Here is a 108,388-nt window from a genome sequence, read left to right as displayed (position 1 = left end):
ATGAGCACGAAGGTCGTCAGAATCAACGCGAAGAGGCCCCTGATGGAGGTTGAGCGCATAATAGCCTCGACCGGCCACGATTTCCTTCCCGTTGTGGACGATGAGGGCAGGGTTATAGGAATCGTTGGTGTCCCCGACATACTGGGCAAATCAACGTCCATCAAAAAGCTCCCCGTGGAGAGGTTCATGAGGAGGAACTTCGCTGTCATAACACCGAAGGAAACGGCGCAGGACGCTCTGGAGAAGATTCTGATGAACGACCAGAACCTCCTTCCCGTGGTGGATGAGAACGGGAAGCTCCTCGGGGTCGTTACGAAGAAAGACATCTATCGCGCGTATTATCACGCCATCGAGGGCATTTACCTCTGGTGAGTGGTTCAACTTTCTATGGATAAACACCCGTTTCCAGGCTTTTTTTCCGAAACTCTATCGTTAGAGAGGCCTAATTCTTAAAAATGCCCGGGGAAAGCTTTAAAATCTGGATGACGACACGATGAACGAAGAAACGAGGAGGCGATACCATGGCAGTGGACGTCATGGCAAGGGTCCTTGTCGCGGTGCTTGGTTCAGGAATAATCGCCATGTTGATAAGCAGGCGCTACAACATCTCATACGTCCCGCTCTTCATAATAGCGGGAATGATACTCGGCCCGATAGCAACCCTAATGCCGAGGAACATCGCACACGACCTGTTCGATTACGTTCGTGTCTTCGGTCTGGTCATGATTCTGTTCACCGAGGGACACAACTTGAGTTGGAAACTGCTGAAGAGGAACCTCCCAACGATAGCAACCCTCGATACGGTTGGACTTCTCATCACGGCTCTTCTGTCGGCCTGGTTCTTCTCGTTCGTCTTCCATGCGCCGTTTCTCATCGGCTTCCTCTTCGGTGCCATCATAAGTGCAACCGACCCGGCAACGCTCATCCCACTCTTCAGGCAGTACAGGGTCAAACAGGACATCGAGACGACGATAGTTACGGAGTCCATCTTCAACGACCCGCTCGGCATAGTCCTCACGGCCGTTGCCGTGGCGATGCTCGTCCCGCAGGCCAGCGGAGGGCTCTTCGCGAGCTTTAGCTCCCACATGGGTGTCTACGGCGCGGCGGTCGTTTACTTCCTCTACGAGGTCGTCGTTTCCATAATCGTCGGAATAGCCGTCGGGGCCTTCGGCTACTGGTTCATCAAGAAGACCAGGATATTTGAGTTCCCGGAGATTGAGATTTTCTCGCTCTTCCTGGCATTCACGGGCTTCATGATTGGCGAGTCCCTTCAGGCCTCGGGTTACCTCGTCGCCACCGTCACCGGAATAATCCTCGGTAACTACAAGGTCTTCAGCAAGAAGGAGAAACCCCAGGTTCTCAACAGGGTTATGAAGGCCATTGAGAAGGAAGTCCACTTCAACGAGAGCCTTGCAGCGATAGCGACGGTCTTCATCTTCGTCCTGCTCGGCGCGAGTCTTGACCTCAAGCCCCTCGTGGACAACCTCTGGGGCGGAATCCTTGTAGCTTACTTCATAATGCTCGTCGCCAGGCCGATAGCTGCGCTACCCATTCTCAAGTGGTGGGGACCAAAGGAGTACCTCTTCATAGCTCTTGAGGGTCCAAGGGGTGTTGTCCCCTCTGCCCTCGCCGCGTTGCCACTCAGCCTCGCGATGAAGTACCACAGCAGTACACTTACGGTTTACTGGGGAGAGGTAATCCTCGCAGTGACCGTCATAACGGTTCTCGCCTCGGTCATAACGGAAACCCTGTGGGTGCCGTTCCTCAAGAGCAAGCTCCTCGAGCACGAAACGGTCGAGGACAGGATGAGGAAGTACCACGAGAAGAAGAGGGCAAAGGCCTCATGACCTCCCCATTTTTTCCATTGCCCCGATGAAGTAGAAGAGCAACTTCGCACCGGTAAGGGCAGTTGGATTGCCAAGGGTTTCGCCGGCAACCTCCATTATGTCGAAGCCCGCTACCCTCTTGTTCTCGACCAGCCACTCTATCGCCTCTATCACGTCCCAGAAGCCCAGACCACCGGCCTCGGGAGTTCCCGTCGTCGGGACGAGCGATAAATCGAAGACGTCTATGTCCACCGAGAGGTAAACCGGCTCCGGAAGTGGCTCAACGAGTTCGACAAAGGAGTCAAAGTCGTAGTCCCTCGCGTGAACCCAGCGGATTCCGCTCTTCCCTGCGAACTCGACTTCCTCCCTCGTTCCGCTCCTGATTCCGAACATCGCCTCCCTGACGCCCAGCTCCGCTATCCTTCTGGCGACGCAGGCGTGGTTGTAGGGGTTGTCCTCGTAGGAATCGCGAAGGTCAAGGTGGGCATCGAAGACCACGTAGCTTTTTGGCTTCAATGCCTCAACCGCTCCAAGCGTCTGGGAGTGCTCTCCGCCGAGGAGTATCGGTATCGCGTTCGGGTTCACCCGCTTGAGCTCTTCAATCGTCTCCCTGACCCTGTCGGCGGTTCTCCTTGGGTCACCGGCGACGACCGCTATATCGCCGATGTCCGCTATCGGGAGTTCGGCTATGTCAAGGTCGTAGTCCAGTATGTAGCTCTCAAGGTTCAGCGTCGCCTGCCGTATCAGCGTCGGCCCGAAGCGCGCTCCGGCCTTGTAGCTCGTCGTGCCGTCGAAGGGGACTCCGAGTATAACGTATCTTGCCTTCTCAGGCTCCGTGAGGGGAAACTCGAGCTTGAGGGTCTCGTAGGTGTACAGGAACTCCATACCACCACCCGGCCGGAATTGGAATGGGGGTTTTAAAGCTACCTCACAATCATCACGGGCGGTTCGATGTGGCCAACGACCTCTTCAAGGAGCGAGCCTATCCTCGTCTTTCCGCTCTTCCCATAGGCGCCCATGACGACGAGGGAGTAGTTGCCCGAGTTCGCCTCCTCGAGGATTCTGTCCTTGGCCGGTCCCTCAACGATTTTGAAGGCGCAGTTGACGCCTTCGCGCTGGCCGAGCTCAAGGAGGGTCGTCAGCAGGTCCTTTATGCTCCTCTTGTTCTCCTCCCACAGGGTTTCCTCGAAGCGCTTGATTTCCTCAAGGCTTCCGCTCCGAACACTGGCGTGGAACGCTATCGCCCGGGCTTCCCTCCGGTCGAGAACCGAGAACAGAACCACCTTGGCCCTCTTGCTCTTCGCAACGGCGAATGCATGGAGAGCTGCCTTCTGGCTCCACTTCGAGCCGTCAACGAGTACGAGTATCCTCATGATATCACCTCACAGTCCGTACCTAACCCAGAGCATCAGACTCCCGACCGCGACGGTCGAGAACATTATCACCGCACCGACCTTCAGGAACTCGCCGAAGGTTATCCTAACGCCTTCCCTGTGGGCTATTCCGATGACTACAACGTTGGCGCTCGCGCCGATAGCGGTTCCGTTTCCACCGAGACACGCGCCGAGTGAGAGCGCCCACCAGAGGGGGTAGGTGTTCATGCTCGAACCCATCGCCTTTATCAGCGGAATCATCGTCGCCGTGAGGGGAATGTTGTCAACGATTGCACTCGATATCGCCGAGAACCAGGAGATTACGAATATCGCCTGTGCCTCGCTGTGTATCATGCCAATAATCTTCTCGGCGAGCGCGTCTATGAAGCCGGTCTCGACGAGGCCACCAACGATGAGGAAGAGCCCACCGAAGAAGAACAGCGTCGCCCACTCGACCTTTTCGAGGGCCTCTTCCGGCGGAAAACGGCTCCAGAGAAGCATGGCCGAAGCTCCAAGGAGCGCTATGACCGCTGGCTCAACGCCCATAGTGTCGTGGAGGAAGAAGCCGAAGACGATACCAAGGATTACTATCACCGACTTCCTGAAGAGTTCCCTGTCGCGTATTGCATCGCGCTCGTCCATCCCCATTATCAGCCTCTCAATCTCGGCCCTCTTCGACGGACTGACCTTAATCGTATTCCTGTACGCGAAGTAGACGATGGCTATAGTCACGAACAGGTCAACAACCGCTATCGGCCCCATGTTGCTCAGGAACTCGTTGAAGCTGAGCTTCGCGGCGGAGCCAATCATGATGTTCGGGGGGTCGCCGATTAGCGTCGCGGTTCCGCCTATGTTGGACGCGAATATCTCGGCGAGCAGGAAGGGAACCGGGTTGACGTTCATCTTCTTGGTTATGTAGAGGAGCATCGGAGTGAGCAGTAGAACCGTCGTAACGTTATCAAGGAAAGCGCTAACAACCGCGGTTACGACCGAGAACAGCAGGAGGACCTTCATGGGGTCGCCCTTGGAGAGCTTCGCCGTCTTTATGGCGATGTACTCGAAGAGCCCGCTCTCCCTGGAGACGTTCACGACGACCATCATTCCGGCCAGAAGGAGAATAGTGCCAAGGTCGAGGTACTCGGGAACCTTCTCCCAGGGCACTATGCCGACGAGCAGGATGACGCTCGCGCCGACCATCGCGGCGACCGTTCTGTGAATCCTCTCGGTTATTATAAAGGCGTAAACTCCCAAGAACACTGCGAGCGCTATAATTTCCTGAGCGTTCATGCTACCACCTCAGTAAACGATTACGGGCTTCCTAATCCCCTGAACAATTCTGAAGACGACCGGACTGACCTTATGGGTCTTCACACTCTCGGAGCCGAAGTGCCTCGAAATGATGAGCAAATCCCTGTTCTCGCTCTCGGTTTCAATGAACTCCACCTTGTCGGCGAAGGTTATCTCAGCCGAGTAATCGAGGCCAAGCTCGCTCAGGGCCCTTTCCGCGAGGGTTATTATCTCCCTCCCGAGGGACTCCTCCTTTCTGCGGAACTCCTCCGCCTCCCTTTCGCCGAGGGTGTCACGGATTAGCGCGAACAGCCCCTCGTCTATCAGGTAAACCACGTCGACCCGCGCACCGGGGTAAGCGGATAGAACGTCAAAAACCTCGTTGGGAATCCTCCCGGAAAACCTGTCCACGACGAGGAGAATCGATGTTATCACCGGAATCTGAAGCTCCTCCTCCGTCAGGAAGAACTCCTGATAGGCCTTCATTATCTCCTCGTAGCGAGACCCGGCGATGTTCCTGAACTTGCGTAGAATCAGCTCGCTGAAGTTAACCATAGGCCCACCCCAGAGTTTTCGAGAAGAGGAGCTTTAAAAGGTTGTGTAAAAGGGGCTCACTCGCCCCTGACCTTCTTAATCTGAATCCTGCCGAGGGTCTCCCAGTACTCGACGGTAATGCCCTCTTTGAGCTGGTCCTTGACCTCGTCCTCGACGCCGGTCTCGATTGGGACGTCGTAGAGCTCGTAGGTCTCCATGTCCATAATCTGAACCGTGTCCGGGGTTATGGCTATGACCTGGCCGACGCGCTTGTCGATAATCGGGACGTCAACTTCCGCGCTGGTCGGCTTGACGATGCTCCTGACCTTTCTGTCGAAGATTCCAACGGCCTCAATCCTGGCCTTAGCGGAGCCGTGCTTTCCTGGCGAGGAAACGGTTATGTTCACAATCCTGCAGGGCTCGCCGTCGATGATTATGTACCTTCCGGGCTTGAGCTTGCTGACCTGAACCTTGGTCTTGTCTCCCATTTTTCATACCTCCCACAAGCGTTCTGGGTTGAGTTAGAAAAGGCGTTTAAAAAATTTTTGAAAAAGCTCAGCGACGGCTCTTCAGGAGCATTCCGTTCAGGAGGATTGGCACCAGAAGGACGAGTCCGAGTACCGCACCGAGCTTAACGGCGTCGCTTGAGCTCGTGAAGGCATAGTAGAGCGTGAAAACACCAACGAACGCCAGCAGTGCCATAGAGACCAGTACCGCCCATTTCCTTGAGACCAGGTCGGACTTGAGCACCGGGTAGGCCTCTATTAAGGCAATAATGGCTCCAACACTGAAGGGAACCGTGAAGAACATGGTCTTGGCGGAACCGAGCTCCATTACTATGGCTATGAGAATGCCGACGAGCGCAACGCCGGCGAGGCCCTTCGTTCTTCCAAGTTGCATGACCTCCGAGAGCATCTGGGTGCCCATCTCAAGGAGGACTATTATCGTCGTGAGGCCCGCGAAGTAGAAGGACAGTATGAGCAGGAGAGTTATCAGGCTCGCACCCGGAACGTTGCCCTTGATAATCTGAGGGATAAAGTAGAACACTTTGATTGACTGCGGTAACGGAGCCGTGCTATTTGTGGCGTAAGCCTGTATCGCCCTAAACTGGGAGTAAATCTTGTATGTCTCCTGGACGCTCAGGTTCGGGTTGTGGACGCTCTTCTCAAAGGCCTGGAACGCAGGACCGAGGGAATAGGCCATTGTGTAAGCGGCCGCAAAGCTGAGTATTATCTGCAGGAAGAACACTCCGATGAGAACGCGCTTGAAGTCAAGGTCTTCAGGGGCGAAACTGCCAAGGACGTAGTAAACGCCCGCACCGAGACCGAAGGCAATGATAACCGAGGCCAAGAGCATTATAACGCCCTCAAAGGTTAGTGGCTGGCTGAAAGAGGTTATGCTCGAAACGGCTTGGTTCATGTAGTACTTCGCCTGCTCGGACGTGACAACGCTCAGGGCCTTGCTCCTGATGAGAAGCGCCGAGACTATCGTGAACAGAACCATGAGCACGGATATCCCAGCTATGAACTCGAGGGTTTTTCCCTTGGCAAGCATGAGGAGCAGGGCCGCGATGAGTATCGTCAGAATGGCGAAGGGCACTATGAGGTCAGTGTTCCCGCCGAAGAGGTACACCAAACCCCATCCAGAGGCATAGGCGGTGACGCCCAGGATTACGAGCAGGAACATCAACAGCGTGAATATAACAGCCGGAACCCTCGCAACCTTGAACAGGAGTTCGTAAATCAGGTACCTCGTCTTCTTGGTGCTCTGGGCCTCGTTGTATGCCAGAAACAGCGCGACGACAGCTGGAACCAGCGAAATCAGGAACCCCTTGAGACCGAAGACCATGTAATACTTCGGAACCACTAAGAAACTCCACACGCCGAGGATGTAGCCCGTAATGAGCAGGGCCATCATTACGTTTACCTTCTTCATTGCAACACCCCCATATTTTAGAACGTTCAAATCGGGATGTAATAAATTGTATAAAAACATTGTGCATACGGGACGCATGAGGGGAGAGGAATAAATTCAAAAGTTCAAGAAAGCCTCAAAATTGACCAGCACCTCGTTAACGATAGTCCACGCCATCAGGGGCTCGCGGTAGAGGCTAACCTTTTTCCCCTCGACCTTACTCCTGAAGTCCCCGTGAGGGAAGCCACCAACGATGACGAGCGGGTTCTCAAGCCCCGCCAGTACCTTTCCGAAGTCCCTTGGCTTCATCAGTTCCCCTTCCTCGTGCATCACGAAGACCTCGTCGGGGCCAATCTCTTCCAAGAGCTCACTCAGCGTTTTCTCCTCGATGCGGAGTAGGGCTAAATCCTTTGGAACGACGCGGTTCTTGAAGAGGCTCTCCATGAGGCCCAGGAAGCGGTTGTAGTTCCTCGGAAGCCTCGTCTCGGGCTTTATGTATATCACCTCGTCGTTCCTCGTGTGGACGTAAACGCGGAGCCTTCCCTCCCTGTTGGCTATGCTCTCCAGGGCGTTGAGAAGGCAGATGTGCACTATGTCCGGTCTTCCCCGCCTCTCGCCGTCTTCAAGCTTTTTGAGCGCCGAGTGGTGGTAACTGCTGTCAAGTATCACTTCCTCCGGCTTCTTGCCCCTCCTCCTCGCGTAGTTCACGACGGCTGGATGCTCCACTATTGATTTCGGCACGAGCTCAAGCTCGGAATCAGCTATCACCAGGTGAAGCATTCTCCTCCCTCCTCGGCTTTATTCCTCTCTCCTCAAGGTCGGCGATGATTCTTTCGAAGGTGTCTATGCGCATGCCAAGAATCTCGGGCGGGATAACGCCGAAGATGCAACTTCCCTCGGCCACAAGCCTCGCGATGGCGGAGGCAGTGTAACCCGTTACGCGCGCCATCGAGGTGAACTCTTTCTCTTCATCAATCAACGTGTAGCTTATCGTCCTTCCGGGCTCGGTTCCGGTGACCTTCATAATCGAGAAGTCCGGACTCTCATAAGTCATCAGCGGGGTTATGACCTCAAGAGTCTTGTCGATGTGCTCTGGCTTGAAGAACCCGAGCTCCCTCAAAACTCTCATCCTCTCAAGGTGTCCCGGCCAGCGGAGCGTCCACTCCTCGAGTTTATCGACCCTCACACTCTCAAGCAGGCTCCTCAAACCATCGCTCGGGAAGGCTTCGAAGGTGAAGCCCTCTATTTCAACGGTCTTAACCTCAGAGAGCGGGTCTATCTTCCTAATCTCACCGTCCCTTATCACCCTCGCCGGCCGGGTGTACTCTTCAATTAAATCCTTAGGTGACCACGTAATTCTGTAATAAAGTGGCGGTTTCGGCTCCTTTGGAAGGCCACCAACGTAGATGTACCCCTCGCTCATATCGTCAAGCTCGTTCCAGATTCTGCCCATCAGAATGTGGCTCAGCCCCGGGGCGAAGCCGGCATCAAAGATAACCGTAATCCCGGCGTCCTCCGCCTCCTCGCGGAGTTCGAGCGGATTTTCTGGCATAAACGAGACATCTACCATGTCAACGCCTGCCTTTATCGAGGCCCGAATTGATGAGTAGCCAAAGCGACCGGGCAATGCATCGATAACGAGCTCGAACCCTTTCATTGCCTCGACGAGCATGTCGAAGCGAGATGCATCGAGCTTGAGCGGTGTGGCAAACCCGGAGACGGCCCTTAATCGGTCATCGCTTAGGTCTGCAACGTGGACCTCGAACTCATCTCTAAGGTCCCACGCTATAGCTCTACCAACGTTTCCGGCACCGAGAACGAGAACCTTCATTTTGGACACCGATTCGCTTTACTCGGGAACCCTTAATAACCTTCTCGGGGGCGGAAACCGTATATACACCAAGCACCAATCAACGTACAGTGCTTCCGATGCTCGGCTTCCTGAGGAGGAGAAAGCTTAGAAAGCTCAGGCAGAAGGCCGACGAAACCCTCGTCATGCACATAGGGGACACACCGGAGAGCGTTTACCGGTTCATCGAGGAGCTCATAGACGAGTACAAGCCCGATGTGATAATCCACACCGGCGACCTGGTGGACAACGTCAAGCTCGAGCGGAGACCCGACCTGAAGCCGGCCTATGAGGCTGGCCTGAGAAAGCTCGCGCGGGTTCTCAAGGGCTCCGGCGCCAGGCTTTACATCGTCCCGGGCAACGAGGATGACCCGGAACTCTTACGGCGGTTCTTCGGGGAGAACCTGGTTGAGCCGGGAAGCGTCGTCGAGATTGGTGGAAAGACCTTCGCCCTCGGCCACTGCTGGAGGGACGTTGCCGATAAAGATGCCGACTTCAAGCTCTACGGCCACAACTTCAAGGTCATTCCAGGGGGTTTGAACGCCGTTCTCGGCGTCAACTTCATCTTCCTGCCGAGCGGGAGGGTCGTGAAAGTTGACTATCCCGTGGGCACAGACACGGCCCGGGGTTACAAGCTCAGGAGGGGGTTGTGATGAGGCTCATGCGCTTTGGCCCTTCAATCGTGTTCCTGAGGGGGGACGTTGAGAAACTAAAATCCGGAATTCGGGAGCTTTTCGGCGTTGAGGAGATTCCAACGGAGCAGGCGATAAGGGACAGCAGTGAGTTTGAAACGATACTGCTCGTGACGCCACCGGAGGAGACCAAAACGGTGCCACCTGACACGGGCTTCCTGATAAGGAGGGGAGCGAAGGTTGTTCTCGCGGAGATAGTGAACAGCGACCTGCCGGTTGAGAGGGTCGAGATTGAGAGCACGATAATACTCCTCCGCGTCCCGGAGAAGGTTGACGAGGCCCTGAAGTTGCTCGCGGAGGAGTTCAACGGAGAGGTAATGAGCCAGCTTGACGCGCTGAACCTTGGCGAGGCCTGCGACACCGTGATTTCGGTCACGAGGAAAAAGCTGAGCTCGCCGATAGGGCCGGAAGATGTGGAAGGGGCAGTCCTCGTGAAAAAGGATTTCCTGAGCGTTTACCGGGAACTGCTGATTGATACGCCACTGTTGCTCTTCAAGCTCCTGCCCGAGTGGAACGAGATAACCATAAAGCTCTACGACACCGAGAGACGCTACGAGGAGAACATAGAACGCCTGATTCTCGTCATAGAGGACCTCGACCTCGGTTTCATCGTCGGGGAAGGCTGGGACTGGGACTACCCGAGGCCCTTCATGCGCGTTCCGGTTTACAGGCTCAAGCTCCTGACGTGGGAGAACCCGCTTCGCGTGAAGTTCCTGCTGAAGGGACTGGAGTACAGGGGCTACAAGAGGCTCTGTGACATAGACGTCTTCGTCGAGGGCAAGAAGATAGACTGGGTGAAACTCGGGAAGTTCAATTCGAAGTTCGAGCTGGCCGAGAAGGCCAGGGAGGAACTCGAAAAGCTTCTGAGTGAAGACGTTCGGAAAAAGCTTCACGAGATAGAGGAAAAGCTCCTCGAGGAAACGGGTGGCGAAGCGGAGAAGGCTAAAGCTTCCTGAGCTTCGCGACGAAGAAACCACTCGTCCCGTGTTTGTCAGGATAAAAGCGCCTCGCCTTCTTTATTTCCTCGCTCAGCTCGATTCCGAAGGGCTTCGTTAAGGCCGGCTCACCGTAGCGAAGGGGGAGCAGTTCAACGTCGAAATTATCGAGAACCCACTGGATTACGAACTCGTTCTCCTCCGGCTCGAGTGAGCAGGTGGAGTAGACCAGGATTCCACCCCTTCTGAGGACGCTCAAGGCCTTCTCAAGCATCTTCATCTGGAGGTTCTGGCAGAACTTGACGTCCTCCATCGTGCGGGTAGCTTTCCGCTCGGGGTTCTTGTGTATCGTCCCGGAGCCTGTGCACGGCGCATCGAGGAGGACTCTATCGAACTCAACGCCAAGTTCATCTATGTAGAGCGACGAGCGGTGGAAGAGAACTGTGTTCGTAACGCCAAGGCGCGAGAGGTTTAAACGGGTCTCCTTCAGCCTGTCCTCACCGACGTCGAAGGCGTAGATAATGCCCTCGTTCTCCATCAGCTGGGCCAGGTAACTCGTTTTCCCGCCCGGGGCGGAGGCCATGTCCGCGACTACCTCTCCGGGCTTTGGTTCGAGGGCAACGGGCGGATACATCGAGCTGGCCTCCTGAATGTAGAGGAGACCGCTCAGATATTCGGGCGTGGAGGTAATCGAGAAGGGCTCGCGCGTGAGGCAGAAGCCTTCCCTTGCCCAGGGAACCCTCTTAAACTGGAAGCCCTTCTTGTTGAGGAGCTTGGTGAGCTTTGGAACCTCTACCCTGAGCGTGTTTACACGGAAGCACCTCGGCAGGGGCTTCTCCATGGCCTCGGCTATGCTTAAGGCCCGCTCTCCCCAGAGTGTGTAATAGCGCTCCGCGAAGGTCCTGGAGTAACCGAGGCTGAAGAGCTTTTCGAGCATGATAACCGGTGGAAGGGGAGGTTTAAAACGCCTGCGCTTCGATGTCCCAGCGGAATTTTTTTAACTTCAGTGTTGAAAAGTTGAACGGGGATTGAAATGAAAAAACTTCTCGCCTTGGTGTTGATAGGGCTCCTCGTTCTCGTGAGCGGGTGCCTCGGTTCGACGCCGACGGCTTCACCCACGCAACAGCAACCTTCAACCGCGTATTCCCAGTCCGGCGGAAGTTCCAACGTCACGCATTCCCAGGGCTCCCCGTCAAACACATCGAACGTTTCCCTGGCCGTACCAGCTCCGGACTTTGCCCCGGCCGAAGTAAACCTCTCCAACAGGGTTCACATTGAGATTGACCCACGCCTTGAGCTCGTCCAGATAATATACTTCCTCTCAAATTCCGACTGGTACAGGAAGCATGTCAGCCCATACCGCGCGGGCGCCAACCTGTACAACTACCCGTACATGAAAGACGTCATGAACTACTTCGGGAACTATACCAACGCCACCGCCGTTCAAATGGTCCCGACGATGGTAGAGCAGGGTTTGGCATACGACGCTATTCCAGAGTTCGCCCTTCACCTGAACCCGGTCAACTTTTCAAGGGACATGAACTGGAGCGACATGCTCGAACTCAGGCCCTGGCTAAACACGAGCCTTCTTGACGAATTCGCGAGGGCGGTTGCCCAGTTCGCCAACGAGACAGACTTCTGGAGGTTCTACAACGAGCACAGAGCCTTTTACAACGAGACCCTCCGCGGGTTCGAAACGAACGGGGAGGAAATCCTTAACGTCACCCACTTCGAGGAGAACTTCTTCGGCGAGAACGCTTCCTCTTGGACGATAGTTCCGCTGACCCTGATTGCCTACAACGGCTTTGGTTATCACCTCGACCAGGGAGAAAAGAAGAAAATCTATGCATTCCTTGGGTTCGGCCGGATTGAGAACGGTATTCCCCGGGTGTACCTGAGCCGGGCGGGAATAACGTTCCTTGTCCACGAGTTCGCTCACAGCTTCGTTAATCCGGCGGTGGACAGGTATTACTACCTCTTCAAACCATACGAGTCGCTCTACGACCCGGTTAAGGAAAAGCTCAGCCTGATGGCGTACACGGACTTCAAGATAATGCTCTACGAGACCTTCGTCAGGGCCGTCGAGTCCTACTACCTCAACGTTACGGGGCATCCCGAGGAGGCACGTGATGACCTAATAAAAAATCAGAACCTCGGCTTTTACTTTATCAAGGACGTTTACAACGCCTACGTTAACGACTACATGAAGCACAGGGACGTTTACAAGAACTACACCGACTTCATGCCCGAGCTTGCGAAAGTTGTCGGGGCGGTTTACAACAGGACTGACGGAGGAAAGAGAGTCGAGCCCCCCACGACCGTGTACGACTTCCTGAAGAAGGCCAACGTAACGGGCGCAACCGTGGCTTACAGCCCAGGCTACTACTCCCGCAGGCTCGCCGAGAACGAGTACCGCTGGCTTTTGAGCCTCGGCATCAACGCGACTTTGAAGCCCGTCTCGGAGCTCACCGAGAAGGAACTCCGGGGCAACCTAATGCTGGTTCTCTACTCCAACAGCTCCCTTCTCAAGGAGCTTAACAAAAACGCACTCGTCACTGTGAACGGAAGCAAATTCTACAGCAGAGCGAGTGGGAAAACCTACACCGGCGAGCTGGAGGTCTTTGAGGTCTTCAAAAACCCGTGGAACGAAAGCTCAGTGGTCTACCTGACGGTTGGAACCGATGAAGGGGCTTTTTACAGCACCGGCTTTATACGCGAGTATTACCTGACGTACTTAATATTCTTCGTCCCTGCCGGCACCACCCTTGAGTGGGCCTGAGCGTAATCTTGAACTCTTTTCCATTTTTTCTCCAGCTCGGTATTGGCTGTCGGTGCAGACGCCGGAGAATGAGAGCGGTTATCAGCCCGTCAGACGGGATAAGAAAAAAGAACGCGAAATCAGACCTTTATTCCACCCATGACGAGGGCCATAACGGCCTTCTGGGCGTGGAGCCTGTTCTCGGCCTGGTCAAAGACGACGCTGTTCGGGCTGTCTATGACGTCGTCGGTAACTTCTTCGCCCCTGTGAGCCGGGAGGCAGTGCATGAAGATGTAGTCGGGCTTGGCGTGCTTGACGAGCTCCTTGTTGACCTGGAAGGGCATGAATATCTTCCTTCTCTCTTCAGCCTCGGCTTCCTGGCCCATTGACGCCCAGACGTCGGTGTAGATGACATCCGCGTCCTTGACGGCCTGAACCGGGTCGTGGAGGAGCTCGAAGCTTCCACCGCTCTCCGATGCGTTCTGCTCGGCCCACTTGATGACCCGCTCATCTGGCTCGTAGCCCTCGGGAGTTGCAACGACGACGTGAGCGCCAAGCTTGGTTCCGGCTATCATGAGCGAGTGAGCCACGTTGTTCCCGTCACCGACGTAGACTATCTTGAGGCCCTGAATCCTGCCCTTCTTCTCGAGTATGGTCTGGTAGTCAGCTAAGGCCTGGCACGGGTGGCTGAAGTCGCTCAGACCGTTGATGACAGGGACGCTCGCGTACTTGGCGAGGTCCTCAACGTCCTTGTGGTCGAAGACGCGAGCCATTATTCCGTCAACGTACCTGCTGAGAACGCGCGCGGTGTCGGCGATGGTCTCACCGCGCCTGAGCTGTAAATCGTTGGCGTTGAGGTAGAGGCCGTAGCCACCGAGCTGGTAGATTCCAACCTCGAAGGAAATCCTCGTCCTGGTCGAGGGCTTCTGGAAAATCATGGCGAGCGTTTTGCCCTCGAGAACGCGGTGGGGCTTTCCAATCTTGTTCCAAATCTTCATCATCTCGGCGGTCTTGAGAATAGTCTCAATCTCCTCCCTCGTGAAGTCCTGGAGGCAGAGAACGTCCCTTCCGGCAAGGCTAACCACCATGTGCATCACCGTTTAAGGCTGTTTCATGAATTTAATAACCCTTTCGTCGGAAAAACATCGGTTTTCCTGAAATTATTTGAAGCCACATCGTTTCTTCCTTTCCAAACGTAGACTTAAGCTCGCGAGAGGGTGCACTAAAATAAACCCCTCCTTTAACTCCCGTGCGTCAAAGCAAACCTAATAAGGTTGAGCGCCTTTGCCCGTTGGTGATTCTTGGCATGAGTGGAATCAGGGTCAGGCTCGTCAATTATACAAAAAAGCCACTCGAGACCGTCACATGGTCGGCCCTCATAAGCTACTGGGACGAATGGGAGAGCGAAGCCTTCGAGCGAACCACTGGGAAGGACGTTGAGATGCACCTTCCGAGGGTTCTCGGCTACGGCCACGAGTCAATACTTGAACACGCGGTCCTGACGTTCTCGGTGGAGGGCTGTTCCCGCGTTTGTAGCCATCAACTTGTCCGTCACAGGATAGCGAGCTACACCCAGCAGTCACAAAGATACATAAAATTGAACCCAAACGATGTTGAGGAGACCTTTGTAATCCCCGAGAGCGTCAGGGGAAGGCCGGAGCTCTACGAGAAGTGGAAAAAGCTGATGCGCGAAGCCATCAAGCTCTACGAGGAGAGCTACAAGGCCGGAATTCATCAGGAGGACGCGCGCTTCATTCTCCCCCAAGCGGTGCGGACGAAGATAGTCGTGACGATGAACCTGCGCGAGCTGAAGCACTTCTTCGGTCTTAGACTTTGCGAGAGGACCCAGTGGGAACTCCGTGAGGTTGCCTGGAAGATGCTGGAGGAGATTGCCAGAAACGAAGAGCTCAGACCTATTATCAGGTGGGCAAAGCTCGGGCCGAGGTGCATTCAGCTCGGCTACTGTCCGGAGAGGGAACTGATGCCACCGGGTTGCTGGAAGAGGACGAAAAAAAGGTGGGAAAAGGTTGCGAATCGTGAGTGATATTCCGCAGGATTTAAAAATCCCTCAACTGTCTTTTCTTCGTATTTAAAAAGGGGTGGACAAACGTGAAGTCGAAGAGCTTTGAAGTTGAACTGCCGTACGGGTGGGAGACACTCCAGGTCATACTCAGCGAGCCCGAAAAGACACTGCCGTTCTTCCCGTACTTCGAGAGCTTCCAAAACGGCCGGGTCAGGTTCAAAGTCCCGCGGTTCATCTTCAACTTCGGCTACGAGTTTGAGCTCGACGTGGGCATGGGTAGAGATGAAGCAATATACACATTCAGGGGGGACAAGGGAATCCTAACCGTTACGTTCAAGATGCAGGGGAGAAAGCTCAAGGTCACGGCAAGCTGGGCCGGCTTCGGGGAAACGTTCATGGGCAAACCCCTTGAGAACTTCGCAAAGGGTATAGCCGAGGCCATAAAGGAGTTCTGCTCGGCCGCGACGTGCCCGCTCGTCAGGTTCTCCGGAAGTGAAGGTGAAGTCGAACACATAACTCCAGAAACTGCGCCTGCATTGGTCAAGAGGATTGCATTGGAGCTGGGCAAAGATTTCATTCTCGAAGGCGAATCCGAGGATGGGACCTACCTCTCGATAAAGGTCGTAGATGGGAACCTGAAGGAACTCAGGGTCAGGCAGGGGATGAAGGAGTCAGTGATAGAGGCGGACGTCCCCGTCGTGGAACTCGGTCCGGAGCTCTTTGAGGGCCTTCCCCTGGACAGAAAGTTCAAAATTAGGGCAAGGAAGATATGAGGAGGTCAGCCAACGACCTCCCCGAAGGCAAAGCGTTCCTTCACACTTTTTATTTCAATCTGAACCTCTTCTCCAACATCGGTGTTCGGCACGAAAATCACGAAGCCCTTAATCCTGGCGATGCCGTCTCCGCCCTTTCCGAGGGCTTCAATCCGAACCTTGTAGCGCTCACCCCTCTTTACGGGAGGCTTCCTGGAGGGAAGGCTTTTCCGCTCCAACTCAGACACCACCAAAGGGTTTTCGAGAAATGAGGGAACGAGAAACTATAAAAAGCTTGCCAGAAGAAGGAGAATCCATATGGAAGCTCAAACTTCCCTCTCGACTTCCTCTATGGTCCTCTTGAGCTCGTCGTAGGCTTCTTCAAGCGATTCGGGGATGACCTTGGTGTCCGCTATTACCGGCATGAAGTTCGTGTCGCCGTTCCAGCGCGGGACTATGTGGAGGTGAACGTGGCTGTCTATCCCCGCACCGGCAACCCTGCCGAGGTTCACGCCGAGGTTGAAGCCGTCCGGGTTCATGGCCCTCTTTATCGCCCTAATCATGAGCTGGGTGAGCTTCATTATCTCGAGTAGCTCCTCGTCGGTCAGCTCCTCCCAGTTGGCGACGTGCCGGTAAGGGGCGACCATCACGTGGCCGGGGTTGTAGGGGTAGTTGTTCATTATGACGAAAGCCTTCTCTCCGCGGTAGAGGATTAGCCTCTCCCTGTCCCTGTTCTCCTTCGGGAAGTCGCAGAAGATACAGCCATCGTGCTTGGGTGAGCGTATGTACTCTATTCTCCACGGTGCCCACAGGACCTTCATTCTCACCACCGAAGGAAGAAAGGGAGAGGACTTAAAAACCTTACACCTCACAGCTCCACGCCCGAGAAAATCAGGACGAGGTAGACGACGTAGAGGACGAGGAAGTACGCTCCAACGCGCCTATCTATTCCGCCGGTTCTCTTCAGCGAAACTATCATCGGAATCATTGCAAAGAGCACGAGGAGGATTGTCAGCACGGAAGCTCCTGTCTGGATGGGTCTTATTACGGAGGCTATTCCAAGGACGACGAGAGCGTTCATTATGTTGGCGCCGATGATGTTGCCGACGCTTATACTCCCGCGCTCGCGCAGAGCCCCGTAGAGGGCGTTGGTCATTTCGGGAAGGGACGTTCCGATTGCGACGACGGTCGCTCCTATCACGAAGTCCGAGATTCCAAGGGCTTGGGCGATGTTCTTGCCACCGAAGACTACAGCCTCGGCACCGCCGACGAGGAAGAGGCCGAGGACGATTAGGAGAACGTAGTCGAGGGCAGTAACGTTCCCGCTCGGCTCCCAGTCGACCTCGCTCCTCGCGTGCTTCTTGAGGAGCCAGCGGAGGTAGACCGCGTAGGCAAGGAGGAGCAGAAGTCCGTCGAGCCGGCTGAGGGTGCCGTCGAGGGAAAGGAGGATTAGGAAGACGAGGGAGGCGAGCATGACGAGGGAGTTCTCGTAGGCCGATTTACCCGCTTTAAGGGGTCTAATCATCGAGGCGAGGCCGAGGATTAGGGCGATGTTGGCAAATATGCTTCCGAGGGCGTTTCCGAGGGCTATTCCGTTGACGCCCTGGTAGCTCGCGAGGGCGCTCGTCGTTATCTCTGGAAGGGTCGTTGAAAGGCTCACGAGGACGATGCTTATGACGAGGGGCGAGATTCCGGCCTTCCTCGCGACCTCGATTATCTTATCAGACAGTTTGTCCCCTGCAAGCACGAGAATCGCTATTCCAATGACTATTGAGAGCGTCCACACTGCGAACTCAAGCATTCTTCTCCCCCCGGAACACCTTCCCGGGAGCCGTTTAAAAGGTTGCCCAACAAACTTATTAACCGGCCCGACTAATCACCCCCGGTGATAGGTATGAAGAAGAGGAAGGGACTTCTCATAATCCTCGACGGTCTCGGCGACAGACCGATTAAAGAGTTTGGAGGAAAGACCCCTCTGGAGTACGCAAAGACTCCAAACATGGACAGGCTCGCTAAGATGGGAATCCTCGGCCAGCAGGACCCGATAAAGCCAGGCCAGCCAGCAGGGAGCGACACGGCCCATTTGAGCATCTTCGGCTACGACCCCTACAAGGTCTATCGCGGAAGGGGCTTCCTTGAGGCCCTCGGCGTCGGGTTGGATTTGGATGAGGACGATTTGGCCTTCAGGGTTAACTTCGCAACAATCGAGAACGGGATAATAGTTGACAGGAGGGCTGGAAGGATAAGCACCGAGGAAGCCCACGAGCTCGCGAAAGCTATTCAAGAGAAGGTAAAGCTCCCGGTTGACTTCATCTTCGTTGGGGCCACTGGCCACAGAGCTGTCTTAGTTCTCAAGGGCATGGCTTCCGGTTACCGCGTCGGCGAGAACGACCCCCATGAGGCCGGAAAGCCACCCCACAGGTTCACCTGGGAGGACGAGGAGAGCAAGAAGGTCGCGGAAATCCTTGAGGAGTTCGTCAGACAGGCCCATGAGGTCCTTGAGAAGCACCCAATCAACGAGAGGCGCAGGAAGGAGGGCAAGCCCCCGGCGAACTACCTCCTGATAAGGGGAGCCGGAACCTACCCGAACATTCCGATGAAGTTCACCGAGCAGTGGAAGGTCAGGGCCGGAGCCGTCATAGCGGTCTCGCTCGTCAAGGGCGTTGCGAGGGCGATAGGCTTCGACGTTTACACTCCGGAGGGGGCAACCGGCGAGTACAACACCGACGAGATGGCTAAAGCAAAGAAGACCGTCGAACTGCTCAAGGAGTACGACTTCGTGTTCCTTCACTTCAAGCCGACCGATGCTGCCGGCCACGACAACAACCCGAAGCTCAAGGCTGAGATGATTGAGAAGGCCGACAGGATGATAGGCTACATCATCGAGCACGTTGACCTTGAGGACGTGGTTATAGCGATAACCGGCGACCACTCAACTCCCTGCGAGGTCATGAACCACAGCGGGGACCCCGTTCCGGTTCTCATAGCCGGCGGTGGCGTCAGACCGGACTACACCGAGAGCTTCGGCGAGCGCGAGTGCATGCGTGGCGGGCTCGGCAGGATAAGGGGCCACGACATAGTGCCCATAATGATGGACCTCATGAACCGCTCCGAGAAGTTCGGAGCCTGACCCTTTTCTCCAAACTTCCCCTATTTAAACCGTGACGAGTCCCCACCGGATTTTCTGTCCGGATTTTCCTGGACGGGGTATTCTCCTTCCATTTTTATGGTGCTATTTTAGGCTCCCGAGTTACCGTTCTCAAGAACCGCAAACTTTATAAACCATCCGTGCATATGTAACATTGAAGTTACACATGGAGGAGGTTGAGAACATGAGAAAGATGTGGTTTGGATTGGGGCTGATTGCCCTGTTAATAGGAATGACCCTGGGAGGAGTCGCGGCGTGGCGAGGTCAGCCGGGACCCAACCCCTACGCGAGCCAGAGCACCCAGACGGCGCCCATGCTCAACAGCACGCTAACCACTTACTACGCACCCCTGAGCGAGGACGAGATTAACGGCCTGCTCTACATGGTTGAGGAGGAGAAGCTTGCCAGGGACGTTTACCTGACGCTCTACAACGAGACCGGCCTCGTCGTCTTCAGCAACATAGCCCAGAGCGAGCAGACCCATATGGACATGGTGCTCAGCCTTATAGAGAAGTACAACCTGACCGCCCCGGACACGCTCAACCAGGTCGGAGTCTTCCAGAACGAGGAGCTCCAGAACCTCTACGACCAGCTCGTCCAGATGGGAAGCCAGAGCACCGAGGACGCCCTTAAGGTCGGCGCCCTCATCGAGGAGACCGACATAAAGGACCTTGAGGACTGGATTGCCAAGACCGATAACGAGGACATCAAGACCGTTTACAGCAACCTCATGGCCGGCAGTGAGAACCACCTCAGGGCCTTCGTCGGCCAGCTCGATGCGATGGGCGTGAACTACACCGCCCAGGTGCTTCCGCAGGAGCAGGTTGACGAGATACTGAGCTCCGCACCGGCCCACGGAATGGGCAGTATGGGCGGAATGGGCCACGGCCACGGCGCCATGGGTGGTCAGATGAACACTGCCCAGGACGGCGGTATAACCAACACCATTACCAGCGCCTTCGCCCACGCCTGGAAGTGGATGAGGGGATTCCTTGGAAGGTTTGGCATCTGAAGCCTTTCATTTCTTTTCGTCAAGAGCTAAAACAGACGGCGTGATTCGGTGGTGAAAATGCCGAGGGGATTCGGACCGGTAATGGGTCCAATGCACGGGAGGAGGGGATTCGGCTTCGGCTGGCTGTTCCTCCCCTTCGCCCTGCTGATAATATTCGCCAAGCTGGCTTTCCTGCTCCTGCCCTTCATCGTGATAGGGCTCATAATATACGCGTTGATGAGGTGAAAAAGATGCTCTGTATAGGAAAATGCCCACCGGAGGTGGTCCAATGAGGGCCTCCGCACTCCTTAGGGGAGTCGTTGACCTGCTCCTCCTGATAGTCTTCGTGGCGATAGCGATAACGGGAATAGGCCTGTACCTGGCGCCCAGCGGAAGGATAGCGGACAGCATCGGGTGGACGTTCCTTGGAATGGACAAGGACACGCTGACCAACGTTCACACCTACCTTGGCTTCGTCATGATTGGTCTCGTGGCAGTCCACCTGGCCGTTGGCTTCAAGAGCATGTGGGTCATGCTGAAGTCCGCGTTCAAGAGCTCCAAGGTAAAGGTCATCGCGGGATTGATAATACCCCTCCTGCTCCTCGCGGGAGGATACCAGGCCTTTTCGGCCTACGTTGGTAGCGAAGAGGGCGACACAACCGCAGACTCCTACTACGAGGAGTCAACCAACTCAACGGTCTACATAACGGGAACTATGATGAAGTACTACACCGTTCAGGAGCTCGCCAACGAGTTCAACGTCTCGACGGACGCGCTGATAGAGAAGCTGAAGGAGAAGGGAATAGAGGCGACCCCCGACGAGAAGCTGGCTGAGATTGAGTACAAGTACGACCTGGACAGGGAGGAGTTCAAGGCCATGTTGGAGGAGATTATAACCGAACTCCGGGGTGAGAGTGGATGAAAAAGATGAGCTTCCTGCTCGTTGCCCTGCTCCTCCTGGCCACGGTTGGGGCCGGGTGTATAACGAGCACGGATACGAGCACTACGACAAGTTCCGGCACGATGGGGCCTCCGGAGGATAAGGGCTACGGCGCCGGGGCGAGTCCAGAGGGGACGATGGTAAACGTCTCCGCGTATCCTATTCAAAACCTGAGCCAAGACGAGATTGAGGCAATCCTCTACATGAGGGAGGAAGAAAAGCTCGCGAGGGACGTCTATCTCACACTCTACAACGAGACCGGCCTTCCGATATTCAACAACATAGCAAGAAGCGAGCAGACGCACATGGACATGGTGCTTGAACTCATAAAGAAGTACAACCTTACCGACCCCGTTGCAGGGATGGGAGTTGGAGAGTTCAACAGCACGGAGATGCAGGAACTCTATGAAAAGCTCGTTGCCCAGGGAAGCGAAAGCGAGGTCGAGGCGCTCAAAGTGGGGGCGCTCATAGAGGAGATTGACATCAAGGACCTCGACGAGTGGCTCAAGAGGACGGACAACGAGGACATAAAAGCGGTGTTCGAGAGCCTGAGGAGCGGAAGTGAAAACCACCTGAGGGCGTTCACCAGGTTGCTTCAGAACAGGTATGGAGTCACCTACACGCCCCAGGTGTTGAGTGAAGAGGAATACAAAAGTATAGTGGGCTGAGCGGAAAGCTTTTATCTCTTCTTTTCCTATCCCCTCCAGGCCCAATCAGCGGTGTTGACCATGGTCCAGAGCGTCGAGGAGCTGGCAAAGGTATGCGATGCACTCTCCAACCCAGTCAGGGTTAAGATACTCAAGCTACTCTGTGAAAAAGAGTGGTACGTTTACGAGCTCGCCAAAACCCTTGGAATATCGAGGCAACTCCTGTATCTCCACCTCAAAAAGCTTGAGAAGGCAGGACTCGTCGAGAGCGAGCTCCGCCTTGAGCCAGATGACCCGAGGGCCAAGAAGTACTACCGGGCCAGGCCCTTCAAGCTCGTCATAGACAACGACGTGGTAAAGAACCTGGAGGGATGAAAATGCCCTGGGGAGGTGAGCATATGTCGACCCCAAGCGGATGGATAAGCATAATCCTCGGTCTGATTATACTCGTCGTGCTCATATTCGCGTTCTACCAGGTAAACAAGACCCTGAACGAGTTCAAGGTCGAGCTGGAGAAGCTGAAGAACGCCCTTGAGGAAACCAGGAGGAACACCGAGGAAGTCCGGAAGAAGCTCGAAGAGGTTTGATTCCACAACTTTATGACATAGATTTTAGCGTTCAAACGGAAACCTTAAAAGGGGTTAAACGCTTCTATTTTATTAGGTGATAGCGTGGGTGCCCTTCGAGACCCTAAGGTCATCGGCTCTGACAGGGTAACCGCCATAGGCCTCGGCACCTGGGGAATAGGTGGCTACGAGAGCCCCGACTACTCCCGGGACGAGGAGAGCGTTGAGGTTCTCCGATACGGCCTCGAACTCGGGATTAACCTCATAGACACCGCCGAGTTCTACGGTGCCGGCCACTCGGAGGAGCTCGTAGGCAAGGCAATTAAGGGCTTTGACAGAGACGAGCTCTTCATCATCAGCAAGGTCTGGCCCACGAACTTCGGCTACGAGAGGGCGAAGAAAGCGGTAAGGGCGAGCGCGAAAAGACTGGGCACCTACATTGACCTGCACCTCCTCCACTGGCCCGGAACCGAGTGGCGGAAGATAGAAGAGACCCTCCACGCCCTTGAGGAGCTGGTTGATGAGGGGGTCATAAGATACATCGGCGTCAGCAACTTTGACTTGGAGCTTTTGAAACGTTCTCAGGAGGCGATGAGGAAGTACGAAATCGTTGCCAACGAGGTGAAGTATTCGCTCCGCGACCGCTGGCCCGAAACGAGCGGTCTGCTCGACTACACGAAGAAGGAAAAGATTGCGCTGATAGCCTACACCCCGCTGGAGAAGGGTTTCCTCGCGAGGAACCCGTGCCTGGCCGAGATTGGGAGAAAATACGGAAAAACATCGGCCCAGGTCGCGCTCAACTACCTCATCTGGGAGGAGAACGTTATAGCAATTCCCAAGGCCGGCAGGAAGGAACACGTGGAAGAGAATGCCGGCGCTATGGGCTGGAGGTTGAGTGTGGAGGATAGGGAGAAAGCTAGGAGGTGTGTTTGATGTACGGATACAAGAACCGGATAGCGAGGGTGAACCTGACCGAGGGAAAGGTCACCTACGAGGAACTGCCCGACGAGATGATAAGGAAGTTCGTCGGCGGAAAGGGCCTCGGCTACTACCTGATTTACCGGGAGGTTCCGCCGGGAACCGACCCGCTCAGCCCGGCCAACAAGTTCGTCTTCGCCACCGGTGGATTAACCGGCCTGATTCCGGGTTCGAGCAAGGTCATAGCCGTTAGCAAGAGCCCCGAGACGAGACTAATCAGCGATTCAAGCGGTGGAGACGCCTTCGGACCCAAGCTCAAGGGACACTTCGATGCGATAATCATCGAGGGGAAGGCGGAAGAGCCAGTTTACCTGTACGTCCACGATGGAGAAGTCGAAATCAGGGATGCAAAGCACCTCTGGGGCAAGGGCAACTATGAGGTTGCCAAAGAACTCTGGAAGGAGCACCCGAAGGCCAGCATGGCGATGATTGGCCCGGCCGGCGAGAGGCTCAGCAGGATTGCCAACGTGATTTACGACACCGAGCGCGCGAGCGGAAGGGGCGGTCTCGGAGCAGTCCTCGGGAGCAAGAAGGTTAAAGCCGTTGTAGTTGAGCCCGGGGAGAAGCCACCGGTTGCCAGCCCTGAGGAGTTCCAGAAACTGTGGCAGGAGTTCTACGAGCACTTTGCGACCGACCCGAAGTACGAGCACCTGAGGAACTACGGGACGAGCGACGGAGTTAGGAGTTCCGCCTCGCTCGGAATGAGCCCGGCCTACAACTTCTCAAGGCCATACATTCCGGAGGAGCTGGCGGAGAGGCTGAGCGGGGACGAGGTCAAGAAGTACGAGGTGGAGCCGGAGTGGTTCGTCCACGGCAAGAGCTGTCCGATTAAGTGCGCCAGGTATGTAGAGGTCGAATACAAGGGCAGGAAAATCCGCGTAAAGCCCGAGTACGAGAGCATCGCAATGCTTGGAGCGGCGACCGGAGTGTTCAACTTTCCAGCGGTGGCCTACTTCAACTGGCTCGTCAACAACCTCGGCCTCGACAGCATAGCGACGGGAGCGACGATAGGCTGGTTCTTCGAGCTGGTCGAGAGGGGTCTCATAAGCGAGGAAGAGATAGGCTTCCCTGTCAAGGGCTTCGGCGACGAGGAAGCCGAGGAAAAGCTCATCAAGCTGATAGCCGAGAGGAAGGGCATCGGAGCGATTCTTGCCGATGGCGTAAAGAGGGCCTGCGAGAGGCTCGGTAGGGGTTGCGAGTTCGCGGTGCACGTGAAGGGCATGGAAAGTCCAGCCTGGGACCCGCGCGGAAGGAGAACCTACGCGCTCAGCTACGCCACCGCCGACGTTGGGGCGTCTCACCTGAGGGGCTGGCCGAGACCGCATCAGCTACCGAACCAGGGGCCGGCGAAGGAACTCGTGCCTTCGCTCATAGAGGGCAGGGACGAGAGCTACATCACCGACATGCTCGGAACGTGCAAGTTCGTGTCCTACAAGATGGAGGACCTTGCCAAGTTCTACTCGCTCGCAACCGGGGAGGAGTGGACGGTCGAAAGGCTCAGGAAGGTAGCTCAGGCGGTAGAGAGCATAGCCAGAATCCACGACGCCCTCGACTGGGTGACGCCTCCGCTCGACGATACGATTCCCCCGCGCTGGTGGGAGCCGGAGCCGGACGGGCCGGCCAAGGGCAACAAGGCCTTCATCGACTACAACGACTTCCTTGAGGCGAGGAGAGAGTTCTACAGGCTTAGGGGCTGGCACGAGGAGCTCGGCGTTCCGTTGCCGGAGACGATGGAGGAGCTCGGCTATCCTGAGTTCAAGGAAGACGCGGAGCGGGCTTTGGAAGTTGTGAAGAAGAGAATGGGCATGGAGTGAGCCCCAATACCTTTTATTTTTGCATGACTATGACGAACTGACATTAACACAAACCTGCTGTTTTTCAGTCTGGAAAGGTGAAAGGAAAGGAGTTTACCCCTTCAAAAACGCCTCAACCATGTTCCTCGTCTCGTTGAGCGCCTCCAAGGGGATACCCTTCGGCAGACCGCCGATTTCGCCCTTGACGTCCTTGAGAACGCCCTCTCCAGCGCCGAGGAACATGCCCTCACTAACTATTCCCCTGAAGTTGGCCGGCGGGAGCAACGCGACCGCCACGCGGTTTCCTTCCTTAACCGTTAAGTCGTTGGTGACGACCGTTATTGCCCTGTCGCCGATGTTGACGTTCGTAACCAAAAGCCTGTCGGCGTTGGGGTGCTTGGCGACGCTCATCACCTCGCTGACCTTGATGTCGACCGCTATAACCGGGTCGTTTATCTTGCCGAGGGCGAGGCGCCTGTCGAGGCCGAGTATCGTGTTCAGGAAGAAGCGAATCTTAGCAACCTGTTCCTCAACCTTCTCGCGCTCGTCCTTTGAGGCGTTGCTTATGAACTTGTGGTGCCAGTCCTCTCCGCCAAGGGCCTCGATTATTCCGAGGGCCTTCTCCTTCAGGGCCTTCATCTGGGGGGTCTCGATTAGCTCGTTCGGCTCTATGTAGCTGTAGCGCATCGCCTGTATCTCGGGAAGCATCTCCTTGCCGAGCTTTATCGCCTTCTTCTTGTCCCAGTGACCCTTGAACTTCGCCCCTTCAACCGTCTTCAGGAAGAGCTCTATCGCCTTCTCCGCCACCAGTAAGCGGTAGTCCTTGCTCGTGTCCCACATCTTCACCACCCTCGAGGGCATTCAAAACCCGTCTCTTAACGCTTTCGTCCCTTATCCCCTCGGCTATCGAGCGCGCCCTCGCCGGGTCCTTCCGGGAGTAGGCGAGTGCAACTTCGCCGAGGAGTTCCGATGACAGCCCCACGTCCCTGATGACGCCGGCCAGGATTAGGGGCTCCTCGAGACGGCCGATTTTGAGCATCTTCCTGGCTATCGAGAGAATCTCGCCGTCCCTCGGCTGGAACTTTCCGACGAGAATCAGGTCGAGGGCATCGTTGAAGACCTTTCTCGCAAGGTAGGGCCTCTCGTGGAGGAAGAGCCAGTAGCTCAGGTGGAGCATCTCAACTGCCCTGTCCTCCAGCGGGAGGAAGCGCATCACCTCGATGGCCCTCTCGACGTCGCCTTTCTCTATCAGCTCGGTGACAACGGCCCTGCCATGCTTGAGAACGTCTTCGATGAGCGCAATCTTGTCTGAGAGGTGTTTGGCCTGGAGCTTGAAGAAGAGGGAGTCGTAGATGTCGCGGGCGAGTCGGTAAAAGGCCAGAGCCTTCTCGTTGGGAATCTCATCGGCGCTCTTCTCGATGAGCCTCGCGACCCGGCGGAGCGTTTCAAGGGCCCTTGAACTCAACCCCCTCGCGCGCTGGATTTCATCAACTGCCTCGCTGAAGAGTATGTAGGCATCGCCGTACCTGTCAGCCAAAACGAGGTTCCTCGCGATTCCCGCCAAAGCCTCGCCCCTGAGCCTCGGCGATGGGAGGGACTTCGCAAGGCTCACCGCCCGCTCGAAGTAGAAGGAACCACCCTTCTCGCGGTCGAGGATGTAAAAAGCTCTGCCGACGAGCGAATATGCTATCGCCCTCTCGTAGGTGCCGATGACCTTCTCAACCGCTTCAAGCATCTCGGAGAGAACCTCCTCGCGCGGGAACTCTGTCATGACCAGGCTGAGCGCTAAAATCCTCTGCAGAGGGTCGTCTAAGGACCTCGCCCGCTCAAGGGCGCCCTTGAAGTCACCGGCGTTGAGCCTCTCCTTCACCGATTCCACAGAAACCACCGGACGATTAAAATAGTGCCAAAACCTAAAAAGGGTTACCCCTTCATCTTCCTGTCCCAGTTCTCGAGCATCTTGTCCAGAGCTAAGAGGCTGTTCAGCCTGAGGCGGACGCGCTTGTTCTCCCAGTCTATCGAACCCTTAAACTCGTTGAGGAGCTCGAAGACCTTCTCGGCTTCTTCCCTCGGCAGGTACTTGCCGTAGAACTCCTCACCGCAGTGGGGACACTTGAAGGCGAACTCCTCGACGGCCTCGATAAACTTTTCGCGGTCCTTCAGCATCTCCTTGGCGTTCTCAAGGCTGAGCATCTGCTCAATCAGCTCCCCCCAGTCGAGGGGCTTTCCGCACAGCGGGCACTTCGCCATCTCAATCACCCGTTCTCCCTGAGGAAATTCTCAATCTCCTTGAGGATTAGCTTTATGGCCTTATCAAGGTTGGCCCTTCCGTTTGCCCCTGCGGCCCCGGCGTGGCCACCGCCAGAGCCTTCAATGACGGGCCCGACCTTCTCCATGATTTTCCCGAGGTGGAGGCCCTTCTTCACGAGGCTCTCTTTGGCCCTTGCAGAAATCCTAACGCCCTTCTTCTCGCTTCCGACTATCGCTATGTCGGCCCCAAGCTGGAGGAAGACCTTGCAGGCGTAGGATTCGTATGCCGAGACCTTTGAGACGGCGATGATGTACTTCCTGAACTTCCTGATTTCGAGCCTCTGGCAGGCCTTTAGGACGGCCATCCTCCGGGCGTTGTCGGTGTTTTCGTCGCTGGCAGGGGCAACGAGGGAAAATACCTCCCCCATCTGGAGCGGAAACCTCTCCAGTATCTCGCTCACCGCTTTGAAGGTCTTCGCGTTCGCGAAGCGGAAGTTGGCCGTGTCGGTAACGATTCCCGCCAAGAGAGCCCTCGCGCTTTCCTCGTCGGCAAAGCCGAGGTACTTGAACAGCTCCCACACGATTTCGGCGGTTGATGTCCTTGAGGAGTCAACAACCGCTATGTCGGCCTTAATCGGTCTCTCCTTCTCGACGTGATGGTCAATCAGGATTACCGTCTTCCCCTTCGGAATCTCAATCGGTTCGAGCTGTTCGAGGGAGGAGGTGTCGAAGATTACGACGACGTCTTCCTCAACGGCCGGGTTTTTCTCAACGGGGACGGGCGAGAGCGTCAAAAGCCTTTTCGCGTAGGAGGAAACACTCTGGGCAACGCCTATCCTGACCCTCTCAACGCCGATAAACTTGAGATAGCGGGCGAAGGCTATCGCCGAGCCAAGGGAATCGGGGTCGGCGTTGTGGTGGCAGAGGAGGAGGTAAGATTTATCCCGCGAGCGCTCGAGAAAGCGCCTAAGCTTGAGCTTTCCCTTCATTAGCAATCTCCCTCAGCTTTCTCTCCACAGCGTCGTAGGCCTTCTCGAGGGCCTCGTCAATCAGCCTCTCGACGTCCACCTTGACGAAGACAGGCACTTCGAGGTAGACCTCGATTTCGAGGTTGAGCGTTTCTTCCCGGTTTATCCTCGTGGTCACCTCAATGTCCTTGACGTCGCTCCTGTTGAGGGCGTCGAAGACGTGCTTTATTATGACCCTCTGGGCCAGCTCTCCTATTTCGATGAGCTGTTCTTCGCTCAGCTCTGGAAGACCAATGTTAATAACGCCCCTCCGCCCCATGCCCATCACCGGGGGAGAAAAGGAAATCAGCCCGCCGTCGGGCGGAGCGAGCTCTGTATCTTGGCTGTAAGCTCTTTGAGCTTCTCGTTGAGCTTCTTCTCCTGCCTCTCAAGGGCACTGAGGCGGACTTCAAGGGTTTCGACCTTCTCCTTGAGCTCCTCTACGGCCTTGGCCTTGTCGGTCTTGACGATGAGCGTTCCAACGGTCTTGTAGACGACCGCGTCGTCAGGGAGCTTTTCAATCTCCTCAAGGGCCTTCTTGGCCTCGTTGAGTTCGAGCTGGACCTTCTGCTTCTGCTGGACGAGAAGCTGAAGCTGCTGCTGGTAGCTCTCAAGCTGGGCCAGCATAGACTGAACCTGTGGCGGGATACCCTGCATGACAACACCTCCGTAATCGTGATGCCGGGTTAGAATAAGGGCGGGGCTTTAAATAGTTTAGGTAGGGCTCAAACTCACTGGGACGAGGTTGGGGAGCTCAACTTTCCGGCCAGCTGGTAGAGGACGGTGCCAATCGCGAAGCCCACGACGACGAGCCCGGCGAGGAAGAACCACACGACGTCATCGTCGCACCTCGGGGTGCAGTTACCCCTGATAATTGCGTAGGTAACCACTGACGCGAGTGTTACGGTAGCCGTTGAGGTTACGAGAAAAAGCCCGGACTGGACGTTTGTTTTGCGGAGGAAGAGAGGCGAGGCCACTGCCGGCATTGAAAGGCCAATCGCGATGGGCAAGAGGTCAAAGAGCAGATTCGGTTCATCACCGGAGAGGGGCAACTTGATAAGCGCGAATATTATGAGCAAGTAGGCGAAATAAATGGACAGTGCAAAGAGGGGAGTGGAGATACCGCGAAGCCTCATTCTCCCCATCTCCATCTCGCAGTTGAGAGGTACGGGAGGCAATTATATGGATTAAACTTCCAGAGAATCCATCGCGACCTTAATCCACCTGAGGTAGGAGTTCAGCGTTCCCCGTAAGGCCGAGTTGTCTTTAGCCAAAAATTGGATTACTATTCTCCTCCCATCGAGAAGGAAATCAATCCTGCTCCGCCTGTAAGGGACGGTCTTGTGCTCGTAGAGGACGCTCTCATAGACAACCCTGGCCGTTTCCTCGTCGGGAAAGGCGAGCTCAATCACTCCCTCGATTGGCCAGACTTCCTCAGAAGGGCTTCCTTGTAGTCCCATCTCCGCCCGTCCTCCATAATCCAGATTTTCACGAGGATTAACGGCCCAACGGGCCTGTCTTTTGTAACGTCAAAGCGGTAGAAGTTTACGGCCATTCCCCTCGGGTAGTTCTCGATTACGCCGATTACGTCCGTGTTGTTCTTGTCCGCTATCGTCTGGAGGCTCTTGTTACCCCTCGGCACAAATTTTCCGCCGGTAAGCTCGGCGAAGGCCTGGGCGAAGGCCGTATGGTCTATTCCAACGCGCTTGGCTGTGGTTACGACGAAGGGCATCTCCTCGCGGATTGGCCTGATGTCCCTAAAACCGATTTCACGCTGGAGCTTGATGCCGTGGAGGTAGAGGTAGCCAAGGTAGCCCCAATCCTCGGGGTCAACCTTGATGAAAGTCATCTTGAGCGGGTTGCCCTTCCAGACGTTGATTATCAGAAGTCGTTCGTAGTTCCTGTCGTAAGCCTCCATGAGAAGGTCTTGGATGGTCTTCTTTCCCCTGGTCAGGTAGAGCGAGTTGGGAAAGACCTTTTCCAGGTCGTGGCCGAAGCTTCTCGTCCTCCTCGTCGGTCTGTGGGAAGTCGTTATCAGCATCATGGCAATCACTCGTAGGGGCTTGTTGATAAAAGCCTTTCGAAAGAAAAGGCTCAGATGGCCTTAACCCTTCTCGCGACCCTCGGGCGGGGCTTGTAGAGTATCTTGCTTCCGCAGTAGGGACAGCGGACCTCTCTGGTCGTGGCGAGGTCGAGCTCGACCTCCTTACCGCACTTGGCACAGCGGTAGACGGCAACTACCATAGGAATCACCTCAAAGGAAAAGAATCAGGCCTTGGAAGCGACAACGCGCTTCGCGACCTTTCCTGCCGGAGTGGTCGGCAGGTAGGCACCGCCGGCGAAGGTGGCACCGCACTTCTGGCACTGCCATATGCCGGTGCTTATCCTCCTGACGGCCTTCCTTCCGCAGACGGGACAAACGTGCTTCTGCTTCATCTTGGCCTCAACGGCCGCGACCCTTCTTCTAATCTTGAGACCGTACCTCGGACCGAACCTTCCGGCTGAACCAACCTTAACAGTCCTTCCCATGAGCATCACCCCAAAGTTAAGCATTCTCGGAGACTGGAGAGTGTTCCCGGGGACGTTTTATAAACCTTTGCATAACTACGGACATCGAGCTTTTTCGTTCTTAATAAACCTTGCGCTGAAGCTTTTGCACAGCCTTGGGAAAGGCTGGCGAAAGGAGCGCCCTTCTCACCAAAGAGCAAGAAGTCAGGTGTGCACTCTCAAAGTGGGAACTTCAACGCGAGTTTAACATTAAAGGAGCTCAGTGAAACAGTTTCAACGTATTTTTAGCGTCCTTCGGACGCCGTTTGGAGAGTGAAACACTCACCAAGCAAGCTTTTGGGAAAAGCTTGACCAAAAGAGTTAAACCCTCTCAAAAAGGGCAGGGAAGGAGTGCATGCATCCCCAAGTAACCCGTTGGAGTTGGGTTTGCTTTAATAAGGGCTCTTGGGAAAGGTGTTTAAACTCGAAACGCGCCCGAAGGGCGCTAACGGGAGGAAACACGCTCGAGAACGGCGAGTTTGGGAGCAAACCCACCCGAGATGAACCCTTTTAAAGAGCATGCCTAATTTTGATGAAACTTTTCACCAGAAAAATTTCCCCGCCAGCGCTTTCGTCAGAAAGGGCTGTACTGGTGGGCCCGCGGGGATTCGAACCCCGGACCTCCACCTTGTCAGGGTGGCGTCATAACCAGTCTAGACCACGGGCCCAACCCAAGGATGGTGGACCGGCCGGGATTTGAACCCGGGGCCTCCGCCTTGCCAAGGCGGCGCTCATACCAGGCTGAGCTACCGGCCCACTTCCAGTGACGCCGTTATCTCCTTTCTGGGCGGGTTTATAAATTTTGCGGTCGGGGACATCTTTCAGATACCCATCGAAAAGCTAATATGCATCTCTGCCAACATTGAACCGGTGATTGGGATGAACCCGATTGAGGAAGCCGAGAAGATTAAGGACCAGATAATAGCCTGGCGCAGGGACTTCCACATGTGGCCAGAACTTAAGTACGAGGAGGAGAGGACCTCGAAGATTGTGGAGGAGAACCTCCGCGAGTGGGGTTATAAGATAAAGCGCGTTGGAACTGGGATAATAGCCGACATCGGCGAGGGCGAGAAAACCATAGCGTTACGTGCAGATATGGACGCGTTGCCGATTCAGGAGGAGAACGACGTCCCCTACAAGTCCCGCGTTCCCGGAAAGATGCACGCCTGCGGTCATGACGCCCATACGGCCATGCTCCTCGGAGCAGGAAAGATAATCGCCGAGCACATCGAGGAGTTCAACGGCAGGGTCAGGCTAATATTCCAGCCCGCCGAGGAGGGCGGAAACGGGGCCTTGAAGATGATTGAGGGAGGCGCCCTTGACGGTGTTGATGTAATCTTTGGCTTCCACGTGTGGATGGAACTGCCGAGCGGAGTCATTGGAATCCGCGACGGTCCTTTCCTGGCAGGGGCAGGGTTCTTCACGATAAAGTTCAGGGGCCTTGGGGGACACGGAGCTTACCCACACTTCGCAAGGGACCCCATTCCAGCGGGAGCTGAAGCAGTGATGGCACTCCAGACAATCGTTAGCAGGAACGTGTCGCCCTTCGAGACCGCAGTGGTCAGCGTCACAGCCTTCAACGCGGGAACGGCGCACAACGTAATCCCCGAGGAGGCCGAACTTAAAGGAACCTTCAGGTTCTACAACGAGGAAGTCGGAAAGCTCATCGAGAAGAGGATTGAAGAGATAATTTCGGGCATAGCGAGGGCCCACAACCTTGAGAGCAAGAGCGAGATTGTTGAACTCGTTCCGCCGACCATCAACCACAAGGAAATGGCTGACTTCGCAAGGACGGTGGCAGAAAAGTACGGATTCAGGCATGGAGAGGTTCCGCCCTCAATGGGTGCAGAGGACTTTTCGTACTACCTCCAGCGTGTCCCCGGAGCCTTCCTCGCCCTCGGAATCAGAAACGAGGAAAAGGGAATAATCTATCCGGCACACCACCCGAGGTTCGACGTTGATGAGGACGTCCTTCACCTCGGTACCGCGATGGAAGTGGCGCTCGCCAAGGAGTTCCTCAGGTGAGCTCCTTCGTGAGTATTTTGATTTTTCGTATTTTTTCGGCACCAAAGCTTTCAACTTCTCCTGGAAGGGCCGTTAGAGCCCGTTTGAATCCGAGAGCCCTTGCCCTCCCGAGAAGGGGCTTGAGGTCCTCGACCCTACCCCAGAGGAGAACCGCAACCCCATCCCTGCCAGGCAAGTTCCTGAGCGCGTAGTAGGACTCCCCAACCCTTCCGGACTCGACAGTGTAGTGTATCCCCGCGAGGCTGTCCTTAAACGCAGAGAAATACATGCTGTACGAGCTCTGAAAACGACCCGCGACGAGCTCAAGCTCTTTAACGTCATCCCAGCTAAAGACAGAGGGTTCTGTCTTTCCCTCCCCCTTCAATGGAACCCACACGGTAGTCCCCTCAAAGGGTTTCATATCAAACCCAAGGCGACGGTAGAAGCCCTCCGCTTCCTTTTCAGGCTGAACCGTCAGCATCTCCACTCCTCTTTCCCTCGCAACGTCCTCAACGAACTCCATCAGCGCCCTGCCTACGCCTTTTCTCCTGTAATCGGGGTGAACCTCTATGAGGTCAACGTGCCCTATCCTCCTGATTTCCCAGTTGATTGGCTCCTCTGAGAATAGCACTTCCACTTCGCCGACAACCTTTCCGTTGAGCTCCGCCACCGCAACAAGCTGGTCATCGAGCAGGAGGTTGTTGAGGTGAATCGCGAGGGTCTCAACGGCCATCCAGGGGCCTCCAGCAGAGTAGCGCTCGTAGAGGGTACCGCTTACATTTTCTCCAGCGGTGTGGAGCTCAACGATTCCTCTAATGTCGTCAAGGGTCGCCCAGCGGATTCTCATCGTCCTCACCCAGGTAGCCGAACTTCTTGAGGATGTGGATTATCGCCTCAGCCCCGCCGTCCCCGTAGGGCTTCCTGGTAACGTAGTCAGCTTTCTGCTTGAGGCTCTCGGGGGCCTGGGCGATGGCAACGCGGTAGCCGACAACTCTAAAGGCATCGAGGTCGTTCTCACCGTCACCGACGTGGGCAACTTCGTCGGGCTTTATCCCGAGAAACTCGCAAGCCTTCTCTATTCCTGTTCCCTTGTTAATCCACGGCTTCTTCACGTGGATTGCGAAGCCCGAATCAACCGCCACCAGGTTAAGCCCCAACTCCTCTATGATTTCCCTGACAGCCTCAACGGGAACCGTTCTCCTCAGGACGAGACCTGCCTTCCGCTCCATCGTCGAGTAGCTCAGCTCGGCCTCTGGATGGCGTTTCTTCAGCTCGCTCCACAGAATCCACTCCTCGTCCATATCCGTTAGAAAAACGCGCTTCCTCATCGTTCCCTCGCCCTTCAGCGAGAGCGCCCCGCCGTCTTCAGCTATAACCGGCCCGCTCGTTCCTATGAAAACGGCCGCGGCTTCAGCGAATGGAACGGAGTTCCCTGTGACCAGCATTACCGGAACGCCGAGCCTCTCGGCGAGCCTTATGGCCTTCAGGGCGTCGATGCTCAGCGTTCTGTCGCGGTACGTTATCGTGCCGTCTATGTCGAGGGATATCGCCTTAATCCTCATTCTCTCACCCGAAGACGGGAAAGGTTGCGGGATTATAAGGCTTTGCTTTCAATGGTCTTTCATGATTTCCCTCAAAACGCTCGTCGCGTAAACCCCCTTAGGAAGGAAGAAGCGGAAGCACATTCCGGTTCCGGGGACGTAGCCGTAGGTCATGCCTACCGGCCGGATTAGAAGTTCCCGCCTCCCACCGGGTTCTGCCATCGGCTTCGGGAGCTTTTTGAAGGTTTCAAGGGTTATTCCCTCCTCTTCAAGAATTTCCCCCTCAAGTTTGCCCGGAAGTCCCCTGGCTCTCCTCATCGCGAAGCCGAAGAGCGGGCCCGAAACCATCGCCTCGCCCTTCTTTACCTTCTCGCGGACGAAGTCGAGGTTCGTCTCGGTGACTCGATAAGTTCTGTCGCGGTACGGAATGCCACCCTTCACCTGAACCACGATATCGCCGACGAGCGGTTCACTGAGCGGTAGCTCCTCGATTCTTCTCGACAGATAGAGGTTGAAGAGGTAGCTCTGGTAGGAGTGAATGAAGATGCGCATTATCGGGAGCGGGAGCGAGAGGAAAGCCTTTCTCCAGCTTCCTGTCTTCTTGTAGGTGTAGAGCAGGGTTCTCTCGTAGCGGAGGAAGCGCGGGAACTCCTCCAGGGCCCTGTCAACGTCGCCCGTCTCCCAGAAGTTCTTTCTGGCTTCATCGCCCTCCATGCTCCCGTCGGCGTAGCCGAGAAAGAGCCTCGCCGCTTCCTCAAACTCCCCCTGCAGGAGGAGCTTTCCAATAAGGTGGTTCACAACCCTTCTCTCGCCGAAGCGCTGGTAGCCGAAGTAGTTGGGGAAGCCCCCTTTCCCGCGGAGTTCCCGGATTATCTCCCTGGCCCTTTCAAAGGCGTCCTCGCCGACGTCCCTGACAATTATCCTGAACCTGTTGCCGAGCAGGTAACCGAGTTTAATGAATCTCCCGTAGGAGACGAACCTCAGCTCGACGTCCCGGATTTGAACCGACTCAACTTTCTCCTTAGCCTCCGCTGGCACGCTTATGTACTGATAGGTTACCGCGTGCCTGTCTTTAGTTCCGGCGAAACCTATATCGCGGTGGCTTATCCCGGCGCGCTTGGCGATTTCCTTGATAACTGCCATCGTGTCCCAGTTGCGCTTTTTGAGGAGGAAAATCGCGTGCTTCATTCCCCCAAAGATTTGGGGGAGAGGTTCCTCAATGACAACGAAGTCCTCGGGAAGGGCTTTGATTCTACCACCTATCCCCGGCTTCTCGCTCAGGTGCCGGAACTGAGAAAAAAACTCGCGGTAGTCCATGACTCACACCAGCTTTAAATGGCCGGTAACCTTATCGACAAGCTCCTCGGGGCCAGGTCCGATGGCGAGAACAGTAACCGTCCCGGGCGGAATCTCCGTTAGTCCTGCATCCCTTATGAGCGCCGTCGGGAGTCCGAGCCTTTCGGCTTTTTCCTTGAGCTGGAACAACTCCTCAAGGTTCTCGGCCTTGACGACGACCTTCTTCTGTCCCTCGTTGAACCAGGCCCTGAACCACTCGGGCTTTTCCTTCTGGGCCTTCAGGGTGGCGGTTACTGCGCCGTGAGCTACTTGAACCGCGAACTTGCCCTTGCTGAGCTTCAAATCTTTCCTTGAAACGATAACTTGCTTGTACTTGAACACGCTCATGGGAGAAAAGGGATGGAAGGGATTTAAAAAATTGACTAAGGTTAAAGTAGCTCTATCTCAGCCTCTTCCTCGTCCTTCTTTGGCAGTCCTCCCGGGCGCCTCTGCTTCTTCCTCAGGACTTTCTCCTTGAGGGCCTCGAGTTCGCGCCAGTAGTTGTACGTGACACCCGCGAGGACGAGGGTTACCAGGATGAAGATTATCGCCAGGGGTTTCCAGGGGTTGCTCTCCTTCTTCTGCGGAACGTAGGCAGAGGCAACGGTAAGTATCTGCTCCGCTATGGGAGTGGCGTTGTCCATCTTCGCGAGGGTCTGGTTGATGTACGCTGGAAGCTCCTCGGGCTTGGGCCAGACCTTTACTTCCTTGACAATGACCTCCGGCGGGATGCTGTTCACGGTTGCAACGGTTCCAAAGTTAACCTCGTGGGCGTTTCCAAGGGGGTCGAGATACCTGAGCGTAGCCTTTACGAGGGATAAGTTCTCCCCGAGAACCTGCAGGGGAACCTTGACGGTCTTAACCTCGCCGGCCTTTATCGTGCCGAGGTTCAGCACGGTTTGACCCTTCAGTGCCTTCGGGTAGGTAAGCACCAGCGTCGCGTTCTGGATGAACTCGTAGGTCGGGTTGCCCTTCGAGGCCTGAACGGTCAGGGCGAGCGTTACAGTGCTGTTCACCTTAGCGGTGACGTAGTTGCTCCAGGTGCCGTTGTAGGCGAGGGCGTTAAGGGAGAGCTTGGGGATTGCATAGACCTCGATGTCAGTGAGCGGGGCGGAGTAGATGGTCTTCATCTTGCCAGTCTCAAGGCTCTGGTCGTCGTAGTAAGTCACGAGAACCTTGCCGATGTCGAACTTGCCGACCTTCGTCGGCCTGAGGACGTAGACGAGCATCGGGAGCTTGGTAAAGGCGGGGAGGTTCTTTATCTGCCAGCTCTTGGTCATACTGACGAGCTGGAACCCGTTTGGAATCGGTGCCGCGACGTTGAGCTGATACGCATCGCCCCTGCCAAGGTTCTCAACGCCTATCGAGAGCACTATGTCCTGTCCGAGGAGAACCTTCTTCGGGACGGCAGTTATGTTGGCCACAACCTTCGCAGAGCGGAGGATTGGGGTGACCTCAGCGTCGATTGGACCGTAGACCTTGAGTATAGCCCTCTTGTAGTCGGGTTGGGTCTTTGAGATTGCAACGAGGAACGGGGTTCCGGGGATTGCTTTGGGAACGTCGCCGGCGTCGAGGGTGTAGGTTGCGATGGTTTTGTTGAGGGTGTAAACTTCAACCCTCGCCATATCGGGAATCACGGAGAGGAGCTTGAAGTAGTAGGTGGTGCCGTTGTACTTAACCGGGAGCCTCTCCCCAACGTAGATTATGTCGTTGTAAAGAATCGTCGTCTCAACAACCGGTGTTACCGTTGGTGAGGTCTCCTCTCCGGGGGCAGTTATCTTGAGTGTTGTTGAAGCCACCCTGGGGACGTAGAGGTTGATAACGGCACCGCTGTTCTTGGTCGTGTTGACGACCTCGATGGAAAGGTAGTTAACGTAAGTGTGGGTGTCGTCGAGCTTGTAAGAAACGGACCTGGACTGACCCTTTGGAATCTCAAGGGTGTAAGTGGTGCCGTAGGGCATGGTAACCGTGAATGTCGCGTCAGTGTCCGAGGCGGACTGGAGCTTTATTTTTATTGGGGGGAACCCTGTAGGAAGGCTGAACTCGGTTCCAACGGGTATCGCCTTGCTGGAGTACAGCTTTGTGAGCGGAGAGCTTATCGTTATGAGCACGGACTTAGAGTCACTCTTAATCCACAGCACGGAAACGTTTAGGAGCATCTTATCGGGGTCTGTTGACGGATACGCAAGCGAACCGCCAACCTTCAGAACGTCACTCATTTTCCCATCGGGGCCCTCTATCGTCAGATACACGCTACTCCAGTCCAGGCTCGCATCGGTGAACTTAACAGTGTACGGGCCCAGCTGGGCACTGCCTCCGAGGGGCAGACTGATACCTGTGACACTGGCGTACTTAATGTCCGACGCACCGACACTCCCGATGTGAAGTGCGGATAAAGAGACGAGTACCGCCAAGATTAAAGCCACGAGTTTTCTCATTATGCATACCTCCGTACACCAATATGTACACAATTGCCTACACAATGAAAGGGAGGAAGGTATAAAGGCCTTACGGTGTGAGCCTCTTCCTGTCCCTCGGGAACAGGATAACCTCTCTGATGTTCGGAAGGTCGAGCATCTGCTTTATCAGCCTCTCGGCTCCGAGGCCGAAGCCACCGTGAGGGGGCATTCCGTAGCGGAAGGCCTTGAGGTAGAACTCGAAGCTCTCCGGGTTGAGCCCCTTCTCCTTAATCTGCTCGACGAGAACGTCAACGCGGTGCTCCCTCTGGCCACCGGAGGTTATCTCGACGCCCCTGTACTCCAAATCGAAGGCCCTGCAGATTTCCGGCTTATCGTCGTACTTCATTATGTAGAATGGCTTGGCCTCGCTCGGGTACCTGTAGAGGAAGTAGAGCGGAGCGTTCTCACTCTCCATCATGTACTTCCCGAGAAGTCTCTCGCCCTCGGTATCTATGTCTTCGCCCCACGGGATTTCCTTCCCGAGGTCCGCCAAAATCTCAAGGGCCTTATCGTAACTCAGCCTCGGGAAGGGCAGTTTCGGCTCCTCCAGCTCGAAGTTGAGGGTTTCGAGTTCCTTCGCGTTGTGCTCGCGGACGTAGTTGATTGTGTGAGCCACGAGCCTCTCAAGGAGCTCCATTACCTCCTCCTCGTTCTCGATGAAGGCCATCTCCGCGTCAATGCTCCACGCCTCGTTTAAATGGCGCGTCGTGTTGTGCTCCTCCGCCCTGAAAATCGGCGCTATCTCATAAACCCTGTCAAGACCGCTCGCCATCATAATCTGCTTGTAGAGCTGAGGACTCTGGGCTAAGAAGGCGTCTTTCTCGAAGTACTTCATCGGAAAGAGCTCGGTTCCGCCCTCGGTTGCCGTAGCTATAATCTTGGGCGTGTGAATCTCGATGAAGCCGTTCTCGTGGAAGAAATCCCTTATCGCCTTGAAGACGCTCGAGCGTATCTTGAAAATCGCCATTACCTCGGGCCTTCTGACGTCCATGAAGCGGTTGTCCAGGCGGGTGTCGAGCTCGGCCTTGACTTTACCGGTCGGGTCGAGGGGCAGAGGCGTTTCCGCCCTGCTGAGGACCTCAAGCTTCTCCGGGAGAATCTCAAAGCCGAGCTTCGCCTTGGGCGTGAAGTTAACGATTCCCTCGACCGCGACGACGTCTTCGCTGTTGAGCTTTGGAATGAGCTTGAATATCTCGGGGTCAACCTTCTTCTTGGGGGCGGTAACCTGGACTATTCCCTCCCTGTCCCTGAGCCAGAGGAACTTGATTCCGCCCAAGTCCTTGACTTCCCACACCCAGCCGGCCACTTTAACGCGCTGGCCGTTGAGTTCCTCGGTTATCTCGCTCGAGTAGTGCGTCCTGTACATGGCCATCCCCAGAAGGAGTAGGGGCGAGCTTTTAAAGGTATTCGATGCACGGGGGAGAAACAAAGAAACCCGAGAAAGGTCAGACAAACGAAATCTTGACTTCCTTCCCGACTATCTGGCTCAGGACGCTCTCGAGTATCTCGGGCTTCTCCGGGAGCTTCTTCCGGTCCCTGCCGAAGACGAGGACCTTGTAGTAGGTCTCTCCGCCGGGCCTGTAAACCACGTTGACGCCGAAGACACCGGCCGGGTAGAGCAGGTCGGAGGCGAGCTTCTTGAGCTCATCGGTTGATTCCGCCTTCATGCCCTCGATGACCCTAACGCGCTTTCCGAGCTCCCTTATGAGGGTCTTTATGTTCTTTCCGCCCTTGCCGATGGTTATCGGGACGTCTCCCTCTCCGACAACAATAACTATGAGGTCTCCAGCCTCGACGGCCTTCTTGAACTCGATGTCAACGTCGCCGAGGAGCTTGTAGAGTAAGCGTGCAACCTTAACGTCCAGCTCGGAGATTATACCCTCCTGGAGCTTTTTCTCGTCAGCGGGGCAGAGAATGTCGTCGGTCTTGAGACAAACCTCACAGATTGGCGCCTTCACGTTCTCACCTCCTTAGAATGACCTTGATGGGCTAACCCTTAATTCAGGAAGCCCTTTAAAAAGGTTATTATGTGGCTCGAAAGGGGAAGAACTCAAAGCTCGCCTTCGATTTCCCGCCGAATTCTCTCGATGAACTCAACGGTAAAGCGGTGCCTGCCCTCGGCGATGCGCTTCGCGGTTTCGGTGTACATTAAATCCTTGAGCTTGAGTATCTTCTCCTCAAAGTGCCTGAGGGAAGCCTCTATGTCTCTGCCGTGCTCGCCGGAGTACATGAAAACGCGCGCGATTCCTATGGCCCCTATTGCGTCGAGCTTGTCGGCATCGCTGAGTATCTTCGCCTCGAGAGTTCTCGGCTCTGGACCCCTTGAAAAGCGGTGGGCCTCGATTGCATGAGCAACAGCCTCTGCCTTTTCCTCCGGATAACCAACGCCAAGAAGGAAACGCTTCGCTATCTTAGCGCCCTCCAGAGCATGGTCTTTAACTTTGCCGGCGTCCTCAAGGGGTCTCGCTATGTCGTGGAGAAGCGATGCTAGGGCCAGAACCTCGAGGTCCGCCCCTTCCTCTCTGCCTATGTGCATGCAGAGGTTGAAAACTCTCTCCACGTGGCTGAATCCGTGCGTCCCTTCTCTCTCGAAGAAGCCCCTCGCGAACTCGCGCGTTCTCTCTATTAGCTCCCGCGTCCTGGCGTCGGGTATGAACTCCTCAAGCTTCATAGCGCATCGGTTGGAGAAAAAGGAAGGGGTTTAAAAGCCTTTGGCGTTGTCAACGCGCCTCTTCTCCTTCAGCAGGTGAACGCTCTCAGTGAAGACGCCACCGTCGTGGACTTCCTCATCCCTCGTGAACTCCCAGTGACCGCCGGTTTCAAACCTGCCGTCCTTGATGACCTTTCCAATCTCCCAGAGAAGGTTCTTCAGGGCCTCGTTTCCCTTTAAGGCTGGACCGCGAATCGTCTGCGCGGCTCTCACGACACCTTTATCAAGGTAAAGGCGCCAGGAGGTTCCCCCGTTGTGAACCCTGAGTTCACCCCTGTGAGTGGTGAGCACGAGGAGGAGTGAATCGAGGTCCCATCCGGGAATCTCCTCACTTATAACACCGTTCTCCACCCTGATTGAGGGGTTCTCGCGGAGGATTTCGGTGACGTCTGCTTCATAAAGCTCAACGGCCCTGACCTTTTTGGACCTGGAAACGCGGGACATCTCCTCAAGGGCGGACTCGCCTTCCAGACGAGTGCCGTTTAATACGTCCTCAACGAGTGCCCCCATAATTTGTCCCGCCGAAACGAGAACGTAGCCAGTTTTTAGCGTCTCGCCGTCGCGCCATGAGGCCTTAAGGTAACCCTGCTGAACCTTCTCAAGAAGCTCCTTAGTGCTGTTAAAATCAACAACAACCCCAAGAAACTTTCCGGGCAACATCTCAACCACCCTACAAAATTAAGTAAAAGAAAGGCTCACAGCATCGAGGCGACCTTCTGGGCGTTCCTCTTGAGGTAAATCCTGACGAGACCGAGGTTGACCTTCGGGTCCGTGAGAACCGTCAGGACAGCGTTTTCACCCGCCTCGACGGTGATGATTTTGCCCTTCGGCGATTCGAGCGTGACCATGTCAACGGCTTCCTCGTGGAAGACCTCGTTGGACACGTTGAGTGCGGTACCGTAGATGGTCGCGACCATCGCCGAGACGCTCTCAACGTCTATCGTCCTGTCGCTCGCCTGGCCCTCAATGAGGAGACCGTCCTTGCTCACTATCGCGACTCCCTTGACGCCATCAACCCTGAGAAGGTCGGCAATAACGTTCTCAAACATTCACATCACCCCAGAATCAGCATATCAACTTCAACGTGCTTGTCCGAAACGCGGATTTCCTTAATCAGGACGTTCTTTCCGCTGAACTTCTTGATGGCAACCGCTATGGCGTTGGCCATCGGGTAGAGTACAGGCTTCATTCCCTTCTTCTCGAGTAGCTGAAGGGCGTACAGGTCCATCGGGTTATCGAGCTTGAGCGTTACTTTGTTGCCGTCAACCTGAATCTCGCCCTTCTCCGCGAAACCGAAGGTGTTTATCATGACCTCGGTGAAGCGGTTAAGCAGTTCCTGGGGGTCGTTGCTCCCCTCAAAGTCAAGTCCATACTCCTCCATCATGGTGTTGAGGAGTTCTTCACCTATGGAGTTCCCGAGACCCCTGGCCCCGGCTCCCAATACCTTATAAATCCCGTAAAGGATTAGGTTGTTTACCTTAGTTGCCATTTCTTCTGACCTCTCATCCATCCTTTCCACGACCTTCGCCTCCGTCATGGGGATTTCACCCATATCGGATTTCTTTATTATACTTCCAAGTCGTTACTGACCAAAAACACTTGGCCAGAGCACTGTCGAAAAATAACCGGGAGTTGAGGGTTTATAATTTTTACCGCGGAATATTTGGAAAAAGGATATAAACACCTTCTAATATACAACCAATTTGGTGTGCCAAGTGAAGAATTCAGGAACAAAAAGGGGTAGAAAACGAATAGAACTAAGTGATGAAATTAAGCACAAAATATTAACTCTGAAAAAAAGACAATTGACGATTAAAGAAATCACCGAGACTCTCAGGGAGGAGGGCATTTCGGTCTCCGAGTATCAAGTCTGGAAGGTTCTTAAACTGAGTGAGCTGGACAGATTTTATGAGGAGTTTCTGGACGTCGTTACCAGCTTTGAAAAAGTTCTGGCCGTTCTAATCATAAAAGTCGACACGAGGTTCAAGTTGCTGACCCTCATCGATGTCGCAGAATTTGCTGTACTCGACGCGGATATTCTCGAGAGAGTAACCCTTCGCGATGTCATCTCTATGCTTGAGCGGTTTAAGGACGAGCTAACCTGCGGAACTGTTCTGTACCTCGTAAGGATTCCCCCAATGGTACCTACGAGATGTAGCGAGAACAAGCTAACTAAATACCTCACCCACAGGGGGGTTGAGTATCGCTGGCTTGACGGAAGGTTCTCCCGGTATACTCAGAGATGCATTATGAAAAAACTCGGCTCCAGTCCCTGCGGACAGTCGAGGGAAGAACTTCTTAAGTGCGCTGTACAGATGGTTTCAGAAAAACTTTTTAAAGAAAAGGTTCGCTTTCGGAAATGGCTGGAGGGGCAAAAATGGGACTGCTTGAAAGGATAAAACAATTCTTGAAGACCGAAAAGACTGAAGATGAAATTAGGGGCTTTAACGAGGCGCTGACCAGACGATTCGGGTTTACCTCGTATCTGTACGCCACCAGTGAAGGGCTACCCATAATGGGGACATTTGAAGACTACGAACTCCTGTCCGCGAAGATTCCCGAGATAGTAAAAATCCTCGCAGAATTGAAACCCTCTGACGTTTACTCCATCCAGATTGGAGATGAGGTTTACACCCTCGCAAGGATAACCAGCGAGGTTCTAATGCTTGGCAAGGGGAACAAGGTCCTAACACAGGAAGAAATAAATGAACTGATACAGCTCAGCCGTTCTGAGCTCGGGATTTGAGAGAGTTATCAACAACATTGTTCAGGAACTCAACGAAGGCGACGTGGACTTCAACGGGAATTCCGTCGACGCTCACTTCCCTTTTCTTGCTGACGCCGTCAATTAGACCACTCTCAACCAGGAGCCGGACGACGAAGGCCTCTTCCCAGCCGGAGAGAAGGTTCTTTCCAAGCTCCAGTGAGGCCTGGGCAATCAGCCCGTATGCCCCCCAGTTCGAGACTGCGGAGAGGATAAGCTCGTCGGTCTCGACTGTGGAAGCTATCTTCTCCCCGTGCGGGACGTAACGAACCACCAAATCCCGAATCTTTCCCATACCAATCTCGTTGCCCCCGTCGCCGATTCCAATCGTTGGAACGCCGTGCTCTTTCGCCTCCTCCGCGACCCAGTCGAAGGTTTCTCCAACGATTGGAAGGCCGGACATGGAGTAGTGGTTGCCGTCCTGAGCCCTTCCGGGCGTTTCGACGAAGATTACGAGGTCGTAGCTTGAGACGTCCGGTTCCCCTGCAAAGCGCAGGGAAAGGGCCTTCTGGAATGGAATCATCGCGTTGATGACCTCTTCCTGAGCGAGAATCTCAGCTTCCCCACCGAGCTCCCTGACGGCACGGTATAATGCCAGCGCCCCCGGTGGACCGTCGGTTTCCGGAACGTTCATTGGAGGAATCGGAAAGCCGGTAACGATTAACACTTTTCCATAATTATCCAAAAACAGCTTTGCAGAATTATGTAAAAAATTAAAGTCCCTCCTCCTGTAGTCGAGGTAGAGCCTTCCGACGCCCCTGCCACCGACGTCAGTGTTTATCAGGTGGGCAATCATTCTTCCACCTCGTAAACGATTATCTTAACCTTCCTGCCCTTGACGGCCTCCTTGAGCTTCCACCAGAGCTCCGTTGGCTCCTCACTCCTGTGGACGAGCTTATCCCCTGGCCTTATCTCCACTTCCTTCTCCGAGTAACGGACGAAAACGCCCTCCGCCTCGAACACCTTCATACCCATCACCCCAGTATCTTCCTAAGCTCGTGGAGGGTTCTAATCTCGTAATCGGCCATGTGGTAGCCGTCCGAGCCGTCGCGGTTAATCCAGACGGCGGTCATACCAACGTGCTTGGCCCCGTAAACGTCCTGGCCGAGGGAGTCGCCAACGTAGAGAGCATCTCCAGGCTCAACACCGAGCCTTTCAAGGGCGTGGAGGAAAATCTTCGGCTCGGGCTTTATCGCCTTCACGTCCTCCCGCGTCACGATTACGTCGAAGTATTTATCGAGCCCGGTAAGTTCAAGCTTGAGCCTCTGGTACTCGGGCCCGCTCGTGACGACACCGAGCAGGTAGCCATTGCTCCTCAGCCACTCAAGGGTGGGCACAACGTCTGGATAAACGTGGAGCTTGTGGGGATACCTTCTCAGGAGTTCCTCGTAGTTGAGGTTAACGTTGAAGAGCCTGAAGAAGAAGTTCCAGTCGTGCCAGTCGTAGGTGTCCCTCCTCGCCATAATCTCGTTGAGGAACCGCTCCCTCGCTTCCTCCTTCGTGACCCCGAGCCTCTTCGCGAGCTCATCGTAGACCCAGGGAAGGAAGAGCTGAATAAGTGGCATTTCCGTGAGCAGGGTTCCGTCAACGTCAAAGAGAACCGCCTTCATTCTCCCACCCCTTCACGAGCAACGCGAGTATCTCGACGCCCCTAACGTTTTCGTCGGTCACGACACCCCAGATTATGTCCTTCTCGGCGAGGATTTCCTGGAAACGCGAGAGTATCTCGTGGGCTCCCTTCAGCGGGAAGTCGTTTCCGACGAGGATTCCGATAAGGCCCCTCTCCCATATTCCCCAGTGCCAGCTGAAGTCAACCCTATCCAGGAGGCGCATTATGCCGACGTTGCCCCCGCGAATCATGTTGAACAGGTCGGCGTAGTCTATGTTGACCAGCATCTGGTTTTCGAGGTAGTAGTAGAGCCTTGAAAAGAGCTCGGCTATCGAAACCGATGCCCTCTCGAAGGCAACGCCGAGGGGGATATCCTCGCTCAGGAAGTCCCAGAGGGAGTCGTAGAAGACGGTCTCGAAGTTATCAGCCCAAACTGGCTTCTCGTGGATGAGCTCCCTTCTCGGCGTGAGAACGTAAGCGAGCTTTATTGCGTCCGAGGGGCTGTGTTCGAGGATTAGGTCAACGAGCTCCAGGTTTATCTCCTTGTCCTCAAAGAGAAGCCACAGAAAGGTGTCCTCGGGCAGGTGCGAGAAGAAGTCCCTGATTCTCTCCGCGTAGCGCCCCGGGCGCAGAAGGTAGTGGCCGGGATTGATTGTCACCCTAACCACGCCGTCGGCGCTTATCCTGTCGACTATCCTGGCTCCAGCGTTGCCGATTCCAACAAAAAGGTGAGTGAAAGAGCGCATCGCAACCCTCACTCAAGGGTCGCGTGCTTCTTCTTCATATCCTTTTCGGTCTTCTGGAAGGTCGCCATGAGAAGGGCTATGACGCCGTCGAGGAAGACCATCGTCGAGTCCTCGAAGAGGGTTCCCATCGGGGCAACCCACTTGTACTTGGTGAGCATCTGGCGCGCTATGTAGTCGGTCGGGATGTCCGTCTTCGCCCTTCCCGGAATCTCAACGACGACGTCAGCGAGCTTTCCGAGGGTCGAGTTGGCGTAGGAGGTTATTGCCACGACCTTTCCGCCCTCTTTCTTGGCTATCTTCGCGGCATCGACTATGCTCGTAGTCTCGCCGGAACCGCTGATGGCTATGAGCAGGTCCCCAGGCTCGAAGGCCGGCGTTATGGTCTCACCGACGACGTAGACGTTGAAGTCGAGGTGCATTAGTCTCATAGCGAAGGCCTTTCCGACGAGCCCGCTCCTTCCTGCTCCGTAGATGAATATCTTGTTGGCCCCAATCATGGCATCGACGAAGCCACGAACCTGCTCGAGCTTGAGGCTATCTGCAACGTTCCCGATATGCTCAACGATATCCTTCATGGCCTTTCTGATGGTCTGCATGTACTCGCCCCAGAAGAGGTCGATTATCTGCCTCGTGACCTTCTCCGGGTCCTTGGCCTTGGTTATGGCGCTTCCGACGATGATTATCGTCGCGCCGAGCTCTATGACCTTCGGAATCGTCTCAAGATTTAAACCGCCGGCGACCGCGACGGGGACCTTAACAGCCTTGACGACCTCCTCAAGGTCCTGGAGAGGAGTTTTGCCCTGGGCCTGCTCGTCTATACCCGTGTGGACGAGTATGTAGTGAACGCCCATCTTTTCGAGCTCTTTGGCGCGCTTAACCTTATCCTTGACACCGATTAGGTCAACCATAACCCTGATTCCATACCTTCTCGCGACGTCAACGGCGTCCTTTATGGTCTTGTTGTCGGCGACACCGAGAATAGAAACGACGTCCGCTCCGTGCCTCGCGGCCATCTCGACTTCCAGGGCACCGGTGTCCATCGTCTTGAGGTCTGCAACAATCTTCCTGTCCGGGAAGCGCCTCTTGAGAAGCTCAACGGCGCGCATTCCTTCCTTCTTGATGAGTGGCGTTCCAACTTCAAGCCAGTGAGCGCCACCGCGAGCGGCCTTCTCAGCTATCGAGATGGCCTGCTCGATGTCGGTCAAATCAAGGGCGACCTGGAGTATCATGGCGAGACCTCCGAAAGGTTTTCGATTTATGGTTTCGGGGCGACTTTTTAAAGTTTGGCTTCAAAAATTTACAAGAAAATGCCAAAAATTTTCGTCAAGGTTTAAAAAAGAAGCCCCTAATCCTTTTCGGTGGGTTGAATGGTCACCTTCATTCCCTTCGGCGAGAAGCCCAACAGGGAAGGCGTGCTCTACGCGCTCCAGCTTTTGAAGAGGAACAAGCTGATTGACGACTACGTCATCGTCGAGGCCAGCCGGGTTGAGCTCCTTCCGGACAGGGTTCCCCAGGACAGGGCTTACATAATCGGTGAGCACCTCGCCACCTACGGTATAATCGACAAGCTCCGGCCCAAATTTCTAATCAGCGTCGATGCCCACACCGATTTAATGCACGACTACCTCGACCACGGCTCGTGGCTGGCCTACGCCCTTGAGCGAAGGCTAATCGAGAGGGCCGTTGTGATGGCCCCGGTTCTCATGATTCCGACAACAGAAAGAACCCAGCTCTGGACGAGGCGCGTCAAGGTCTTCCCGGCAACGCTAAGGAGCAGGAAAGTTCGCGGGAAGTGGAGGGCCTACAAGAACTTCCAGACGAACTCGGTCGAGGAGATAATGAGCGAAGCTAAGAAGTACCTCGGCGAGGAAATCTACCTGACCGTCGATATGGACGTTCTGAGACCAGAGTACAAGATAGCCCGCTTCCAGCACGGAGAACTAACGCTCGAGGAACTCCTCGAAATCCTTGAGGCAATAAAGGAGAACTTCAAAATACTCGCCTTCGACATAGCCGAGATTTCTGACAGGCTGAGGCGCTCGAGGCTCGGAAAGAAGGCCTTCTTCGAGGTCTTCCAGCTCCTGATGGGGTGATGCCATGTCGATTAGCGACGAGGAGATACGGAAGATAATCATGCCCCTGATGCTGTCCGGCGCGAAGATGCTCGACAGACACTGTCCCAAGTGTGGCTCACCGCTCTTCGAGAAGGACGGCAGAGTTTTCTGTCCGGTCTGCGAGCACAGGAAGAAGCAGATGGCGAGCGAGATGAAAGGGGTTGAGGAGAGGCTCATGGAGAAGCTCACCGAGCTTGCGAACTCAATGCCCGACGACATCGAGGAGCTTGAGAAACACTTAAGGGTTATGGAGCTGATAATCAACCTGTTGGAAAGATACAAGGCTCTGGAGGGAGGGGAATGAAGAACGTGAAGGTCCTTAAGGCCCTTGAAAACGGCCCGAAGACCGTTGAGGAGATAGCCGAAGAGACCGACATCAAGCCGATGGAGGTGAGGCGCTACCTGCTCCGCTTCGCCGAGAGCGGAAAAGTTGAAAGCTACCAGAAGGACGGCAAGCTCTACTGGAAGCTGAAGGAGAAGGACGAGCTTGAAGAGGAGTTCAAGTACGTCTGACCTCTTTTTTCATCTTCAGAATCGGAAAAGATAAGCGGAAACGAAAAGAAAGGAAATCAGACCTTCTTGGCCTTCTCCCAGTACTCGTTGAACTTGGTCTCGAAGAGGTCCTTAATCCTGAAGTCCTTAATCCAGACCTGGGTCTCGTAGTTGAAGTAGCGCGCGGCCATGTCCTCGAGGGCGAAGAAGACCTCGTCGTCGCAGATGAGCATCGGGAGGTCGAACTTGTCGAGAACCCTGAGCTCGAGCTTGCCCTTCTTGGCATATTCGAGAATCTTCGAGCCCTCAATCCTCTTGAGGACGGGCTCGGTGACGATTATCTTGGCCTTGGCGCCGTTGTCGATGGCCTTGAGGAGGTCGCTCTCGAGGTTGATGGCTATGTAGCCGTCGTCGGCGAGAAGAATCTGCTCCTTGACGTCCTCAAACATCTCCCTGGTCTTGAGGGTCGCGTTCCTGATTCCCCTGACGACCCAGACGCGCTCGACACCGTACTTCGGAATCTCGGTCTCGATGAGGGGCTTCATGAGCTGGAGGAGTTCCTCCTTCGCCTGCTTCTTGGCTTCAAGCTCCTCTGCAACGCGCTCCTGCCACTCCTCGATGAACTTCTCGAGGATGTTCTCCGGGTGAACGGGCCTGTACTTGTTGACCTTGCCCGGCTGGCTTATTGCAAAGCCCTTCTTCTCAAGGCTCCTGAGAACATCGTAGGTTCTCGGCGCGGGAACCTCGGAGACGCTGGCGAGCTCTGCCGGGGTGAGGACGCCGAAACCGACGAGGGCAACGTACGCCCTGGCCTCGTAGAGGTTCAACTCGAAGTGCTCCTGAAGGAGTTCCACCATCCTATCCTTAACCATATTTACCACCACCACATTTTCTATCTTTATTTTCGTAGGAATCTATTATAAACTTTTTCCAAACATTTGGAGTGTTGCATACAAACACACTCAGATTGCAACTGGTGACTCCCCAAGATAAAACTGGGGTTGCATGTCCATGCAAAGGCTTTACTCAAATAGGGATTTTAAGGTTTTTGGTTTTACATTCAAATAAAACAACAACCGTAAACCAAAGTTTCACTACCCACTTATACGACACGGAAAAGATGAGGAAAAATAGTTACCTAAAGTACAAAAGAGCAAACGGTGCAGTTTACACCTCCCCGTAAACGTAGCGCCTAATCTCAACGTAAAGGTCGTTCAGCACCTTCATGTAATCCGCCTTTCCTTCCTCGATTAGGTCCATGAGCTTCTCAAGTTCCCTCGTGCGCTCCTCGCTCACCAGCTCGCGGTACTTGCTGACGAGGTAGTGGTAGACCTTTATGCCCTTCTCCGTCGGAACGAGCTTCTTCCTGCCCCTCGTCTCGACAACGTAGCCACGCCGTATGAGGGTCTCAACGATTTTCGCGTACGTTGAAGGCCTTCCGATACCGCGCTCCTTCATCAGGGCTATTATGTCGCCCTGAGTGTAGAGGGAAACCTTCGGCGCCTTCCACTTCTTGGACTCAACCACTTTGAGCTTCGCCCCCTGCTCAAGCTTCGGCAACTGTCTCATGGGCGGGTTTCTGAGTTTCGTCCAGCCGTCCTTGATGATTTCGACGTAGCCCTCGAGCTCGACCTTTCCAACGCCCGCGTTTATCACCGCCCTCTCGTGGAGAACAACCGCCGGAACCATCTGGCTCGTCATGAAGCGCCTGAATATCATATCGTAGAGCCTGTAGTGGTTGCGCGTGAGGTTCCTCGGGAGCTGGATTACGCCGTCGCGAATGAGTTGCATCAACCTGCCCGTGTCGATGGGCCTCGTCGGCCTTATGGCCTCGTGCGTGCCCTCTTCACCCCAGGGCCTCGGCTTGAAGTACTCCTCGCCGAGCTCGCTCGTTATGTACTCCCTGGCGACCTCTATTCCTGCGTTGCTCACGTGGGTTGAATCGGTTCTGTGGTAGGTGATTAGACCCATCTCGAAAAGGTCCTGGGCCAAGCGCATCGTCTCAGGCGCCGAAAGCTTAAGGAAGGTGGAAGCGTCGCGGAGCATTGCATCGGTCGTGTACGGTGGAGCTGGGTTGAGCTCCCTCTCCTCGAGCTGAACCTCTTCCACAGTAACGTACTCCGGTGGCTCGACGTCCTTGCCGTCCTTTCCGAGCTCCACCGTTACCTGGAGGCCGTTTTCAAGCGTTAAGCCGAGGAAGTAGACCTCGCTCTCGCTGAACTCCTTGTACCTCTCGATAATCCAGCCGAGAACGGGCGTCTGAACCCTTCCAGCGGAGAGGTTCCGGTTCTCGAAGACCCTCTGGAGCTCCCCGCTCAGCTCGAAGCCTATCCACCTGTCCTCTATGCGCCTGACAATCTGGGCCTCGACGCGGTTCTCGTTTACGTCTCTCGCCTCTTCGATGGCCTTCAGTATGGCCGGCCTCGTAACCTCGTGGAATTCCGTCCTCTTGATGTTCGGCGTGTACGGGCTCAGAATGTTCCTTATGTCCCAGGCTATCTTCTCACCCTCCGTATCGGGGTCGGTCGCGATGAGTATCTCGTCAACCTCCTGGGCAATCTCGCGCATCGCGATGACGTTCTCAAGGGCGTCGCGGACGTTAGTGGAGCCACAGCGCGGGCAGATACCTTTCTTCTCCCAGTCAACGAACTGGTAGCCACAGTCACGGCACCGCTTTATGGTGTCGTAAACCGGAATAAACCTGAGCATGTCCTCCTCGCGCTCGATTAGGACGCCGTGGTAGCCTTCGTCGGTGACGAGGTCGAACATGTGCCCCCCGCTCGCGAGAATCGTCAGCTGTCTGTTGCCTATGCTAACCTCGTAGGCGACCAAATCACCTATGCGCCTCTTGCTCGGCCTGCCGAAGAAGTTGGCTATCGTCCTGGCCTTGTTGGGGCTCTCCACAATCATGAGGGCAGATTTGACGAGGTCTTTAACCTTCGAGCTTATCTTGCCCTCCATTACGAGCCTTACCTTCTCCCTGTCCTCATCTATCTCCCTCAGGAGTTTCTCGAGGTCGAGCTCCTCGAAGGGCACCATCTTGAACTCGGTGAAGCGCCAGCGCATCTGCCTGACAAGGCCGTTGAAGACCTTCTCGTTGTCCACTATGAGGACGCTGAGTCCCTTCGTTATTCCGCCCGCGAAGAGCCTGCTCGTCCTCCCGGTCGCCTGGATGTACGTCCTAACATCTGGAATCTCGATGAACCACTTGCCTTCTTCCTTCACGAGGCTGACGAAGGGGTCTTCCGCGAGCCTCTTGAGGACGTCCTCTTTCCTCAGAACCTCGCGCAGGAACTCAACCAGCTCGCGGAATACGTTGAGAACAGTCCGGTGGAAGTCGTTCTCGATGGGAAGGCCCTCCGCCAAGGCCTCCTCAATCTTCAGGAGCTCGAACTGCGGAATGTTTCTAATCAGCCTCCTGAGCCTCGCGTGTAGCTTTTCGGCCTTCCTCCTGTCCTCGTCGTCGAGGAAGTCCATGACCTCACTGAGAAGGCCGAGGGCGCGGTAGATGGTGGGCCTCTCAAGGTCTATCGAAAACCTGAACTTCGGGACGCCGGTGAAGACCGCGTAGCGGATTAGGTGGGGCAAATCCAGACCCCTGACTATCGAGCCGTAGTATGTTGCCACGCCGACCAGATAATCGGCCTCGCCGTTCTCAAACCTCTCAACGGCCTTCTTGTTCTTCGAGCTCGCGAGCTCAACGGCGAAGCCCCTCTCCTGGAGGTAGTTCACGAGCTCCTCGGCGTAGCTCAGCCCCTGGTCGATGGGGACAAAGATGAGGCCACCCTTACCAAGTTTCCTGAGGAGTTCCTCCACGTGCTCCTTAATGTCCTTACTCGGCTTTAAATAGCTGTCAACGACGTTCCTCAGCGCGCTCCTTCCGGAACCGACCTCAAAACCGAGAAGCTCGCGGTAGAGCTTTATCCTGTCGCCCCTCGCCGAACCGGTTGCCGAGGCGATAATCATGATTCCGATGTCGTTCTTCCTCTTGAACTCCTCAATCTCGCGCTGGAGCTTTTCTATGGCCTCGTTGAGCTCCTTGAGTTTCTCCTCCCTGTCCTGGGCGCGACCGTTCAGATAACGGCTCATCTGCTTCTTGAGCCTGATGATTTCCCAGGCCTTGCCGATGATTTCCTCGGTGAAGCCAAGGAGCAAAAGCGAGCGGTCTATGTTCTTGCTCGCCTTGAGGAAGGCGTCAACGTCGTCTACGAAGATGAAATCAAAGTGCCTGCCTTTCAGCTTCTCGTCGAAGTTTCTCGCCAACCACTGGGCGCTCGTTATGAGTATATCGTAGTCCCCGCTTTCGATTTTGGCGAGCATCTCTTCCTTTTCCTTCTTCCTGAGGTTGCCGTGGTAGTATGCAAGGTTGACGTCCAGCCCCGTCCTCTCGATTATCGCCTGGACCTTCCTGATGGTCTGGATTACAAGGGGCGTCGTGGGGACGACTATGTAGCTCTTCTTGCCCTTCGTGGCATAGTAGACGGACATGAAAGCTCCAAAGGTGCTCTTGCCCATTCCCGTTGGAGCTATAATCGAGAAGCTCCTTCCCTTGAGGAGTCTTTTGACCCACGTCCTCTGGGCGCTCCAGAACCTGAAGCCAGTAGCTCTTTCGAAGAACTTCTCAACGTCCCTGAGCCCCTTTTCGAGGGAGTATATTTCCTCCCAGGCCTTGAGCTTCTTCCTCTCCTTGAGCGCCTTTCTCACGGCCTTCACGAGCTCAAAGTAGTCCTCAGCGGTGACGGGATTATCGAGACACTCATCACAGGGGTTCTTCATCACGAGCCTTTCGTCGGAGATTCTACCCGAGCAGTTTGGGCAGGCCTCCCTGTAAATCGCCTTCATATTCCCACCCTCTAAGTTGTTATTTCCGCCGGTAGGCCCTTATAAGGGTTCCTTTTGGAGGGCGTTTTTGACATCTTCGTAGGCTTCCCTAAGCCTGCTCACGAGGGGGTAATCGTGGAAAACGGCCGACAGCTCATCGAGGGCCTCGCCGAGCGGGTGAAGGTACTCCTCTGCTTTCGTCTCGCGGATAAGCCTTAACGCGCGCAGGAAGAGCATTGCCGTCTCGCTCCCGCTCTCATCCCTTCTGAGGGAGTTGAAAAACTCAGCGAGGGTAACCTCAAGCGCCAGCCGGGGAACCTCTGAGAGGTAGGCCCACGCGAGCGATTCGGGATTCACGGGTCTCTCGCTTCCGGCGTCGAAGAACAGGCCCTTCTCGTAGGTCTCAACCACCGCGGAGACGTGGGAACAGTTTCCGCCGAGCGGGCAGGTGCAGAGGTTTTCGCCGGTGGAGAGGTCAACCTCGACGTGGTACGGGTACTCCCCCAGAACCTTGGAGTAGAGCCTATCGCCTGCCTTGACGACCCAGAGAACCCTTGTCATCTTTACCACTCCTTGGGGTTAGTCCTGGTGAATTTAAGCCTTTCGGCGAAAGGGTTTTTAACGCCGGGGAATACTATCTTCGGTGGTCATCATGAGCGACGTTTTTGAGCTGGCGAGGAGGTATCACGACGAGCTTGGAATAAAGGAGCCGAGCTTCGCCACAATGGCGGCCGAGTTCTTCGACGATTTGGGACTTAAAATGGCCGACTTCCTCAGGAAGGAGGGCTACAACGTCGTTAGCACGAAGTTCATAGACTACGACAAGAGCCTCGTCATGGACGTGACAAAAGGGGATAAAAGCTTCGAGATAACCCTGCGGAAGAGCTAACTCCCGTACTCGAAGGTTATCTCCCTCTTTTCTCCCGGCCTCAGGGTCACCGAGAATTCCACGTAGTCGGCCGTTTCGTCGAGGGGCTGAAGGCTGGCGTAGGTCACCTTACCCCACTTGTGGTGCCGGACGATGACGGTTTTCGTCTCGTTTCCGAAGTTCTGGAGGGTTATCCTGATTTTGTAGTGTTTTCCATCGTCGCTCCGCTCGAGGACGGTCGTGGTGCCCCTGAGCCCGTAGTCCCTGCCGATGCCTATCCTGACGGTATCGCCCTTCGGCGTGTGCCCGATTCTCGACTCGCCTATGAAGAGCTCCCCGTCCCGGGTTTCCCTGAAAATCTCCACGACCCCAGCTGGAAGTACTTTGTCCGTCTTGAATGAAATCGACTCATAGACGGGTCTCTCACCGCTGTAGACCCAGCTCTCGTAGAGGTACTCCCTCGTGAAAGGAGCCTTCAGCTCGACGTAGGGGTAGACCATCGTGCTCCCCGCTTTGATGTCCGCAACGCCGAGGCGGTAGAGGTAGAAGGCCTCGACCTTCTCCGGCGAGTCAACCGTTACCTCGCTCGTTTCCCCAGCCTTCGCGTAGAGAACCACGGGCGTGGTTGAAGAGCCGTAGAAATTGACATCTCCAGCGACGAGGAGAACTTTGGCATCGCTGAACTCCCTGTCGGTGGGGTTCTTTATGACAACGTAACCCCTGAGCTCGGCCTGGTCGCCGATGTACAGCCTGTACCTGCTCTCCCAGCTTACCCCGGAAACGCGGTAGGTGACGCTCACCCGGAACTTCCCGGCCTTCTCCGACCTGAGGACGGCGTAAACGCTCGACCCCTCGAGGTCCTTCGTTTTGAAGTAGGCGACCTCGTTCGGGTTTATCAGGTAGTAGCCGTCTCCCTCGACCGCTATTTTTCCGTCCCGGGTTCCGAGGTATTTCCCTGCTATGACTTCCCCGTTCTTCAGGCCGACCTCAACGTCGCTCCCAACTTTGCTCTCACCGCTACCGAAGAGACCCATGACAGAGACGCCGTCGTCGAGGGGTCTGACGCTCACCTCCGCCAGGCCCAGGCCCGAAAGCTCCTTCAGAGGAACCTCGTTTATCCCGGCCTTCAGCTCCACCTCGAAGGTTCGCTCGACGACCCCAACGCTCGCCGAGCTGTAGAGTGCAACCGTAACGTCGCTCGTCGAGGCCTTCTCACCCTGGAAGGAGAGGGCAACGAGAACAATGACAACGAGCGAAACGACCAAGGGAAAGAACCGTTTCCTCATATTGTTCACCGATTAACTTTGGCCTTTGTCCTATTTATAGCCTCCCACGGCTTCAACTGGGCTTGAACCAAAACTTTGCAAATGGAAACCCTTTTAACCTTCCCCTCTGAGTGATAAACGTCAAGCTTACGAGGTGATTGAGATGAGCCGTGTCGAAGAGGCAAGGAAGATAATCGAGAAGGCCAAGGCCGAGAACAGGCCCCTCGTTGAGCCCGAGGCGAAGGAGATACTCCGCCTTTACGGCGTCCCGGTTCCGGACTTCAAGGTCGCGACCAACGAGGAGGAGGCTGTTAAGTTCGCCCGTGAAATCGGCTACCCCGTCGTCATGAAAATCGTTTCTCCGCAGATTATCCACAAGAGCGACGCCGGCGGTGTCAAGGTCAACATCAAGAACGACGACGAGGCGAGGGAGGCCTTCAGGACCATCATGGAGAACGCCAAGAAGTACAAGCCGGACGCAGACCTCTGGGGCGTCATAATCTACAAGATGCTCCCGCTCGGCAAGGAAGTTATCGTCGGTATGATACGCGACCCGCAGTTCGGTCCGGCCATCATGTTCGGTCTCGGTGGAATCTTCGTCGAGATTCTCAAGGACGTTTCCTTCCGCGTCGCCCCGATTACCAAGGAGGAAGCCCTTGAGATGATTAAGGAAATCAAGGCCTACCCGATTCTCGCCGGAGCTCGCGGTGAGAAGCCGGTGGACATCGAGGCTTTGGCCGACATCATCGTCAAGGTCGGCGAACTCGCCCTTGAGCTTCCCGAGATTAAGGAGCTCGACATCAACCCGATTTTCGCCTACGAGGACGGCGCCGTTGCCGTCGACGCGAGGATGCTTCTCTGAGGGCTTTTGCCCTTTTTTCTCTGCTCAGATTTTAGAACTTAGCTCAAAGGGTACGGAGCTTTTGATTTTCTTTGAGTCTTATTGCAACTGGTGAGAGCATGAGGTACGTCGAGTCGGTGATAAAGGCTTTCAATTCTCCTCGAGTCTTATTGCAACTTTATTGCACGCATAATGCCCCGTGCTATTTATACGGACTTTCAATTCTCCTCGAGTCTTATTGCAACGTTCTGATTCCCGACCCGGACCATCCCATTTCTGCTGCTTTCAATTCTCCTCGAGTCTTATTGCAACACGAAAAACGCCCCGAAAAACTCATAGTATCCGAGCGACTTTCAATTCTCCTCGAGTCTTATTGCAACACCACGTATAAGCCATTCCATAGTTGAACTGCCTAAACTTTCAATTCTCCTCGAGTCTTATTGCAACCGGCGTTAATACGGTGAGAGTAACGGACCAGAGCGGAACTTTCAATTCTCCTCGAGTCTTATTGCAACAACTGGGCCGTAAAGTCTTCATTCCGGCTAAAGAGCCTTTCAATTCTCCTCGAGTCTTATTGCAACGGGGAGAATTAGAAGCGTCAGAGTTGAAACTGAACGCCTTTCAATTCTCCTCGAGTCTTATTGCAACTCTGTCGGCTTCAGCCCCCACGCTTCAATGTATTCCCTGCTTTCAATTCTCCTCGAGTCTTATTGCAACTTACCCTTCCGAGCGGACAGGGCCCGGTCAGCATTGACTTTCAATTCTCCTCGAGTCTTATTGCAACAGTTAAAGGCTCTGCTTGAGCTCCGCAAGAAATACGCTTTCAATTCTCCTCGAGTCTTATTGCAACTTAGGTTCAGTAGGAGGGTCGTCTTTCCCTTCCCCGGCTTTCAATTCTCCTCGAGTCTTATTGCAACAGGGCGCGAAATTCATTCTTTTCGCCCAACAAAGGAAGAATGGCCCCCAATATTTAAGCCTTTCTGGAGATTAATGCTAATATGGGGAAAACTTGTTGGCAGAAACGGGTCGACAAAAAGCTCTAAAAATATGGTAAAGCGGTGTCTCGCCCGTATGCAGTAACCCCAAATTGGCATTGCCAAATGCTAAGGTGTTAGCATACGCGATTCCCTGAAAGGCTGGGTGAAATCACTTACCACGAAAAATGGCCGGGTTTAAGCAGGGCTTGCGGAAATTCGGGCTATACGAACCTTACGTTCGCAACCTCGAAGGAAATTCGAAACATTTTGTCGTAAAGAGGTAACAAGACGTTCCAGTTTTTGGCGCATGGAAATCGATTTCCTGGTGATTATCTAAGGAAGTTTTTGCGTTTTCTCCATTATGATGGTCTTTATCTCAAATCAGAGCGTTCTGAGCGTGATGTATCGGAAAAGTTAAAATTCCTCGACTTCAAACTCCAATGGTGGTCCGATGTATATCATTGTGGTCTACGACGTTAACGTCAAGCGCGTCAACCACGTGAAGAAGTTTCTCCGCCAGCACCTTCACTGGGTTCAGAACAGCGTCTTTGAAGGCGAGGTCACGAGGGCGGAATACGAGCGCATTAAGGCCGGTCTGGGGGAAATAATAGACGAAAGCGAGGATTCGGTGGTAATCTACCGCCTCCGCTCCCGGCCACTGCGCGACGTCCTTGGCACGGAGAAGAATCCGATGGAGGATATTATTTAAAACCAAGCCACCAGCGGTTCGTACTCCTTCACCCCAACGAGGTGCTTGATGAGCTTGTAAGCCTCAAGACGAATTAATCGTTTCTTAGTGACGTTTCTCTTCAGCTCGGGGTGTTTAACGCTCTTCGTGAGCTCCTTCTCGTACTCGGAAAGGACCTTCTTCATTCCCTCCTTCGTAAGGAGGACGCCGTTGAGCTCCTCCCGAAAGTGCTCCTTTGAGAGGGTTCTCTTGGTTACGAGCCTCGTCGCGAGTCTGTCCGCTACAATCGGCTTGAAAATCTCGCTCAGGTCGAGGGCCAGAGAAAATCGCCTCTCCCCGGGCTCGTGGAGGTAGCTGACGGTTGGAACCAGCTGGGTGTTGTAGAGCTCGCTCACGATGGTAGCGTAGAGCCTTGAGTTGAGAAAGCTTATCAGGGCGTTCATCTCGTTCCCCGGCGGTCTGCGCGTGCGCTTAACTATTTTGAAGCCTTCTGGAAGGTGACCGTCCCATCTCGAATAGTAGGCCTCGCGAATCCTTGCCTCGACGTTCATTACTTCCGTTATTTTCTCCGCTCCCTCAAGCTCTTCGAACAGCTCTTTCAGCATCTCGGAAAACCCGTCGGCGACCTTCCAGCGCTTCAGGTTCTTTTTCATGTTCAGAGCCGAGCCCGTCACGAAGAGCTTCGCGAGCTTTAGGCGCTTTTCCCTGTCAAGGTAGTGCTCTGCCTGCCTGATGACCAACTCTCCCGAGTTAAGGCTCTCCCTCGGGTAAAAACTGCCGTCGTAGTGGCCGTAGTGGTTGAAGAAGTGGACTGCTATGCCCTTCTGGGCCAGGTAGTGGAGGGCCTGGGAGGTTATCGTCACGTGGCCGTAAATATAGAGGTCGTAGATGCCCTCTACCGCGAGAGGCTTTCTACCGCGTTCGTTCTCGAAGTATAGTGTGTTCTCCCGTCTGAAAAGCGTTCCGTCCGAGAGCAGGGTCAGGGAGCGCTTTCTCATACGACCACCTCAAACCCAGCAAAGTTCGTAGTAGGCGCATTTGAGGCACTTCTTCGATTTGACCGGATTTGGGGGTTTTGGAAGGGATTTAATCCTCTCGACCTCTTTTATCGCCTTCTCGATTTCACCCTCCCTGCCGTCGAGAGTTACCTCTTTCGTCTCGTTGAGCTTTGGGTAATGCAGGATTGCCTTCGCCTTTATCCCGAGCTTTTTGAGGTAATAGAGGTAGTAGAGCGCCTGCATCTCGTGGGCCTTCTCCATGCTTTTGCCGAGCTTGACCTCGTGGACCTCTATGACATCGCCCCGCCGAATGAAGTCAATCTTTATGCTCCCGACGAGGACTTCCTTCTCCTCGTTGGCGTAGCGTTGTTCGTGAAGAAACCGGCCCAAATCGACCCAATCGCTCTCCTGCTCCATCGTGATACCCTTTGCGAAGTACCAGAGCTTGGTCGGGCATATGAAGAGGTAGTTGATTTCCGTGCCGGTGATGAGGAGGTCGGTTAGGGGGTATTCCTCGGAGCTCACATTATGTCCCCTCCTTCCCTCGGTTCCCGCTGGAGGCCCAGTTTCGGGCTGTACTCGAGCTCCGCAACCGGTACGTACTTCCCCGGCCCCCTGTCTGAGAGCCTGTGGAATGCGTCACTTTCACTCAGGTACAGCCACATTGGAACCGGCACGAGGTAGCGGTGAACCTCGATTGACCGCCCGTGGTTAATCAGCTCCAAAACCCTGTCTTGGTAAATCCCAGGAACCGCTTCGAGGCCGTGGAACATCTCGTAGAATCTCCTCTCGCTCTCCCCGCCCTTCAGAGGCCTTAAGCTCCTGAACAGTTCGAGGGCCTGTTCTCTGTATATCAGCACTTCCTCTGTAAGCTTCTTCGCCAGCGGTTCGTATGCACGGGTAACGAGTTCTGGAACCAAGGATTCGAGGAGGGGTTTTCCGTTGAGCTCCTCAAGGAGTTTAAGACTCTCCTTCACGACTTCCATTGGGTATATCTTTTTGTCTCCGTCTCCACCTTTTGTCAGGATATGGACGTCCCGCGGTTCTCCAAATCCCCTCCTGTTCACCCTGCCGAAGCGCTGAATGAGCGCATCGAGGGGAGCAGGCTCGGTGATTATCGTCGAGAAGCTTATGTCGAGCGAGACTTCAACCACCTGCGTGGCAACGACGACGTCGTAGTCGCTCAGATTTGCAAGGAGTTTTCTCTCCTTTTCCTCCCTGTCCCCGTATGTGAACCTGCTGTGGAGGAGCATGGCGTTGTGGTTCTCGCTCAGGCGGGAATAAACCTCTATAGCCCTCGATACGGTGTTGCAGGCAACCAGAACTGGGCCATCTGACTGAACCTCCGCGAGCAGTTCCTCAACCTCGTCCATCGAGCCGTCTATGACGTTAACACGGTGCCTTGTGAAGCGGTCGGCCTCTTCCGGAGGAGCAGTTAGCAGTTTTGGGTTGAGGACCTCACTAAGAAGTTCCTCGAGAAACTCTGGCAGGGTTGCGCTCATCACGAGGGTCCGGGTCTTTCTTTCCTTCAGCAGTTCGAGCATCGCCAGGATTATCCCGAGGACGTTCGGCTCGTAGGCGTGAATCTCGTCGAAGATTAGGAGCGAACCGGTTAGCTCCGTTAGTCCCATCTCGGGGAAGCCAACGCCGAAGAAGGGTTTCATGAGCTGGAAAGGAGTGGTAACCTTGAGGGGCGTGTAAATCTTTCGGTAGAGCGAAGAAAGGCGCCTGTATTCAAGCTCTGAGGAGTAGAGGTAGAACCCTGACGAACTGTGCAGGATGCCCACGAGCTCAGGCTCGCGAAAGAGGCCCAAAAGACGCGAGTGCATGGCGTTTATGCTGGCCTTGTAGGGGAGGACGTAGAAGATTCTGCTCGCTACCCCCTTCTTGGTTCGGAAGGCGTTCCTGTCGGCCCAAAGGAGGGAGGCTTCGGTTTTACCGTAGCCCGTCGGAGCGCGAAGGATTAGATTTCCTTCGGTTTCACCCGCCTGCCTCTGGAGGGGCCTCCAGCGCTCGGGCGGAACTCGAGACTCAACGGCGGTTCTTATGTCAGACAGCAGGCGAACGGCAAGCTCACCGGCCGAGGCGAGGTGGTCGGAAGCGTTAAGGATTCCGCGGAGGAAGACGAGCTCGTTCCAGTACTTTTGAGAGTTCCGCTCATACCAAGTTAGCAGGGCGTCGAAATCGTAGTCTCTGATTCGCTTGGCCCAGTCTTCTGGAGGGTTGAAAACACCCTTTTGCTTTCCGAAAAAGTACAGCTCCCAGTAGGGAACCCGCTCGAAGAAAATCTCCTCAATGTAGTCCATGTTCTGGAGGAGTTCCTCGACTTTCTCCCCGAACTCCCCGGGGTGTTCCCTGCTTGGCAGTAATTCCTCAAGCTCGTCGAGGGTCCTGTGGTGGGTGAGGATTGCGAGGGCGATGAGGTTTCTTTCGTCATCTGGGAGGTCGAGGAAGGCCGTGAACGGTGCCGAGAGTATCTCGTGACGGTAGCCCCACTTTCTCGGGTCCCTCTGGAACCCGCTCGCACACTTGCCGAGGTCGTGGAGAAGAACGGAGTAAAAGGAAAGCTCCCAGACGCGAGGGAAGAAGCCCTCAAACCACTTGAACGCCCCTTTCATGCTCCTCAACACGTTTATTGCGTCGTTGGTGTGGCACTCGAGGAAATCGTGCGGAAGGAATTTGGCGTAGCAGACCTTCATTCGCGCCACCTGTGGAGGTAAACGCCGACCCCAAGTTCCTCGTCGTAGGGGAGCTTCAGCCTCGGCGCTTTGCCCTTTGGAAACGGCAGGACGACGAAGGGCCTGACGAGCCTTGCCTTCCTCGGCGTTACCGAATAGTCGTACTCGACGACGAGGGCGTGAACGACGCCGGGAACTCCGAGACTCACTGGAAGAACGGTCCCGCCGACGGGTGCTTCCCTTTCCTCTAGGCGAACCTCTTTTATCTCTTCAACAGTTGCCACGTCGCTCGAACGGCCGAGGAGGAGCTGATACCTTGGCCTTCTGAAGTGCTCCGCCCACTCGTCAGGGAGGTAGAGGTAAAGCTCGGCGTTGTAGAGGAATTCGCGCCTCATTATGTCCGTCTCGACCTTTCCGAGGGCGTAGATTTTCTCGAGGTCGAGGCCTTTGCCCTCGCTCCTGAAGACGTAGCCGACGTAAGGAAGCTCGGTCAAATAGACCGGCTCACCTTTAGCAGCTGAGAGGATTCCCTGAATCGTTGAGGGCGAAGGAACCGGTAGCGTCGGCTGATGGCCCGATTGGAAGGTGGGATAGCGGAAGGAAGCGGTCCACGCCCTCAGTTTGACCCGTATCATGGGCTCACCCGTAGTAGGCCTCGATTTCCTTAGCGAACTCCTCTATCGCCTCTCCGACGGTGCCCGTGAAGACCTCAACGCCGGCTTTTTCCAGTGTCTTGGCAATTTCATTGACGTCCCAGCCGAGGGAGCGGGTGAAACCTTCGTCGTAGCCGATGTAGAGCTTCGCGTTATCGGGGATTACCTCCTTGAGGTCTTTGAGCCTCTTCGCGAGTGCCTCGGCGTCGAAGCGGATTTCACCCCTCTCCTCGAAGACGAGGTCGCTTATGAAGGGGTTTATTCCGGCATCGACGTTGAGGAGCAGGACGAACTTCGGGGTCACGTCGGTGTGGTACTGGCTCTGCTTGGCCCCGCCAGTAAGGAGGCGAAGAGCCTTGATGACATCGGTGGCGCGCTTCTTCCTGATTTTCGGAGGCATAATCCACTCCTTGTCCCTCTTCTCGACGCCGAGTTCTTCGGCTATGCGCTCCATCTCCCTGATTTCATTGACAACGTCCTCGGTGCCCTTCTTTGGGTTGCCCTTCTTGTCCTTTGGAACGTCGTCCCAAGTGAGGAGGTTCTTGAAGCCGGCCTTGCTGATGATTGTGAATCTCCCAACGGAGTCGAGGTCAAGCGAGAAAGCCCCCTTGAAAACCGTCGAGTAGAACTCCTGGCTGTATGGAACCGGGTCTCCCTCGTGCCTTGAGGCGTAGCCCTCGTCAACCGTCACGGAGCTTCTATCTGGCAGTATTGAAATCAGGGGCGTGTTCTTGAGGGGTGAAACTCTAGTAACGGTAACGTTAACCCCGCCCCTCTTGAAGGCCCTCATGTAGCCGAAGACGTCGTCGTCCGGGTACTTGAGTGGGTTCGCCGCGGTGAAGACCTGCTTCTGCTCGCGGTAGAGCGGGGAAAGCTCCCAGTTGAAGTGCTCTTTGAGTGTAAAGCGCCACCAGTAGCGCCAGGCCTGTGGCGAGACATAGGGATAGCGCTTTCCCCCTCTTCTGAAGGTTTTAACCCTCGTCACGTTCCTGTCGGCGAGGCTCTCGTCGATTCCGAGCATGTTCAAAGCCGAGTGCGGTGCGTCAATCAACACCATTCCAGTTGCAAACCTCATTCTTCCACCCCCATACCAAAGATTCCAACCTCTTCGTTCTCCTCAACTTCTTCGGTCTCCTCGGAGGCCTTCATCAGGCGGTCGTGGAGCTTCTCATAGACCCTGAAGAGAAGCAGGTGCTTGACTGTTCTCCACGAGACGTTCAGGTCCTCGCCGTAAGATGTTAGAACCGTTGCGAACTCGTCGAAGGTCATAAGGGGCTTCTCTATCCCGAGCCTCTGGCGGAGCTTCTCGAGGTTCACGAAGAAGGCCTCGAACTGGTAGAGCCTTTCCGCCTTCTCCAGCTCCCTGACGCGCCTCGAAAGCTGGTTGTCCGGGAGCTTCTCCAGCGTTTCAACAATCCTGTCTCCAACATCTCTAATAAACTCCAGAGCCTCCTTATCCAAACCCAACACCTCCGAGCAGTAGAAAGACAAAAGCGACCACTTCGCGTTCGCACGGCGGTTTTTCACGTCGATGAAGTAGGGTAAGATGCTTTCCTCGGCCAAAAGCTTGGCGTAGACCTCGTTGGCGTAGCTCCTCTCGTATTTCTCGAACTCTTCCTCGCTCGGCCTCTTTCTCCACCCCATGGCCACAATCCTCTTCCAGCCTTTGGGGTCTGTACTGTTAGCACGGGCGATGAAGCGCAGGACGGGCGTTGGGACGTGGATTATCGTAACATCTGGGCTTTTGTTGTTGACAACGAAGTAGTAGAGCGTTATTGACGCGTTGGCCCAGAGGTCGTCGCGCTCCGTCTTCCTCGTCAGATCTCCCAGGAGATGGAACAGGAAGTTCTCAGGTCTCTTGAAGTCCCTCGCGTTCGAGGCCAGGAAGTTCTTCCTAACGTCGTTTAGCGCCTCCGCGTGGAGTTCGAGCATGAGTTCGTAGGGATAGGTGTGCATCACGAGGACCCTTCTTCCTACCTTGTAGGCCACCAGCGGAAGGAACTGCACGAGGAAGAGGCAGTGAGAGCAGACGTTGAGGCCGTCCTTGGCTGAAGGGAAGTAGTTGGGAACTCCTCCAGTGCCGACCAGCGGGAAGTCGGAGCGGTAGACGGGCTTTGGACGTGAGTGCCTCCTACCACAGATTTCACAGATTGGCGCGTTGGGGTCTTCGGGCTCCTCGAGGAGACCCCTAAGGTTTTGGGCTATGGCTTCGGGCGTTCTCTTCTTCGCCATGCTCGGGTTGGCCATGAGGATTCCGCTGTTGGGGAGCATCATCGCGTGAATGTAGCCGGAACTCCACTCCTTGCGCGCATATAACTCCGATGCAAATTTGATTGCCCTCTCGATGTCCTCCTCCATGAGTTCTTCCGGAGAGTTCTTCCCGTTTATGAGGAGCAGTGCAACTATTCCTGCATCCACAAAGGGGTGCCCAGTCCAAGTGAAGAGGGCTCTGGATTTTCCAGTGTTTTCATCATTACGTGGAGACTCCATTTGAGTGGGTTTGTTCAAAAACCGAGTGAGAGGTTTTTCTTTCCCGATTTCTTACACCTCCCTTCAAGTGCTTTTTCTTTGACATCTTTTCTCTATCAACTTTCACCATCCCGAAGCCAATCGAGTTCTTCTCCCCAAAACCAACAAGATAGCCAACGCGGAGGAGCTCTTCACTACCCCTTGCCCTGAAAACGAGGTGCCACGCGCGCTGATATATTCCCGGCTTCACCTGAAGGCGCTTAGGCTTGGCAAGGAGGACATCGAAATCAACATCGGTCTCCTCGGGAACCTTTCCGTAGAGGGCCACGTACTTGTCAATAAGGTTCTCCAGAATGTTCTCGTAGAATTCGGGCTCAGTTGGATTGAGGTCGTAGCGTTTGAGCCTGCCAAACTGGGGTTTTAGGGTAGTTACTGCAATTGGGGAGAGCGTTATCATTTTCCTACCGCTGAGTTTGTCTGGTTCAGAAATTGCTTTTACCTCCTCGACCGTAAATCGCTCCCCCCACAACTCGACCTCAGGGGCCTGAAGAAGTCCACTTATAAACGCCTCTGCAATCTCCGGAATCGCAGTGGAGAAGTAAAAGTATCCGCGTTTGTATCCATGAAAATAGGGTTTACCCGTGGGGAAATTCCTTTTCTCTGACATGAAAAGGGAGAACGTGAAAAATTTGGGAACCTTGGGGTTGTGAAGTTTAATGCTGAGGTCCGGGTCAATGCGCTGAATCCTTCTGTAAACCAACCCCTGGAGGTAGTGAAGGTGATTAAATGGTACTTTAAATGGCTCACTTTGAGGTGTTAGCCTTATTACAAACCTCAACGTACCACCCCGCATACGACGGGAGATAGGAATCAAAGAAAGGTCGAAAACCGCACTTATAAATCTTTCCATCAGCAGGAGTAGAAACTTGCAAAGAGAACTAAAAGTTGGAGCCGGGACCGGGATTTGAACCCGGGTGGAAGGGATCTGCAGTCCCTCGCCTCGCCTCTAGGCTATCCCGGCATTGACCCAGAGAAGTTAATGGCGCCGCGGCGGGGATTTGAACCCCGGTGGGCACCGCCCACCGGCTTAGCAGGCCGGCGCCCTACCAGGCTAGGCTACCGCGGCACGCCCGAGGTATATGAGCGGGAGAGGGTTTTTAAGTTTTTTGGCGGAGCAAAGCTTTTACATCCTCCCGGCCAGTTATCCATAATGGTCGAGCTCTTTAACTCCAAGCTCTGCGCGGTCTGCAAGGGTCGGAAACTCCTCTGCGGAAGGCCCACCTGCCCGATTCTCGAGCGCTTTAGGGTAGCCCGCACTGTGGAGCAGAAGCTCAACAAGAGGCACCTCTTCGGCTCCTCCCCGCCGAGCGTATTCGTCGGCGAGTACGGATACCCAAAGGTTAGAATAGGTCCTCTCGTTCCACCACTCGAAGGAAACACCAGCCACCTCGACAGTCCGTTGAAGTGGGAGAACAAGACTATTCGTGACATACTCTACTACCGCTCGCTTTTGGTCATGGGCGAGACGAAGGCCGATGTGAACGTAAGGAAGAGCGGAAGGATTCTGAGCGAAGTCCAGGAGCTGGCGATGTCAGTAAAACCAGTGGACAGCGAAATAATTCTCAAGAGGAAGCCTGTTCTCAAGGTTCTCCCAAGTGAATTCGCTCCGCCCATCGGACCCAAAGCGGAACTCCTCGACTTCGAGCTGACCGAGAACCCGAAAATCCCCAGGAGAACTGACTACGTGGTGAGCGACGAGCTGAAGGCCGAACAGGCGATAATGCGCCTCTACAACTGGGACTTCGACGAGTACTACATCATAAGGCTCCTCTCTGCGGGCCTCCTGGGAATTGAGAGGAAGCTCGTTCCGACGCGGTGGAGCATCACAGCGGTTCAAGATACTATAGGCAAGAACCTGAGGCGCGAGATTCTGCACTACCCGGAGATAAACGACTACGAGGTTTACTTCTACCGCTTCCTCGGCAACCGCTACGCCGTTCTGCTGATGCCGGAAAGCTACGCTTTTGAGTTGCTCGAGGTCTGGCTCAAGGGTTCGCTCTTCGGTAGCGAGAGGCCGAGCGTGATTCACGACTACGAGGACTTCCGCGGGAGGAAGGAGTACGTTAAAGAAACGGCTGGCGCTTATCACGCCGCCCACTTGAGCGTCCTCGAATCTCTCAGAGAGAGAAGAAAGCAGGCGAGGGTTGTTGTCTTCAGGGAAGTTACGCCCGAGTACTACGCCCCCGTCGGCGTCTGGCAGATTCGCCTCGGCGTGAAGAAGGCTTTAAGCAATCCAATCGGCCGTTTCGAGACACTTAACGAGGCCCTCGACGCGATACGTAGGAGGCTTGAGCATCCCTTCGAGGAGTACCTCAAAAGGAGTTACATCTTGGGAAGCCTTGCGAGGCAGAAGACGCTCGACGAATGGCTCGGAAAGAATTTATACAGGATTGACCAATGAAGCCCGGTGAATGATGACCACTCCATCCCACTGAGCGATGATGAGTGCACGTCAGGCTGACACCGGTGGTGGAGATGAGAAAAAAGCTCGCCCTGATAAGCCTCGACGGGAACGGCGTTTACAACCTCAAGCACATGCCCTTCCTGAGTGAGTTGGCAGAAACCGGGAGCTTCGCCGTTGTGGATTCCATCTTCCCGACGCTGACGGATTTAGTGCACACGAGCGTGATGACGGGGGTCTGGCCGAGGGACCACGGCGTCGTTGAGAACGGCTACTACGACAGGCTAACCGACAGAAAGGTGAACTTCTACGACTACGAGGTCGCCTTCAATCCCCATAAGGTCATCAAGGCACCGACAATCGTTGATATACTTCGCCAGAGAGGAGTTAGAACGGCGAGCGTTTCCGGCTACACGATGCCCCCCTTCAGCGGAACCGACGTGAGGATTTTTCCGCCCTTCTTCGCGAGCGACAAGATGTACAGACAGCACGGGCGTGACTGGAGGAAAGACGTGTGGGTTCTAAACTCGGCTCTCTACCTCTACGAGGAGTGCAAACCGGATTTGCTCCTCGTCCACTTCGCCTCGATAGACGGAATGAGCCATGACCACGGCCCGTTGAGTGAGGGTGCGCTCAAGGCCGTGCACACCGTTGACACGGCAGTTAGAACCCTCTGGGAGCGTCTCAAGGACGAGTACGCCTTCATAATTTTCGCCGACCACGGGCAGGAGGAGGTTCACACGTGGGTGAACCTAAAAACCTATCTCAGAAAGCATGGGATAGAGACACTCCGCGTTTCCTCCGGCGGGGGCGTTCACGTTTATCTGAGAAACCCAAATGAGGCCGAGGAAGCCTTTGAGGTCCTGAGGAAGGCGCCGGGGGTTAAGGCAGTCTTCTTCCGCGAGGACTTAGAGCACCTCAACAGCCCGAACAGCGGGGAACTGATTGTCTCAGCGAAGCCCGGCTACTGGTTCTGCTCACACAGGATGTGCAAGGGGATAAAGGGGGTAAGCCACTGGGTCAAGGGCATGCACGGCTCGATGAACGAACCGGTGATGAAGGTCCCGCTGATACTGTGGGGATTCGAAAAGGTGGAGCTTGACGAGCCGAGCCTCATGGACATAGCGCCGACGGTTCTGAAGTTCTTCGGAGTTGAGAAGCCGGGGAACATGGTGGGGGAGAGTTTGATTTAGGAAAGCATGGCACGCCTTTAAGAAGTCGAACCTGAATAGCTCCACTCCACACAAAACTCACAACAACGAGACAAGAAAAGCGGAAGGGTAAAAGAAGCCTCCAGCCCTCAGCGGGAGGACTGGGCAATCCTCTCGATTTCTTCCTTCTTGCTGTAGGCGAAGCTCTTCGGGTCCTTGTTGGCCGCGGCAATGATTTCCTCGGCCAGGGCCTGGGCGAAGGTGGTCTTGTTGCGGTAGCACTTTATGCTCGCACCGAGGGCGATGTTCTTCAAAGCTATGTCGAGCCTCCTGAGCGGGGAAACGTCAACGGCCATGTGGTAGCGGATTCCACCGAAGGCGATAGTAGTAGTGTCCTCCCTCGGGGCAGAGTTCTCGATGGCCCTTATGAGAACCTGAATCGGGTTCTGCTTGGTTCTCCTCTCGATAATCATGAAGGCCTCCTTGACGACCTCGTAGGCCTTCATCTTCTTGCTCATTATCGAGCGGTGTTCCCTTCTCATAAAGTGACCGCCGGCCTTGAAGTGGCTAGCACCGCTCCTCATGACCTTGTTGATGAGCCTCTCAACGATGTGAACCTGGGCCTTGCCAAAGGGCTTCTTGGCGTGCCTGCCGTGGCTGTGCGGGAGGATTCTCGCGTCGAGGTTTATGTAGGGCCTGAGCGAGGGGTCGTTGACGGTGACGTCCTCAACGCTCCACCTTCCGAAGACCTTGAGCTCCTTCGGAATGAAAAAGCGCTCGGTGAGTGGCTTGGCCATTCTCCTTCACCTCCTCGGCTTCTCCTTCCTTCCCTTGACGAGCTCCTTCAGTGAGACCCTGTTGACCTTGACGACCTTGTAGCGGATTCCAGGGATATCACCCATCGAACCGCCCTTAGGACCGCCGATTCCCTCGATGATGACCTCGTCGTGCTCGTCGATGTGGTTTATGGCACCGTCACCGGGAGTGAAGGCGGTGACGACCTTACCGTTCTTGATGAGCTGAACACGAACTGCCTTACGCATTCCCGAGTTCGGCTGCTTGGCCTCGACGGCTATTTTCTCAAGAACTATTCCCCTGGCCTGCGGAGCTCCTTCGAGCGGGTCGCTCTTCTCCTTGAGGCGGAGAACTCTCCTCTTGTAGCGGATGTCGCTCCAGCGGAACTTCTTCCTCTTGAGCTTGAGCTTTCTACCGGCAAATTCACCATACGGAGCCTTCTTTCCGGGCATGAACATCACCTCAAATTATAATCACGTCGTGAATGCCGTGGTGTCTCTCCATCAACTCTTTCACGAGGTTTATGTTCTGGCCGCCCCTTCCGATTGCCCTCGGCTTGTCGCGCGGGCCGATGTCGAGGAGGGCGACCTTTTTACCGTCCTTCTTCTCGGTGATATGAACCTTTTTAACCTTAACCCCGAGGCTCTTATAAATGTTCCTCAGGAACTCCTCCGGGTTCTCGGAGTGCTCTATGAGCTCGATGTCCTTGCCGAGCATGTTCTGGACACGCTTAACGTTCGAGCCCTTCTTTCCGAGGGCAAGACCCATCTCACCCTTCTTGATGACGTAGATGAGCCTGTTCCTGTTGGTGTCAATGAGGCAGTCGAGCACTGTTGCCCCGGTCATGCTCTCGAAGAGCGCTATGTACTTTATCTGGTCGGTGTTGAGCTTGAGCGGCATCACTCCTTACCCCCGGCAAGGGCGAGTATCTTGCTCTCGCCCGGGTCGATTATCGCGAGGGCCGAGACGGTGTGGGGCCTTCCGAGGAGGGTTCCGAGCTCGACGCTGGTCCCCTCGAACTCGTAAACCGGGATTCCGCTGAGCTTGGCGTAGTAGTAGATGTCCTCCTTGATGTCCGGCCTCGCGTTCTTCGCGACGATAATCATCTTTGCCCCGCCAACCTTGGCGTACTGGATGCTCTTCTTGGCTCCCATCACTATCTTACCCGTGTCCTGGGCTTTCCTAAGCTCAAAGGCGAAGTCAACCATTAACTACACCTCCCTACTCCCTTTTCGGTCTCAGGGGGAGATTCATTGCCAGCTTGACGATTCCCGTACCGACGGGCACGGGCTGGCCGATGAGGACGTTCTCAACGACACCGTTGAGCGGGTCTGTCTCTCCCCTCTCGGCGGCCTCGAACAGGTGCTGGGTCGTAATCTCGAAGGCCGCCCTTGCTAAGACGCTCGCCTTCTCCCCGACGACACCGTGCCTGCCTATAGGCAGGATGACGCCGTCGAGGGTCATCATGTCGGCGACAAGCATGATGTGCCTGACGTCAACCTCAAGACCCTGCTCGCGCATCGTGTTGACGATTTCCTCGATGATTGCGTTGCGAGCTGCCTCAATTCCGAGCACCTGTGCAATCTCGTGGATGTTGTTGGTCCTCGTCCTGGTCGGGTCAACGCCCGGAACCTTGAGGACCTGCTTGAAGTTCGAGCCCTCGGTGTATATCACGTACTCGTCGCCTTCCTTCCTTATGATGGTCTTTCCGACGCCCGAGAGACCCTTAAGGCGGTGCTTTTTAACCTTTTCGGCAAGCCTTCTCAGGTCTGAGAGCTTCTTTATCTTCTTGGGCCTCACAATGAGCGTGTATCCCTCAACTTCGAACTCGGCGCTCTTGAATGAGCTCTCAAGCTTTCTCTTGACGCGCTCCATGTCAAGACCGGCCTTCTCGAGCCTCTCAGGGTCAATCTCAACTATGAACTCGAAGTTGAGTATGTCTATGGTTTCTTCCCTCGCGAGGTTCTCAAGGCTCGTTCCCTCAATCTTTCTCGCAACTTCAAGGGCCTTCTCGCGGTCATAGCGGTGCTTCTCGTCGAGGTAGACTGTCATTATCGGCGTTGAAGGGTTCTTTCTGGCGTCGACAATCTCGATAATCCTCGGCAGACCGAGGGTGACGTTGATTTCGGCAACACCAGCGTAGTGGAAGGTGTTGAGGGTCATCTGGGTCGAGGGCTCACCTATGGACTGCGCCGCGACGGTTCCTATCGCCTCCCCTGGCTCAACGAGCGCCCTCTGGTATTCCTTAACGGTCTCCTCTATGATAGCCTCAACCTCGGCCTTCTTGAGGTCGTACTTCTCGTTGTACTTCAGGAGCTTCTGGTAGAGCTCGTCCTTAACGCTCTTCGGAAGGTCGGCCTTCTCGACGAGGTTCTTTATAGTTCTCTCGGAAACCATGAGCATCACCCCTTGGCACGGGTCTTCAACAGGGTCCTGATTATAACCCTGTCAACGTCAACGGTCTTGCCTCCCCAGCTCTTCATCGGGTCAACGCCGTCCTCTCCATAGCGGAACTGGACGATGATTCCGGTCGGGTCTCTTACCGTTCCGTCGTAGTCGACCTTGAGGTCCTGGAGGGCGTTGATTAATCTCCTCTGCATGTAACCGCTCTGCGCCGTCCTGACGGCCGTGTCAACCAGTCCCTCACGTCCACCCATTGCGTGGAAGAAGTACTCCTGTGGCGTGAGACCGCTCTTGTAGGAGTTGATGACGAATCCCTTGGCCCTGGCTCCCAGGTCGCCTGGCTTGAAGTGGGTGAGAACCCTTCCGCGGTAGCCACGGTAGAGACGCTTTCCACGGATTGATTGCTGACCGAGCATCGCCGCCATCTGGGTGATGTTGAGTATCTTACCCCTCGCTCCGGTCTTGGCCATTATGACCGCGTGGTTGCTCATACCGAGGTAGCGTTCGGCGACCTTACCGGCGTTGTCACGCGCCTCGGCAAGGACGGCCATTATCTTGCTCTCAAGGGTCTCCTCAAGGGTCTTGCCCGGGAGCGGTTCGAGCTCACCGCGCTTATAAGCCTCGATGAGCCTGTTAACCCTCTCCTCAGCCTCGCGAATGATTTCTCTAATCCTGTCCAGGGCCTCCTGCGGGAGGTCCTCGTCGTCTATGGCTGTGGTGAAGCCCTTGTGGGTGATGACCCATATCGTCAGCTTGGTAACCTGGTCGAGGAACTGCCTGGCCCTCTCGACGCCGTACTCCCTCACTATGAGGTCGAGGAGCTTTCCATCCTCCCTACCGTAGGCCTTCTTGTCTATCGCACCGCTGAGGAGCTTTCCGTTCTGAATGTAGACGAAGCCGTCGTAGGCCAGCTTTCTGACCTCCTCCGGGTCTGGAACGAGCTTCTCCTCTATGAGCTTCTCAAGGGCCTCACAGCGCTCGGGCTCGTCACAGAGCTTGTTGCGGTACCAGATGGTCAGGTCGTCTGGAAGGAGGAGCGAGAATATCGTCTTTCCGCTCCAGAGCTCAACGCCGTTCTCGACCTTGTCGGGTTCGGGGAGCTCCTCAACGTCCACACCTGCGAACATGAGCATGAGCTCGACCTCTGAGCGGGTGAAGTAGGCCCCCTCGCGCGTGAGCAGGTAGCCACCGGAGATGTGGTCCTGGATTCCAGCGATGAGCGGACCTCCGTACCTTGGCGAGATTATGTGGTTCTGGACCTCCATGAGTATCTTCGCCTCGGCCTGGGCCTCCTCAGTCTGGGGCACGTGGAGGTTCATCTCGTCACCGTCGAAATCGGCGTTGTAAGGAGGACAGACGGCAAGGTTGAGGCGGAAGGTTCTGTAGGGCATGACCCTGACGCGGTGGGCCATTATACTCATTCTGTGGAGCGAGGGCTGTCTGTTGAAGAGAACTATGTCGCCGTCCTCAAGGTGCCTCTCAACGGTCCAGCCGATGTCGAGCCTCTCGGCTATGAGCTCGAGGTTGTTCTCCATGAGGCGGATTCTCCTTCCCTCTGGGTCGATGACGTAGTTGGCTCCTGGATACTTCTCGGGACCGTTGAGAACCCTCTGCTTGAGCTTCTCGAAGTTGAACTCGGTTACCTTCTCCGGAACGGTGAGCTCCATGGCAACTGCCAAGGGAACGCCGACCTCGTTGATGCTTATCATCGGGTCGGGGCTGATAACCGTACGGGCCGAGAAGTTGACACGCTTACCGCTGAGGTTTCCACGGAAGCGTCCCTCTTTACCCTTCAAACGCTGGGCGAGGGTCTTGAGGGGCCTTCCGCTCTTGTGCTTGGCTGGGGGAATGCCCGAGGTCTCGTTGTTGATGTAGGTTGTCACGTGGTACTGGAGGAGGTCCCAGAGGTCTTCGATGATAAGCTGAGGAGCACCGGCCTCGATGTTGCTCTTGAGCCTGTTGTTGATACGGATAATATCGACCAGCTTGTGGGTGAGGTCGTCCTCGGCGCGAATGCCACTCTCGAGCGTAATGGACGGCCTCATGGTAACGGGCGGAACCGGAAGGACGGTGAGAACCATCCACTCGGGGCGGGCCTTCTCGGGGTGGAGTCCGAGGAGTGGCAGGTCCTTGTCGGGTATCTTCTCGAGCCTGTCGCGAACCTCGCTCGGCATCATCCTGTGCTTGTACTCGTTACCTTCTTCGTCCTTCCTGAGCTCCCAGTAGATGGTGGGTCTCTCGAACTTAATCGGGAACTGGGGCGCTCCACAGTGCGGGCAGACCATCCTCTCCTTGGCCTTCTTGTGAATCTCCTTGATGAGCCTGTCCTTGGCCTTCTTCCTGTCGCCGACGACCTCGAACTTCTTCATGTACTCCTCTATCTCCTCGTCGGTGAGCTTTATCCTGCCACACTCACGGCAGGTGCTCTCAAGGACGCGGTGGATTGTCTTGGCGAATCCGACGTGAATGACCGGCCTCGCGAGCTCGACGTGGCCGAAGTGGCCGGGACACTCGCCGGCCCTTGCCCCACAGGTCTCACATCTAAGACCCGGGTCGATGACACCGAGCCTCTTGTCCATCAGACCGCCTTCAATGGGGTAACCGTCATCGTCGTAGGTATCTGGAACGGTAATCTCGGCCGCGCTCATCTTTCTGATTTCCTGGGGTGAGAGTATTCCGAACTCGATACTCCCGATGACCTTTTTCATCGACTGCATGGCCATCACACCCTATCCTTCAACTTGAGGGAAGGCCTAATCACCATCGCCTTCAGCTCGTCGAGGAGCAGTTTAAACGCGTAGCTCATCTCGACCTTGCTTATCTTCTCCTCCTCGCCACAGACCGGACAGTAGACCTTACCGCGACGCTTGTCCTCAAGTGCTAGGTGTCCACAGCTCTCACAGACCCATACTTCCGTCTTGTCGCTCTCCTCAAGGAGACGCTCGATGAGCAACATCGCCGCGCCGTGGCCGATGAGGACGTCACGCTCCATCTCACCGAACCTGAGACCGCCCTCTCTCGCCCTTCCCTCGGTCGGCTGCTTGGTGAGAACCTGAACCGGACCCCTTGAACGCGCGTGCATCTTGTCCGCAACCATGTGGTGGAGCCTCTGGTAGTAGATGACGCCAACGAATATGTCCGCCTCGAGTCTCCTGCCGGTTATGCCGTCGTACATAACTTCTCTTCCGCTGTGCTTGAAGCCGAGCTCCTCAAGCTCCTTCCTGAGCCTCTCCTCGGGCTCACCGATGAAAGCGGTTCCGTCAACGCGCCTTCCCTTGAGCGAGGCGACCTTTCCGCCGATGGCCTCTATGAGCTGTCCGACGGTCATACGGCTCGGGATACCGTGCGGGTTGACTATGAGGTCCGGCACGATACCGCTCTCGGTCCAGGGCATGTCCTCCTGCGGGACGATTAAACCTATGACACCCTTCTGACCGTGCCTTGAAGCGAACTTGTCACCGAGTTCCGGAATGCGCAGGTCCCTGACGGTGACCTTGACGAGCTTGGTTCCGTCGCCGGTCTCGGTGACGATGACCTTGTCAACGATACCCCTCTCGCTCGGCCTGACCGTTACGCTCGTTTCTCTCCTTCCCTGAAGGGCCATTCCGCCGAGACCGCTCTGCTCCTCAAGGAACCTCGGCGGTGAGGTCCTTCCGACAAGGACGTCCTTGCCCTCAACTTTTGACTCCGGGAAGATGAGACCGTCCTCGTCGAGGTGGCGGTAGTATTTCTCGCCGAGGTAGCCCTGTATCGTCGGGTCGGGAACCTCAAAGGTGTCCTTCTGGCCTCCAAGGTAGCGCTTCTCCTCTGCCTCATAGGTTCTGAAGAAGGTCGAACGAGCGAGACCGCGCTCGATTGAGGCCTTGTTGATGATTACGGCATCCTCCATGTTGTAGCCGTGGTAGCTGAGCACCGCAACGACGAAGTTCTGGCCGGCTGGCCTCTCCTCGAAACCGACGGCCTTCATTATGCGCGAGTTGACGAGCGGAACCTGCGGGTAGTGCATAAGGTGACCGCGGGTGTCAACTCTAATCCTGAAGTTGGCCCAGCCGAGACCGAGGCTCTGCTTGGCCATACCCGCGCCGTAGGTATTACGCGGGGCCGCGTTGTGCTCCGGGTAGGGAACGAGCGAAGCGGGAATACCGAGTATCGCGGCCGGCATGAGCTCGAGGTGGGTGTGCTCTTCAGTTACCTCCCAGGGCCAGGTTGCGACGTAGGCGTTCTCTTCCTCCTCGGCGTCGAGGTATTCAATAACTCCCATCTTCACGAGGTCGCTCCAGGTGAGCTGGCCGTTCTTAACGGCCTCGATGTGCTCGCGGGTGAGCTTGGGCTTGCCGTTCTCAACTATGATGAGGGGTCTTCTAACCCTACCGTCGTCGCTGTTGACGTAGATTTCCTTGACCTCCTCGTCCTCGTAGATGGCCACGTTTATTACCTCGCTTATCTTACCGCTCCTCCTGTCGGCTCTAATCCTGTTGACCAGGCTCTTTCCGTCCTCGATGGTTCCGATGAGAACACCGTTGAGGTAGACACGGTAGAGTCCCGGAGCTGGCCTTCTCTCCTCAATCGGGACTATGCCGAGCTTCATAAGGTACTCGCGAACCTCCTCCTCGGGAACGCCGGTGGTTATCTGAGACATCAAAGCTAAGTTCTTGACGAGACCACAGTTCGGACCTTCGGGAGTCTCGGTCGGACAGATTCTTCCCCAGTGGGTTCCGTGCAAATCACGGGCCTCGAAGTGGGGCTGGTCCCTGCTGAGCGGTGAAGTCACGCGCCTGAGGTGCGAGAGGGTCGAGATGTAGTTGGTTCTGTCAAGGAGCTGGCTGACACCGGTTCTTCCACCGGGCCACGCACCGGTAGCGAGGGCGTGCTCAATCCTCTCGCTGAGAACGTCGGGCCTTATCGAGTTTCTCACAAACCTCTGAACGTTCTCGAAGGTGTAGCGCTCGCCCTTCCTCTGGTAGGTCTTGGTCATCTGATACTGCATGTCCTTGACGAGCTGGCCGAAGGCGATTCTGAAGAGGTCCTTAAGGAGGTCTCCGGCGAGCTTGAGCCTCTTGTTGGCGTAGTGGTCCTTGTCATCCTCACCGCGCAGGCCGAGGGAAAGCTCGAGAACCTTGAGGGCCATCATGCCGAGGTAGTAAGCCTTGGCCCTCCTCCTCTCGGGCTCGACGCCCATGTGCGGGAGGAGGTTGTTGTCTATGATGTGCTCGGCCCTCTTGAGCCTGTACTCCTTGGGCTGACCCGGAAGCGAGAGCCTTCCTATGAGGTCCAGAGCTTCTTCCTGGGTCCTAACGTCGCTGGCATCCTCAAGGTTGTCGAAGAGAATCTGCTGAATCCTCGGGTCGTCGCTGACAGCTTCAACTATCTCCTTATCGCTGAGGAGACCGAGGGCTCTCATCACGTAGACGAACTTGACCGGCTTGGGAACGTTCGGGATAGAAACGTAGAGGATTCCGTCTTTCTTCCTCTCGACGGTTATCAGAGCCCTGTAACCGTGCCTGTAGGAGAAGACCTTCGCTATAACGCGGTTCTGTCTCTCATCCCTCTCGACGAGGGTCTTGTTCGGGGCGAGGTCTTCGATAGAAACGATAACCCTCTCGGAACCGTTTATGATGAAGTATCCTCCCGGGTCCCTCGGGTCCTCGCCGAGCTTTATGAGTTCCTCATCGCTGAGACCGTAGAGACGGCAGGCCTTGGACTTGAGCATTATCGGTAGCTCACCGATGCGAACCTCCACAGGCTCCTGCTCGATGCCGTTGACGACGGGAATCATCTCAAGGTAGAGCGGAGCGGAATAGGTGAGGTTCCTTATTCTCGCGTCCATCGGGTAGAGCGGTCTTCTCTGTCCCTGGGCCTCCTGAAACTCGGGCTCGCCGAGCCTAATCCTTCCGAACTTGACCTCAAGGCCGGGGATGTCTGGCTTAACGCCACCGAACTCGTTGACAACCTGCTGAAGGCCGTGGTCGATGAAGGCGTTGTAAGAATCGAGGTGCTGTCTCACAAGACCCTTTTCCTTCCAGTAGGATTCCATAACGAGCCAGAGCTCGTCCGGAGTTAGAGTGGGCTCGTTAACCGTAACTCCTCTGCTCATAAACTCTCACCCCTAAAATCAGTCCTCCACGACGAGGCGGTAATAGTAGTAGTAACCCGCCGTGGGGCTCTTCCTCTTTATCTCGATGACATCGCCGGGCTTGGCTCCAAGGGCAACGACAGCAGGGTCAGAAGCCTTAATCTGCGGAAGCTGGGAAATCCTAATCCTGTACTTCTTGAGGAGCTCCTCCTTCTCCTCCTCGCTGAGGATTCTGTGCTCGGGAACCAGCACGTGAGTGAATATATCAAACTCCTTTTTCGCCGCCACCGAGAATTGCCCCCTTAACGTTTTTTATTAGAACGATATCACTACCCTCCACCTGCGGGTTCCGGTATATAAGCTTTTCGAGTGGTATCTCGGTGGAGAGGCTTTATATCGGTTGCGTAAAGTTTAAGAACCGTTTTTCAGCCCGTTTCGGTTCGTTGATGTATTGGATTGTTCATTTAGCGCGGGTGGGTTTGAAAAACCCTTTTAAACAATGACCCTGTTGGCGGGAGATAAAAAGAGAAGGCTCACTCCAGGGCGGAGAGAAGCTTCTCGAGGAACATCTTCTCCGGGTAAGCACCCTCGAACTGAACCTTGTCCTCGCCGTCGACCTGGATGACTATCTTCGGAACGGCCATGACGCTGTACTGGTCAGCCCACTCCGGGTACTCGATGGCCTCGACCATGTCGCCGAGTATCTTGCCCTTGCCGGCGTTGGTGTTCTCGATGGCGAACTTGTGGGCCATCCTGACCGCGAGCGGGCAGTATGGGCAGGTCGGGGTGACGAAGACGAGTATCCTGACGTCCCTGTCAATCTTGGCAAGCTCCTCCTTGCTCTCGGGCATGAGGTCGGTGGTCATGTTGCTGACGTCAACGATGTCCTCAAGGAAGGCACCGAACTCGTGGCCGGCAGGAAGGCCGAAGAACCTGACGCCGACGTCCTGGCCGTTTCTGGTTATGCTGACGGCAGGAGCGCGGTCAATCCTGTACTCCTCGGCCTTCTTCCTGCCCTCCTCGGTGTCGAAGTCTATGAACTCGTAGCTCAGCTTGTCGCTCAGCTCGGCAAGCTCCTGAACGAGTTGCTTGAGCTGGTCGCAGTACTGGCAGTGGTCCTTTCCGATGAAGACCATGAGCTTAACCGGCTCGGTGAGCTTGGAGAAGAACTCCTCCTTTATTACCTTCTTGTCGGCGTCGCTAATCAGTCCCATTCATCACACCTCCATCTAAAGGTTTATAATCCTCGCGAACCATTTTCTCCGGGTGAAAATCCCCTGGTTTGCAACCTTAAGTTTAATGTCCAATATATAAGCTTTACGTCACAGGTTTGGGTGGGTGTGGGCCATGAATGAACCCGACATTTTCTACATCCTCGGGAACAAGGTGAGGCGCGATTTGCTCAGCCACCTCACCTGCACCGAGTGCTACTTCAGTTTTCTGAGCAGTAAGGTTAGCGTCTCCTCAACGGCCGTAGCGAAGCACCTTAAAATAATGGAGCGCGAGGGGATACTCAAATCCTACGAGCGTGAGGGCCCCTTCATCGGCCCCGCGAGGAAGTACTACGACATAAACATCGCCAAAACCTACGTCGTCACGATAACCCCCAACATCTTCTGGTACCGCGGTCTTGACCTGAGCGAGGAGCCGAAGGTCTCGATAGAGCTCCCCGAGGAGCCCAAAAACCTCGACGAGATGATTCTAACCTTTAGAAACCTAAGCAAAAAGCTCGAAGAAATCCTCAAGGAGCTCCAGGCGATAGAGGGCCGGAGAGACAGGCTCATGGCGATGATTAAGGAGACCTACCTCAAGGAAATCGGCGACATGACCCAGCTGGCAATCCTCCACTACGTCCTCCTCAACGGCTCGGCCACGGTTGACGAACTCAGCGACAGGCTCAACCTCAAGGAGAGAGAGGTGCTCCAGAAGGCGAGCGAGCTGGACAGGTTCGTTCCGTTAAGAATAAAAGACAGGGTCATAACGATAGATGACGAAAGGTTGAAGGCAAAGCTCGGCGGTGAAGGCGATGCCGGAGAAGATTAAAATCCTCGTTAACGAAGACCGCTGTTACCTCTGCGGTGGCTGTGCTGGAGTCTGCCCGACTCTGGCGATAGAGGTGCACTCGAGTGGCTGGGAGTTTATTCAAGAGAAGTGCATAAGCTGTAAGATATGCGTCAACGCCTGTCCAGTCGGAGCGCTGAGCGCCGAGCCCCTGGAGGTGAGCAAATGAGCTGGAAGTATGACGTTGTAGTCGTTGGGGCAGGAATAGCAGGGCCCATAGTGGCGAGAAACGTCGCAAAGGCTGGCTACTCAGTCCTCATGATAGACAAAAAGTGGGCCATCGGAACTCCTAAGCAGTGCGCCGAGGGCATAAGCATAAAGGTCTTCGAGAAGTACGACATCCCCTACGACAAGCGCTTCATCAACCGCGAGATTTACGGGGCGAAACTCTACTCCCCGAGCGGTTACGAGCTCGAACTCCGCTACAAGGACGTTAGCGGTGTTATCCTCGAGAGGAAGGTCTTCGACAAGATGCTCGCCTACTACGCCGCTAAGGCCGGGGCAGACGTTCTCGCGAGGACTGAAGCCCTGGACGTCATAAGGAAGGACGGAAAGGTCGTTGGAATCAAGGCCAAGCACGAGGGCGAGCCGATTGAGATTTACGCCGACGTTATCGTCGCGGCTGATGGCGTCGAGAGCACGATAGCGAGGAAAGCGGGAATAAACACCTACGCCCCACCACACGAGTTCGATTCAAGCTACGAGTACGAGATGCTCATCGAGGGCTACGACCCCGACCTCATACACCTCTGGTTCGGCAACGAGATTGCACCAAGGGGTTACGTCTGGGTCTTCCCGAAGGACGAGGACAGGGCCAACGTTGGTATAGGAATCAACTCGGACAACCCACAGACGGCCAAGTACTACCTCGACAAGTGGCTGAAGGAGAACAATATTCCGGCTAAGAAGCTCCTTGAGGTGAACGTTGGAGTCGTTCCAGTTGGAGGCTTCGTCAAGGAGCTCGTTAAGGACAACGTCCTCGTCGTCGGCGACGCCGCGAGGCAGGTAAACCCGATGCACGGCGGTGGAATGGCGGAAGCGATGGAAGCGGGAACGATAGCGAGCAAGTGGATTGTCAAAGCCCTCGAAGAGGAGAACCTCTCGCTACTCCAGAACTACACTAAGGAGTGGTGGGAGACCGACGGAAAGAGGCTTGAGAAGGTCCTCAAGGTCAGGAAGGTCACGGAGAAACTCACCGATGAAGACCTCGACCTCTTCATACAGGTTCTCAGCGGGGCAGACGCGGAGAAGATAGCGGGCGGAGACTACGTGGAGGTCATAAAGGCCCTCCTCAAGCACCCGAAGGTTCTCCTCAGCCCGAGGAGGATAAAGCTCCTCAAAAGCCTTCTCTGAGCCTGAACCCCTTTCCCTTCTTCCTTGAGAATACCACTATCTCCCTTGCACTCCCGACGCTCAGACTTCCCCAGGGGGAGTGGAGACCTTTTGAGTTCTCGATGAGATAGTAGAGCTCAACATCTCCTGAAACCGTTTTTCTGAAGGCCGAAACGTCCGGCAGTTCCGTTATCTCCTCGCAGGTTCCGTTGGAGCACTCTAAAGGTTTCTCGTCGAGCCCCAACCCGAGCTCGAGGGCCAAAAGCCTCGCGGTCTCGTCCAGTGGGGCGGGATAAAGCGTGTAAAGTCTTCTAACTGCCTTCAACAGAACCGGAAAGCGCCTATCGCCCTCGCCTATCCCGTAGCCGATGTTCCTGAGCGGGTCCCTAACGGGTTTTCCGTGGAGGGCGTTCCTGAGCTGGACAACCCGGTTAGCCCAGACCATCGTCGGCTTCGGCTCCCCGAGGAGCGAGAAGCGCCTGTCGAGGGAAAAGCCCCTCTCCGGATTCACATCCCGGAGGGGAGAAAGCCACAGGCCGAGCTCCGGTTCGCTTATGAAGAGGTGACCGGCCTTAAGAACCTCCAACCCCTCAAGGAATAAACTGTAAGCGCTCTCGACGACGTCATCCAGTCCAATAGAGAAGGCGTAAAGGCTCGCGTCCGCCAGACCAAGGATGAAGGTCGACTGGACGTCGAGGAGGCTCGCCACCGTTACCTCGTTCAGCCTGACCTCGTCGCGGAGCCTTTCAAGGAACTCACGGGCGTTGGCCAACAGAACCTTTGCCGTTCTCTCCCACTCGTCCATGATAGGGATTCATCATAAGTAAAGATAAGGCTATCGCTTCCAGTCCTTGCAGTTCATGTCGAGGCAAATCTCGTACTCCCTGCCCTTCTCGCGAATCTTCACCACTGGAGCGCCGTTGCAACAGGTTTTGTTCGTCGGAATAACTTCCCCGCGCTGGAGTATCGGGTAGGTAACGTTGCACTTCGGCCAGTTGGAGCAACCGACAAAGCGCTTGCCGGTTTTCCTGTTGTATTTGAGAACCAAGTCACCACCGCACTTGGGGCACTTTCCGAGGACGAGCCTTTGTCTCTCAGGGGACCTGGTCTTCCCTTTCTCACCGCCGGATTTCATGGGAGTTCCGGAAGCCTCTGACCGGGATTTCGATTTCTCCACCCTGGCCGAGTCCTTTGAGGTTGTAACGCCCGTTCCCGTCGTCTCGAGGAGCATCTTTCCGATGTCCAGCTCCTTCTCCTTGAAGACCTTGAGGATTTTAATCAGCTGTTCCTTGCTCTCCTCGATTACCTCGTCCTTCTTTGCCTTTCCGGCCATTATCTCCTCCATCTTCTCCTCGAAGGCCCTCGTGAGTTCAACGCTGACTATGTCGGGGACGTTCTTCTCAAGGGCCTCCACGACGCGCATGCCGAGGGGTGTAACCTTTATCTTCTTCTTGCCCTCGATGTAGCCCCTCTGGTAGAGGGTTTCGAGGATTTGCGCGCGCGTCGCCTTCGTTCCGATGCCCAAATCTTCCATCTTCTTGATTACGGCCGCTGGAGAGTAGCGGGCGGGAGGTTTCGTTTTCTTCTTCTCGCGCTTAATCTGGATAACTTTAACGGGCTCGCCTTCCCTGAACTGGGGAAGGATTACCTCGTCGAACTTGACGTATTTCCCGTAGACCTTCAGCCAGCCCTCCTTGAGGGTTCTCGCACCGCTCAGGATGAAGCGGTGGCCGTTGGAGTTTATAATTACCTTGACACTTTCCCTGATGGCAGGTTCCATGAAGAGAGCCAAGAAGCGCCTCACGACGAGGTCGTAGATGTTCTTCTCGTCCTTGGTCAGCTCGCCGGGCTTTGGAAGCTCGCCGGTGGGGTAGATTGCCGGATGAGCTGGGTCTTCCTTCTTGCCCTCAACGGGCTTGAGGTTGCCCTTGCCCAGAAGCTCGTGGGCGAAGGGCTTGTACTCCGGCAACTTCGCGAGGTTCTGCAGTATCGAGCGGAAGTTGAGGTTCTTGGGGAGCTTTTGAGATGAGGTTCTCGGGTACGACTGTAAACCCTTCTCGTAGAGCTTCTGTGCAATCTCCAGGGTCTTCTTCGGGCTGTAGCCGAAGGCAGAATAAGCTTCTCTCTGGAGCGTTCCGAGGTCGAAGGGGACTGGAGGATTCCTCTTCTGTTGCTTCACTTCAACTTTCTCGACGAAGGCCGGCCCCTTCTTGGCCTCCTGGACGATTCTCTTCGCCTCCTCCTCGTCCCATATCTTGTCCTTCTCGTAGGTCGCCGTGTACTGCTTGTCCTCTTTCTCAAGAATCATCTTGATGACCCAGTACGGCTTCGGCTTGAAGTTCTGGATTTCCTTTTCCCTCTCCACAAGGAACTTGAGCGTCGGCCCCTGAACGCGACCAGTGGAGAGAACCATCCACTTCCCGCTGGCGTGCTTTATGGCAGAGGTTAAGGCCCTCGAGAGGTTCACGCCCCAGTACCAGTCGAGAACGTGACGTGCTATTCCCGCATCTGCCATTCCGAAGTTTATCGTCGGCTCGAGGTTGTACCAAGCTTTGAGAAGGTCCTTCTTCGTCAAGGCAGAGAACTTCATTCTTTTCGCCTTCGAAGGGTCAACGCCACAGGCGTATTTCAGAGCTGTATAACCGATAACCTCGCCCTCTGTGTCGTAGTCGCAGGCGACTATGAATTCATCCGCCTGCTTCGCGAGGGTCGCGAGGGCCTTGATGTAGTCCTTCGCGTAGCCCTTGCCCTTCTCGGCGACGTAAACGGGAACCCATTCTATGTCGAAGACCGGATAACCGTAGGTTTTGGTCTTCGGAGCGAGGGAGAAGAGATGGCCAACCGCCGGAGCAACTATCACCTTCTTGCCGTCGCGGGTGAACTCGTAATAACTTACCTTCCCTATCGTCTTCCTGACGGGCTTTCCCTCGGCCAGGGCGTAGGCTATCTTTCTCGCGACGTTGGGCTTCTCGGCTATGATGAGCGTGACCATAGGCCTCGTCTTCGATTGGCGACCCTCTATAAAAAACCTCCGACGAAGGGTTTATAACCCGCTAACTGAAGGGCCTTTGATGACGATGCTGAGCGTCGGAGGTGTCGGTGTTCTCTTCAGCGGGGAGCTCAACGACGGCTTCGTTGACGGCTTTAGAACGCTTTTCGCTCGGCGCTACCTGCCGGACGTTCTAAGGGCAGAGATAAAGCCCGACATTCTGATAGAGCGCTTCAAGGGCAAGTCCTTCAGGGTCTTCAGCTCGATGTACGACGTCAACGGAAAGGACCGTTACAAGCTCGAGTCCGCCGTTCCTTCCGCCTACAAGAACGAGGCGCCCGTTTTCTTCCTCCTTCAGGCAACGGCAAGGGCCGGCGCGCGGAAGGGCAGGATTTTCATAACCGATTCGGTGAGCGTCGTCAACCCAGAGGGAAGGGCGGTTCTTTTCGTCGGCTACCCACACACGGGCAAGAGCACTATGTCAGCCATAGCCGTCTCCGAGGGGTTGGACGTCCTCAGCACCGAAAACACGGTCGTTGACGTCCGCGAGGGGAAGCTCTACGTCATCGGAGGAACCGAGGTCCTCGTCTACGACCCGAGGATTGAGGACGTCTACGGCGTCTCGATAGACTACGACGAGACCACGAGGAGCGGTTACAGGATAGTTGACCTGGAGAGCACCGAGCGGAGGAGGCTCCTCAAGAAGGGCGTCGAGGTCGAAAAGATTATAGTCCTCCACGCGTCCTTTGGTGGAGGCGAGGCCAGCTTCTCTCCAGTCCGGGGGCGGAAGATTAAGAAGACCCTCTGGTACTTCTCGACGTCACTCCTCAAGGGGATGGACTACTACGAGCCGGCACCGCTCTACATGCCGATGGGCGAGGAGATAAACTACAACCTCAACAAACTGCTCGATTCCGCCGTTGAGAGCTATTCCGGAAAGATGTTCGAGGCCTTCGGAAACCACAGGGACGTTTTTAAGAGGACGGTTCTCTTCACGTGAGGTGGTGGCGATGATTAAGGTCAGGGTCCTCGGAAGGGGAATAGAGAAGGAAGTCGAGTGGAGGAAGGGCATGAAGGTGGCAGATATCCTCAGGGAGGTCGGATTCAACACAGAGAGCGCGATAGCGAGGATTAACGGAAGGGTTGTCCTCGAGGACGAAAAAGTTGAAGACGGCGTTACCGTGGAGGTAATTCCGGTCGTTTCAGGGGGATAAAAGGGGCATCAAGCCCCGAGCCTCTTTCTCATGAACTCTTCGAACTTCTCCATGGCCTCCTCGAGTATCTCGACCGGCGGGAGGAAGACGATTCTGAAGTGCCAGTCGCCGGCCTTTCCGAAGCCAGAGCCGTGGACGAAGAGGACGTGCGCCTCGTGGAGGGCATCGAGCACGAACTCCTTGTCGTTCTTCCACTTCGAGCGCTCCTTAATCCTCGGGAAGATGTAGAACGCTCCCTGCGGTTTGACCGCGCTGACACCGGGAATCTCGTTGATGCGCTTGTAGATGTAGTCCCTCCTCTCGCGGAGCTTCTTCATGTACTCCTCAAGGTAGTCCATCGGGCCAGTTAAACCCGCTATCGCCGCGAACTGGGCCGGCGTGTTCGGGCATATCCTTATGCGCATGAGCTTGTCAATCGCTTCTCTCACTTCTTCGAGCTTGCCCTCGGGGTCAACGTAGTAGAAGTAGCCCAGACGCCAGCCGGTGGCGAAGTAGACCTTCGAGAGGCCGTTCATCACTATAACCGGGACGTCCTTCGTGAGCGAGCCCGGCGAGACGTGCTTGCCCTCGTAGGTCATCAAATCATAAATCTCGTCGCTTATAACCGGCAGGTCGTACTCGCCGGCCAAGTCGAGTATCGCCTTGACGGTCTTCTTCTCGTAGAGCGCTCCCGTCGGGTTGTTGGGGTTGATGACGGCTATTGCCTTCGTTCTCTCGTCTATCAGCTTCCTCATGTCGTTGATGTCCGGTTGCCAGCCGTTTTCCTCGACGGTCAGGTACTCCCTCGGCTCGGCGCCATAGAACTTGACGAGGCCAACGTAGGGAGGATAACTTGGACTCGGAACGAGTATGTTGTCGCCGGGGTTGAGGAGCGAGCCGAATATAAGCTGGAGCGCCTCGGTTACAGCCGTTGTGACGCGGACGTCTTCCGGCATTATGTCCACGCCGTTCTTCCACTTCTCCCTCTTAACGACGGCCTCCCTCATCTCGGGTAAACCCTCGCTCGGCCCGTAGTAGTTGTGGCCCTCCTTTATGGCGCGACAATAAGCCTCTTGCATGTGCTTCGGGGGCTGGAAGTCGTACTTGCCAGGGTCACCGATGTTGAGCCGTATGACCTTTATCCCCTTCTTCTCAAGCTCCCTCGCAGGGAGAACAACGTCTCTAATCGCGTACTCAACGCCCATTGCACGCTCTGATGCCCTAATCATAACGACCACCACCCGAAGGTTGAGACGTTCATCATAAAAACCTTGAGTCTTAAAGTTTCGCCGAAAACGGCCGTAAAGCGATGGATTTTCGGGAAACGTTTAAAACCCCCCGCTCAAAGCCTTCCCGGGCGATGAAGAATAGCAAGCAAACTGAGGGCTCACAGATGATGACGTGAACACCCTCCGAGCCCATTCGATACTTTTATTAACCTTCAGAGCAAAATCTAAGGCATGAACGTTTTCATCCCGCTCATCCTCGGCCTTCTGCTGGGCTACCTCCTGAAAAGGGCCGGAAAAAAGCCGAACCTTGAAACTCCCACGAGCATTGCGCTACTCGCGATGATTTTCTTCCTTGGGGTCAAGACCGGGGAGGTTCAGGTAAACGGCCTCTGGCTCCTCGGCGTTTCAGCTCTCTTCGCGGTTCTGACGATAGCCGGTAGCCTTCTCCTCGCGGAGGTGGTCAGGTGAGGTTCCTCTACCTCGTCCTGGCATCTCTCACCATCGGAACGCTCGTGGGGCACTTCCTCAGCCCGGACTTCGGGAACGCCTACGAGCTGATGCTCTACATCCTCATATTCCTTATCGGAATGGACCTCGGGCTGAACTTCAACGCCAAGGAGCTCAGGAAGGTCGGAGGAAAGGCCCTCGTCCTGCCGTTTTTAACGCTGACTGGCTCAATCCTTGGCGGACTGCTGGCGTCGCTGATTCTCGGGATAGAGCCGAGGTGGGGCCTCGCCATCGGAGCCGGCTGTGGATGGTACTCACTGACGGGCCCGCTTATAGCGCAGTACTCCGCGGTTTACGGCGCGGTTGGCTTCCTCGGGAACCTGATGAGGGAAATCCTAACCATTCTGTTCTACCCCATCGCAATCGGGAGAATAGACCCGGAAAGGGCGGTGGTGATGGGAGGGGCGACGACGATGGACACGACCCTGCCGATAATAACAAAATTTGGAGGAAGGGAGGTGGCACTCGTTGCCTTCGTCCACGGGTTCATTCTAACGGCAATCGTCCCCTTCCTGGTTCCGCTGATACTCAGTCTTTAGAGTACTTCTCGACGAGGCCCTTGACGAGGCTCTCGTGCTGTTCCTCGTTCCTCTTGAGTTCCTTCACAAGCTCCCGCACAACCGGGTGGAAGGCCCTCCTTGAGAGCTCATCGTAGAGCTTTCTCATCTCGTCCTCTTCCTCGGCGTACCTCTTCAGAATCTCAATGAGCTTCTCATCGGTGCCGGGGAGAACAACCTCGGTCGGGAAGTCCTTAAGGTACTCCTCTATTATCTCCTCAGGCGGAATCCTGGCACCAATCGGGCCGAAACCGAGGGGCATGACCATCGTTGGAACGCCCGGAATTAGGGCAAAGTCATCGTTGGGCTTCTCGACGGCGTACTCCTCGACGAGCTCAACGGCCTCGTCGTAAGCCTTCTCCAGGGCCTCCATGAGGTGCTTGTGGAAGGCGGTGTCTATGGCGAGCCTCAGAATAAGCCCCCTCAAATCGGCGTACTCGGGCTTGTCAAGCTTTTTGAGAAGCTTCTTGTAGTCCTTCTCCGCTTTTTCCTCAACCTTCTTTGCTTCTCTGACGATGTCTATCATTCTCTTCATTTCCATCACCGAGCATTTTTAGTAACCTTTAGTATTTAAAAGTTTCGGAACCGGGAAAAAGCTTTTTAAACATCTCCTCAAACGGGAAACCCGAGCTAATCATCGGCTCATGGCTCGGGGGTATCCGCGAAGGAACCCACCGGGCTCCCCGTGGAGGTGAGTGAGATGAAGTACCCGAAGAAGATAAGGACCTACTGCCCGTACTGTAAGAAGCACACCATCCACAAGGTAGAGAAAGTTAAGAAGAGGCCGAGGAGCGAGCTCAGCCAGGGTCAGAGGCGCTTCCGCAGAATCCTCAAGGGTTACCGCGGTTTCCCGAGGCCGAACCCGGCCGGAAGGGAGAAGCCGGTCAAGAAGCTCGACCTCCGCTTTAGGTGCACCGTCTGCGGTAAGGCCCACACCAGAGGAAAGGGCTTCCGCGTTAAGAAGTTCGAGCTCGTGGAGGTGTGAACATGGCGCTCCCGAAGAACCTCATCCCGATGCCGAGGAGCAGGTTCCTCCGCGTCAAGTGCATTGACTGTGGCAACGAGCAGATAGTCTTCAGCCACCCGGCGACGAAGGTTCGCTGTCTCGTCTGCGGTGCAACCCTCGTCGAGCCGACCGGCGGTAAGGGCGTCATCAAGGCCAAGATACTCGAGGTTCTCGAGTGATTTCCTCCCTTTTTCCTTCCCGCCAAACTTTTAAAAACCTCTTCTCGTAAACCTTCCGGAGAGAAAAATTTAGAGGTGGTTAGAATGCCGAGGAAAGCCAAGGAGTTTCCCGAGGAGGGAGAATTCGTCGTCGCTACCGTCAAGAACATTCACCCGTACGGAGCGTTCCTCACCCTTGACGAGTATCCCGGAAAGGAAGGCTTCATGCACATAAGCGAGGTTGCTCCAACCTGGGTCAAGAACATCAGGGACTACGTGAAGGAGGGCCAGAAGGTAGTCGTCAAGGTCATCCGCGTTGACCCCGAGAAAGGGCACATAGACCTGAGCCTCAAGCGCGTTAACCAACAGCAGAGGAAGGCCAAGCTCCAGGAGTACAAGCGCGCCCAGAAGGCTGAGAACCTTCTCAAGATGGCCGCCGAAAAGATAGGCAAGGACTTCGAGACGGCCTGGCGCGAGGTCTGGGTTCCGCTCGAGGAGGAGTACGGAGAGGTTTACGCCGCCTTCGAGGACGCCGCCCAGAACGGGATGGACGTCCTCAAGGGGCTCATAAGCGACGAGTGGATTGAAGCGCTCAGGCCAATCATCGAGGCATACGTCGAGATTCCGACCGTTACCATCGATGCGGAGTTCGAGATAACCGTTCCGAAGCCCAACGGAATCGAGATAATCAAGGAGGCCCTGATTAGGGCGCGCGATAGGGCCAACGAGGAGAAGGACATAGACGTCAAGTTCACCTACCAGGGCGCTCCGAGGTACAGGATTGACATAACCGCCCCGGACTACTACAAGGCGGAGGAGGTTCTCGAGAGCATAGCCGAGGAAATCCTCCGCGTCATAAAGGAAGCGGGCGGAGAGGCAACCCTCATCAGGAAGGAGAAGCGCATAAGGAAGATTAAGAGGAGGTAACCATGAAGTTCCGCATAAGAAAGTGCCCCGAATGTGGCAGGTACACCCTGAAGGAGACCTGTCCGGTCTGCGGGGCGAAGACCAAGGTAGCCCACCCACCGCGCTTCTCGCCGGAGGACCCCTACGGTGAGTACCGGCGCAGGTGGAGAAGGGAAGTCCTTGGGATAGAGGTGAGAAAATGAAGGAAACCACCATCTACCTCCTTGAGAGGCCCCAGCTCAGGGACCCGGTGTTCATAGAAGGCCTCCCTGGCATAGGCCTCGTTGGAAAGCTCGCCGCGGAGCACCTGATTCAGGAGCTCAACGCGGTGAAGTTCGCCGAGCTCTACTCACCGCACTTCATGCACCAGGTCATCATAAAGAAGGGCTCAATCGTCGAGCTCATGAAGAACGAGTTCTACTACTGGGTGAACCCCGACGAGAACGGAAGGGACCTAATCATCATCACCGGCGACCAGCAGGTTCCGCCGACGGACAGCCCCGGCCACTACGAGGTTGTCGGCAAGATGCTCGACCTCGTTCAGGAACTCGGCGTCAGGGAGATAATAACGATGGGTGGCTACCAAGTGCCGGAACTCCAGGGCGAGCCGAGGGTCTTAGCTGCGGTAACCCACGAGGAGCTCGTTGATTACTACAAGGAGAAGCTCAAGGACTGCTCCGTCGAGGTAGTCTGGAGGGAGGACGAGGGCGGAGCCATAGTCGGTGCCGCCGGTCTTCTCCTCGGCATGGGCAAGCTCCGCTCGATGTACGGTATAAGCATACTCGGCGAGAGCCTCGGCTACATCGTCGACGCCAAGGCCGCCAAGGCAGTTCTAACGGCGGTCACGAAGATACTCGGAATAGAGCTCGACATGACAGCCCTCGAGGAGCGCGCCAAGGAGACCGAGGAGATACTCCAGAAGGTTCAGGAGATGCAGAGAGCGATGCTCGAGCAGACGATGCCCCCGGCTCCGGAAGAAGAGGACAGGGGCTACCTCTGATACCTTGATACCTTTTATTCTCCTTAACTTCCCCGTTCATATTTTGAAGGCCCAGTCTACCCCTTCCCGTTGTGAACCTGAGGTTAGTAACACTCTTTTCAAAAAGTTTTTTATAGGATAACACCATCTTAGGTCCTGATAACACCAATCAGGAATGAGGGGTGGTGAAATTGCACATACCGGATGGATACCTTGGGCCGTACACCTGCGCGTTTTTCTATTTGATTATGATACCTATTTGGTACAGGGCCTTCAAGTGGCTCAAGAACCTCAAGCCAAGCCAGGTGCCCCTGCTGGGAGTGCTCACGGCCTTTTCGTTCCTCGTGATGATGTACAACATGCCGGTTCCCGGAGGAACGACGGCGCACATCGTCGGCGGAACGATAATAGCGATACTCATAAGCCCCTGGGCCGCAACGGTGTCGCTGACAATAGTTCTGCTCATTCAGGCCCTGTTCTTCGGTGACGGCGGAATAACGACCTACGCCGCCAACGTCTTCAACATGGGCGTCGTCCTCCCCTTCGTCGGCTACTACACCTACAAGTTCCTCACAGAGAAGTTCAAGCTCAACGAGGTCATCTCAGCTGGAATCGGCGCCTACGTTGGACTCGTTGCAGCGGCGATAATGGCGGGCATCGAACTCGGAATACAGCCCTACATTCAGCCCGGTTACTGCCCCTACCCCCTCAGCGTCTCCGTTCCGGCGATGGCGATAGCGCACCTCGTCACAGCAGGCCCCGCCGCGGCGGTCGTCACCGCGGCAGTCGTGTGGTACGTCAGAAAGAGCAGGCCCGACCTCTTCGAGATGAGGACCCTTGCAAGGGGGTGATTGAATGGACAAGGTAACCAAGACCCTCCTCGCAATAGTCGGCGTCATGATAATCCTCTCCCCGATTGGAATACTGCTCGTGTGGAACTACGACGATGCCTGGGGCGAGTGGGACGTCCAGACTGTGGAGCACATGGTCGGCCACAAGTTGCCCGGCATGGAGAAGCTCGCGGACGCCTGGAACCACGCGATTTTGCCCGACTACAACATCCCAGGCTGGGAGGACAAGCTCCACGCCTCGATAGGCTACATAATCTCCGCGATAGTTGGAACGGCACTCGTCGTTGCCCTCTACTACGCCCTCGTCAAGTTCGTGGTCGGCAAGGGCGCCTCCTCCTGAATTTATTTTTTGGTGGTGAGAATGGGGTTCCTCGAAGAGACCGCCAGGGAAGTCCTCGAGTTCACGACCAACGCCGTCTTCTCAGAGAGGTACGCGAGAATGGACGGCCTGCTTCAGAGAATCGACCCAAGGGTTAAGGTGTTCTCGCTCGTTGCGATAGTCGCGACGGTGGTTTCCCTCGGACGGATTGATGTGATTTTAGCTTTCTACTTCCTTGCACTCGTCCTCGCGGTTCTCTCCAGACTGCCGGTAGTCGAGTTCACGAAGAGGGTCTGGGTCTTCATTCCGATTTTCACGGGGGTTATAGCCCTCCCTTCGATATTCATGATTCCGGGCGAGCCGGTTTTTCATCTGTTCGGTCTCACCGCGAGCAGGGAGGGAATCCGCTGGGCGGTTCTCTTTACGCTCCGCGTCGCGACTGCGGTTTCATACGCGATACTCTTCACGATGACGAGCAGGTGGAACGACATCGTCTCGGCCCTCGCGTTCTTCAGGGTTCCCGGAATGGTGATAACCATAATGACCTTAACCTACCGCTACATATTCCTCCTCGCCAAGCTCCTGCTTGACGCGATGCACGCGAGGAGGGCGAGGTTAGCTGGAGAACTCGGCATGGTCGAGAGCTGGAAAGAGGCCGGAAAGCACATCGGGGCGACCTTCATAAAGGCCAACGCCCTCGGCGAGGACCTCTACTACGCCATGCTCTCCAGGAGCTACGCCAACGAAATCGAACCGCTGAGGGAGTTCAAGGCTGGAAAGGTCGACTACGCGTTCTCGGCCTTCACCGTTCTCCTCGTCGTACTAACGTTTGCCTTCACGAGGGGATTGCTATGAAGGTTTACGAGCTCAGAAACGTTTCCTACAGATATCCAACCGGGGAGTGGGCGCTCAGGGGAATAAACATGGATGTTGAGAGGGGAGAAACCCTGGCCATAGTCGGGCCGAACGGCGCCGGAAAGACCACACTGCTCAAGCTGATGGACGCGCTGGTCATGCCAACGGAGGGCGAGATACTGTTCGAGGGAAAGCCGATAACGGAGGACACGATGACGGACGGGGAGTTTCGGCGGAAGGTCGGCTTCCTGTTCCAGAATCCAGATGTTATGCTCTTCAGCGCGACGGTTCTGGAAGATGTAGCTTTTGGACCCGTTCACCTGTGGAGTAAAGAGAGGGGCCTTGAGAGGGCCAGAGAAGAACTCAGAAGACTCGGCATCGAGAAGCTGGCCGATAGACACCCGTACAGCCTGAGCGGTGGCGAGAAGAAAAAGGCCTCGATAGCCTGCGTAACGGCAATGGAGCCGGAAGTTCTTCTCCTCGACGAGCCGACGAGGGATTTGGACTTGAGGAACAGGAACTTCGTGCTCGACATGATTCGGAGCTGGAAGGGGGAAGGAAAGACGGTCGTAGTGGTTACCCATGACCTGAGGCTGATTCGCCTCGCCGACAGGGTTTACGTGGTGAACAAAGAAATCCTCTTCGAGGGAACGCCGAGGGAGCTGTTTTCGAGGCCTGAACTCATAGAGAGGGCGAACCTCGATGTGCCCGAGATAGTGAGGCTCTTCCACGAGCTCGGTATCAACGAAATCCCGCTGAGCGTGGAGGAGGCTGTGGAGATTCTAAGGGGCCTCCTCCAGAGGTGATAAGTTAAACTCACCGCCTTCCCGGCTCCGGCGCCCCGGGAACGTCCCTCAGCTCCCTTCCCAAGATCTTCTCCATGAGCAGACCCATGGCAATCACGAAGACTATCGTGAGGGCCAGCCTCGTTACCATGAACCTCAGCCCTAGGAACTGCAACTCAACTAGCTCCTGCGGAATCTTTATGCAGGCCCAGGCGGAGAGGAAGACGACGACGCTCGCGACGCGGGCGCCTTTCTTGAGCAACGATGCCGCTATCGGGAAGGCCACGTAGAGCGGTCCTGTTGGAAAAGCACCGATGAGTATCGCTATCAGCATGCCTTTGAGCCCGGAGCTTTTCCCGAGGTATTTCACAATCAGCTCATCAGGGACGAAGACTGAGAACAGGCCCATCAGGACCATTACGGCGGGCATTACGAGGAGCATCTCCACGAGGTAGTCCTTTGACGCCGAGAAAACCGGGGTCCTCTTCTCCGGGAACATGAGGAGAAGAACTGCGGTTATCACCACAACGGCACCGAGGAACGCCAAATCGCGCAGGAGGGCCTTCTTCTGATTTTTCATGGCCCCACGGCCCTTCCCCGAACCCTTTGGAACCTTGCCGTCGGCCCTCAAAGTAACACCCCCATTAAGAGGCCTATCAGAATCGCGATTACGAAGCTGAGGACGTTTCTCAGCAGGGCGAAGCGCTTCCCGAGGATTTTAATCTCCAACGGGAGGGTAACGAAGCCAATCATCGTCAGCGTCGTTATGAAAACGGCCACAGAGGTCAGCGAGGCCCCCATCTTGAGCAGGGAAGCGGCGAGCGGGAATGCTATCAGGGACGGTATCTGAAGTATCGCCCCGAGAACTGCTACCGTCAGGACGCCGATGAACCCCGCTTCCTGGCCGACGACGCGGGAGATTGTTTTGGGTGGCACGAAGCCGGACATAAGACCGATTATCAGTATTATCGCAAGCATCGTCGGAAGAATCCGAACGAAAAACTTCACGGAGACCTTCAGGGCCTGCCTCGTCTTTAACCGGTCCTTCATGAAGCCGAGGGCGAGGCAGGCAAGGGCGAGGGCGTTTATGAAGAGCGTCGTTCCGTTCATGGTCTTCCCCGGAAAAAGTGTGAAGGGGACGGCTTATAAAGTTCGTGAACTATTCGGAAACGGGAAAGCGGAACAGCCTTTCCACATCGTCCCAGAGTTCCCGGGCTTCACCCTGGAGGATAAGCCTTCCGTTGGAGATGACGTACAGCCTGTCCACGACGGGCTTCAATGGCTCCCATATGTGGCTTATGACGAGAAAGCTTGTTTCACCCTTCATCTCCCTGAAAAGCTTTACGAATCGTCCCATTGTTTCAAAGTCGATGTTAGCCAGGGGCTCGTCTATCATAATCAACTCGGGAGCGCCTACGAAGGCCTGGGCCACCGCGAGCTTCTTGAGCATTCCCGAGGAATAGTTGGACGTTCTCTCGTCGAGGAAGTCGAGCTGAAAGAGCTTCCCAACGCGCTCGACCTCGCTCTCATCGAAGCCTTTGGAACGCGCTATGAACTCAAGCCACTCCCTACCCGAGATTAGCGGGGGAAACGAAACGGGGTCGTAGGAGACCCCAATCTTCCGTTTAATCTCTGCATCCTTCCAGGGGTTCTTCTCAAAGAGGGCTATCTTTCCGGAAGTTGGCCGGTAGACACCCGTTGCCAGCTTGAAGAAGGTGCTCTTCCCTCCCCCGTTTGGGCCGAGGATTAGGTTGAAGCCCTCGGGAATCTCAACTGTAACACCATCGAGCGCCACTATGCGCCCAAAACGCTTGGTCAGGTTCTTTGCCTCAATCATGCCCTCCACCTCCACAGAGCCAGTACAAAAGCCAGAATTGTTATTGACATGTACAGGGCTTTCTGGACTTTGAGAGTGGGATAAACTCCAGGGTAATAAGCCGAAAACGTTAGGGAGCCGTTCAAGACGTAGACTGCATAACTACCTTCTTTTGGAAGGACTATTGGATAGGCAAGGTGCTCGCTGACGTTGTAAGTGAAAATAGTCCTATTAGAAAACTGGTCCAAAATAATAAGCTTTCCTTTCCCATTAAAGCTGGAGTTCATAACTATCCACCCAGGGGAATGAATCGATACGTAACTGAGTGCCCCCCGCGAGTTCGACATAACCACGGGCCCAATAAAACCAGGGTTTCGTTTCACTGTAATGTATGCCCCCCAGACACCCAGAAGAGCCAACATAATGGATAACAAAAGCACGAATAGGAATCTCCTCTTCATAGGACATCCCTCCTTGTGAAAACCAGTCCAGATACAAGCACGAGCGCTATTGGCACTATGAGACCCCTTAGAAGCCAGGTGAAATCAAACGGTGACGCACCGGATAAAGACCTTGGAAGCATTGAAACAAATGAAAAGGGTGGCCAGTTAAGGCCCGCAAAAAATGGAAGAACAAGAAGGAAAAAGGACGCGATAAAAGCCAGGAGCATATCCCTTAACAGAACTGAAAACAGCAACGAGACCGACAGGGAGAAGAGTACAAAATACGTGGCAAAAACAAGCAGATGGCAGTACTGAGTCGTGAAAAGTATTTTTCGTATAACCCCAAGTATGTCCGCATTTGGGAACACATCTACAATTAAAATAGGGACATACAGGGAAACAAGGGAAAGGAGAAGTGCAGAGAAAAACTTTGCGATAAATATTTCTCCCTTGCTGAAAGGAAGGGAATAAACCGAAAACGCATAACCATGTTCCCTATCGTAGCGGAAGGACAAGACTGACAAGATTGAGACAAGAAGTGCCAGGAGAACCCAGAAACCGGCCGAGAGTGAGAGATAATCAAAGAGATGAACGGCAGTGATGCTCCCTATGGGAGACAATCCCTTGTAAACGGGAGGATGTGAAGAAACAACGGAACCAAGTTCCCATTGGGATTTAAGGTAACCAACTGCCAGAAGATAGGTTAGAGAGGGAATTCCAAGAAGGAAAATTATCAATCTCAAAGAGTCGCTAAGTTCCCAGGCGAGTAATGTCCGGAACTTATTCATAGGTTCACCCCCTCTTTAATGCGAAAACACTGATGAGGAACACGATAGCAACAACCGCGCTAACGGCCCATACCTTGGGAAGAGACGGGGCCACTGCGAGTTGAACGGAAGGCTGAGTTTCTGAATTCGGACTTTTGGGAATGCTAACACTATAAAGGATGAGTCCTGGAGCAACGGCCCTCTGCAGTTCTTCTCCTGAGAATTTGGGTTTTTGACGCTTGGCCATGTTATCCAGCACTGTAACAACACTGATTCCGAGAGATGCCTCGAGGTCTGGAACGACACCCATAAAACCCAGTGTTATGTCGTTGCCGGGATTAAACACGGCCAGTGTTCTCAGAAATGCAATTGCCCCACTTGGGTCTGTAAAGTTAGTTGGTTCACTCATGAGGAGGACGTTTGGTCCAGTAAAGTTACGGTAATACGTCACATACGTCGTCGAGTTCAGAATACGGATTTCGCTAAAGGAGAGACGCTTTCCATCGAGAAACACGTAGCTGTTATTGGAAACGGGATACAAATCAAATAATATCGTGTGCCCATAGGCACGGCCATCAGTTGAATACACTATACCCGTGGGAAGGTATATCCTGTAAGTCCCGTGGAGAACCAGCTTAGTTCCGTAGTCAGACCATTTAAGCGAAACATTATTGCGGGAGTACGGGGTAGTGTTAAGAGGATTCGGAAATGGGGGAGCACACGTTGCGGGGTAATACGCATAAACCTCCGAGAACGGCCATTTAAGGGACTTGTCCCCGTAGAACACGACGGTAACATTAACAGTTACCCAGTTATTGGATAGGTTAACGACTTTAAAAACAACATACGCACTCTGGAAGCCAACGTTAGCAACACAACCATCCCTTTGATAATATGCCCCACCGCCGTAGGCATTCAATGTTGTTCCGTTAGCAAAGTATACCAGCTGAGAACCCGGTTTAACCCAGTATGGAGTCGCGGTTGTGAAGGACGCTGAGAAAAGGAAGAAAAACAGAGTCAGGAGAGGAAATATTCTCTTCTTCATTAAGCATTCCTCCAGTAGTTATACGCTCCCCGGTGGGACACCAACGGAAGCAACTACCTTCATTGCCAGACTCAACACATCGAAATAAGGTCCTTTTCAACATAGACCCAATCCATTTCCACCATGACCAAACTCTACCAGTATTGAAGTTGTATTATGCATTGTTGTCGTAATAATATTTAGCGATTTTGGTTCAACTGTCTATTGATGCTAACGCAACATTATTAACAATATTACAAAAAGTAAAAACATCGCCGAGGAACCCAGATATGAAACGTCTTGGACGGTCGTGGTTGCGTAGGGCTTCCAGACCTGGTCAGTGCAGACGAGGGACTCATTGCTGTTTGAACCGTAGATACTGTAATCGCCGGCGTGGGGAAGGACTATCTCAAACTGAGCGTGACCCAGGACAGTGGAGTTCAACAGGACACGGCCGGTCACATCGTCCTCCACTACCACACGTCCACTCTTACCGTTGCACGTCAGGTTAAGCACTGCCCATCCCGGGGAGTTAAACTGCGCTCCCCTGTTACCAGAAACAGGGTAAACGCCCCCCGGCCATACCGTTTTGTGAATCTGTGAAAACTCAATTACCGGGAGGAGGAAGAGAATCCCAAGGACAAACACCAGGGAAACTATCATGCGATGCCTCATCTAACGTCCCTCCGCAGGATTATTACGAAGGATAACAACGTAAGCACAAGGGGCACGACAAGGCCCCCCACAATAAAGCGCGGTTGAAGGAGAAATTGTGAGAGTGTGAAGTATTCACCAGTCGATATGCTTACGGCCGTTTCCCGGAGGAGGTTCCCCGGTGGAAGGTTTGCGGTCACGAAGTAAGGGATAACGAGGAGCGGGAACGCAAAAACGAGCACCGCGAACATGTTTCTCAAAGTCACCGACAAAAACAGCGTTAGTGAAAGGATGTAGAAAATTGCCATAAAAACCACAATCAACAGGGCCACAAAGCGCTCCCCCGTAAAGAGGGAGAGAACGAACTTGGGTGTTTCTGCAAAGTTAATGGAGACCAGAACAAAGAACGGGACAAACACGACCAGGAGGGACAGTAAAAAGGAGACCAACAGTTTCACAGCAAAAATCTCTGACTTGGAATACGGGAGCGAGTATGTTGTTAATTCATACCTGCCCTCGATACCTGCACGAAACGTCAACGTTACCAGCATCGCAATGAAGAATGTGGCGATAATCCAGAAGTCTTCCGAGGTTATGGCGCGGGCTATCACAAAACCGCTCATTGAGTTAATCCCTTTTACCAAAGTCGCTACCGTTCCAACCTCCCCCGTGCTGATAAGAAGGCTATGCTGGAAGATATAGCCAGTCACAAGAAGTCCCAACGCGGTTATCAGAACCCGTATAGGGTCGTTCAATTCCCAGGAAAGTAGGGTTATCTTCCTACCCATTTCACCGCCCCCTACGGTATGTTACAAGCCCCGCAACCACCGCTATTCCGACAGCGACGGGCAGGAGATACCTGGCTTTTGAGGGCCCGGGGGATGACACTGCTGGAGTCGTGGATTCCCCCAAAGTGGCATTGGCCAGTATAACCCCCTGTGGCCAGACTCCGTTGACTATTTTACCGTTTTTTGTGAGCTTCTCATCTATGGCCAGCGCTCTATCGTCCGTCCACATAAAGCCGTAGATACCAACGGCATGAAAATCCGGTATCGGGTCCATTATGAACGAAAGACATATCCTGTAGCCAGGGCTATAAAAGGCATCAAAAAACGAAATCTGTCCATCGGGTGCCACAACATGAGTGCTGTGAACCAGAAGGTTGGGCTTTGGAAAGCTCGAATAGTAAGTATTTAGGGTCGCATTAATTATTTTAACCTCGGTTATAACCACTCTCTTACCATAGTATAACGCAAATGTTTCGTTCTTGGTAAATCCATCCCAAAGAACCGTATGGCCGTAAGGGTTTCCGTGGAGGTCATACACCCACCCATTGCTGAGTTTTATCTCGTATTCCCCACCCACGGTAAGGGACTTAAGCACAACTCTTGTTATATTGTTTGGCATTCTCGTCACATTGATTACATCACTCGCATTCCAGAAGGGTTTAAAAGTCCCATTGGTCGGATAAAGCACCGTAACGGGCGCAACTGCTACATTGCCTGTACTCACGGAGAGAGTGACCCTTACCCTCGCAATATCTCCGGTTATGTTAAGTACCTTGAAGACCACGGTTATATTTGGACCGGTTACAGCCACCGGAACTCCGCTTGCATTGAAAACGAATCCTCCACCGATACGATGATAGCTAACAGCTTTATACTCAACGAACGAGCCCTGATGAAACCAGTAAGGGGCCGATGTTTCGGAAAGGGAGGCAGTGCTCGGTACAAAAATCAGGGCTAAAATGGACACAAAGATAAACAGGAGAAAACGCCTTCCGCTTGATTTCTTCATTCAGACACCCCCTGTGCAACGTATTGGGGCCGATTGCCAACGCCCCAAACCAACCACAACAGGTTAGTTGCTGTCTTATCAAGCATTAGATATTGATTCTTACGGAAAATTATAATTAAAGGGTTTTGGTTCAAACATCTAACTAATCCTAACTGTTAGATGTAAGAGCAAGAACAACTCCTGCAGAAAACTGTTAATAAAAGAAAACACCTTAGAGGGTTTCCTCCAGCAACTTCAGCCCGAGCTCGAGGTACTCCCTGGCCTTCTCCTCGCTCTTGGCCTCGCTGAAGACCCTTATTATCGGCTCGGTTCCGCTGGCCCTAACCAGAACCCAGCCGTCCGAGAAGAGTATCTTCGTCCCGTCGGTGGTGTCTATCTCGTAGCCCTTAGCCTTGGCGAGCTCGGCAACCTTGGCGACTATCGCCTTCCTGTCGCCCTCCACGTGCCTCTTCGTCTTGAACTGGTAGTACTTTGGCAGTTCATCAATCAGCTCGCTGAACTTCTTTCCGCTCTTCGCGAAAATCTCGACTATCTTTGCTACTGTCATCGCCCCATCCCTTCCAAGGACGAAGTCCGGGAAGATGACACCACCGTTCTCCTCGCCACCGATGGTTCCGTTGTGCTCAAGGAGTGCCCTCGCGACAATTAAATCCCCAACCTTCGTGCGCATAACCTTCGCGTTGTTCCTCTTCGCAATGTCATCGAGCAGGTTGGAGGTCGCTATGGTGGTAACGAGCAGTCCACCGCCGTTTTCCCTGAGAACCGCGTCGGCAACGAGGGCAAAGGTCTTGTCACCCTGGATGAAGCGCCCGTTCTCGTCTATGAAGACGGCCCTGTCAGCGTCGCCGTCCTGGGCAACACCGAAGTCGGCACCGAGGGCCTTCACAATCTTCATGAAGTCTCTTAGGTTCTCCTCGTTCGGCTCCGGGTTTCTGGCCGGGAAGTGGCCGTCCGGGTGGGCGTTGACGCTGACGACCTTACAGCCGAGCTCGCGCAGAAGGTAAGGCAGAGTCAGGCTTCCGGCGCCGTTGGAGGTGTCAACGACGACAAACGGTTTTCTCTTCCTGATTGCCTCAACGTCCACCCTGCTCTTTATCGCCTCGATGTAGGGTTTGATTATGTTCTCCTCGCGAACCTCGCCGATTTCGTCCCACTTCGCCCTGTCGAAATCCTCGTTGAAGAAGACCTCTTCAACGACCGCCTCGCGCTCATTCTTGAGGCCCATTCCGTTCGGTTCGAGGAGCTTTATGCCGTTGTACTCCGGTGGATTGTGGCTGGCCGTAATAACCGCCCCGCCGTCGGCCTTGAAGTGGTTGGTGGCCCACTGTATCGCCGGGGTGGGTGCTATTCCCACGTCGATGACGTCACAGCCGACGCTGAGGAGTCCGCTGATGAGCGCGTTCTTCAGCATCTCACCGCTCACCCTCGTGTCTCTGCCGACGACAACGAGGGGTTTTTCCCTTCCCTCGCGCTTGAGCATCGTCCCGAAGGCCATGCCCATCCTGAGCGCGAACTCGGGCGTTATCTTCTCGTTGGCGATTCCTCGAACACCGAAGGTTCCGAACAGCTTCCCCATCTCAGACCCTCCCGAACTCGTCGTCAAAGCGAACTATGTCGTCCTCGCCGAGGTACTCACCAATCTGGGTCTCTATGACCTCCAGAACAACCTTTCCGGGGTTCTCAAGGCGGTGCTTAACGCCGGCGGGAATGAACGTGCTCTCCCCGGGCCGGAGGAGTATCTCCCTGTCCCCGACGATGACCTTGGCGGTTCCCCTGACCACGACCCAGTGCTCGGAGCGGTGGTAGTGCATCTGGAGGGAGAGCTTCTTGCCAGGCAGAACGGTCAGGCGCTTTATCTTGTAGCGGTCGCCCTCTTCAAGCACGGTGTAGCTTCCCCAGGGCCTGTAGGCGGTTCTGTGGACGATGACGCGCTCGTCGCCGAGCTCCTTCAGAGCCTTGTAAACCTCCTTAACGCGCTGGCTCTCACCCTTCTTCGCCACGAGCAGGGCATCGCCGGTGTCTATGATTATCAGGTCCTCAACGCCGACCGTCGCAGTGAGCCTCTCGGTCATTATGAGGTTGTTCCTTGAGTTGACGCCGACGTGGTAGCCCTTTTTCCCGCGAACCCTGACCGCGTTCCCGTCTGAGTCCTTCTCGAGGACCTCGTATATTGCATCGAAGCTTCCGAGGTCGCTCCACTTCGTGTTGAGGGGAACGACTGCCGCTTTGTCGGTCTTCTCCATGACGCCGTAGTCTATGCTTATCTCCGGGACGCGGTTGTAGGCCTCCTCGACGTCCCCACTCTCCTCGAAGGCCTCCCAGACGTCAAGGGCATGCTTCTGGACCTCTTCAATGAAGAGCGAGCTCGAGAAGGCGAACATCCCGCTGTTCCAGTAGTAACCGCTCTCGACGTAGCGCTTTGCCGTCTCCAGGTCGGGCTTCTCCTTGAACTCTGAAACCGTGTACCCGATTATCCTTCCGTCCTCTTCAATCTTCTCGCCCGGCTTTATGTAGCCGTAGCCCGTGTGCGGTCTGGTCGGCTTGATTCCGAAGGTGACGAGGTGATTCCTTGCTAATTTTTCAGCGTTCTCGAAGGCCCGCTCGTAGGCCTCGTTGACCTCTATGAGGTGGTCGCTGGGCAGGACGGCGACGACAGAGTTCCCGAACTCCTCCTCTATCCTGAGCGTCGCCCAGAGGATTGCCGGCAGGGTGTTCTTTGCACTCGGCTCAAGGAGGATGTTGTCCTCGGGGATTTCAACGCCCAGCTCCCTCAAATCGTCCAGAACGCGGAAGCGGTAGTTTCTGTTTGTTACAATGAATATTTCACTCGGCTTCGAGAAGAGAAGGGCCCTCTCGACGGTCTTCTGGAAGAGGCTCCTATCGTCGAGGAAGCGGACGAACTGTTTGGGCATCAGCTCCCTGCTCAGGGGCCACAGCCTCGTTCCCTTTCCTCCCGCAAGGATTACGGTCTTCACGGTATCACCTCCAGCAATTCTTCAATCGAGCTTATATGCTTAGCCTTTGGGTGGGAAAGGCTTCCAACGATAAAAGCGTTATCAACGACTTCAAACAGGGGGAAATCGTTCTCGCCGTCCCCGAGCGCGTAGCTCTCGACTTCACCGAGGAGAGAGTAGAGTTCGAGGAGAGCCCTGGCCCCTTTACCCTTGTCGGTGTTGCCGGTGACGTTCAGGAACCTCGTCCCCCTGCTCACTTTAAGGCCCATCTTTTCAAGCTCCGCCTCGAACCCCTCCTTCTCCCACCGGAATATCGTCTCGCTGTATTCGCGCTTCATCGCGAGCTTTGCGAGCCCCTCGGGCAGGCCCGAGAAGGTAATAACTTCCTCAAGGCTTGAGTTGCCGTAGTACTTGAGCCCGTACTCCTGGGACAGTCCGTCAAGCGCGCGCTTTATCTCGGGATATGGCTTCCCGAGCTCAATCACGCGGTACTTTCCGCGTTTCACCCCGAACTCACCGACGACCTTGGGAGGGAGGTAGTTGACCGGAACGTAGACCGCGCTTCCGTTTTCAACCACGAAGGGCTTCTCAAGGTCCCAGGCCTTCAGGTAGTACTCAACTTCAAAACGGGTCTTTGAGGTGTTCACGACGACCTCGTAGCCCCGCCTCAGGAGCTCCCCAATGACCGGACGGGCCCCCTCGGGCGAGTAATCGCTTCCCAGGAGGGTCCCGTCGAGGTCGAGGAAGATGACCCTAATCAACGCTCACACCTCGAACTCGAGGAGCGTCTCGGCCTCGTCCTCAAGGGTTTTCATCCACTCGTTCACGTCTATTCCCTCAACCGGTGGCATAACTCGGGGCTTCGGAGGTTCCTCGTTCTCGCCGAGTAAACCGTGAATCCTAAGCTCGTGAAGTACCTTTTCCTTGAGCTCACCTGTGGCGAGCTCGGAGTGGTAAATCGTCCCAAGGGAGCTCAGCAGCATCGACCTCACGTGCTCCTTGCCCTTGTCCTCGTGGAGGTGCGGGTTCAGCGTTTCAATCTGGAAAACCTCGACGCCCTGGTCGTAGACCTCATCCTTGCCCCTGCCCCACCTTCCGAAGGTCTCGAAGAGGTAGACCAGCTCGTAGGGCTCTATGGCGTAGCCTGTAGCGAATGGCATTATCTCGGCGAGCTTGATGCTCATCGCGTGCTCACCGGCGTTGGCCGTCGCTATGATGTTGGTCTCGAAGTTGGTGGCAACTCCAAAGAGGGCGTTCATGTAGCGGTTGGTTATCTCGCTGACGCGCCCCCACTTCTTGAAGTAGAGGCCCTTCGTCGTCACCTTGGGCTTGTGGCGCCAGCTCAGCCTGACCATCGTGTAGTCGCTCTCGCTCATGAGAAAGCCAGCGGCGTAGTCCTTGACGTACTCGTTCACCGAACCGGGGATGTAGTTGTCGGCATCGACGAAGCCGACGTATTTCGCGCCAATGGCTTTCGCGAGGAGCAGGCCGATTAGCATGCCCTCCCCCTTACCGCTCCTCACCGAGTCGCCGTCGAGTATCTCGGTGTAGCCGGTCTTTTTGAAGGCCTCGGCCAGGCCTGGGTCCTTCTGGTGAATCATGATTATCCGCGAGCGCGTGAGGTTGTAGAAGTGCTTTACCAAATCCACCTCCTGCTTGAAGAGGTTCGGCCCCTCCCGCTTGCTGTTCGAGACGATTATTATCGGGCACTGGTGCGGAATCGCTTTGAGCACGCCGTCGACGAGCTGGAGCTTCTCGTCCTTCATAGGGACTACTATCGCTATGTCCTCGAGGATTCGGTAGATGTCCTCTCTCGGAACGTTCCTGACGGTGAAGGTTCCAACGTCCCTCGTCTCGCTGTCCAGCTTTATGACCTTCTGGACCTCGTAGATTTCAACGGCCCCGAAGAGCTCCTTATAAACCGGCGCCTCAAGTAGCAAAGCATCACCTCCAAAATCCTTTCAAATGAAAAATACGGCGGGGAAAATTAAAAGCTTGCCCTCAGCGGAGGGCGAACTCCCCGACGAAGGCCGAGCTCGATATGGTGTCGCCTATACCGACCGTTGACTTCGGTTTGGCCACTATCTTTGTCGGCACGAAGGCGAGCTGGCAACCGTTGACTTCAGCGAGTCCTTCCTTCATCCCGTACTCTTTGGCCAAGGCCTCCTCGACGGGTTTTACCTTCTCGTTCACTGGCACATCCATGGCCTTGACTATCTCGTCTATCGAGGGAACGTCGCCGAGCTTGGCCTTCGCGGCCGCGGCCAGCGCCCCAAAGAGCAGAGCATCGCGGACGAACTCGCCCCCGTAAGCGGTCAGCGCGAGGTAGTAGCCGTAGGTGTGGAAGTGAATCCTCTTAACGCCGAGCTCGGCCAGCTTGAGCATCGCCTCGGTAACCGCAATCGGGTCGACGGGGTCGTTCGCGAGGAGCTTTTTGGCGAGGCTCTTCTCGCCCATCACTTCCATTATCGAGGCCAACTCGACCTCGTTGAGGCCGACGCTCCAGAAAGCTGGGAGCAGGTCGAGGATAGCCTTCCTCACCGTCTCGTCAGGAGTAAAGGCGAACTCGAGGTGGGCGGGAATGTTCTTCTCGTTGAGAACCTTCAGGTGCTCCCTTACCGTCTCGAAGGGCTCGCGGTAGTTGTCCTTGGTCAGGGCCTGAAGTCCGCTGATTATCGCGAGGCTAACGCCTGAAGCTATTTCGTCAAAGCGCTCCCTGAACTCGTCGCGGATGAAGAGGGTCGTGTTGTAGTCGTCGGCCGCACCTATGAAGCGGTTTTCGCGCGGGGCCTCGAAGTCGAGGACCCTGAAGCCCCGGGGAAACTCGTAGATAAAGTGTATGCAACTCTCCTCATCGCCACCGAAGTCTCTCGGGTGGACGAGTCTGAGCTCATCGTTTTCGACCTTGGGCACGTAAATCGGCCCGTCCTTGAAGAGGCCCGCCTGGAGCTTCGAGAGCTGGGGAACGTGCGCCACAACAGGAATCCCGTAAACCCCTCCAAGGAGGTTGGCCATTATCCCAACTTGACCGCCCATTCTCAGCTCGTCCCAGCCCCAGCGCCTCATGTAGAAGCGGACGGGACAGCTCTCAACGAACAGTTCCGCAGCTTTGCCCCTCCTGACGCTCCAGAGGATTGAGCCAAGCAATTGAGGAACGCTTTTTATGCTCTCCGGGAGCTCCTCGGAGTAGCGGAGGACTTCTTCCTTTCCAGCCTTTTCAATCCTTGCCTCAAGGTCGCCCCTTTCAAGGTATTTGATGGCGTCGATGTTGGTGTTGTAGGCCAGGAGAACGCCCTCAACGTTGCCTATGCTGGCTTTAACTCTCTCGAAGGCAGAAGCGTAAAGCCCGTCCCACATTATGTATCACCGAGAGTGAAAAGTAAAGGGGACTAATAAGGGTTTCGCTCACTTCCAGCGCGGGTTGTCTATAAGCTTAACCTCGCCGTTCTCCTCGACGACGAGCTTGGCGAAGCCCTTCTCCTTTATCGAGCCGTAGTCGTGGCCTGCATCTGCCGGGTAGATTGCGAGGAATACGAAGGGCTCGTCGCCGGTGTTCACAGTCCTGTGCGCCCAGTAGGGCGGAACGTAGACGACCGTTCCCGGCTCCATCGGAACCCACTCAACTTCCCCTTCCGGCGTCTGGAGGAGCATTCCGCCCTTCCCCTTGAGGGCGTAGTAGATTTCGGCCCTGTCGGCTTTCGCGTGGAAGTGGCCCTTGGTGAAGAAGAACTCCTTACCGACTTTGCCTGGGTAGAGGATTGTCGTCGCGAAGTTGAGGTCGCCGTCTTTCTCCTCCTGCTCAATTGCATAGACCTCGTAGACAACGGGGTCCTCCTTGAGAAGCTCCTCGTAGGCCTTCTCGTCGTAGAAGTAGCCCTTCATATCGCTGAGCCTTCTAACGAGCTTCTTTGCCCCGGGGATGGTTCCGTTCTCATCAATCCTGACGCCGAAGGGTCTCTTGTACTCCATAAGCACCACCGAAGAAACTCCACTTTAACTTATTTAACCTTTCCCCAGAGTATCACCTGAGGTGGTGGTTCACTCCTTGGCGCGGACTTCAATCTTCTTGCCGATTACGAGTTCAGCCGCTTTAACGGCCGCACCACCGCTCCCGACCGCGATTCTAACCTTATCAGCGGGAACGTAGACGATAATCTTATCGTCGGTCTCCTCAATGTCGAGTATTTCCACGTTCAGCATCTTCTCAAGCCTGTCCCTCATGGCCAATCCCCGAAAATTTTCCTCACTTCTCCATATAAAAGTAACGTCCGTTCAGGAGCCTCTCGATGCCGGGCTTGTGCCCGAGACCGACGACGGCTATAACCCTGGGCCTCTTAATCCCCCGCGCGAGGAGTGAATCCACTATCGCCATCAAGTTCCTCGCCATCACCTCGTTGCGCTCCTCGACGAGGACGCGGTAGAGGTAGGGGTAGCGACGCCTGAACTCGACCATCATCGTCCTGTACTCCTCCATCGGATCGCCGACCTCGGCCTTTCCCAGGGGCAGGAAAACGCTCAGGCCCTCGAGCGCCATGAGGAGCTTCTCCCTGAAGGGTGCCGAGGAAATCTTGGAGAGGATTACGCTGATGTCCTCGTCAATCAGGTACAGCGGTATTCCCAACAGCTTTGCAGATTCTATCGCGGCCTTCATCTCCTCGCCGGGCGACATCCCAAAGGTCTCGCCGAGCTTTTCTTCGACCTTGGCCAAAGCGTAGTTTATCAGACCGGCCCTGCCCATTCTGAGTGAATCCTCAAGCGTCAGCTCGACGTTTCGCTCCATCCCCAGGAAGCGCGCCCTGTCGAGCTCTATCGCGACGGCGTGCGGCCTCTCCTCCAGTATCGTCCTGATGACCTCCTCCCTGCTCCTCGGCGAGACGTGCATCGTGCCTATTAGCTTAACGTAGCGGAGGTAGTTCATATTCCTCCCTCCAGAAGGTTCCGGAGTTGCCACTCGCCGGATTTGTACGTTAAAACGTCGAAGTCCCTTGGAATGACGAAGTTCACGCCGAATTCCCGGCATATCCGCGAGGCTTCGCTCAGGTATTCGTCGTAGGTGTAGCGGAAGGCCCTGTGGAATAGGGCGAGTAGCTTTACCTTCGCCCTCCTCGCGGTCTCGCAGGCCTCCTCAACGGTGGAGTGGTAGCTGTCCCCCCGGTCTTCATTGCTGAGGTAAGTGGCGTCGTGAATCAGCAAATCTGCCCTCTCGGAGAAGAGCCTCACCCTCTCGGCCGGCTCGGTGTCGCCAGTGTAGGCTATCTTAACCCCCCGTCTCCTTGGCCCGGTGACGTCTTCAAGGCGGATTATCCGGCCGTTCCACTCGATTTTGCCTTCACGCTCAAGCTTTCCGAGTATCGGGCCGGGCTTGAGGCCATACTGCTTAAGCTTCTCGGGCAGGAACTTTCCGCGCCTATCTTTCTCCTTGAAGACGTATCCCAGAGCCGGAATCCCGTGCTCGACCTTGAAGCTCCAGATTTCGTAGTC

At 55.1% G+C, this 108,388-nt stretch carries 125 protein-coding genes, 4 tRNA genes and 1 CRISPR repeat array (2 of these 130 only partly in view); of the genes, 43 read left to right on the top strand and 86 right to left on the bottom strand.

The features are described 5' to 3' along the window. Both E3E28_RS08040 and E3E28_RS08035 read left to right on the top strand, forming a co-directional pair. Nucleotides 1-372 carry the final stretch of a chloride channel protein gene (locus E3E28_RS08040; protein WP_167914668.1) on the top strand. 1,344 nt of this gene lie to the left of the window's left edge, so the window shows 372 of its 1,716 coding nt (coding positions 1,345-1,716); the start codon falls outside the window, past its left edge; the stop codon is at nt 370-372. A gap of 149 nt (nt 373-521) precedes the next feature. After that, nucleotides 522-1,847: a sodium:proton antiporter gene (locus E3E28_RS08035; protein WP_167914667.1), complete on the top strand. Its 1,326-nt coding sequence runs from the start codon at nt 522-524 to the stop codon at nt 1,845-1,847. Here the strand turns inward: E3E28_RS08035 and speB are convergent. From speB to E3E28_RS07995, 8 genes are all read right to left on the bottom strand, one after another. Next, entirely contained in the window at nt 1,842-2,711 is an 870-nt protein-coding gene (speB, locus tag E3E28_RS08030) for an agmatinase (RefSeq protein ID WP_167914666.1), read from the bottom strand. The genes E3E28_RS08035 and speB overlap by 6 nt on opposite strands. A 38-nt stretch (nt 2,712-2,749) precedes the next feature. Beyond that, nucleotides 2,750-3,199, bottom strand: a complete 450-nt coding sequence (locus E3E28_RS08025) for a universal stress protein (RefSeq protein ID WP_167914665.1) — start codon at nt 3,197-3,199, stop codon at nt 2,750-2,752. Nucleotides 3,200-3,208: 9 nt separating this feature from the next. Then, on the bottom strand, nt 3,209-4,486 hold the full coding sequence (locus tag E3E28_RS08020) for an SLC13 family permease (RefSeq protein ID WP_167914664.1): 1,278 nt from the start codon (nt 4,484-4,486) through the stop codon (nt 3,209-3,211). 9 nt (nt 4,487-4,495) lie between these two features. Beyond that, nucleotides 4,496-5,041: a universal stress protein gene (locus tag E3E28_RS08015; RefSeq protein WP_167914663.1), complete on the bottom strand. Its 546-nt coding sequence runs from the start codon at nt 5,039-5,041 to the stop codon at nt 4,496-4,498. 56 nt (nt 5,042-5,097) lie between these two features. After that, nucleotides 5,098-5,508, bottom strand: a complete 411-nt coding sequence (locus tag E3E28_RS08010) for a translation initiation factor IF-5A (protein ID WP_014121516.1) — start codon at nt 5,506-5,508, stop codon at nt 5,098-5,100. A gap of 67 nt (nt 5,509-5,575) precedes the next feature. Next, nucleotides 5,576-6,955 carry a sodium-dependent transporter gene (locus E3E28_RS08005; RefSeq protein ID WP_167914662.1) on the bottom strand — a complete coding sequence of 460 codons (1,380 nt, stop codon included), beginning with the start codon at nt 6,953-6,955 and terminating at the stop codon, nt 5,576-5,578. 96 nt (nt 6,956-7,051) lie between these two features. Next, nucleotides 7,052-7,714: a 16S rRNA methyltransferase gene (locus tag E3E28_RS08000; protein ID WP_167914661.1), complete on the bottom strand. Its 663-nt coding sequence runs from the start codon at nt 7,712-7,714 to the stop codon at nt 7,052-7,054. Then, complete coding sequence (locus tag E3E28_RS07995) at nt 7,692-8,765, bottom strand: saccharopine dehydrogenase family protein (RefSeq protein ID WP_167915340.1); 1,074 nt, start codon at nt 8,763-8,765, stop codon at nt 7,692-7,694. The genes E3E28_RS08000 and E3E28_RS07995 overlap by 23 nt, the downstream gene beginning before the upstream one ends. A gap of 98 nt (nt 8,766-8,863) precedes the next feature. Here E3E28_RS07995 and E3E28_RS07990 point away from each other — a divergent pair, with 98 nt between their 5' ends. Together E3E28_RS07990 and E3E28_RS07985 are read left to right on the top strand one after the other, a co-directional pair. Then, the gene (locus E3E28_RS07990; protein ID WP_167915339.1) at nt 8,864-9,436 is read left to right on the top strand and encodes a metallophosphoesterase; all 573 of its coding nucleotides are present in this window, start codon (nt 8,864-8,866) and stop codon (nt 9,434-9,436) included. Next, nucleotides 9,436-10,431 (top strand): hypothetical protein, encoded by a 996-nt coding sequence (locus E3E28_RS07985; protein WP_167914660.1) that lies wholly within the window; start codon nt 9,436-9,438, stop codon nt 10,429-10,431. Before E3E28_RS07990 ends, E3E28_RS07985 begins: the two co-directional genes overlap by 1 nt. Here E3E28_RS07985 and E3E28_RS07980 read toward each other — a convergent pair. Further along, on the bottom strand, nt 10,418-11,347 hold the full coding sequence (locus E3E28_RS07980; RefSeq protein ID WP_167914659.1) for an RsmB/NOP family class I SAM-dependent RNA methyltransferase: 930 nt from the start codon (nt 11,345-11,347) through the stop codon (nt 10,418-10,420). The genes E3E28_RS07985 and E3E28_RS07980 overlap by 14 nt on opposite strands. A gap of 120 nt (nt 11,348-11,467) precedes the next feature. On the opposite strand from E3E28_RS07980, the gene E3E28_RS07975 reads away from it, so the two are divergent. After that, nucleotides 11,468-13,189: a DUF4932 domain-containing protein gene (locus tag E3E28_RS07975; protein WP_167914658.1), complete on the top strand. Its 1,722-nt coding sequence runs from the start codon at nt 11,468-11,470 to the stop codon at nt 13,187-13,189. Between the two features lie 119 nt (nt 13,190-13,308). Here E3E28_RS07975 and argF read toward each other — a convergent pair whose 3' ends face one another. Continuing rightward, nucleotides 13,309-14,256: an ornithine carbamoyltransferase gene (gene argF, locus E3E28_RS07970; RefSeq protein WP_167915338.1), complete on the bottom strand. Its 948-nt coding sequence runs from the start codon at nt 14,254-14,256 to the stop codon at nt 13,309-13,311. Between the two features lie 218 nt (nt 14,257-14,474). Between argF and thyX the strand changes: the two genes are divergently transcribed. Beyond that, on the top strand, nt 14,475-15,212 hold the full coding sequence (gene thyX / locus E3E28_RS07965; RefSeq protein WP_167915337.1) for an FAD-dependent thymidylate synthase: 738 nt from the start codon (nt 14,475-14,477) through the stop codon (nt 15,210-15,212). A 65-nt stretch (nt 15,213-15,277) separates the two neighbouring features. Then, the gene (locus tag E3E28_RS07960) at nt 15,278-15,964 is read left to right on the top strand and encodes a hypothetical protein (RefSeq protein ID WP_167914657.1); all 687 of its coding nucleotides are present in this window, start codon (nt 15,278-15,280) and stop codon (nt 15,962-15,964) included. Between the two features lie 5 nt (nt 15,965-15,969). Here the strand turns inward: E3E28_RS07960 and E3E28_RS07955 are convergent, their stop codons facing one another. From E3E28_RS07955 to E3E28_RS07945, 3 genes are all read right to left on the bottom strand, one after another. Continuing rightward, nucleotides 15,970-16,194 carry a TRAM domain-containing protein gene (locus E3E28_RS07955; protein WP_342764486.1) on the bottom strand — a complete coding sequence of 75 codons (225 nt, stop codon included), beginning with the start codon at nt 16,192-16,194 and terminating at the stop codon, nt 15,970-15,972. Nucleotides 16,195-16,269: 75 nt separating this feature from the next. After that, on the bottom strand, nt 16,270-16,764 hold the full coding sequence (locus E3E28_RS07950; protein ID WP_167915335.1) for an HIT domain-containing protein: 495 nt from the start codon (nt 16,762-16,764) through the stop codon (nt 16,270-16,272). Nucleotides 16,765-16,811: 47 nt separating this feature from the next. Further along, nucleotides 16,812-17,744 (bottom strand): sodium:calcium antiporter, encoded by a 933-nt coding sequence (locus E3E28_RS07945; RefSeq protein WP_167914656.1) that lies wholly within the window; start codon nt 17,742-17,744, stop codon nt 16,812-16,814. 93 nt (nt 17,745-17,837) lie between these two features. On the opposite strand from E3E28_RS07945, the gene E3E28_RS07940 reads away from it, so the two are divergent. The 9 genes from E3E28_RS07940 (at nt 17,838) to E3E28_RS07900 (ending at nt 25,027) form a co-directional block, all read left to right on the top strand. Then, the gene (locus E3E28_RS07940; RefSeq protein ID WP_167915334.1) at nt 17,838-19,073 is read left to right on the top strand and encodes a 2,3-bisphosphoglycerate-independent phosphoglycerate mutase; all 1,236 of its coding nucleotides are present in this window, start codon (nt 17,838-17,840) and stop codon (nt 19,071-19,073) included. 202 nt (nt 19,074-19,275) lie between these two features. Beyond that, nucleotides 19,276-20,103 (top strand): DUF2202 domain-containing protein, encoded by an 828-nt coding sequence (locus E3E28_RS07935; RefSeq protein WP_167915333.1) that lies wholly within the window; start codon nt 19,276-19,278, stop codon nt 20,101-20,103. Nucleotides 20,104-20,154: 51 nt separating this feature from the next. Beyond that, complete coding sequence (locus E3E28_RS07930; RefSeq protein WP_167913541.1) at nt 20,155-20,328, top strand: hypothetical protein; 174 nt, start codon at nt 20,155-20,157, stop codon at nt 20,326-20,328. Nucleotides 20,329-20,371: 43 nt separating this feature from the next. Further along, nucleotides 20,372-21,004, top strand: coding sequence for a translation initiation factor IF-2 N-terminal domain-containing protein (locus E3E28_RS07925; RefSeq protein ID WP_167914655.1), 633 nt, complete (start codon nt 20,372-20,374; stop codon nt 21,002-21,004). Then, nucleotides 21,001-21,690 (top strand): DUF2202 domain-containing protein, encoded by a 690-nt coding sequence (locus tag E3E28_RS07920; RefSeq protein WP_167914654.1) that lies wholly within the window; start codon nt 21,001-21,003, stop codon nt 21,688-21,690. Before E3E28_RS07925 ends, E3E28_RS07920 begins: the two co-directional genes overlap by 4 nt. Nucleotides 21,691-21,750: 60 nt before the next feature. Then, entirely contained in the window at nt 21,751-22,044 is a 294-nt protein-coding gene (locus E3E28_RS07915) for a winged helix-turn-helix domain-containing protein (protein WP_042689112.1), read from the top strand. 23 nt (nt 22,045-22,067) lie between these two features. Next, complete coding sequence (locus tag E3E28_RS07910) at nt 22,068-22,256, top strand: hypothetical protein (protein WP_042689110.1); 189 nt, start codon at nt 22,068-22,070, stop codon at nt 22,254-22,256. A gap of 84 nt (nt 22,257-22,340) precedes the next feature. Further along, nucleotides 22,341-23,168: an aldo/keto reductase gene (locus E3E28_RS07905; RefSeq protein ID WP_167914653.1), complete on the top strand. Its 828-nt coding sequence runs from the start codon at nt 22,341-22,343 to the stop codon at nt 23,166-23,168. Further along, nucleotides 23,168-25,027, top strand: a complete 1,860-nt coding sequence (locus E3E28_RS07900; protein WP_167914652.1) for an aldehyde ferredoxin oxidoreductase family protein — start codon at nt 23,168-23,170, stop codon at nt 25,025-25,027. The genes E3E28_RS07905 and E3E28_RS07900 overlap by 1 nt, the downstream gene beginning before the upstream one ends. Before the next feature lie 93 nt (nt 25,028-25,120). Here E3E28_RS07900 and E3E28_RS07895 read toward each other — a convergent pair whose 3' ends face one another. From E3E28_RS07895 to E3E28_RS07835, 13 genes are all read right to left on the bottom strand, one after another. Continuing rightward, nucleotides 25,121-25,846, bottom strand: coding sequence for a tRNA-binding protein (locus E3E28_RS07895; RefSeq protein WP_167915331.1), 726 nt, complete (start codon nt 25,844-25,846; stop codon nt 25,121-25,123). Then, the gene (locus tag E3E28_RS07890; protein ID WP_206203815.1) at nt 25,773-26,894 is read right to left on the bottom strand and encodes a tetratricopeptide repeat protein; all 1,122 of its coding nucleotides are present in this window, start codon (nt 26,892-26,894) and stop codon (nt 25,773-25,775) included. The genes E3E28_RS07895 and E3E28_RS07890 overlap by 74 nt, the downstream gene beginning before the upstream one ends. A gap of 35 nt (nt 26,895-26,929) precedes the next feature. After that, entirely contained in the window at nt 26,930-27,256 is a 327-nt protein-coding gene (locus E3E28_RS07885) for a Trm112 family protein (protein ID WP_167915330.1), read from the bottom strand. Nucleotides 27,257-27,261: 5 nt separating this feature from the next. Continuing rightward, nucleotides 27,262-28,245: a bifunctional oligoribonuclease/PAP phosphatase NrnA gene (locus tag E3E28_RS07880; RefSeq protein ID WP_167914651.1), complete on the bottom strand. Its 984-nt coding sequence runs from the start codon at nt 28,243-28,245 to the stop codon at nt 27,262-27,264. Beyond that, nucleotides 28,223-28,543 (bottom strand): DUF3194 domain-containing protein, encoded by a 321-nt coding sequence (locus tag E3E28_RS07875; RefSeq protein WP_167915329.1) that lies wholly within the window; start codon nt 28,541-28,543, stop codon nt 28,223-28,225. Before E3E28_RS07875 ends, E3E28_RS07880 begins: the two co-directional genes overlap by 23 nt. Nucleotides 28,544-28,569: 26 nt before the next feature. Continuing rightward, the gene (locus tag E3E28_RS07870; protein WP_042689089.1) at nt 28,570-28,920 is read right to left on the bottom strand and encodes a prefoldin subunit beta; all 351 of its coding nucleotides are present in this window, start codon (nt 28,918-28,920) and stop codon (nt 28,570-28,572) included. Between the two features lie 74 nt (nt 28,921-28,994). Then, nucleotides 28,995-29,414, bottom strand: a complete 420-nt coding sequence (locus E3E28_RS07865) for a hypothetical protein (protein WP_167914650.1) — start codon at nt 29,412-29,414, stop codon at nt 28,995-28,997. A gap of 36 nt (nt 29,415-29,450) precedes the next feature. Continuing rightward, complete coding sequence (gene pcc1, locus E3E28_RS07860; RefSeq protein ID WP_167914649.1) at nt 29,451-29,723, bottom strand: KEOPS complex subunit Pcc1; 273 nt, start codon at nt 29,721-29,723, stop codon at nt 29,451-29,453. Beyond that, nucleotides 29,672-30,307 carry a ribosomal biogenesis protein gene (locus E3E28_RS07855; RefSeq protein WP_167915328.1) on the bottom strand — a complete coding sequence of 212 codons (636 nt, stop codon included), beginning with the start codon at nt 30,305-30,307 and terminating at the stop codon, nt 29,672-29,674. The genes pcc1 and E3E28_RS07855 overlap by 52 nt, the downstream gene beginning before the upstream one ends. A 50-nt stretch (nt 30,308-30,357) precedes the next feature. Then, nucleotides 30,358-30,507, bottom strand: coding sequence for a DNA-directed RNA polymerase subunit P (locus E3E28_RS07850; RefSeq protein ID WP_099210181.1), 150 nt, complete (start codon nt 30,505-30,507; stop codon nt 30,358-30,360). 24 nt (nt 30,508-30,531) lie between these two features. Continuing rightward, nucleotides 30,532-30,792: a 50S ribosomal protein L37ae gene (locus tag E3E28_RS07845; protein ID WP_014121315.1), complete on the bottom strand. Its 261-nt coding sequence runs from the start codon at nt 30,790-30,792 to the stop codon at nt 30,532-30,534. Nucleotides 30,793-31,400: 608 nt separating this feature from the next. Continuing rightward, nucleotides 31,401-31,478: transfer RNA gene (locus tag E3E28_RS07840), tRNA-Val, on the bottom strand. A gap of 10 nt (nt 31,479-31,488) precedes the next feature. Then, nucleotides 31,489-31,566, bottom strand: a tRNA-Ala gene (locus E3E28_RS07835). 123 nt (nt 31,567-31,689) lie between these two features. On the opposite strand from E3E28_RS07835, the gene E3E28_RS07830 reads away from it, so the two are divergent. Further along, nucleotides 31,690-32,835 carry a M20 family metallopeptidase gene (locus tag E3E28_RS07830; protein WP_206203881.1) on the top strand — a complete coding sequence of 382 codons (1,146 nt, stop codon included), beginning with the start codon at nt 31,690-31,692 and terminating at the stop codon, nt 32,833-32,835. Here the strand turns inward: E3E28_RS07830 and E3E28_RS07825 are convergent. The 11 genes from E3E28_RS07825 to E3E28_RS07775 all read right to left on the bottom strand — a co-directional run bounded on the left by E3E28_RS07825 (nt 32,828) and on the right by E3E28_RS07775 (nt 42,396). Further along, nucleotides 32,828-33,661, bottom strand: a complete 834-nt coding sequence (locus tag E3E28_RS07825; protein ID WP_167914648.1) for a GNAT family N-acetyltransferase — start codon at nt 33,659-33,661, stop codon at nt 32,828-32,830. The two genes, E3E28_RS07830 and E3E28_RS07825, sit on opposite strands and share 8 nt — an antisense overlap. After that, nucleotides 33,636-34,376, bottom strand: a complete 741-nt coding sequence (locus E3E28_RS07820) for a phosphoglycolate phosphatase (RefSeq protein ID WP_167914647.1) — start codon at nt 34,374-34,376, stop codon at nt 33,636-33,638. The genes E3E28_RS07825 and E3E28_RS07820 overlap by 26 nt, the downstream gene beginning before the upstream one ends. 48 nt (nt 34,377-34,424) lie before the next feature. After that, a complete protein-coding gene (gene truD, locus E3E28_RS07815; RefSeq protein WP_167914646.1) occupies nt 34,425-35,672 on the bottom strand; it encodes a tRNA pseudouridine(13) synthase TruD in 1,248 nt (415 codons plus the stop codon). Between the two features lie 3 nt (nt 35,673-35,675). Further along, entirely contained in the window at nt 35,676-36,032 is a 357-nt protein-coding gene (pth2, locus tag E3E28_RS07810) for a peptidyl-tRNA hydrolase Pth2 (protein ID WP_167915326.1), read from the bottom strand. 47 nt (nt 36,033-36,079) lie between these two features. Continuing rightward, nucleotides 36,080-38,128 carry a BatD family protein gene (locus E3E28_RS07805; protein ID WP_167914645.1) on the bottom strand — a complete coding sequence of 683 codons (2,049 nt, stop codon included), beginning with the start codon at nt 38,126-38,128 and terminating at the stop codon, nt 36,080-36,082. A 70-nt stretch (nt 38,129-38,198) separates the two neighbouring features. Continuing rightward, nucleotides 38,199-39,515: an aspartate--tRNA(Asn) ligase gene (gene aspS / locus E3E28_RS07800; RefSeq protein ID WP_167915325.1), complete on the bottom strand. Its 1,317-nt coding sequence runs from the start codon at nt 39,513-39,515 to the stop codon at nt 38,199-38,201. 79 nt (nt 39,516-39,594) lie between these two features. Further along, nucleotides 39,595-40,107: a KH domain-containing protein gene (locus E3E28_RS07795; protein WP_042689068.1), complete on the bottom strand. Its 513-nt coding sequence runs from the start codon at nt 40,105-40,107 to the stop codon at nt 39,595-39,597. Between the two features lie 92 nt (nt 40,108-40,199). After that, the gene (locus E3E28_RS07790) at nt 40,200-40,820 is read right to left on the bottom strand and encodes an HD domain-containing protein (protein WP_167914644.1); all 621 of its coding nucleotides are present in this window, start codon (nt 40,818-40,820) and stop codon (nt 40,200-40,202) included. 30 nt (nt 40,821-40,850) lie between these two features. Beyond that, nucleotides 40,851-41,519, bottom strand: coding sequence for a DUF2226 domain-containing protein (locus tag E3E28_RS07785; RefSeq protein WP_167914643.1), 669 nt, complete (start codon nt 41,517-41,519; stop codon nt 40,851-40,853). A 35-nt stretch (nt 41,520-41,554) separates the two neighbouring features. Further along, the gene (locus E3E28_RS07780; protein ID WP_167914642.1) at nt 41,555-41,908 is read right to left on the bottom strand and encodes a roadblock/LC7 domain-containing protein; all 354 of its coding nucleotides are present in this window, start codon (nt 41,906-41,908) and stop codon (nt 41,555-41,557) included. A gap of 5 nt (nt 41,909-41,913) precedes the next feature. Continuing rightward, a complete protein-coding gene (locus E3E28_RS07775) occupies nt 41,914-42,396 on the bottom strand; it encodes a hypothetical protein (protein ID WP_167914641.1) in 483 nt (160 codons plus the stop codon). Nucleotides 42,397-42,565: 169 nt separating this feature from the next. Here E3E28_RS07775 and E3E28_RS07770 point away from each other — a divergent pair, with 169 nt between their 5' ends. Next, complete coding sequence (locus tag E3E28_RS07770; RefSeq protein ID WP_167914640.1) at nt 42,566-43,258, top strand: hypothetical protein; 693 nt, start codon at nt 42,566-42,568, stop codon at nt 43,256-43,258. Next, nucleotides 43,219-43,605: a hypothetical protein gene (locus tag E3E28_RS07765; RefSeq protein WP_167914639.1), complete on the top strand. Its 387-nt coding sequence runs from the start codon at nt 43,219-43,221 to the stop codon at nt 43,603-43,605. Before E3E28_RS07770 ends, E3E28_RS07765 begins: the two co-directional genes overlap by 40 nt. Here the strand turns inward: E3E28_RS07765 and E3E28_RS07760 are convergent. From E3E28_RS07760 to hxlAB, 5 genes are read right to left on the bottom strand one after another with little or no spacing between them, the layout of a single operon-like run. Then, nucleotides 43,580-44,419 carry a DUF4392 domain-containing protein gene (locus E3E28_RS07760; RefSeq protein WP_167914638.1) on the bottom strand — a complete coding sequence of 280 codons (840 nt, stop codon included), beginning with the start codon at nt 44,417-44,419 and terminating at the stop codon, nt 43,580-43,582. The two genes, E3E28_RS07765 and E3E28_RS07760, sit on opposite strands and share 26 nt — an antisense overlap. Further along, nucleotides 44,416-44,598, bottom strand: a complete 183-nt coding sequence (locus E3E28_RS07755) for a hypothetical protein (RefSeq protein WP_042689052.1) — start codon at nt 44,596-44,598, stop codon at nt 44,416-44,418. Before E3E28_RS07755 ends, E3E28_RS07760 begins: the two co-directional genes overlap by 4 nt. Then, nucleotides 44,598-45,233 (bottom strand): TIGR02253 family HAD-type hydrolase, encoded by a 636-nt coding sequence (locus tag E3E28_RS07750; protein ID WP_167914637.1) that lies wholly within the window; start codon nt 45,231-45,233, stop codon nt 44,598-44,600. Before E3E28_RS07750 ends, E3E28_RS07755 begins: the two co-directional genes overlap by 1 nt. Then, complete coding sequence (locus E3E28_RS07745) at nt 45,214-45,978, bottom strand: hypothetical protein (RefSeq protein WP_167915324.1); 765 nt, start codon at nt 45,976-45,978, stop codon at nt 45,214-45,216. The genes E3E28_RS07750 and E3E28_RS07745 overlap by 20 nt, the downstream gene beginning before the upstream one ends. 8 nt (nt 45,979-45,986) lie before the next feature. Then, nucleotides 45,987-47,207: a bifunctional 3-hexulose-6-phosphate synthase/6-phospho-3-hexuloisomerase gene (gene hxlAB / locus E3E28_RS07740; RefSeq protein ID WP_167914636.1), complete on the bottom strand. Its 1,221-nt coding sequence runs from the start codon at nt 47,205-47,207 to the stop codon at nt 45,987-45,989. A 138-nt stretch (nt 47,208-47,345) separates the two neighbouring features. Between hxlAB and E3E28_RS07735 the strand changes: the two genes are divergently transcribed. From E3E28_RS07735 to E3E28_RS07725, 3 genes are read left to right on the top strand one after another with little or no spacing between them, the layout of a single operon-like run. After that, nucleotides 47,346-48,071 carry an arginase family protein gene (locus E3E28_RS07735; protein WP_167914635.1) on the top strand — a complete coding sequence of 242 codons (726 nt, stop codon included), beginning with the start codon at nt 47,346-47,348 and terminating at the stop codon, nt 48,069-48,071. 4 nt (nt 48,072-48,075) lie between these two features. Further along, nucleotides 48,076-48,396: an Sjogren's syndrome/scleroderma autoantigen 1 family protein gene (locus tag E3E28_RS07730; RefSeq protein ID WP_042689038.1), complete on the top strand. Its 321-nt coding sequence runs from the start codon at nt 48,076-48,078 to the stop codon at nt 48,394-48,396. Next, a complete protein-coding gene (locus E3E28_RS07725; RefSeq protein WP_167914634.1) occupies nt 48,393-48,605 on the top strand; it encodes an ArsR family transcriptional regulator in 213 nt (70 codons plus the stop codon). The genes E3E28_RS07730 and E3E28_RS07725 overlap by 4 nt, the downstream gene beginning before the upstream one ends. A 56-nt stretch (nt 48,606-48,661) precedes the next feature. Here the strand turns inward: E3E28_RS07725 and trmBL2 are convergent, their stop codons facing one another. The 3 genes from trmBL2 to E3E28_RS07710 all read right to left on the bottom strand — a co-directional run bounded on the left by trmBL2 (nt 48,662) and on the right by E3E28_RS07710 (nt 53,966). Beyond that, nucleotides 48,662-49,456 (bottom strand): HTH-type transcriptional regulator TrmBL2, encoded by a 795-nt coding sequence (trmBL2, locus tag E3E28_RS07720; protein ID WP_167914633.1) that lies wholly within the window; start codon nt 49,454-49,456, stop codon nt 48,662-48,664. A gap of 295 nt (nt 49,457-49,751) precedes the next feature. Beyond that, nucleotides 49,752-53,426 (bottom strand): reverse gyrase, encoded by a 3,675-nt coding sequence (gene rgy, locus E3E28_RS07715; protein ID WP_167914632.1) that lies wholly within the window; start codon nt 53,424-53,426, stop codon nt 49,752-49,754. Nucleotides 53,427-53,465: 39 nt separating this feature from the next. Beyond that, on the bottom strand, nt 53,466-53,966 hold the full coding sequence (locus E3E28_RS07710) for an SWIM zinc finger family protein (RefSeq protein WP_167915323.1): 501 nt from the start codon (nt 53,964-53,966) through the stop codon (nt 53,466-53,468). A gap of 91 nt (nt 53,967-54,057) precedes the next feature. On the opposite strand from E3E28_RS07710, the gene E3E28_RS07705 reads away from it, so the two are divergent. Further along, nucleotides 54,058-54,294, top strand: a complete 237-nt coding sequence (locus tag E3E28_RS07705; protein WP_167915322.1) for a hypothetical protein — start codon at nt 54,058-54,060, stop codon at nt 54,292-54,294. Here the strand turns inward: E3E28_RS07705 and E3E28_RS07700 are convergent. Further along, entirely contained in the window at nt 54,291-55,559 is a 1,269-nt protein-coding gene (locus E3E28_RS07700; protein WP_167915321.1) for a DUF4139 domain-containing protein, read from the bottom strand. The two genes, E3E28_RS07705 and E3E28_RS07700, sit on opposite strands and share 4 nt — an antisense overlap. Before the next feature lie 142 nt (nt 55,560-55,701). On the opposite strand from E3E28_RS07700, the gene E3E28_RS07695 reads away from it, so the two are divergent. Both E3E28_RS07695 and cas2 read left to right on the top strand, forming a co-directional pair. Further along, nucleotides 55,702-56,400, top strand: a complete 699-nt coding sequence (locus E3E28_RS07695; RefSeq protein ID WP_167914631.1) for an acetate--CoA ligase family protein — start codon at nt 55,702-55,704, stop codon at nt 56,398-56,400. Between the two features lie 58 nt (nt 56,401-56,458). Further along, nucleotides 56,459-57,296: a CRISPR direct-repeat array (repeat unit 30 nt; unit sequence CTTTCAATTCTCCTCGAGTCTTATTGCAAC). A gap of 511 nt (nt 57,297-57,807) precedes the next feature. Beyond that, nucleotides 57,808-58,065 carry a CRISPR-associated endonuclease Cas2 gene (gene cas2 / locus E3E28_RS07690; protein WP_167914630.1) on the top strand — a complete coding sequence of 86 codons (258 nt, stop codon included), beginning with the start codon at nt 57,808-57,810 and terminating at the stop codon, nt 58,063-58,065. Here the strand turns inward: cas2 and cas1b are convergent. The 9 genes from cas1b to E3E28_RS07645 form a co-directional block, all read right to left on the bottom strand. Further along, the gene (gene cas1b, locus E3E28_RS07685; RefSeq protein WP_167914629.1) at nt 58,062-59,042 is read right to left on the bottom strand and encodes a type I-B CRISPR-associated endonuclease Cas1b; all 981 of its coding nucleotides are present in this window, start codon (nt 59,040-59,042) and stop codon (nt 58,062-58,064) included. The genes cas2 and cas1b overlap by 4 nt on opposite strands. A gap of 9 nt (nt 59,043-59,051) precedes the next feature. Next, on the bottom strand, nt 59,052-59,567 hold the full coding sequence (cas4, locus tag E3E28_RS07680) for a CRISPR-associated protein Cas4 (protein WP_167914628.1): 516 nt from the start codon (nt 59,565-59,567) through the stop codon (nt 59,052-59,054). Beyond that, on the bottom strand, nt 59,564-61,741 hold the full coding sequence (gene cas3, locus E3E28_RS07675; RefSeq protein ID WP_167914627.1) for a CRISPR-associated helicase Cas3': 2,178 nt from the start codon (nt 61,739-61,741) through the stop codon (nt 59,564-59,566). Before cas3 ends, cas4 begins: the two co-directional genes overlap by 4 nt. Next, the gene (cas5b, locus tag E3E28_RS07670; RefSeq protein WP_167914626.1) at nt 61,738-62,355 is read right to left on the bottom strand and encodes a type I-B CRISPR-associated protein Cas5b; all 618 of its coding nucleotides are present in this window, start codon (nt 62,353-62,355) and stop codon (nt 61,738-61,740) included. The genes cas3 and cas5b overlap by 4 nt, the downstream gene beginning before the upstream one ends. A gap of 4 nt (nt 62,356-62,359) precedes the next feature. After that, nucleotides 62,360-63,448: a type I-B CRISPR-associated protein Cas7/Cst2/DevR gene (gene cas7i / locus E3E28_RS07665; protein WP_167914625.1), complete on the bottom strand. Its 1,089-nt coding sequence runs from the start codon at nt 63,446-63,448 to the stop codon at nt 62,360-62,362. Then, nucleotides 63,445-64,791 carry a type I-B CRISPR-associated protein Cas8b1/Cst1 gene (gene cas8a1, locus E3E28_RS07660; RefSeq protein ID WP_342764484.1) on the bottom strand — a complete coding sequence of 449 codons (1,347 nt, stop codon included), beginning with the start codon at nt 64,789-64,791 and terminating at the stop codon, nt 63,445-63,447. Before cas8a1 ends, cas7i begins: the two co-directional genes overlap by 4 nt. A 55-nt stretch (nt 64,792-64,846) precedes the next feature. After that, a complete protein-coding gene (gene cas6 / locus E3E28_RS07655; RefSeq protein WP_167914623.1) occupies nt 64,847-65,680 on the bottom strand; it encodes a CRISPR-associated endoribonuclease Cas6 in 834 nt (277 codons plus the stop codon). 108 nt (nt 65,681-65,788) lie between these two features. After that, a tRNA-Cys gene (locus tag E3E28_RS07650) sits at nt 65,789-65,863 on the bottom strand. A 19-nt stretch (nt 65,864-65,882) separates the two neighbouring features. Then, a tRNA-Ser gene (locus E3E28_RS07645) sits at nt 65,883-65,968 on the bottom strand. A gap of 84 nt (nt 65,969-66,052) precedes the next feature. Here E3E28_RS07645 and E3E28_RS07640 point away from each other — a divergent pair. Together E3E28_RS07640 and E3E28_RS07635 are read left to right on the top strand one after the other, a co-directional pair. After that, entirely contained in the window at nt 66,053-67,303 is a 1,251-nt protein-coding gene (locus E3E28_RS07640) for an Nre family DNA repair protein (RefSeq protein ID WP_167914622.1), read from the top strand. A gap of 74 nt (nt 67,304-67,377) precedes the next feature. Then, on the top strand, nt 67,378-68,496 hold the full coding sequence (locus E3E28_RS07635) for an alkaline phosphatase family protein (protein ID WP_167915320.1): 1,119 nt from the start codon (nt 67,378-67,380) through the stop codon (nt 68,494-68,496). Nucleotides 68,497-68,603: 107 nt separating this feature from the next. Here E3E28_RS07635 and rpsG read toward each other — a convergent pair whose 3' ends face one another. The 9 genes from rpsG to E3E28_RS07590 all read right to left on the bottom strand — a co-directional run bounded on the left by rpsG (nt 68,604) and on the right by E3E28_RS07590 (nt 78,939). Continuing rightward, complete coding sequence (gene rpsG, locus E3E28_RS07630) at nt 68,604-69,251, bottom strand: 30S ribosomal protein S7 (protein WP_167914621.1); 648 nt, start codon at nt 69,249-69,251, stop codon at nt 68,604-68,606. A gap of 6 nt (nt 69,252-69,257) precedes the next feature. Next, nucleotides 69,258-69,701: a 30S ribosomal protein S12 gene (locus tag E3E28_RS07625; RefSeq protein WP_042688992.1), complete on the bottom strand. Its 444-nt coding sequence runs from the start codon at nt 69,699-69,701 to the stop codon at nt 69,258-69,260. A 10-nt stretch (nt 69,702-69,711) separates the two neighbouring features. Beyond that, nucleotides 69,712-70,149, bottom strand: coding sequence for a NusA-like transcription termination signal-binding factor (locus E3E28_RS07620; RefSeq protein WP_042688991.1), 438 nt, complete (start codon nt 70,147-70,149; stop codon nt 69,712-69,714). Next, nucleotides 70,149-70,457 carry a 50S ribosomal protein L30e gene (locus E3E28_RS07615; protein WP_099210129.1) on the bottom strand — a complete coding sequence of 103 codons (309 nt, stop codon included), beginning with the start codon at nt 70,455-70,457 and terminating at the stop codon, nt 70,149-70,151. Before E3E28_RS07615 ends, E3E28_RS07620 begins: the two co-directional genes overlap by 1 nt. A 13-nt stretch (nt 70,458-70,470) precedes the next feature. Beyond that, entirely contained in the window at nt 70,471-71,646 is a 1,176-nt protein-coding gene (gene rpoA2, locus E3E28_RS07610) for a DNA-directed RNA polymerase subunit A'' (protein ID WP_167915319.1), read from the bottom strand. Between the two features lie 5 nt (nt 71,647-71,651). After that, entirely contained in the window at nt 71,652-74,369 is a 2,718-nt protein-coding gene (locus E3E28_RS07605) for a DNA-directed RNA polymerase subunit A' (RefSeq protein ID WP_167914620.1), read from the bottom strand. Nucleotides 74,370-74,374: 5 nt separating this feature from the next. Then, entirely contained in the window at nt 74,375-77,746 is a 3,372-nt protein-coding gene (locus tag E3E28_RS07600; RefSeq protein WP_167914619.1) for a DNA-directed RNA polymerase subunit B, read from the bottom strand. A gap of 18 nt (nt 77,747-77,764) precedes the next feature. Then, entirely contained in the window at nt 77,765-78,013 is a 249-nt protein-coding gene (locus tag E3E28_RS07595; protein ID WP_042688985.1) for a DNA-directed RNA polymerase subunit H, read from the bottom strand. A 245-nt stretch (nt 78,014-78,258) separates the two neighbouring features. Further along, entirely contained in the window at nt 78,259-78,939 is a 681-nt protein-coding gene (locus E3E28_RS07590; RefSeq protein WP_167914618.1) for a thioredoxin family protein, read from the bottom strand. Nucleotides 78,940-79,072: 133 nt separating this feature from the next. Between E3E28_RS07590 and E3E28_RS07585 the strand changes: the two genes are divergently transcribed. The 3 genes from E3E28_RS07585 to E3E28_RS07575 are packed head-to-tail and all read left to right on the top strand — an operon-like array spanning nt 79,073 to nt 81,139. After that, nucleotides 79,073-79,768: a transcriptional regulator gene (locus E3E28_RS07585; RefSeq protein ID WP_167914617.1), complete on the top strand. Its 696-nt coding sequence runs from the start codon at nt 79,073-79,075 to the stop codon at nt 79,766-79,768. Next, nucleotides 79,752-79,955, top strand: coding sequence for a DUF362 domain-containing protein (locus E3E28_RS07580; protein ID WP_167914616.1), 204 nt, complete (start codon nt 79,752-79,754; stop codon nt 79,953-79,955). The genes E3E28_RS07585 and E3E28_RS07580 overlap by 17 nt, the downstream gene beginning before the upstream one ends. After that, a complete protein-coding gene (locus tag E3E28_RS07575) occupies nt 79,952-81,139 on the top strand; it encodes an NAD(P)/FAD-dependent oxidoreductase (RefSeq protein ID WP_167914615.1) in 1,188 nt (395 codons plus the stop codon). Before E3E28_RS07580 ends, E3E28_RS07575 begins: the two co-directional genes overlap by 4 nt. Here E3E28_RS07575 and E3E28_RS07570 read toward each other — a convergent pair. Then, nucleotides 81,123-81,923, bottom strand: coding sequence for a hypothetical protein (locus tag E3E28_RS07570; protein ID WP_167914614.1), 801 nt, complete (start codon nt 81,921-81,923; stop codon nt 81,123-81,125). The two genes, E3E28_RS07575 and E3E28_RS07570, sit on opposite strands and share 17 nt — an antisense overlap. A gap of 30 nt (nt 81,924-81,953) precedes the next feature. Continuing rightward, nucleotides 81,954-84,110, bottom strand: coding sequence for a DNA topoisomerase I (gene topA / locus E3E28_RS07565; RefSeq protein ID WP_167914613.1), 2,157 nt, complete (start codon nt 84,108-84,110; stop codon nt 81,954-81,956). Between the two features lie 85 nt (nt 84,111-84,195). On the opposite strand from topA, the gene E3E28_RS07560 reads away from it, so the two are divergent. Then, nucleotides 84,196-85,107: a hypothetical protein gene (locus E3E28_RS07560; RefSeq protein WP_167915318.1), complete on the top strand. Its 912-nt coding sequence runs from the start codon at nt 84,196-84,198 to the stop codon at nt 85,105-85,107. 10 nt (nt 85,108-85,117) lie between these two features. Further along, nucleotides 85,118-85,321, top strand: coding sequence for a MoaD/ThiS family protein (locus tag E3E28_RS07555; RefSeq protein WP_167915317.1), 204 nt, complete (start codon nt 85,118-85,120; stop codon nt 85,319-85,321). Nucleotides 85,322-85,329: 8 nt separating this feature from the next. Here E3E28_RS07555 and E3E28_RS07550 read toward each other — a convergent pair whose 3' ends face one another. Next, the gene (locus E3E28_RS07550; RefSeq protein ID WP_167915316.1) at nt 85,330-86,529 is read right to left on the bottom strand and encodes a pyridoxal phosphate-dependent aminotransferase; all 1,200 of its coding nucleotides are present in this window, start codon (nt 86,527-86,529) and stop codon (nt 85,330-85,332) included. A 231-nt stretch (nt 86,530-86,760) separates the two neighbouring features. Here E3E28_RS07550 and E3E28_RS07545 point away from each other — a divergent pair, with 231 nt between their 5' ends. Then, nucleotides 86,761-86,997, top strand: a complete 237-nt coding sequence (locus E3E28_RS07545; protein WP_167914612.1) for a hypothetical protein — start codon at nt 86,761-86,763, stop codon at nt 86,995-86,997. Then, the gene (locus E3E28_RS07540; RefSeq protein ID WP_167914611.1) at nt 86,994-87,575 is read left to right on the top strand and encodes a lysine exporter LysO family protein; all 582 of its coding nucleotides are present in this window, start codon (nt 86,994-86,996) and stop codon (nt 87,573-87,575) included. Before E3E28_RS07545 ends, E3E28_RS07540 begins: the two co-directional genes overlap by 4 nt. On the opposite strand, the gene E3E28_RS07535 is transcribed toward E3E28_RS07540, so the two are convergent. Then, on the bottom strand, nt 87,565-88,134 hold the full coding sequence (locus E3E28_RS07535; protein WP_240921733.1) for a ferritin family protein: 570 nt from the start codon (nt 88,132-88,134) through the stop codon (nt 87,565-87,567). The genes E3E28_RS07540 and E3E28_RS07535 overlap by 11 nt on opposite strands. Nucleotides 88,135-88,293: 159 nt before the next feature. On the opposite strand from E3E28_RS07535, the gene E3E28_RS07530 reads away from it, so the two are divergent. From E3E28_RS07530 to E3E28_RS07490, 9 genes are all read left to right on the top strand, one after another. After that, a complete protein-coding gene (locus E3E28_RS07530; protein WP_014122025.1) occupies nt 88,294-88,578 on the top strand; it encodes a 50S ribosomal protein L44e in 285 nt (94 codons plus the stop codon). 2 nt (nt 88,579-88,580) lie between these two features. Further along, complete coding sequence (locus tag E3E28_RS07525; protein WP_015859102.1) at nt 88,581-88,778, top strand: 30S ribosomal protein S27e; 198 nt, start codon at nt 88,581-88,583, stop codon at nt 88,776-88,778. 84 nt (nt 88,779-88,862) lie between these two features. Further along, nucleotides 88,863-89,684 (top strand): translation initiation factor IF-2 subunit alpha, encoded by an 822-nt coding sequence (locus E3E28_RS07520; protein WP_167914610.1) that lies wholly within the window; start codon nt 88,863-88,865, stop codon nt 89,682-89,684. 2 nt (nt 89,685-89,686) lie between these two features. Further along, nucleotides 89,687-89,866 (top strand): RNA-protein complex protein Nop10, encoded by a 180-nt coding sequence (locus E3E28_RS07515; protein WP_099210085.1) that lies wholly within the window; start codon nt 89,687-89,689, stop codon nt 89,864-89,866. Further along, the gene (locus E3E28_RS07510; RefSeq protein ID WP_042688952.1) at nt 89,863-90,663 is read left to right on the top strand and encodes a proteasome assembly chaperone family protein; all 801 of its coding nucleotides are present in this window, start codon (nt 89,863-89,865) and stop codon (nt 90,661-90,663) included. The genes E3E28_RS07515 and E3E28_RS07510 overlap by 4 nt, the downstream gene beginning before the upstream one ends. 164 nt (nt 90,664-90,827) lie before the next feature. Then, complete coding sequence (gene cbiM, locus E3E28_RS07505; protein WP_342764481.1) at nt 90,828-91,493, top strand: cobalt transporter CbiM; 666 nt, start codon at nt 90,828-90,830, stop codon at nt 91,491-91,493. A gap of 4 nt (nt 91,494-91,497) precedes the next feature. Continuing rightward, on the top strand, nt 91,498-91,833 hold the full coding sequence (locus E3E28_RS07500; protein WP_167914609.1) for a PDGLE domain-containing protein: 336 nt from the start codon (nt 91,498-91,500) through the stop codon (nt 91,831-91,833). Between the two features lie 21 nt (nt 91,834-91,854). Next, nucleotides 91,855-92,667, top strand: a complete 813-nt coding sequence (gene cbiQ, locus E3E28_RS07495; protein WP_167914608.1) for a cobalt ECF transporter T component CbiQ — start codon at nt 91,855-91,857, stop codon at nt 92,665-92,667. Continuing rightward, nucleotides 92,664-93,473: an energy-coupling factor ABC transporter ATP-binding protein gene (locus tag E3E28_RS07490; protein WP_167914607.1), complete on the top strand. Its 810-nt coding sequence runs from the start codon at nt 92,664-92,666 to the stop codon at nt 93,471-93,473. Before cbiQ ends, E3E28_RS07490 begins: the two co-directional genes overlap by 4 nt. Nucleotides 93,474-93,483: 10 nt before the next feature. On the opposite strand, the gene E3E28_RS07485 is transcribed toward E3E28_RS07490, so the two are convergent. From E3E28_RS07485 to E3E28_RS07400, 18 genes are all read right to left on the bottom strand, one after another. Further along, the gene (locus E3E28_RS07485; protein WP_167914606.1) at nt 93,484-94,083 is read right to left on the bottom strand and encodes a permease; all 600 of its coding nucleotides are present in this window, start codon (nt 94,081-94,083) and stop codon (nt 93,484-93,486) included. Continuing rightward, nucleotides 94,080-94,562, bottom strand: coding sequence for a permease (locus E3E28_RS07480; RefSeq protein ID WP_167914605.1), 483 nt, complete (start codon nt 94,560-94,562; stop codon nt 94,080-94,082). Before E3E28_RS07480 ends, E3E28_RS07485 begins: the two co-directional genes overlap by 4 nt. A gap of 49 nt (nt 94,563-94,611) precedes the next feature. After that, complete coding sequence (locus E3E28_RS07475; protein WP_167914604.1) at nt 94,612-95,289, bottom strand: ABC transporter ATP-binding protein; 678 nt, start codon at nt 95,287-95,289, stop codon at nt 94,612-94,614. Continuing rightward, nucleotides 95,286-95,729 (bottom strand): hypothetical protein, encoded by a 444-nt coding sequence (locus E3E28_RS07470; protein WP_167914603.1) that lies wholly within the window; start codon nt 95,727-95,729, stop codon nt 95,286-95,288. The genes E3E28_RS07475 and E3E28_RS07470 overlap by 4 nt, the downstream gene beginning before the upstream one ends. Next, entirely contained in the window at nt 95,726-96,499 is a 774-nt protein-coding gene (locus tag E3E28_RS07465; protein WP_167914602.1) for a hypothetical protein, read from the bottom strand. The genes E3E28_RS07470 and E3E28_RS07465 overlap by 4 nt, the downstream gene beginning before the upstream one ends. 4 nt (nt 96,500-96,503) lie before the next feature. Then, complete coding sequence (locus E3E28_RS07460) at nt 96,504-97,523, bottom strand: hypothetical protein (protein ID WP_167914601.1); 1,020 nt, start codon at nt 97,521-97,523, stop codon at nt 96,504-96,506. Nucleotides 97,524-97,733: 210 nt separating this feature from the next. Then, nucleotides 97,734-98,177: a hypothetical protein gene (locus tag E3E28_RS07455; RefSeq protein ID WP_167914600.1), complete on the bottom strand. Its 444-nt coding sequence runs from the start codon at nt 98,175-98,177 to the stop codon at nt 97,734-97,736. Further along, the gene (locus tag E3E28_RS07450) at nt 98,174-98,944 is read right to left on the bottom strand and encodes a hypothetical protein (protein ID WP_167914599.1); all 771 of its coding nucleotides are present in this window, start codon (nt 98,942-98,944) and stop codon (nt 98,174-98,176) included. Before E3E28_RS07450 ends, E3E28_RS07455 begins: the two co-directional genes overlap by 4 nt. A 1-nt stretch (nt 98,945) precedes the next feature. After that, nucleotides 98,946-99,953, bottom strand: a complete 1,008-nt coding sequence (locus E3E28_RS07445; RefSeq protein ID WP_167914598.1) for a hypothetical protein — start codon at nt 99,951-99,953, stop codon at nt 98,946-98,948. A gap of 211 nt (nt 99,954-100,164) precedes the next feature. Then, nucleotides 100,165-101,529: a phosphoglucosamine mutase gene (glmM, locus tag E3E28_RS07440; protein ID WP_167914597.1), complete on the bottom strand. Its 1,365-nt coding sequence runs from the start codon at nt 101,527-101,529 to the stop codon at nt 100,165-100,167. Between the two features lies 1 nt (nt 101,530). Next, nucleotides 101,531-102,928, bottom strand: a complete 1,398-nt coding sequence (locus E3E28_RS07435; RefSeq protein ID WP_167914596.1) for a mannose-1-phosphate guanylyltransferase/mannose-6-phosphate isomerase — start codon at nt 102,926-102,928, stop codon at nt 101,531-101,533. Further along, complete coding sequence (gene mpgP / locus E3E28_RS07430) at nt 102,925-103,668, bottom strand: mannosyl-3-phosphoglycerate phosphatase (protein WP_206203813.1); 744 nt, start codon at nt 103,666-103,668, stop codon at nt 102,925-102,927. The genes E3E28_RS07435 and mpgP overlap by 4 nt, the downstream gene beginning before the upstream one ends. Before the next feature lie 3 nt (nt 103,669-103,671). Further along, nucleotides 103,672-104,847, bottom strand: coding sequence for a mannosyl-3-phosphoglycerate synthase (mpgS, locus tag E3E28_RS07425; protein WP_167914595.1), 1,176 nt, complete (start codon nt 104,845-104,847; stop codon nt 103,672-103,674). Between the two features lie 61 nt (nt 104,848-104,908). Next, nucleotides 104,909-106,264 carry an ADP-specific glucokinase gene (locus E3E28_RS07420; RefSeq protein ID WP_167914594.1) on the bottom strand — a complete coding sequence of 452 codons (1,356 nt, stop codon included), beginning with the start codon at nt 106,262-106,264 and terminating at the stop codon, nt 104,909-104,911. 48 nt (nt 106,265-106,312) lie between these two features. Next, a complete protein-coding gene (gene pgiA, locus E3E28_RS07415; RefSeq protein WP_167915312.1) occupies nt 106,313-106,876 on the bottom strand; it encodes a glucose-6-phosphate isomerase in 564 nt (187 codons plus the stop codon). Between the two features lie 69 nt (nt 106,877-106,945). Further along, on the bottom strand, nt 106,946-107,128 hold the full coding sequence (locus E3E28_RS07410; protein WP_042688913.1) for a KH domain-containing protein: 183 nt from the start codon (nt 107,126-107,128) through the stop codon (nt 106,946-106,948). Nucleotides 107,129-107,150: 22 nt separating this feature from the next. Then, complete coding sequence (locus E3E28_RS07405; RefSeq protein ID WP_167914593.1) at nt 107,151-107,825, bottom strand: TraB domain-containing protein; 675 nt, start codon at nt 107,823-107,825, stop codon at nt 107,151-107,153. Then, nucleotides 107,822-108,388 carry the 3' portion of a ribonuclease Z gene (locus E3E28_RS07400; protein WP_167914592.1) on the bottom strand. It continues 378 nt past the right edge of the window, so 567 of the gene's 945 nt are visible here — the last part of the coding sequence; its start codon lies beyond the right edge, outside the window — the gene reads right to left on this strand; the stop codon is at nt 107,822-107,824. The genes E3E28_RS07405 and E3E28_RS07400 overlap by 4 nt, the downstream gene beginning before the upstream one ends.

Origin of the sequence: Thermococcus sp. 21S9, from assembly GCF_012027635.1 — an archaeon.
Taxonomy (GTDB): Archaea; Methanobacteriota_B; Thermococci; order Thermococcales; family Thermococcaceae; genus Thermococcus.
This window is presented reverse-complemented; position numbering and strand designations above follow the sequence as displayed.

What these genes read in the sequence shown, in the direction of transcription:
- E3E28_RS07935 (WP_167915333.1), top strand. Translation starts at nt 19,276, where the DNA reads ATGAGAAAGATGTGGTTTGGATTGGGGCTGATTGCCCTGTTAATAGGA.
- E3E28_RS07730 (WP_042689038.1), top strand. Translation starts at nt 48,076, where the DNA reads ATGTCGATTAGCGACGAGGAGATACGGAAGATAATCATGCCCCTGATG.
- E3E28_RS07460 (WP_167914601.1), bottom strand. Translation starts at nt 97,523, where the DNA reads ATGAAGAAGAGAATATTTCCTCTCCTGACTCTGTTTTTCTTCCTTTTC.
- E3E28_RS07785 (WP_167914643.1), bottom strand. Translation starts at nt 41,519, where the DNA reads ATGTTGCCCGGAAAGTTTCTTGGGGTTGTTGTTGATTTTAACAGCACT.
- E3E28_RS07945 (WP_167914656.1), bottom strand. Translation starts at nt 17,744, where the DNA reads ATGCTTGAGTTCGCAGTGTGGACGCTCTCAATAGTCATTGGAATAGCG.
- E3E28_RS07745 (WP_167915324.1), bottom strand. Translation starts at nt 45,978, where the DNA reads ATGCGCTCTTTCACTCACCTTTTTGTTGGAATCGGCAACGCTGGAGCC.
- E3E28_RS07550 (WP_167915316.1), bottom strand. Translation starts at nt 86,529, where the DNA reads ATGATTAGGGCATCAGAGCGTGCAATGGGCGTTGAGTACGCGATTAGA.
- E3E28_RS07910 (WP_042689110.1), top strand. Translation starts at nt 22,068, where the DNA reads ATGTCGACCCCAAGCGGATGGATAAGCATAATCCTCGGTCTGATTATA.
- E3E28_RS07480 (WP_167914605.1), bottom strand. Translation starts at nt 94,562, where the DNA reads ATGAACGGAACGACGCTCTTCATAAACGCCCTCGCCCTTGCCTGCCTC.
- E3E28_RS07750 (WP_167914637.1), bottom strand. Translation starts at nt 45,233, where the DNA reads ATGAAGGCGGTTCTCTTTGACGTTGACGGAACCCTGCTCACGGAAATG.
- E3E28_RS07530 (WP_014122025.1), top strand. Translation starts at nt 88,294, where the DNA reads ATGAAGTACCCGAAGAAGATAAGGACCTACTGCCCGTACTGTAAGAAG.
- E3E28_RS07625 (WP_042688992.1), bottom strand. Translation starts at nt 69,701, where the DNA reads ATGCCCGGAAAGAAGGCTCCGTATGGTGAATTTGCCGGTAGAAAGCTC.
- E3E28_RS07820 (WP_167914647.1), bottom strand. Translation starts at nt 34,376, where the DNA reads ATGAGGATTAAGGCGATATCCCTCGACATAGACGGCACGATAACGTAC.
- E3E28_RS08010 (WP_014121516.1), bottom strand. Translation starts at nt 5,508, where the DNA reads ATGGGAGACAAGACCAAGGTTCAGGTCAGCAAGCTCAAGCCCGGAAGG.
- E3E28_RS07555 (WP_167915317.1), top strand. Translation starts at nt 85,118, where the DNA reads ATGATTAAGGTCAGGGTCCTCGGAAGGGGAATAGAGAAGGAAGTCGAG.
- E3E28_RS07570 (WP_167914614.1), bottom strand. Translation starts at nt 81,923, where the DNA reads ATGGACGAGTGGGAGAGAACGGCAAAGGTTCTGTTGGCCAACGCCCGT.
- cas7i (WP_167914625.1), bottom strand. Translation starts at nt 63,448, where the DNA reads ATGAGGTTTGCAACTGGAATGGTGTTGATTGACGCACCGCACTCGGCT.
- E3E28_RS07445 (WP_167914598.1), bottom strand. Translation starts at nt 99,953, where the DNA reads ATGAAGAAATCAAGCGGAAGGCGTTTTCTCCTGTTTATCTTTGTGTCC.
- E3E28_RS07850 (WP_099210181.1), bottom strand. Translation starts at nt 30,507, where the DNA reads ATGGTAGTTGCCGTCTACCGCTGTGCCAAGTGCGGTAAGGAGGTCGAG.
- E3E28_RS07760 (WP_167914638.1), bottom strand. Translation starts at nt 44,419, where the DNA reads ATGATTGCCCACCTGATAAACACTGACGTCGGTGGCAGGGGCGTCGGA.
- cas5b (WP_167914626.1), bottom strand. Translation starts at nt 62,355, where the DNA reads ATGATACGGGTCAAACTGAGGGCGTGGACCGCTTCCTTCCGCTATCCC.
- E3E28_RS07990 (WP_167915339.1), top strand. Translation starts at nt 8,864, where the DNA reads ATGCTCGGCTTCCTGAGGAGGAGAAAGCTTAGAAAGCTCAGGCAGAAG.
- E3E28_RS07940 (WP_167915334.1), top strand. Translation starts at nt 17,838, where the DNA reads ATGAAGAAGAGGAAGGGACTTCTCATAATCCTCGACGGTCTCGGCGAC.
- E3E28_RS07475 (WP_167914604.1), bottom strand. Translation starts at nt 95,289, where the DNA reads ATGATTGAGGCAAAGAACCTGACCAAGCGTTTTGGGCGCATAGTGGCG.
- E3E28_RS07600 (WP_167914619.1), bottom strand. Translation starts at nt 77,746, where the DNA reads ATGAGCAGAGGAGTTACGGTTAACGAGCCCACTCTAACTCCGGACGAG.
- E3E28_RS07880 (WP_167914651.1), bottom strand. Translation starts at nt 28,245, where the DNA reads ATGAAGGGAAAGCTCAAGCTTAGGCGCTTTCTCGAGCGCTCGCGGGAT.
- E3E28_RS07885 (WP_167915330.1), bottom strand. Translation starts at nt 27,256, where the DNA reads ATGGCGAAGTGCCCGCTGTGCGGAAAGCCCCTCGACTGGGGGGAGCTG.
- E3E28_RS07875 (WP_167915329.1), bottom strand. Translation starts at nt 28,543, where the DNA reads ATGGGGCGGAGGGGCGTTATTAACATTGGTCTTCCAGAGCTGAGCGAA.
- E3E28_RS07455 (WP_167914600.1), bottom strand. Translation starts at nt 98,177, where the DNA reads ATGAGGCATCGCATGATAGTTTCCCTGGTGTTTGTCCTTGGGATTCTC.
- E3E28_RS08015 (WP_167914663.1), bottom strand. Translation starts at nt 5,041, where the DNA reads ATGGTTAACTTCAGCGAGCTGATTCTACGCAAGTTCAGGAACATCGCC.
- cas3 (WP_167914627.1), bottom strand. Translation starts at nt 61,741, where the DNA reads ATGAAGGTCTGCTACGCCAAATTCCTTCCGCACGATTTCCTCGAGTGC.
- E3E28_RS07865 (WP_167914650.1), bottom strand. Translation starts at nt 29,414, where the DNA reads ATGGAGATGGGGAGAATGAGGCTTCGCGGTATCTCCACTCCCCTCTTT.
- trmBL2 (WP_167914633.1), bottom strand. Translation starts at nt 49,456, where the DNA reads ATGGTTAAGGATAGGATGGTGGAACTCCTTCAGGAGCACTTCGAGTTG.
- rpsG (WP_167914621.1), bottom strand. Translation starts at nt 69,251, where the DNA reads ATGGCCAAGCCACTCACCGAGCGCTTTTTCATTCCGAAGGAGCTCAAG.
- E3E28_RS07405 (WP_167914593.1), bottom strand. Translation starts at nt 107,825, where the DNA reads ATGAACTACCTCCGCTACGTTAAGCTAATAGGCACGATGCACGTCTCG.
- E3E28_RS08020 (WP_167914664.1), bottom strand. Translation starts at nt 4,486, where the DNA reads ATGAACGCTCAGGAAATTATAGCGCTCGCAGTGTTCTTGGGAGTTTAC.
- E3E28_RS07420 (WP_167914594.1), bottom strand. Translation starts at nt 106,264, where the DNA reads ATGTGGGACGGGCTTTACGCTTCTGCCTTCGAGAGAGTTAAAGCCAGC.
- E3E28_RS07620 (WP_042688991.1), bottom strand. Translation starts at nt 70,149, where the DNA reads ATGCCGCTCAAGCTCAACACCGACCAGATAAAGTACATAGCGCTCTTC.
- E3E28_RS07535 (WP_240921733.1), bottom strand. Translation starts at nt 88,134, where the DNA reads ATGGAAATGAAGAGAATGATAGACATCGTCAGAGAAGCAAAGAAGGTT.
- pcc1 (WP_167914649.1), bottom strand. Translation starts at nt 29,723, where the DNA reads ATGGGACTACAAGGAAGCCCTTCTGAGGAAGTCTGGCCAATCGAGGGA.
- E3E28_RS08000 (WP_167914661.1), bottom strand. Translation starts at nt 7,714, where the DNA reads ATGCTTCACCTGGTGATAGCTGATTCCGAGCTTGAGCTCGTGCCGAAA.
- E3E28_RS07755 (WP_042689052.1), bottom strand. Translation starts at nt 44,598, where the DNA reads ATGGGTATGAAGGTGTTCGAGGCGGAGGGCGTTTTCGTCCGTTACTCG.
- E3E28_RS08035 (WP_167914667.1), top strand. Translation starts at nt 522, where the DNA reads ATGGCAGTGGACGTCATGGCAAGGGTCCTTGTCGCGGTGCTTGGTTCA.
- E3E28_RS07725 (WP_167914634.1), top strand. Translation starts at nt 48,393, where the DNA reads ATGAAGAACGTGAAGGTCCTTAAGGCCCTTGAAAACGGCCCGAAGACC.
- E3E28_RS07900 (WP_167914652.1), top strand. Translation starts at nt 23,168, where the DNA reads ATGTACGGATACAAGAACCGGATAGCGAGGGTGAACCTGACCGAGGGA.
- E3E28_RS07995 (WP_167915340.1), bottom strand. Translation starts at nt 8,765, where the DNA reads ATGAAGGTTCTCGTTCTCGGTGCCGGAAACGTTGGTAGAGCTATAGCG.
- E3E28_RS07560 (WP_167915318.1), top strand. Translation starts at nt 84,196, where the DNA reads ATGCTGAGCGTCGGAGGTGTCGGTGTTCTCTTCAGCGGGGAGCTCAAC.
- E3E28_RS07695 (WP_167914631.1), top strand. Translation starts at nt 55,702, where the DNA reads ATGAGCCGTGTCGAAGAGGCAAGGAAGATAATCGAGAAGGCCAAGGCC.
- topA (WP_167914613.1), bottom strand. Translation starts at nt 84,110, where the DNA reads ATGGTCACGCTCATCATAGCCGAGAAGCCCAACGTCGCGAGAAAGATA.
- E3E28_RS07735 (WP_167914635.1), top strand. Translation starts at nt 47,346, where the DNA reads ATGGTCACCTTCATTCCCTTCGGCGAGAAGCCCAACAGGGAAGGCGTG.
- argF (WP_167915338.1), bottom strand. Translation starts at nt 14,256, where the DNA reads ATGGTGGTTAGCCTTGCCGGAAGGGACGTTCTCTGCCTCCAGGACTTC.
- rpoA2 (WP_167915319.1), bottom strand. Translation starts at nt 71,646, where the DNA reads ATGGTTTCCGAGAGAACTATAAAGAACCTCGTCGAGAAGGCCGACCTT.
- E3E28_RS07520 (WP_167914610.1), top strand. Translation starts at nt 88,863, where the DNA reads ATGCCGAGGAAAGCCAAGGAGTTTCCCGAGGAGGGAGAATTCGTCGTC.
- glmM (WP_167914597.1), bottom strand. Translation starts at nt 101,529, where the DNA reads ATGGGGAAGCTGTTCGGAACCTTCGGTGTTCGAGGAATCGCCAACGAG.
- E3E28_RS07845 (WP_014121315.1), bottom strand. Translation starts at nt 30,792, where the DNA reads ATGGGAAGGACTGTTAAGGTTGGTTCAGCCGGAAGGTTCGGTCCGAGG.
- E3E28_RS07605 (WP_167914620.1), bottom strand. Translation starts at nt 74,369, where the DNA reads ATGCAGTCGATGAAAAAGGTCATCGGGAGTATCGAGTTCGGAATACTC.
- rgy (WP_167914632.1), bottom strand. Translation starts at nt 53,426, where the DNA reads ATGAAGGCGATTTACAGGGAGGCCTGCCCAAACTGCTCGGGTAGAATC.
- E3E28_RS07465 (WP_167914602.1), bottom strand. Translation starts at nt 96,499, where the DNA reads ATGAATAAGTTCCGGACATTACTCGCCTGGGAACTTAGCGACTCTTTG.
- E3E28_RS07575 (WP_167914615.1), top strand. Translation starts at nt 79,952, where the DNA reads ATGAGCTGGAAGTATGACGTTGTAGTCGTTGGGGCAGGAATAGCAGGG.
- E3E28_RS07585 (WP_167914617.1), top strand. Translation starts at nt 79,073, where the DNA reads ATGAATGAACCCGACATTTTCTACATCCTCGGGAACAAGGTGAGGCGC.
- E3E28_RS07490 (WP_167914607.1), top strand. Translation starts at nt 92,664, where the DNA reads ATGAAGGTTTACGAGCTCAGAAACGTTTCCTACAGATATCCAACCGGG.
- E3E28_RS07830 (WP_206203881.1), top strand. Translation starts at nt 31,690, where the DNA reads ATGAACCCGATTGAGGAAGCCGAGAAGATTAAGGACCAGATAATAGCC.
- cbiQ (WP_167914608.1), top strand. Translation starts at nt 91,855, where the DNA reads ATGGGGTTCCTCGAAGAGACCGCCAGGGAAGTCCTCGAGTTCACGACC.
- E3E28_RS07805 (WP_167914645.1), bottom strand. Translation starts at nt 38,128, where the DNA reads ATGAGAAAACTCGTGGCTTTAATCTTGGCGGTACTCGTCTCTTTATCC.
- aspS (WP_167915325.1), bottom strand. Translation starts at nt 39,515, where the DNA reads ATGTACAGGACGCACTACTCGAGCGAGATAACCGAGGAACTCAACGGC.
- E3E28_RS07635 (WP_167915320.1), top strand. Translation starts at nt 67,378, where the DNA reads ATGAGAAAAAAGCTCGCCCTGATAAGCCTCGACGGGAACGGCGTTTAC.
- E3E28_RS07985 (WP_167914660.1), top strand. Translation starts at nt 9,436, where the DNA reads ATGAGGCTCATGCGCTTTGGCCCTTCAATCGTGTTCCTGAGGGGGGAC.
- E3E28_RS07920 (WP_167914654.1), top strand. Translation starts at nt 21,001, where the DNA reads ATGAAAAAGATGAGCTTCCTGCTCGTTGCCCTGCTCCTCCTGGCCACG.
- truD (WP_167914646.1), bottom strand. Translation starts at nt 35,672, where the DNA reads ATGGACTACCGCGAGTTTTTTTCTCAGTTCCGGCACCTGAGCGAGAAG.
- E3E28_RS07580 (WP_167914616.1), top strand. Translation starts at nt 79,752, where the DNA reads ATGCCGGAGAAGATTAAAATCCTCGTTAACGAAGACCGCTGTTACCTC.
- pgiA (WP_167915312.1), bottom strand. Translation starts at nt 106,876, where the DNA reads ATGGAGTACAAGAGACCCTTCGGCGTCAGGATTGATGAGAACGGAACC.
- E3E28_RS07450 (WP_167914599.1), bottom strand. Translation starts at nt 98,944, where the DNA reads ATGGGTAGGAAGATAACCCTACTTTCCTGGGAATTGAACGACCCTATA.
- E3E28_RS07410 (WP_042688913.1), bottom strand. Translation starts at nt 107,128, where the DNA reads ATGAGGGACAGGCTTGAGAAGATGCTGAACGTGGAAATACTCGACATT.
- E3E28_RS07515 (WP_099210085.1), top strand. Translation starts at nt 89,687, where the DNA reads ATGAAGTTCCGCATAAGAAAGTGCCCCGAATGTGGCAGGTACACCCTG.
- E3E28_RS08025 (WP_167914665.1), bottom strand. Translation starts at nt 3,199, where the DNA reads ATGAGGATACTCGTACTCGTTGACGGCTCGAAGTGGAGCCAGAAGGCA.
- E3E28_RS07640 (WP_167914622.1), top strand. Translation starts at nt 66,053, where the DNA reads ATGGTCGAGCTCTTTAACTCCAAGCTCTGCGCGGTCTGCAAGGGTCGG.
- E3E28_RS07895 (WP_167915331.1), bottom strand. Translation starts at nt 25,846, where the DNA reads ATGTGGGACACGAGCAAGGACTACCGCTTACTGGTGGCGGAGAAGGCG.
- E3E28_RS07590 (WP_167914618.1), bottom strand. Translation starts at nt 78,939, where the DNA reads ATGGGACTGATTAGCGACGCCGACAAGAAGGTAATAAAGGAGGAGTTC.
- cas2 (WP_167914630.1), top strand. Translation starts at nt 57,808, where the DNA reads ATGTATATCATTGTGGTCTACGACGTTAACGTCAAGCGCGTCAACCAC.
- E3E28_RS07470 (WP_167914603.1), bottom strand. Translation starts at nt 95,729, where the DNA reads ATGAAGAGGAGATTCCTATTCGTGCTTTTGTTATCCATTATGTTGGCT.
- E3E28_RS08005 (WP_167914662.1), bottom strand. Translation starts at nt 6,955, where the DNA reads ATGAAGAAGGTAAACGTAATGATGGCCCTGCTCATTACGGGCTACATC.
- E3E28_RS07950 (WP_167915335.1), bottom strand. Translation starts at nt 16,764, where the DNA reads ATGAAGGTCCTGTGGGCACCGTGGAGAATAGAGTACATACGCTCACCC.
- E3E28_RS07700 (WP_167915321.1), bottom strand. Translation starts at nt 55,559, where the DNA reads ATGAGGAAACGGTTCTTTCCCTTGGTCGTTTCGCTCGTTGTCATTGTT.
- speB (WP_167914666.1), bottom strand. Translation starts at nt 2,711, where the DNA reads ATGGAGTTCCTGTACACCTACGAGACCCTCAAGCTCGAGTTTCCCCTC.
- E3E28_RS07775 (WP_167914641.1), bottom strand. Translation starts at nt 42,396, where the DNA reads ATGACGGAGGCGAAGGTCGTGGAAAGGATGGATGAGAGGTCAGAAGAA.
- E3E28_RS07855 (WP_167915328.1), bottom strand. Translation starts at nt 30,307, where the DNA reads ATGATGCTGATAACGACTTCCCACAGACCGACGAGGAGGACGAGAAGC.
- E3E28_RS07705 (WP_167915322.1), top strand. Translation starts at nt 54,058, where the DNA reads ATGAGCGACGTTTTTGAGCTGGCGAGGAGGTATCACGACGAGCTTGGA.
- E3E28_RS07825 (WP_167914648.1), bottom strand. Translation starts at nt 33,661, where the DNA reads ATGAGAATCCGCTGGGCGACCCTTGACGACATTAGAGGAATCGTTGAG.
- E3E28_RS07765 (WP_167914639.1), top strand. Translation starts at nt 43,219, where the DNA reads ATGGCTGGAGGGGCAAAAATGGGACTGCTTGAAAGGATAAAACAATTC.
- E3E28_RS07710 (WP_167915323.1), bottom strand. Translation starts at nt 53,966, where the DNA reads ATGACAAGGGTTCTCTGGGTCGTCAAGGCAGGCGATAGGCTCTACTCC.
- E3E28_RS07915 (WP_042689112.1), top strand. Translation starts at nt 21,751, where the DNA reads ATGGTCCAGAGCGTCGAGGAGCTGGCAAAGGTATGCGATGCACTCTCC.
- E3E28_RS07500 (WP_167914609.1), top strand. Translation starts at nt 91,498, where the DNA reads ATGGACAAGGTAACCAAGACCCTCCTCGCAATAGTCGGCGTCATGATA.
- E3E28_RS07790 (WP_167914644.1), bottom strand. Translation starts at nt 40,820, where the DNA reads ATGAAGCTTGAGGAGTTCATACCCGACGCCAGGACGCGGGAGCTAATA.
- E3E28_RS07870 (WP_042689089.1), bottom strand. Translation starts at nt 28,920, where the DNA reads ATGCAGGGTATCCCGCCACAGGTTCAGTCTATGCTGGCCCAGCTTGAG.
- E3E28_RS07925 (WP_167914655.1), top strand. Translation starts at nt 20,372, where the DNA reads ATGAGGGCCTCCGCACTCCTTAGGGGAGTCGTTGACCTGCTCCTCCTG.
- E3E28_RS07780 (WP_167914642.1), bottom strand. Translation starts at nt 41,908, where the DNA reads ATGTTTGAGAACGTTATTGCCGACCTTCTCAGGGTTGATGGCGTCAAG.
- E3E28_RS07510 (WP_042688952.1), top strand. Translation starts at nt 89,863, where the DNA reads ATGAAGGAAACCACCATCTACCTCCTTGAGAGGCCCCAGCTCAGGGAC.
- cas1b (WP_167914629.1), bottom strand. Translation starts at nt 59,042, where the DNA reads ATGAGAAAGCGCTCCCTGACCCTGCTCTCGGACGGAACGCTTTTCAGA.
- hxlAB (WP_167914636.1), bottom strand. Translation starts at nt 47,207, where the DNA reads ATGATACTCCAGGTCGCCCTTGATTTGACCGACATCGAGCAGGCCATC.
- E3E28_RS07615 (WP_099210129.1), bottom strand. Translation starts at nt 70,457, where the DNA reads ATGGTTGACTTCGCCTTTGAGCTTAGGAAAGCCCAGGACACGGGTAAG.
- E3E28_RS07545 (WP_167914612.1), top strand. Translation starts at nt 86,761, where the DNA reads ATGAACGTTTTCATCCCGCTCATCCTCGGCCTTCTGCTGGGCTACCTC.
- E3E28_RS07525 (WP_015859102.1), top strand. Translation starts at nt 88,581, where the DNA reads ATGGCGCTCCCGAAGAACCTCATCCCGATGCCGAGGAGCAGGTTCCTC.
- thyX (WP_167915337.1), top strand. Translation starts at nt 14,475, where the DNA reads ATGAGTGGAATCAGGGTCAGGCTCGTCAATTATACAAAAAAGCCACTC.
- E3E28_RS07980 (WP_167914659.1), bottom strand. Translation starts at nt 11,347, where the DNA reads ATGCTCGAAAAGCTCTTCAGCCTCGGTTACTCCAGGACCTTCGCGGAG.